Consider the following 111,271-nt stretch of genomic DNA (forward strand, 5'->3'; position numbering starts at 1 on the left):
CCTACGACTTCTCCCGCACCCTCGCCGCCGGATGGTCACCCGGCGACGAGGTGGTCGTCACGCGGCTGGACCACGATTCCAACATCCGCCCCTGGGTCCAGGCGGCGGACCGTGCCGGCGTCACGGTCCGCCACGCCGACTTCGACCCGGACACCGGGGAGCTCACCGCCGACGACATCCGGGACCGGCTCTCCGGACGGACCCGGCTCGTCGCCGTGACGGCCGCCTCGAACCTCATCGGCACGATTCCCCCGATCGCCGAGATCGCACGGGCCGTCCACGAGGCGGGCGCCCTGCTGTACGTCGACGGCGTGCACTACGCCGCGCACGCCCTGGTCGACGTCGGGGCGCTCGGCGCGGACTTCTTCGTCTGCTCCCCCTACAAGTTCCTCGGCCCGCACCACGGAGTCCTGGCCGCCCGCCCGGAACGGCTGGAGACCCTCCACCCGGACAAGCTGCTGCCTTCCACGGACACCGTGCCCGAGCGTTTCGAACTGGGCACCCTGCCCTACGAGTTCCTCGCGGGAACCCGAGCGGCCGTCGACTTCCTGGCCGGCCTCTCCGGGCAGCCGGGCGGCGACCGCCGGGCACGGCTCACCCGGACCTACGAGCTGCTCGAGGAGCACGAGACCGTCCTGAGGGACCGGCTCGAGAAGGGCCTGGCGGCCCTCTCCGGGGTCACCGTGCGCTCCCGTGCCGCCCGGCGCACCCCCACTCTGCTGATCACCTTCGACGGCCACCGCACCGAGGACGCCTACCGCTTCCTCGCGCAGCGCGGCGTCCACGCGCCCTCCGGCAGCTTCTACGCCCTGGAGGCCTCCCGCCACCTCGGCCTCGGGGACACCGGTGGACTCCGCGTCGGCCTGGCCCCGTACACCGACGTCGACGACATCGACCGGCTCCTGGCCGGACTGGAGGCCTTCCTGGAGCGGCCGGCGCATGGGTGACGGCACCGGCCTGAGCTACCCGGCCCGCGGTGCCACCGCCCCGGGCAGCCCGCGCTGGCCCGGGTCCCCGGCCGGGTTCCGCCGGTACGAGAGGACCGTGACGGTCGGGCACGGGGACGACACCTGGGCGGCGGCCAGGGACGCCGTGCTGCGCTGGGAGGTCAAACGCCGCAGCGGCTTCTCCGTCGCCCCGACCGACGGAGGCGGCCTGCGGGTGCGGGAGAGAGGGCGGTACACCATCACGGCCGGACCCGGCCGGTTCGCCGTCCGCGAGCCGGTCGAGGTCGTCGCCGTGGTGGACACCGCGAGCCGGTGCGGCTTCGCCTACGGCACCCGCTGGGGCCACCCGGTCAGCGGGGAGGAGGCCTTCGTCGTGCACCGGGGCGGCGACGGCCGGGTCCTGCTGACGCTGCGCTCGCTGACCCGGGCGGCGCCCGCGGGCCCCTGGCGGTTGCTCTTCCCCGTCCTGCTTCTCGTCCAACTCGGTGTCCGCGCCCGCTACCTCCGCGCGCTGCGGTGAACCCCGCCGGGCACGGCGCCGCCCGGTGAGGCGTGACATCGTGGACGCATGACCATCGAAGTCCGCCCCGTCTCCGTCTTCGAGGACGTCCGCGCCGTGCTCGGTCCCAAGTCGCCCGGGGCGAACGTGTGCTGGTGCCTGAGCTACCGCCTCCCCTCGGGGCTCAACAACGAGCTGCGCGGACCGGCCAGGGGCGAGTACGTCGCCGGTCTGTGCCGGACCGGCACACCCATCGGGGTGCTCGCCTACGACGGCGACGAGCCCGTCGGCTGGGCCGCCGTCGCACCGCGCGCGGACACCTCCTTCGCCCGCAACCGCAAGATCCCGCACGTCGACGACCTGCCCGTCTGGTCCCTGTGGTGCATCCGGGTGCGCCCCGGCCACCGCAGGCAGGGCATCTCGCACGCCCTCATCACCGGCGCGGTCGAGTTCGCCCGCGCCCACGGCGCCCCGGTGATCGAGGCGTACCCCCTCGACAACGGCGACGCCCGCGTCGACCTGACGATGGCGTACGCCGGGATCCGGAAGAACTTCGAGCGGGCCGGTTTCGCCCACGCCGCCGACACGACCTCGGTACTGTCCGGCCACCCCCGCGTCCTGATGCGTCTCGACCTGCGCTGACGGGACGCGGAGGGACCGGCGCGGTCAGGAGTACAGCGCCGCGATCTCCGCCGCGTACGCCTGCTGGGCCGCCTGCCGCTTGACCTTGAGGGAGGGGGTCAGCAGCCCGTTCTCCTCGGTGAACTCGCCCTCCACCAGCGTGAAGGCACGGATGGACTCGGCGCGGGACACGGCCTCGTTGGCGTAGTCCACGGCCTTCTGCACATCGGCGCGCATCCGCGGGTCGCGGATCACCTCGGACATCGGGGTGCCGGCGGGCAGCCTGCGCACCGACAGCCAGTGCGCGACCGTCTCGGGGTCGAGGGTGATCAGCGCGCCCACGAAGGGCCGGTTGTCGCCGACGACGAGGCACTGTCCGACGGGCGGACGGCTGCGCAGCCTGTCCTCCAGCACGGCGGGGGAGACGTTCTTGCCGCCGGAGGTGACGATGATGTCCTTCTTGCGCCCGGTGATGGTCAGATAGCCGTCCTCGTCGAGGGAGCCGAGGTCACCGGTGGTGAACCAGCCGTCGTCGAGCACCTCGTCGGTGGCGGCCGCGTTGTTGCGGTACGAGCCGAAGACGATGCCGCCCTTGACGCACACCTCGCCGTCGTCGGCGATCCGGATCGCGGTGCCGGGCACGGGGAGGCCGACCGTGCCGGGCCGGGGACCGAGCGGTGGGACGATGGTCGCGGCGGCGGTGGTCTCGGTCAGGCCGTAGCCCTCGTAGACCATGATGCCGGCGGCGTAGAAGAACAGGTTGAGGTCTCGCTCCAGCGGGGAGCCGCCGCTGATGGCGTACCGCACGCGCCCGCCGAGTTCCTTGCGCACCCGGCGGTAGACCAGCAGGTCGTACAGGGCCCAGGCGGCGTACAGGCCGGGGCCGGGGCCCTTGCCGCGGCCGAGGAACTTGTTCAGGTGGGCCTCGCCGAATCGGACGGCGACGCGGTGGGCCCGCTCGAAGGAGGCACCGCGGCCCAGCTTCTCGGCGGTGGCCCGGCCGGTGTCGTGGATCTTCTCGAACAGGTAGGGGACACCGACCAGGAACGTCGGGCGGAACGCCCTGAACTTGGGCCGCAGTTCGTCCGGTTTGATGCTCGGGCAGTGGCCGATCTCGATGCGGGCCATCAGACAGGAGATCTGCAGGGTACGGCCGAGGATGTGGGCGAGCGGGAGGAACAGCAGGGTCGAGGCCACCTGGTCGGTGACCTCCTTGAAGACCGGGTGCAGCAGCTCGATGGTGTTGGCCGCCTCCGCGTGCAGGTTGGCGTGGGTGAGGACGCAGCCCTTGGGACGTCCGGTGGTGCCGGAGGTGTAGCAGACGGTGGCGACGGTGTCGGGCGTGAGGGCCGCACGCCGCTCGGTGACCACCTCCTCGGGCACGCCCTCGCCGAGGGCGCTCAGGTCGGCGAGGGCGCCCGCGTCGAGCTCCCACAGCCGCGGGGGCTCGGCATGGGCGGCAGTGCCCGTGCGGACCGTGGCCGTGTTCTCCGCGGTCTCCGTGACGGCGTACCGGGCACCGGAGTCAGCGATGATCCACTCCACCTGGTCGGCGGAGGAGGTCGGGTAGACCGGCACGGTCCGGCCGCCGGCGGACCAGATGGCGAAGTCCAGCACCGCCCACTCGTAACGGGTGCGGGACATCACCGCGACGCGGTCGCCCGGCTCCAGCCCCGCAGCGATCAGGCCCTTGGCCACGGCGGTGACCTCGCGGGCGAAGGCCGCCGCCGTGACCGGACGCCACTCGCCCCGCTCCTCCCGGCGCAGCACCACCGCGTCGGGCGCCTCGGCCGCGTTGGTGAAGGGGATGTCGGCGGGGGTGCCGGTCGTCGGCCGTGCGGCGAGGGCCGCCGTACGGACCTCACGGACGACGCCCCGCTCGTCCCTGGTGATCTCGACTGCGGTCCGCCCCACCAGACCGGTGCGTCGTTTCGCCCTTTTCAGATCCTTGCGTACACCCATGACGGCTCCCGGTCGCGGCTGATGCGGTCGTGCTGGTTGCTGCCGTTCTTACTTACTCGGGAGTCAACTTACCGGTGCGTAAAGCCGAGGCGAAGGGCCGGGGGTCACTCCAGACGGTCCGCCCGGCGGATCGCCCCGGCCAGCTCGCGGACGTCGTCGTCCTCGGTCCGCTCCGCCAGGGAACCGGCGCGCTCCGCGAGTTCACCGAGCCCGGGGGCTCCGGGCAGGGCGCTGTAGCGGTGGTCGGGGGAGCGCAGCGCGTCGGCGAAGTAGGCGGCGGTGGCGGAGACCGCCAGACCGCCCGGCGCGCGCCATACGGAGTCCGCGAGACCGCCGGTCTCCACGTCGCCGGTCTCCTCGTGCGGGGTGCGGCTGTCCGGGTCCAGCCAGCGCACGGTCGCCGTCGCCAGATGACCCTCGGCACCCGGCCGGGTGCGCACGGCGTACAGGGCCGTCACGGTGTGCCCGGGTCCGACCTCGCCGCCGTCGACGCCGTCGTCGCGGAAGTCCTCGTCGGCGACCCGGCGGTTGTCGTAGCCGACCAGGCGGAACTCGGCGACCGTCCCCGGATCGAAGGCGACCTGCGCCTTGGCGTCCCGTGCCGTCAACTCGATGTTGCGCGGGAGCTGTTCGCAGAACACCTCCCGTGCGTCCTGCTCGTCGGACACGTACACCGTGTGGCCGTCGCCCCGGTCCGCCAGCTTCTCCATGAGCGCGTCGCCGTAATCGCTGCCGACGCCCACGCCGAACAGGGTGACGCCGTGCTCGCGGCGGGAGTCGGCGATGCGTTCCAGGATGGTGTCGGCCTCCGTCTCCCCGGTGTTGGCGAGCGCGTCCGAGACCAGGACCACCCGGTTGGTGGCGCCCTCGCGCAGCCCTTCGACGGCCGTCTCGTAGCCGGTCTCGACGCCCGCGCCGAGGTTGGTGGAGTCGGCGGGCTCCAGACCGCCGATCGCGTCATGGACCTCGCCCCGGTTGCCGCCGAGCCGGGTCATCGGCAGCACGGCCTCGGCCTCGTCGCTGAAGGTGACGAGGGCGACCGAGTCGTCGTCGCGCAACTGGTCCGCCATCGTCCCGAGGGACTCCTTCGCCAGATCGAGACGGCCCGGCTCGGCCATCGACCCCGAGACGTCGATGACGAACGTCAGCGCGGCGGGCGGCCGTTCGCCGCTGTGCCCGGCGGGCCGGGTGGCCAGGCCCACCCGGACCAGGGACCAGTCCCGCTCCCCGGTACGGGCCCCGTCCACGGTGACCGTGAAACCGTCGCCGCCGGGGCGGGCGTAGTCCTGCCGGAAGCTGTTGACGAACTCCTCGGGACGGACGGTCGACGGGTCGGGCAGCCTGCCCTCGGCGAGGGTGCGGCGGGCATAGCCGTACGAGGCCGTATCGACGTCGAGCGCGAAGGTGGACAGGTGGTCGGGGGCCGGGGCGACGTCGCGCGCGTCCTGCTCCCCCTCCCGCCGGTCACCGTCGTAGGGCCCGCCCGGACCCCGGGGAGCCTGCGGAGCGGGCAGCGGCCCCGGACCACCGCCCCCGCGCCCGTAGGACGAGTCGCCCGCCTTGGACCCCTCGTCGCTCCCTCCGCCGCATCCGCTCACCAGCAGTCCGCCCGCCGCCGTGAGCGCGACCAGCACTCCGGCCGGCCGACGTGCCCCAAACCGCCTCATCGTCCGTACCCCTTCGGTTGGTTGATGCCGCCTTCCCCGACTGTGACGGCGGGGCGGGCAGGAACGTGCGGTACGGGGCGTTGCGGGTGCGTCTCGAAGTGGCCACGGACGGGGCTCACCGAGACCGGTAGGTGATCCTCCGGTGACCGGTCCGCGCGCCTCTCGTACTGCCGTGTCTCCGGATCACGACGTACGCCGCGCACTCCCGCCCGAGGGACCGGTCAGTGGCTGGGCCGGCCACCGCGGCGCGACGGCTGTCCCGCGGGGCGGGCGAGGCCGCCGGGTGGTGCGCCGCACCGGACTCCCGCACCGTGTACCTCCGAACCGCGGCCCGGGCGCCGTAAGATCGGGTGGTCTCGTGGGGGTGGTCATGGTCAGGCAGCGTCCCGGCACACCGACGCTCGAGGAGGTCGCCGCGCTCGCCGGAGTGGGGCGGGGCACCGTCTCCCGCGTCATCAACGACGCGGCGGGCGTGAAGGAATCGACGCGCCGCACCGTGCAGCGGGCCATCGCGGAACTGGGATACGTCCCCAACCTCGCCGCCCGCTCTCTGGCGGGCCGGCGCGCCGACGCGGTCGCGCTGGTCATGACGGAGCCGGACTGGCGGATGTTCGGGGAACCCTTCTTCTCGGAGATCGTCCGCTCCGTCGGCGACGCGCTGACCGACACCAAGGTGCAACTGCTGCTCACCCTCGTCCGGACGGACGCCGAACGCCGCCGCTTCGTGGAGTACGCGCGAGGCGGACGGGTGGACGGCGTCATGCTGATGTCCGTGCACGCCGAGGACGCGCTGCCCGACATGCTCGCCGAAGTGGGGCTGCCCACCGTGCTGCTGGGCAGGCGCTCGGGCGACGAGGGAGTGACCTACGTCGACGCGGACAACGCCGGAGGCGCCCGCAGCGCGGTGACGCATCTGCTGAAGACCGGCCGCCGCTCGGTCGCGACCGTCACCGGTCCGCTCGACATGTACGTGGCCCAGTGCCGACTGCGTGGATACCGCGAGGCGTTGCAGCGGGCGGGGGCCGAGAGCCGGCCGTCGTGGATCGTCGAGGGTGACTTCTCCGAGGACAGCGGGCGCCGGGCGACCGCCGAACTCCTCGAGCGGGCCCCGGAGATCGACGCGGTGTTCGCCGCCTCGGACACCATGGCCGCCGGAGCGCTGTACGCCCTGCGCGCGACGGGCCGACGGGTGCCCGAGGACGTCGCGGTGATCGGTTTCGACGACTTCCCTCTCGCCCAGCACACCGACCCGAAGCTGACCACGGTGCGGCAGCCGCTGGAGGACATCGGCCGGACCATGGTGCGGCTGCTGCTGGAGGAGATGGAGGACTCCGCGCCGGCCTGGCGGCACGTCATCCTCCGCACGGAGCTGGTGCTCCGGGGCTCCGCCTGACGCACCGTGCCCGCCCGTGGCGAAAGTTTCGGGAGCGCTCCCGGCGCCCACCCCTTCCTGAAGCACGTCGCTGACCTGCGGATTCGAAATGGATTCGACACGCTCGTGCGCACACTCTTGTCAGGGACATGTGAGCCTTCTACAGTCCGGTTCCGAACCATTCTTGGGAGCGCTCCCATCACATGGGGAGACGGGAGCGCTCCCGCCGGTCGCCCACGCACCCTCCCGGAGAGGCCCCCGCATGCGACGGTTACCGCACCGAACCCGCGCCCCGCGCCGCCTGTTCGCGACACTCCTCACCGCCCTCGCCGTGGCCGTGGGGATGATCACCGCGACGGCTCCCGCCCAGGCCGACACCACGATCTGCGAACAGTACGGATCGACCACCATCCAGGGCCGTTACGTCGTCCAGAACAACCGCTGGGGCACCAGCGCCACCCAGTGCGTCACCGCCACGGACAACGGCTTCCGTCTCACCCAGGCCGACGGCTCGGTGCCCACCAACGGCGCCCCGAAGTCGTACCCGTCGGTCTTCAACGGCTGCCACTACACCAACTGTTCGCCCGGCACCGCGCTCCCGGCCCGGATCAGCGGCATCTCCGGCGCCCCCACCAGCATCTCCTACGGCTACGTCGGCGACGCCGTGTACAACGCCTCGTACGACATCTGGCTGGACCCCACGCCCCGCACCGACGGCGTGAACCGGACCGAGATCATGATCTGGTTCAACAAGGTGGGCCCGGTCCAGCCGATCGGTTCCCAGGTCGGCACGGCCACCGTCGGCGGACGCACCTGGCAGGTGTGGTCGGGCGGCAACGGGACCAACGACGTGCTGTCCTTCGTCGCACCGTCGGCGATCAGCAGCTGGAGCTTCGACGTCATGGACTTCGTCCGGGAGACCGTCGCACGCGGAATGGCCCGGAACGACTGGTACCTGACGAGCATTCAGGCGGGCTTCGAGCCGTGGCAGAACGGAGCGGGGCTCGCGGTGAACTCCTTCTCCTCCACCATCGAGACCGGCGGCAACCCCGGTGAACCCGGCGGCCCCGCGGCGTGCTCGGTGTCGTACGCCACCAACGTGTGGCCGGGCGGCTTCACCGCGAACGTCACGGTGCGCAACACCGGTTCGACCCCCGTCGACGGCTGGACGCTCGCCTTCACCCTGCCCTCGGGGCAGAGCGTCACCCATGCGTGGAACGCGTCCGTCACCCCCTCCTCGGGTGCCGTCACGGCCAGGGCGACCGACGCGGGCGCCCGCATCGCGCCCGGCGGGAGCCAGAGCTTCGGGTTCCAGGGAAGCTACAGCGGCTCCTTCGCCCAGCCGAACGGCTTCAGTCTGAACGGCACCGCCTGCACGACCGCCTGACACGTCCCCAGGGCCGCGCGCCCACCGTGTCCCGCGGTTCCGGGGCCCGCTCTTCCTCCCTGCGCCGGCAGGACGGGCCCCGGACCCCGCCCCAGAGCCCCCTGCCCGGTCCGGTCGACGCCCCTCCCGGGACGGGCAGGGGTTCCACTTCATCACCACACCCCGGCCGCCCCTCACGCTTCGCCACCCCCTCGTCCCGGCGCAGCCGGATCACCGATTCACCCACCCGCCACCCGCACAGGAGATCCCATGGCTTTACGGAACAGATTCATGGCCCTCGCAGCGGTGCTGGCCACCCTCCTCGGAGGGCTCGGCCTGAGCTTCCTCTGGCAGAACAACGCGCAGGCGCACGGTGTGGCGATGATGCCCGGTTCGCGCACCTACCTCTGCCAGCTGGACGCCGTCACCGGCACCGGAGGACTGGACCCGTCCAACCCCGCGTGCCGCGACGCGCTGAACCAGAGCGGTGCCTCGGCGCTGTACAACTGGTTCGCCGTGCTCGACTCCAACGCAGGCGGACGGGGCGCCGGTTACGTCCCGGACGGCACGCTCTGCAGCGCCGGGGACCGGTCCCCCTACGACTTCTCCGCCTACAACGCGGCCCGCTCCGACTGGCCCCGGACGCATCTGACGTCCGGTTCCACGATCAAGGTGAAGTACAGCAACTGGGCAGCCCACCCGGGTGACTTCCGGGTGTACCTCACCAAGCCCGGCTGGTCGCCCACCTCCCAGCTGCGCTGGGCGGACCTGGAGCTGATCCAGACCGTCACCGACCCGCCCCAGCAGGGCTCGGCGGGCACCAACGGCGGTCACTACAACTGGAACCTGAACCTGCCTTCCGGCCGCTCCGGGGACGCGCTGATCTTCATGCAGTGGGTGCGTTCGGACAGTCAGGAGAACTTCTTCTCCTGCTCCGACATCGTCTTCGACGGCGGCAACGGCGAGGTCACCGGCATCGGAGACTCGGCGCCCGACCCGGACCCGACTCCCACCGACCCCACGGACCCGCCTCCGCACACCGGCTCCTGCATGGCCGTGTACAACGTGGTGAACTCCTGGAACGGCGGCTTCCAGGCCTCGGTCGAGGTCATGAACCACGGGACCTCACCGCGCAGCGGCTGGGCGGTGCAGTGGAAGCCCGGTGACGGGACCCGGATCGCCAGCGCGTGGAACGGTACGCTGTCCACCGGTTCCGACGGCACGGTGACGGTCAGGAACGTCGACCACAACCGTGTGATACCGGCCGACGGGAGCGTCACGTTCGGCTTCACGGCCACCTCGTCGGGCAACGACTTCCCGGTGGGAACGATCGGCTGCGTGACTCCGTAGCCTCCGCCCGGGGCTCGGTCGCCGACGAGCCCTGAGCACAGGGCCCCGTACCGCCGCGCGGTACGGGGCCCCTCGGGCGTTCGATCAGGTGTCCGGTCAGACGCCCGCCACGGACCGGATCCAGGAGCGGTACGCCGTCACGTTGGTGTACGCGGTGGTCGTCTGGCGGTCACTGGTGGAGGCCACACCGACCTGGACACCGTTCGCCATCATCGGACCGCCCGAGTCCCCGCCGGCGGTGATGCCGTCACCCCTGCGGGCACAGATGGCGGAGCCGCCGTAGGCGTCACCGCACCCACCGGTGACCGTGACGTTCGCGACCTTCAGGTAGCGGGACTGGCAGGTGGCCTCGGATCCGCACCGGGAGGTGGCGCCCCAGCCGTACACCTGCACGCTCTGCCCGACACGCACGGTGCCCGGCTGACCCAGGCTCGCGTAGGTCGCCGGGACGGAACGGTCGAGGCGGACGAGCGCCAGATCCGAGCTGTGGGTGTAGGTCTGGACACCGCCTGCGAGGGTTCCGCCGCTGTGCTGGTCCAGGCTGCCGATGCGGAAGGACAGGCCGCCGCCGCTGACGCAGTGCTTGGCGGTGAGGATCCAGGTCGGGGCGATGATCGTCGCCGAGCAGGTCTCCCTGCCGTTGGAGAACAGCCGGGCGGCCCACGGGCCGCTGCCCGCGTGACCGCCGCCGATGATGGGCTGCGGGCCCTTGCTGACCGGAGGTGCCGGGGACTCGGCCGCGGCGGCGTTGGGGGCGAGAAGCGCGAGGACGGAGACCGCTGCGGCGGCGAGGGCGGGAATGAGCCTTGATATGCGCAAGGTTCCTCGATTCCGGAGGCACGCCCGGTGGGCGCGCGGGTGTGGGGGTCGACGGCCCCGAGGGCCGTGCCCGGGTGAACTCCCCCGTCAGGTGATGGAGTTCGCCCGGGCAGCGCCCAGAATCCCGGAGAATCGTTGAACGGTGGTACTCACACTTGGTGATAGCGCGGCGCTATACCCGGCGGGTGGGGGAGAGCGGTCCGACGAGACGGCCTGACTACAGGCGGACGATGATCAGGGCGATGTCGTCCGGTCCGCCGTCGGCCACGCCCAGGCACGCGAGCAGGGTGTCCGCCAAGTCCTCGGGTCCCAGCCGGGCGTGCTGTGTGACGGCATCGGTGAGGCGGAGCAGCCCCGTGTCGATGTCCTCGCCACGGCGCTCGACGAGTCCGTCGGTGTACAGCACGAGGGTGTCGCCCGGCGCGTACGACACCGTCGCCTGCGGGCGTGGTGCCTGGTCGGTCAGGACGCCCAGGGGCGGGTCGGTCGCCTTGTCGAGCATTTCGGTGGTGCCGTCCGGGTGGGACAGGACCGGCGGGAGGTGCCCGGCGCTGGTGTAGGTGATCCGGTGGTTGCGCCGGTCGACGACCGCCTTGGCCGCGGTCGTCGCGAGCGCGCTGTCGAACGTACGGGCGTATCCGCTGAGGACGTCCATGGCCTTGCCGGGCTCGGGGATGGCCCGGACGGCCGCGGAGAGGGCGCTGCGGAGCATGCCCATCACGGCGGCGGCTTCCAGACCGTGGCCGACCACGTCGCCGACCGCGACGGTGAACTTGTCATCGGGGAGGTCGACCACGTCGTACCAGTCGCCGCAGACGTTGAGGGACCGGGTGGCCGGCATGTACCGCACGGCGATCTCACCGTGCCCCGCCAGGTCCGGGGCGTGCAGCATCGCCTTCTGCAGGGTGAGGGCGGTCAGGCGTTCCCAGTCGTGGGCGTCGCGCAGCTCCTCGTTGACGAGCATGAGGTCCCGCGCGCGGGTGAACAGTTCCAGCTCGACGCCCTCTTGATCCCCGCGGACGTCCCCCGGCCCGCCCCGCAGGGGACGGGACAGCATGTACTCCGTCAGGTCCTCCACCCGGTGGATGATCCACCGGACCTCTCCGTCCGGCCCCAGAACGGGGGTGTTCACCGGGGACCACCACCTCGTCCGGAACACCCCGGGGCGCCCGGCGACGGCGAGGTCGTACCGCTGTACCGCCATGGTGTCCGGCCGCTTGGAACGCAGAACCCGTTCCAGTGAGGCGGTCAGGTTGCGCACTCCGTCGGCGGTCGGATCATCCGGATTGTCGGGGTGGGCCTCGAAGAGCCGACGGCCGACGAGCTCGTCCCTCGTCCGGCCGGTGACACGGAGATACGCTTCGTTGACCTCGACGATCACCAGATCGGGGGAAAGCACCAGGTAAGGGCTGGGCGTCGCGGCGAACAACGCCGGGTAGTCGATTCGCGGTGTGCTCACGTGCGCTCTCCCCGTCCGTCCGAGGGCCCTTGTACGCCCTCTGCCTCCATTCGACCACGCGACCGGCGCGGGGCGGGGGACAGCCGGCTCGCCGCGGACACCGACCGGACGCGTCCGTCGCGGGCGGCCGGCGCGGCATCCCGCTCAGCGGAGGCTGTTGCGCAGGCGTGCGACGGCGGCCTGCAGCGCGTCGAAAGCGCGCTGCTCCTGGCGTGGAGTCGGCCGCGCCGTCGGGAACAGGCTGTCGCGCGCTGTCCTGGCCCGGGCGTAGGCGTCGAAGCGGACGACGACCTCGTCGATCAGGTCCTGTGGTCGGGGAAGCGGCTCACGGGAATCGTCTCGGCGTGGCATGGCGGTCATTTCGGGAGGGGGAGAGGGGCGGTGTGCGCCGCGCGGTGCAGGACGCGGCGTCCCGTCGGGCGACCGGTCCGCGGGTTCTCCGTCTGCTTCCCGGCGGGACCGGACGCCGACCGGGATTCCCGGCGCACAGGGATGAACCATAAACAGTCTCCCGTGCCCGGACCGGTCGGCAGGTCGGCAACCTTCCGGGCCGTCCGATTGCCGGGAGCAGGCAGGCTGGGGGCGAGCCCGGCCGTTCGGCCTCCAGGGGTGTCTCCCCGGGCCGGTGCGGCCCACTCGTCCCGTGCTGGGATCGCGGCCCGTCCCGGGGCCCGTCACTTCCTCCGGGCCCAGGACCTCCGCCCGGGCCCAGGACCTCCGCCCGGGCCCAGGACCTCCGCCCGGGCCCAGGACCTCCGCCCGGGACAGAGGGACCGGGTCCCCGACCGCAGGCCGTCACCGCCTCGTCAGGGGACTCCAGTGACCCTTGTGACCCCAGTGATCGAGCCGTCCCCGGCGCGACGAAGAAGCCGGGCACGCTCCCCACGAGGACGGGACCGGAGAGAAGCCGTGGAGCCGGCGCACGCGATGCCCCGGCACCCTCCTGCCGGGAGTGTCCGGGAGCCCCGACGATGGCGGCATCGGTGCCGCGGTGCGGGGAGCAGCCGGTATCCGCACTCGCCCCCCATGGTTCCGCCGACGGGTTCCGCGCCCGCGACCGGGGTTCGGCGCCCCCGGTGGCGCGGGGCCGGTGACCGGCTCCGCGCCACCGGGGGCGGGCGCGGTACCGGTGCCGGACGCGCGGCGGCACCCGACAACCGGGGACACCGCGGGACTGCCGCCCGCCTCATGACGACTCGCGCACCACCAGTTCCGTCGGCAGTGTCAGCTGCTGCCGGGGCGCGCCGTGCCGGGTGATGTCGGTCAGGATGCGGGCCATGGTGCGGCCCAGTTCCTCCACCGGCTGACGCACCGTCGTCAGGGGCGGGTTGGTGTGCCGCGCGAGGACGGAGTCCTCGAAGCCCACCACGGCGACATCGCCGGGCACCTGCCGCTTCTGACGCCGCAATTCGGCCAGTGCGCCGACCGCCATCAGGTCGGACGCGGCGAAGACGGCGTCCAGATCCGGTGCGCGTTCAAGAAGCAAACGCATGGCGCGGCCGCCGCTCTCCTCGCTGAAGTCGCCGCTCTCGACCAGCAGTTCGCTCGCGGGTACGCCGGCCTGTTCGTGTGCGGCGCGCCACCCGGCCAGCCGGCTGCGGCCGACGTCCATGTCCTGGGGCCCGGCGATCGTGGCGATCCGCTTCCGACCGTTGCCCAGCAGGTGCCGGACGGCCTCGGCGGCCCCGCCGGCGTTGTCGGAGTTGACGTAGCTCAGCTGCTCGCCCGCGTCACGCCGGCCGGCCAGCACGGTGGGCAGGCCCATCTCCTCCAGCATGCCGGGCAGTCGGTCCTCGGCGTGGACGGAGACCAGCAGGACGCCGTCGACACGGCGTGTCGCCACCGACTCGGTGAGCTGGTCCCGTTCGGCCTGGTCGCGCACCAGCATGAGCTGCAACTGGGTGCGGCTCTCGGCGAGGGCGCCGCTGACACCGCGGATCAGTGCGGCGAAGAACGGTTCCGAGCCGAGCCGGCTCTCCGACTCCGGGATCACCAGGGCCACGGCGTCGGTGCGGTTGGTCACCAGACCCCGGGCGACCGAGTTGGGCACGTAGTTGAGCTCCTTGATCGCCGCCAGGACCCTGGCCCGCGCGTCGGCGCTGACCAGGTCGGAGCCGTTCACGACGCGGGAGACCGTGGTGCGGCCCACGCCGGCGCGGGCGGCGACCGTTTTGATCGTGGGACGGCGGTTGCTGCTCATGTGCTCCCCCTCGGCGGCCGCGGCGGCGACGCCTGCCGCGGAGGTGACCTGCGGCAATTCTTGCAGACCCGGTCCCCGGCGGAGCACCCGCAGGGGACCTGGAGGTGAACACCGAGCCGGCCCCCCGCCCACGGAGTTGCTTTCAAGTTATTGACAGATCGGCCCGCTGCCAGGAGTCTTCCAAACGCGATGGGAACGTGCCCACCCCGAGTTGGGCACGTTCCCACTTCGATCAGAGCCGCTGTAGTCATCGCAGAACACGCCACTCCGATGTGTCAGCGCCGTCGCTAGGAGGAGACCCATGGGAACTCTCGGTTCACTGCGCACGAGGGCGGTGGCGACCGTCGCCGCCGTCGGTGCGCTGGCACTCGTCGTCGGCTGCAGCGGCGGTGGTGACTCGGTCACCGGCGGTGGGAAGAAGGACGGCAAGGTCACCATCACGATGGGCCTGTTCGGCGTGATGGGCATCAAGGAAACGGGACTCCTGGAGAAGTACGAGAAGGAGAACCCCGGTGTCGACATCAAGGCCGAGATCGCCGGCGACGAGCAGACGTACTACACCGCGCTGCAGACCAGGCTCGCCGCGGGCAACGGTCTGAAGGACATCCAGGGCATAGAGATCGGCCGGGCCAAGGAGATCACCGAGACCCAGTCCGACAAGTTCGCCGACTTCGCCGAAACCGCGGGCACGGACCACTTCCTGCCCTGGAAGCAGTCCCAGATCAGCACCGCGGACGGCAAGGTGCTGGGCCTGGGTACCGACATCGGCCCGATGGCGGTCTGCTACCGCAAGGACTACTTCGAGAAGGCCGGCCTGCCGACCGACCGGGAAGAGGTCGGCAAGCTGTGGGAGGGCGACTGGAACAAGTACGTCGAGGTCGGCCGCACCTTCAAGAAGGACTTCAAGGGGGGCGACGTGGCGTTCATGGACTCGGCCAGCGGCCTGTTCAACGCCATGGTCTACGGCCACTCCGAGCAGTACTACAACGAGAAGGGCGACCTGATCCACGACACGAACCCGGTCGTCAAGGACGCCTGGGCGCTGTCCTCCGACGCCGGTGAGGAGGGACTGACCGCCAAACTGCGCCAGTTCCAGCCGGGTTGGGACCCCGGCCTGGCCAACGGCACGTTCGCGACCGCGGTGTGCCCGGCCTGGATGCTCAGCCACATCAGTGAGAAGGCCGGTGCGGCGAACAAGGGCAAGTGGGACGTCGCCAGGGCACCCAAGGGCGCCAACTGGGGCGGGGCCTTCCTCAGCGTGGTCGAGAAGAGCCCGGTGAAGGAGGAGGCGCAGAAGCTCGTCGCCTGGCTGACCGCGCCGGAGCAGCAGGCCCACATCTTCACGGAGATCGGCAACATCCCGTCCTCGCAGAAGGCGCTGGAGAGCGACGGGGTGAAGAACGCCAAGTCGGAGTACTTCAGCGACGCCCCGATCGGCCAGATCTTCGGCGCGGCCGCCCAGGAGATCCCCGACAAGCAGGTCCTCGGCCGCAAGGACGGCACCATCAAGGACACCTTCTCGCAGGGCCTGGCCCTGGTCGAGCAGGGGACCGCGCGTGACGAGGCGTGGAACACCACCATGGAGCGCATCGAGAAGGCGGTCGGCTGACCGCTCCTCCCCGCGACGGTCCCGGGCCCGCCGGCATGGCGCCGGCGGGCCCGGGACCCGGTCCACACATCCGCTCTCAGGAAGGAAGTCCGGTGGCCACCTCCACCACCAAGGCCCCGGCGGGCGAGGAGCCGCCGGCCGGGCCGAGCACCCCAGGCGGCCCGGGAACCGCCCGGCGGCGCAGTGCGCTGCTGCACCGACTGGACGTCAAGGGCGCGCCGTTCGCGTTCGTCGCACCGTTCTTCATCGTCTTCGCCGCGTTCAGCTTCTACCCTCTCGTCTACACCTCGTGGATCTCCCTGCACGACGTGGAACTGGCCACCCTCGACGTCATGGAGTGGGTGGCGTTCGACAACTACGTCGAACTCTGGGGCGACGCACGCTTCTGGAACGCGCTGGTCAACACCATCACGATCGGCGTCATCTCCACGGTGCCGCAGCTGCTGATGGCGCTCGGCCTGGCACACCTGCTCAACTACCGCATGCGCGCCTCGCTCTTCTTCCGCGTGGCCTCGCTGGTGCCGTACGCCACCTCGGTCGCCGCCGCGGCCCTCGTCTTCACCATGATCTTCGAGCGCGACTTCGGCATGATCAACTGGGCGCTCGGCGCGTTCGGCATCGACCCGGTGAACTGGGAGGCCGACAAGTGGCCCGCCCAGCTCGCGATCTCGACCATCGTCATCTGGCGCTGGACCGGCTACAACGCGCTGCTCTACCTGGCCGCCATGCAGGCCATCCCCGCCGACCGGTACGAGGCGGCCTCCCTCGACGGTGCCTCCCGGTGGAAGCAGTTCACCCACGTCACGGTCCCGGGCATCCGTTCCACCATCGTCTTCACCATCGTGCTCTCCACGATCGGCGCCACCCAGCTCTTCGGTGAACCGCTGATCTTCGGCCAGGGCCCGAACGGCATCACCGGCGGCGCGGACAACCAGTACCAGACGCTGGGCCTGCTGCTGTACGAGGAGGGCTGGAAGAACTACCAGATGGGCCGCTCGGCGACGGTCGCCTGGGCGATGTTCATGCTGCTCGTCCTCGCCTTCGTGGCACAGCGCCTGATCAAGCGCCTGCGTTCCCGTACGTCCTGACCTGGAGTCGTCATGACCATCCACAGCCTCCCGGCCCCGACGGACGCCCCGGCCCGGACCCCCGACGAGAAACCTGCCCGCCGCGGCGGCCGCCGGTTCCTGCGCGAGCGCGCCGGACGCCAGCACCACGCCGGCCCCCTCGCCTACGTCCTGCTCGTCATCATGGCGGTGCTCTCCATCTTCCCGCTGTACTGGACGATGGTGGCCGCCTCCACCGACAACACACGGGTCAGCCAGACCCCGCCCCCCTTCCTGCCCGGACCGAACCTCTTCAGCAACCTCGCCCGCGCCTGGGACGAGGCGGCCATGGGCAAGGCCATGATCAACAGTCTGATCGTGGCCGGGGTGATCGCCCTGTCCACGGTGATGTTCGCGACGCTGGCCGGATTCGCCTTCGCCAAACTGCGCTTCAAGGGCCGCAACGTCCTGCTGATGCTGGTGATCGGCACGATGATGGTGCCGCCGCAGCTCGGCGTCGTCCCCCTGTTCATGATGATGTCGGAGCTCGGCTGGTCACAGCAGCTGCCCGCCGTCATCTTCCCCACACTGGTGAGCGCGGTCGGTGTGTTCTTCATGCGGCAGTACCTCTCCGAGGCGCTGCCGGACGAACTCGTCGAGGCCGGGCGGGTGGACGGGGCGCACTCGCTGCGCATCTTCTGGAGCATCGTGCTGCCCGTCGCCAGGCCCGCCATGGCGGTCCTGTTCATGATCACGTTCGTGCACGCGTGGAACGACTTCTTCTGGCCGTTCGTGGTGCTCGACATGACCAACCCGACGGTCCCCGTCGCCCTGACCCAGCTCAGCGCCGGCTACGTCCGCGACCAGTCACTGATCATGGCGGGCGCGCTGCTCGGCACGCTGCCGCTGCTGGCGATGTTCATCGTGTTCGGCCGTCAGATCGTCAGCGGCATCATGGCCGGCGCCGTCAAGGGCTGAGCCCTCACACCCCTCGGTCCGCCCCGCCCCTCCGCCTGCCCAACACCCCTCTCCCGAAAGGACTTACGTGGTCACCGCAGCACAGCAGACCGCGTCCGCCCCGGACGCCGCCCGTACCTTCCCCAAGGGCTTCCTCTGGGGCTCGGCCACCGCCTCCTACCAGATCGAGGGGGCGGCGGCCGAGGACGGCCGTACGCCGTCCATCTGGGACACCTACGCCCGTACCCCCGGCCGGGTCCGCAACGGCGACACCGGTGACACGGCCACCGACCACTACCACCGCTGGCGCGAGGACGTCGCCCTGATGGCCGAACTGGGCCTGGGAGCCTACCGGTTCTCCCTCGCCTGGCCCCGGATCCAGCCCACCGGCCGCGGCCCCGCCGTCCAGAAGGGCCTCGACTTCTACCGGCGTCTCGTCGACGACCTGCTGGACAAGGGGATCCAGCCCGTCGCCACCCTCTACCACTGGGACCTGCCCCAGGAGCTGGAGGACGCCGGAGGGTGGCCCGAACGGGTCACGGCCGAGCGGTTCGCCGAGTACGCGGCCCTCGCCGCGGACGCGCTCGGCGACCGGGTGAGGACCTGGACCACCCTCAACGAGCCCTGGTGCAGCGCCTTCCTCGGCTACGGCTCCGGTGTCCACGCGCCCGGCCGCACCGACCCGGTCGCCGCCCTGCGCGCCGCCCACCACCTCAACCTCGCCCACGGTCTCGCCGTGCGGGCACTGCGCGACCGCCTCCCCGCCGCCGCCCAGTGCTCGGTCACCCTCAACATCCACCACGTACGGCCGCTCACCGGCAGCGACGCGGACGCGGACGCGGCCCGCCGCATCGACGCGCTCGCCAACCGGGTCTTCACCGGCCCGATGCTGCGGGGCGCCTACCCGGAGGACCTCCTCAAGGACACCGCGGAACTGACCGACTGGTCCTTCGTGCGCGACGGCGACCTCCAGCTCATCCACCAGCCGCTGGACTTCCTCGGCGTCAACTACTACACCCCCACCGTCGTGTCCGAGGCCGGCGGCAGCGGCACCCACACCTCGGACGGACACGGCAACAGCACCCACAGCCCCTGGCCGGGCGCCGACAAGGTCGCCTTCCACCAGCCGCCCGGCGACACCACCGCCATGGGCTGGGCCATCGACCCCAGCGGCCTGTACGACCTGCTGCGCAGGCTGTCCGCCGACTTCCCCGAGCTGCCGCTGGTCATCACCGAGAACGGCGCGGCGTTCGACGACTACGCCGACCCCTCCGGCAACGTCAACGACCCCGGCCGCATCGCGTACGTACGGGGCCACCTGGCCGCCGTCCACCAGGCCATCGTCGACGGCTCGGACGTGCGGGGCTACTTCCTCTGGTCGCTGCTGGACAACTTCGAGTGGGCCCACGGATACAGCAAGCGCTTCGGCACGGTCTACGTGGACTACCCGACCGGAACCCGCATCCCCAAGGCCAGCGCACGCTGGTACTCCGAGGTCGCCCGCAGCGGGGTTCTGCCCTGCGCCTGACCCCCACCGGGGCGCCGCCCGCACGTCCGCCCCCGTGCCTCGCGACCCGCAGGGCACGGAGGCGGACTCCTCCCGACAGTGACGGGCGGCCCCTGGGAGCCGTTGCGGGGCTACGGCGAAGACGTCACCACCGGCGCCGGAGTGGGGACGACCCCGCTCCCCGGCGAGACGCCGGGACCGTCCGTCGCGGCCGGCAGGCCGGTCCGCGACTGGGCGGGCTCCGGCGACGCGGACGGACTCGGCACGGGGGAGGACGACTCACGCACGGGGGGCGGGGCCAGCGGCACCGTGGGGGAGACGGGCCGGCCGGCGTCCACCGCGTCGTGCAGCGGCAGGGCGATGAGCGCGGCGACGGCGCACGCCAGGCCGACACCGGCCGCGGCCCGCCACCGCCTGCGCCGCGCCGCCCCCCGACGGATCGCCTCGAACCGCCCCGCGGGCGGGCCGAGGTAGTCGGACGTGGGCCGCAGGATGACGGCGAGGGGATCGTCGGATGCGAACTCCGGGCCCTCGTCAGAGCGTGTGATCAAGGCTTCTCCTCAGGTGGGTGCGGAGCAGCTCCCGGGCCGCGTGGAGGTCGGCCTTGACGGTGCCTTCCTTGCGGCCGGTCACGGCGGACACCTCCCGGACCGGCATGTCAGCGTAGTAGTGCAGCAGGATCGGCACGCGCAGTCGTTCCGGCAGGGACTGCACGAGCAGGCGCACGGACGGATCGGACTCCTCGGTGTGGGGCCGGACGGCGGCTTCGGTTCCGGCCCGGCGCACGGCCCTGCGCTCACGCTCGAGTCTGCGCCAGTGGTCCCGGACCAGGTTGGCCGCGGTGACGTAGAGGAAACCCCGGGGCTCCGCCACGGACGTCCACCGCGACCACAGCCGGGTGAACGCCTCCGAGGCGATCTCGTGGGCCGTCTCGTCGTCGTCGACCAGCCGGCGGCACCAGCCGGCCAGGCGCGGATAGAGGGCGGCGAACAGCTCGGACGCTGCCTGCTCGCGGGACCGTTTCAATGCTCTCCATGGTCGTGGCGGTACCGCTGTCGCGGTACCGCTCGCGGACGGGATCCCGGACCGGCGGCGCACCGCGCGGCCCCGGATCCCGAGGGAAGTTCAGTTCGTCGAGGCGCTCAGCGCGGCGAACACGATCACGTTGTCGCGGTACCCGTCCCCCCGGCGCGGGCCGCCGCAGGTGATGAGCCGCAGCTCCGGACGGCCGACGTCGCCGTAGACCGCTTCGGTCGGGAAGTCGTCCCTGGCGACGGTGCGGACCGAACCGACGGCGAACTCCGCCGTGGTGCCGTTCTCCAGGCGTGCCCTGATCCGGTCGCCCCGGCGCAGCCGCGCCAGGTGACGGAAGACGCCGTCCCCGTGGGCGCCGACCGTGACGTGCCCGAGGATCACCGACGGGCCCCGCTGACCGGGCGCCGGCGAGTGCCGGTACCAGCCGGCCCTGTCGTCGGCCGTGACCGGTGGCACCTCGACACCGCCGTCCGGGGCCAGCCCCAGCCGCATCACCGGGGTGTCGACCCCGATGGCCGGGATCTCGAGCCGGACCGGAACCGAACGCCCGAGGACCCGGGCCGGTGCCTCGGGAGGGCGCGCGGCCGAGGCCGTGCCCCGGGGATGTTCGGTGGCCGGCGGCCGGGTCGGATGAGCGTCGCCGCAGCCGGCGAGGAGGGCCGCCGCGGCTCCGGCGGCGAAGGCACGCCTGGAGAGCGACCTCACTCCCCCCTCGCCCGCCGGCGCACCAGGAAGACGGCCGCGCCCCCGGCGGCCAGGACCGCGGCGGCACCGCCGCCGACGAGGACGCCGTCGCTCGCGGACTCCGGCGCCGGGGCGGCACCGGTGTCGGGCGCGCCGCTTGGCACGACGGTGACCCCGCCCGTGTCCTCCGCCGGGGCCGGCTCGCCGCTCTCGGAGGGGACCGGGCTCGGATCCGTCTCGGCGACGGGGGTCGGCGACGCGCTCGGGGACACCGCGGTGTCAGGGACGGGGGAGGGGTCGTCGGCGAAAGCGGGCATCGCACTCACCAGTACGGCTGTGCAGGCAAGTACCGAGGCGTTCAGGACAGTTCGGCGCATGGGGCACTCTCTTCCCGGTCCGCCCGCACGGGTGACCCGGCGGGCTGGGTCATGGATCGTGCGGAGAGACGAGGCAGCGACGGCCCGGGTTGCAAAGAGAAGGTAAAGCCGGGCCGTCGCCGATGCCGGACTCAGTCGAGGATGGCGGTCGCCTCCACCTCGACCAGCACGTCGGGCTCGAAGAGGTGGTCCACTCCGATCAGCGACGACGGAGGGAGCGGCACCGTCAGCCCGATCTCTTCCGCGACCTGTTCGACGCCCGCCATGAACGCGCCGATCTTCTCGGGCGCCCAGTCGGTGACGTAGAACGTCAGCCGCAGCACGTCGTCGAACGACGCTCCCGCTCCCGCCAGACCCGTCGCGGTGTTCCGCAGGGCGTGGGCGACCTGCCCGGCGAGGTCGCCCGGGGCGACGGGAGACCCGTCCGCCGAGCGGGCGACCTGGCCGCTGACGTGCACGTGACGCGTGCCGGTGCCGACGGCGACGTGCTCGTACGGCGTGGGGTGAAGCATGCCATCGGGGGTGAAACGACGGACGGACAACGAGGTCTCCTCGTGTGGGCCAATCAGGTATACCTTTGCTACCTGGTACACGAAGGACACTTCAAGGAGACCAAGTATCGTGCCGGATACCCCGCAGGACCACGAGGGCCGGTTCGAGATCGCTCACCCTCACCGGGAGCTCCTCGACCAGGTGCTGGACAAGTGGTCGCTCAGCGTCCTCAACGAACTCTGCGAACGGCCCTGCCGCTTCAACGACCTGCGCCGCGCCATTCCCGCGGTGACCCAGAAGTCGCTGACCGCGACGCTGCGGCGGCTCGAACGCAACGGCATCGTCGAGCGCGTGCTCCTCAGTTCCCGCCCCGTCGCCGTCGAGTACCGGATCACCCCCCTGGGCAAGACCATGCGGCCGCCGGTCGAAGTGCTCCTGAACTGGGCCGCCGCCCACATGCCCGAGATCGAACGCGCCCGCCGTGCCTTCGACCTCGACTGACCGGGCGCTCCTCGCAGCGCCACGCCTCTCTGTCGGGCGTTCGTCCACGGCGCGGCAAGTACGCCCGCTGCCAACGCTGTTCAGAGGTCCGGCCGGTCATCGACTGGCAGAATCGGTTCGTACCGCAGGACCTCGGACGGGAGTGGGCGTATGAGCGCGACGCAGGACGGGACGGCGCGGCCGGCGAAGGCTGCGGTTCCCCCGGGGCGGACCCGGTGGGGGATCGTCGCGCTGATCCTCGGAGCACCCGCCCTGCTCGTGGCCGGCCTGCTGCTCCTCATGCTGCTCTCGGTGCTGCTCGGCTGACCTCCCCCGGGCCCGCGGCACGGCCCGCGCTTGACCTGAACCGAACTTGAGCTTCTACGTTCGTCGCAGGCCGCGGGACCGACCCGGCGGCGCCTTCCGAGGAGGTTCGTCATGGGCGAGCGCACAGCTCCCACCGAGATCCCCGAGCGTTACCGCTATGCCGTGATCCCGCACATCATGGTCGACGACGCCGCGGCGGCGATCGACTTCTACCAGCGGGCCTTCGGCGCCCGTGAGGACTTCCGGATCGACGCCCCGGGCGGCGGGGTCCTGCACGCCGAGATCACCATCGGCCGGTCGGCGCTGATGCTGGGGGACGCCAGTGTCGAGGAGGCGGAGGCCGGCTCCTTCGCCGCACCGGCCTCCCTCGGCGGGGGCACATCCGTCACGCTGCACGTCTTCGTGCCCGACGTGGATGGTCTGGCGAAGCGGGCGGAGGCCGCCGGGGCGGAGATCCTCCAGCCGCCGACGGACATGTTCCACGGGGACCGCACCGTCATCCTCAAGGACCCGCAGGGCCACATGTGGGTCTTCCTGACCCACCTTGAGGACGTGTCGGAGGAGGAACTCCGACGGCGCCTGTCCGCCGCCGGGTGACCGGACCGCACGGGGCCGCGGCTGCGGCCGCCCCGCGGACGACCGGGCGCTCCCGGAGGCCGGTTCCCCTCAGGCCGCCGCCTCGCCCCCGACGGGGACGTCCAGCCGGTCGGCCACCGCGGAGAGTGCGGCACCCAGGGGGAGCGCGATGCGCGTGCGGGCGTGGCGGTCTCCGCGGGTGGGATCCCGGTTGATGATCAGGACCGGCTTGCCGGCGTCGGCGGCCTGGCGGACGAACCGCAGCCCGGACATCACCGTCAGCGACGATCCGAGGACCAGCAGCGACGTCGCCTCCCGGACCAGCGAGCGGCAGTGCTCGACCCGCTGGGGCGGCACGTTCTCACCGAAGAACACGACGTCCGGTTTGAGGATGCCGCCGCACACCGTGCAGGGCACCACACGGAAGTCGCCGACCTGCTCGTCGGTGAGGTCGGCGTCACCGTCGGGATTGATCCCGGCGGCCACCGGGGCGAAGCCCGCGTTGGCCACCTCGAGCCGTGCCGCCAGCTCCGCCCGAGGGCTGACGGCGCCGCAGGACAGGCACACGACCCGGTCCAGGCCCCCGTGCAGCTCCACCACGTTCTCGCTGCCGGCGTCCCGGTGCAGTCCGTCGACGTTCTGGGTGACCACCCCCGACAGCAGACCGTGCCGCCCGAACGCGGCCACGGTCCGGTGTCCGGCATTCGGCCGGGCCCGGCCGAAGGTGCGCCAGCCGAGGTGGCTGCGCGCCCAGTACCGGCGGCGCGCCTGAGCACTGCCGGTGAAGTCCTGGTAGGTCATCGGCGTGTGCCGGCTCAGGCTCCCACCCTCGCCGCGGTAGTCGGGGATGCCCGACTCCGTGGAGATGCCCGCCCCGCTGAGCACCAGCACACCACCGGCACCCAGCGCGTCGGCGACCGGCGTCAGGTCCGTGGTGCCCGGTGGCAGGTCATCGGCCGGGGTCCAGCTCAGAGTGGGACGCATGCGCATGCCGCAAGGGTACGGAACCGGCGGCGGCGGGACGGCGCGGTCGTGCCGGCCCGGCGGGCGTACAAGGCCGAGCGGGGCCGCCCCTGGTTCCAGCACAAACGCGCTTCACGAACCAGCGTTGGGTGCCGAGTCCGCAGCCGTGTTCGGTGCTCCGGCGGGCGATCAGCGGTTTCACACGGAGGCCCCGGACGAGCCGGCGGTACTTGTCGTGGTCGTAGCCGCGGTCACCGAGCACCGCGTCCGGTCGGCTTCGTGGTCGGCCTCGCTTGCCCCGCACGGGCGGCACGGCCTGGAGGAGGGGGGCAGCTGGGTGACGTCGTTGCGGTTGCCGCCGGTCAGGGGGACGGCGAGCGGGATGCCGGTGGCGTCGCTGATCAGGTGATGCTTGCTGCCCGTCCTGCCCCGGTCGACGGGGCTTTGTCCTGTCTTGGCTGCCCCTTTAGCGCTCGGATGTGGGAGCCGTCGACCGCCGCCAGACAGAAGTCCAGGGCGTTCGCGCTGCGGAGTTCGGCGAGGATGACCTCAAGCAGCCGGGGCCACACGCCGGCCTCGGTCCACTCGGCCAGGCGACGCCGGCAGGTCATGCCCGAGCCGAAGCCGAGTTCCTGTGGAAGGTGTTCCCAGGAGATCCCGGTGCGCAGCGCGAACAGGATGCCCTGGAACGTCAGCCGGTCCGGACACCGTTTACGTCCCGGATGCCGGGTCCGACGCTCAACCTTGGGCAACAGCGGCTCGTGCACCCGCTCACAACTCGTCATCGACTTCCCACGGCTTCGGCCGAGCCACTCCGCACCGGATCAACGCTCCCGGAGTGATCCAACCACCTCGAAGATCATTTCGTTAGGAGTTCTACGTCGTACGCCGGGTGCGGGCGAGACTCGTACACCCGCTCACCGTAGGCCGCGCGCTCTGCACCGCCCCCGCACGCGCCCGTCGGAAGGGTGAACCAGAGGGAGGCTGCGTTTCACCCGACGGTCCCGTCTGCATACCTTCCGTGATCGTCCCCGACGGAGAAGGAGGGCACGCCGTGCCCGCGCTCAAGAACACCCTCGTCTTCGCACTGTCCGTGGCTGTGCTCGCATCCGGGTTGGCGCTCAGTGCAGCCAGCCCGGCCAGCGCTGCCACCTGTCCCTCCGAGGCGTCGCCCGTCGCCCGCGGTGGTGCAGCCCACTGGAAGCTCGCCTGCACCAACGGCGGGGTGAAGGTCTACGGCTGGGTGCAGGACACGGCCACGGACGGCCGCTGTGCGACGGTCACCGCCTGGTCCGACGGCGGCCCCGGATGGATCGACATGGTCGAGGCGTGCGGCTCCGGTGTCCGCAAGAACTTCGACTGGTTCATCCCTGGCACTCGGTCGGCCGAAGTCATTCTGCGCATCCACGACACGGACTGAAATCTGCGGCCCGGTCCGCCTGCTCGGCAGTCGAAGCAGGAGGACCGGGGCCGCTTCGTCTTGCGTCTGCGCCGCCGTGGTGCACCAGGTGCTGCGACTACGGCAGGGGAACCAGAACATGCGGCTGGCGGCGAGCGGTGCAAGGCGGATGGTCGGACGTTCCGCAGGTGCCGGTGAGCGCCTGCGGGACGCTGTCCGGGGCTATCTGCTCGGTCCTGGGCGTTGCTCGGGTCCGGGCGGCTGGCAGCCCTCGGTCGGCGGCCGTTCTGATGGCTTCGTCCCTCCGGAAGTCGACGACCGCCTGCCCGTGGTGGTGCTGCGGGAGCGTGCAGACGCCGACGACGGCCTGGCCGGCCCGAGCCGGGCGCCGGCTGCAGGGGTCAGCAGCGGTCGGGCCTGGGCTTCGATCGTGGTGGGACGGGCGGGCCATTCGCTACCGAGACCGCGGCTTGCCTCGCGCAACCGCAGCTGCGTGGTGACGCAGCCGGTGCTTTCGGCGTCGGTCCAGGGGCGGGCGCGTTCGCTTTCGAGGCTCTGCCGCAGAGTTGGAGGGTTCCTCCAGGCCCTCGTCTCGTCCAGGGTATTGCTGTAGCGGGGTTGGGCCTCGCCGCGTCGGTAGACGCCGGCCAGGTCGACCAGCGTGCCTGTGTCGACGCGGTCGGCCAGTTCCAGGATGCCGCGGTAGGACTCGTCGGCGTTGGCCTTCACGGTGAGCCGTCCCTGGCCGCGGTCGGCGAGCTGCGCGAAGTGCCGGGCGACGGTGCCCTGATGGAAAGTGTCGCTACGGGCGGCCACCTGTTGACTGGCCGGCATCGACACCGCGCAGGGTGAGAACGATCAGTAGCGCGAAGGCTGCGAATGCGGCGCCTGTGCGTGCGTAGTTGAACGCCTCCCAGCGAGCCAGGATTTCGGCGTGATCGGCGGGTGCCGAGGTGGCCGCCCACTGTTTGATGCGTCCGTTGATGGGGACGTTGCCGAGACGGGTGATCAGGAAGGACGCCAGGGCAAGGAGCCCCGCTCCTCCGGCCAGCCGCCGTGAGGCACCATGCGTCATGACGGCCAGCGCGAGGGCGGTGAGCGCCGACATGCCCATGGCGCCCTGCATGGTGATGCCGTTCATCTGCATCAACTGGGTGTGGAAGGCCAGCCTCATGTCGAGCGGTACGGCGTCGAAGGTGGGGACGAGGTTGGCCGCTCCGTAGCCGAATGCGCCGGCAAGGGCACCTGTGGACAGCAGGGCGAGGCCCTGGACGAGCCGGACGCGCATGCGGATCACTCCCGGCCCCTCGGTTCGACGGGGGCGACGGCTCGCGTGAGCTGCTCGGCTCGTCGCAACAGGCCGTCGGGGGTGAACTCCGCGAACATGTGGACTCGTGTGGAAACCGGTCCCCCCTTGCGTATCCGGGCGTGAGTCGTGAAGCGGGTCGCGCTCCAGTCTGCGTCCGCGTACGCCTCGTGCACCTCGAACCGGAACTCGTGCTGGTTCTTGCGCACCGGGCGGAGGTGAGCGGCGAGGCGGTCCCAGTCGAGGGGTACGCCGTCGGCGACTTGAACGACGTCACGGGTGCAGTACCTGGACATCAGGTCGGAGGCGTCTTCCGGGCCATGGACGACGGCGTTGGTGAAGGTCGTGAAGAAGTCGGCGATGAACTGCTCGGGAGGCTTCGTACGCAGAGGGTTCACCATGCTCCTGCCATGCGTGCGGGGCTACGCCCCCGCAGTGATCTCTTACACGCCTGTAAGATATAGCGAGGCGTTCATATCTGACAAGGGTGTAAGAGTTGACTGCTTTCGAGACCCCGGGCGACTCACCGCGGGTTCGGCCCCGCCGTCGCGCTGACGCCGAGCGCAGCAGGGCCGCAGTGCTGGACGCCGCGGTCCGGCTGCTGGCTGAGCGACCCGACGCCGGTATGGCCGCCATCGCCGCCGCGGCCGACGTCACCCGCCAGACCGTGTACGCGCACTTCGGGACCCGTGACGCGCTGCTGGACGCTGTCGCCGACCGGATCACGGACCAGGCCATGGCCGCGATGGACGAGGCGGAGGAGAAGAGTGGTTCCGCCCAGGACGCACTACTGCGGCTGCAGGTCATCGGCTGGCGGCTGTTCGAACGTAACCCGGTGCTCCTTCAGCTCGGAAGTACCCGCACTGGAGTCGACGCCGACCTGGCCCGGCATGAGCCCGTCGCAGCCCGGCTCGCCCGGCTGATCGAGAAGGGCCAGGCGTCAGGGGAGTTCGACCCCGCGCCGCCAGCCACCTGGCTGGCGGCCGCAGTCACCGCTCTCGGCCACGCGGCAGGCGACGAAGTCAGGGCGGCCCGCATGTCAGTGGAAGAAGCGGCGACATGGCTACGGACCGCCACACTCGCCCTCCTGAGGTCAGGCTGAGGAACTCGGCACCCTAAGCAGCTCCTCCGCCCAGGGTGCGAAGGGTTTGTGCAGGCGGGCGTCGAGGGTGCTGGTCGACCACGGACCCATTGCCGTCCTCGCGCTGCCGCGACTTTGGTGGACGGTGACCGTGATGCCGCCCCCGGGTGCCCGTGCGCGGTGGTCAGCGTCCGGTCGTTCCGTCGATGAGTTCCCGGAGGACGTCCGCGTGACCTGCGTGGCGTCCGGTCTCCTCGATCATGTGGGTGAGTGCCCAGCGAACGCTCGGTGCGGGGGTGCTCGGCCGACGGTGCGGCAGCGGAGCCGCGAGGTCGGAGCACCCGTCGAGTACGTCGTTGGCCCGCGCCGCCGCCTCCCGGTAGCGGCCGACCACATCGGCCACGCTGTCGTCGGTCGCGGGCCGGAAGGTGCTCTGCCAGTCGGTGACCCGGTCCCCGAGGAACGTCGCCCGCTCGACGAACGTGAGGTGATGGAGCAGCCCCAGCAGGTTCGTGCCCGACGGCACCGAGGCCGTACGGACGTGCGGTTCGGGAGCTCCCTCGACCTTCGCGGAGATCGACTCGCGGAGATAGTCGAGGAAGCCGCGCAGGACCTCGGCCTCACTGCTGCCGGTGCGCGGCGGAGGGGTGTCCCGGCGGCCTCGGCGGCGCGGATTGGCGGACATGGTGCCTCCTCGTGGGGGGATTCCGATTCAGGCGGTGCGGCGGACGATCAGGACGTGGTCGATGACCTCGGCGGACTGCCCGTCCGGCCCGGTCGCCATCCGGCGCGCCGCGTCGGCCCGCTCGACCGTCCACGTGTCCGGGGCCAGTGCCATCTCCGCGGCGACCTCCCGCGGGGACGGATACCGGACATCGGGATCCTGGTCCCACGACCACGGAGCGGTCGATCCGTGGTCGACGACCAGCAGGCGCCCGCCCGGCCTCAGCCCGTGCGCCGCCGAGCGCAGCACGCGTGCCCTGTCCAGGCCGAGGGGAGTGTGCAGGTAGTGGGCGCATACGAGATCGAACGGTCCGGCAGGGACGGAGTCGTGCAGGTCGTGCCGCCGGGCGGTGATCCGGTCGGCCACGCCGTGCGACGCGGCAAGGCCGGTCAGACGTGCGACCGCCACGGACGAGACGTCGACGGCCGTGACCTGCCAGCCGCGGCGCGCAAGCCACAGGGCGTCTCCGCCGGAGCCGCAGCCGAGATCCAGCGCATCGCCGGGCGCCAGACCGCCGACCACTTCGGTCAGACGCACGTTCGGCCGGGGGTCGGCGGGTGCCGGGCGGTTCGCGTGGACGCCGTCCCAGAACGTGACCGCATCGGTGGTGCTCATCGAGGACTCCTTCGGTAGGGATCGGACCTCCGAGTCTTGCCCGGACCTCCGGAATCCGGCACGCGAACTTGCCGGTACGGCAAGACGCCCAAGACGCGCCGGCCCGGCGACCGAGGCGACCGTCACCCGCTGCGCGCACCGCCCCGCGCAGGCGGATGCGGCCGGTGACGGCAGCTCCGGTGTGTGCGTCCTGTTCCGGAGGGCGGCCGGGCCCGGGGTGTCCTCCACCGGCGGCCGGATGGGACCGTCCGGCCTGCTCATCGGGTGCCGTAGGGACCGTCCGGCCTGCCCGGCCTACCCCGGGTTCGCCTACGCTTCCCCTGTGTCAGTTCCCCGCCTGCGTCGCGTCGCCGTCCTCGTCCCCGAAGGCGCCAAGCCACTCGACGTCGGCATTCCCGCACAGGTGTTCACCACGCGGGCGAGCATGCCGTACGAGGTGCGGGTGTGCGGCGCGGCTCCGGGGCCGGTCACCGGCGGGGACGGACTCTCGTACCACGTCGCCCAGGGCCTCGAGGCCCTGGAGTGGGCGGACATCGTCTTCGTCCCCGGCTATCGGTTCCCGGACCGCGAGGATCCGCCGCGGGCCGTCGTCGAGGCCCTGCTCGCCGCCCACCACCGGGGCGCACGGCTCGCGGCCATCTCCACCGGCGCCTTCGCACTGGCCGCCACCGGCCTCCTGGACGGCAGGCGTGCCACGACCCACTGGCACTACACCAAAGCCCTGGCGGCCAAGCACCCGTCGGTCCGCGTGGACGAGAACGTGCTGTTCGTCGACGAAGGCAGTGTGCTGACCTCGGCCGGTGCCGCCTCGGGCATCGACCTGTGCCTGCACATCCTGCGCGGCGACCTGGGGGTGGCCGCGTCCAACCACGCCGCCCGCCGTCTGGTCGCGGCGCCCTACCGCAGTGGCGGCCAGGCCCAGTACGTGCCGCGCAGCGTGCCCGAGCAGCTCGGGGAGCGGTTCGCCGCCACCCGCGAGTGGGCGCTGCGCCGCCTCGGTGAACCCCTCACCCTCGATACGCTCGCCGGGCACGCGGCGGTCTCACCGCGCACGTTCTCGCGCCGGTTCGTCGAGGACACCGGACACACACCCATGCAGTGGGTGATGCGCGCCCGCATCGACGCGGCCCGCGAACTGCTGGAGCGCTCGCAGCTGGGCGTCGAGCAGATCGCCGCCGACGTCGGCCTGGGCACGGGGGCCAATCTGCGCCTGCACTTCCAGCGGATCCTCGGCACCACACCGAGCGAGTACCGGCGGACCTTCGCCCGGGGCGAATAGGCCCCGGGCCGGCCTGGCGCGATCCTTTCGAACCGTGGCGATCATGCCGCTGCCACGGCTCCCTGCCGGGCGCGATGCTGGCAGGGGACGAAGGGACACCACACATGACGCGTATCGCCATCAACGGATTCGGCCGCATCGGACGCAACGTGCTGCGGGCGCTCCTCGAGCGCGACAGCAGCTTGGAGGTCGTGGCCGTCAACGACCTGACGGATCCGGCCACTTCGGCGCGACTGCTCGCCTACGACACGACCGCGGGCCGACTCGGCCGACCGGTCACCGCCGACGGCGACGCCCTCGTCGTGGACGGCCGCCGCATCACGGTCCTCGCCGAGCGCGAGCCGGCCCGGCTGCCGTGGGCCGAACTCGGCGTGGACATCGTGCTGGAGGCCACCGGCCGCTTCACGTCCGCCAAGGCCGCCCGGGCCCACCTCGACGCCGGCGCCACCCGCGTCCTGGTCGGCGCGCCGTCGGACGGCGCCGACGTCACCCTGGCGTACGGCGTGAACAACGACGCCTACGACCCGGAACTGCACACGATCGTCTCCAACGCCTCGTGCACGACGAACGCGCTGGCGCCCCTGGCAGCGGTTCTCGACGGCCTCGCCGGCATCGAGCACGGCTTCATGACGACGGTGCACGCCTACACCCAGGAGCAGAACCTCCAGGACGGCCCGCACCGCGACGCCCGCCGCGCCCGCGCCGCGGCCGTCAACATCGTGCCGACGACCACGGGCGCCGCCAAGGCCATCGGCCTGGTGCTGCCCGGCCTCGACGGCAAGCTGTCGGGTGACTCGATCCGCGTGCCGGTCCCCGTGGGCTCGATCGTCGAACTCAACACCACCGTCACGCGGGACGTGACGCGTGAGCAGGTGCTGGAGGCGTACCGCACCGCCGCGCAGGGGCCGCTCGCGGGAGTGCTCGAGTACGCGGACTTCCCGCTGGTCTCGTCCGACATCGTCGGCAACCCGGCATCGTCGATCTTCGACGCGGACCTCACCCGCGTGGACGGCAGGCACATCAAGGTGGTCGCCTGGTACGACAACGAGTGGGGCTTCTCGAACCGGGTGATCGACACCCTGGAACTGCTCGCCGCCCGCTGAGCCGGCCCTGGACCCGGCCCGGCGACGCGACCGCCCGCGGACCGTCGGCACCTACGCCACGGACGGCGCAGGCGGCCTCGACGCCTCCCCGTCTACCGGGAGCCCGGCGTCCACTCCTCGGCGAGGAGCCCGAGCAGCACCTCGTCGAGGAACTCACCCAGTACCCAGGCCGACGAGCGAAGCACGCCTTCGCGGACGAAGCCGTTGCGCTCGGCGGAGCGCAGCATCGCGGTGTTGTCCGCCAGCGTCTCGATCTGCAGCCGGTGCAGGCCGCGCACGACGAAACCGTAGTGGCAGAGCACCGCGACCACGTCGGTTCCGTAGCCCTTGCCGCGCGACGCCGGCAGCAGTCCGAGCCCGATGTGCGCGGCCCGGCTGTGCGTGTCGATGCCCCACAGCGTCGCGGTGCCGACCAGCGTGCCGCCCTCCAACTCCACCACGGAGAACGGCACGCGCCCCTGCTCGTCGTCGTCCACCACGAGCCGCGGATCGTCCGAGCCGGGCGTGATCGGCCGCCACGGCCTGGCTTCGGCCCGTGATCCGTTGACCACGTCGTCGTAGAGCTCGGAACGCAGGACCGGTATGTCGTCCTCGTGCCGGGCCCTCAGCCCGACCAGATTCCCTGTGAGCATGCGGGCTTCCTATCCGACGAGTTCACCCCGCGGCAAACGATTTCTCGTGCGCGTCCGGTGGGGTGATGGTCCGCTGCCACGGGGCACCCGTATCACCGACCACAGCCATGTGCCAGTCGGGCAGGGCTCGTTGAGGAGATGGGGATGCGGATGCGTCGCAGGGGGATGAAGGCCGGCACGATCACGATCGCCGCCGTCATGGGCAGCGTCGTCCTGACAGGGTGTGGAGGGGACGGCGAGCCGAAGGCCGACGGCGGCGCGTCGTCGGCCGCGAGCGGCAGCGCTCAGGACCAGGAGCGGAGCACGAAGGCGGTGCGAGCGGCGTACGACAAGACGGCCGAAGCCGAGTCGGCACGGATGACGGTCAGGACGCAGCTCGCCGCGGAAGACAGGACGATCACGTCCGAGGGCAAGGGTGTCCTCGATCTGGCCGGGGGCGACAGCGTGATGACGATCACGGCCGAGGGCCAGAGCCTGGAACAGCGGGTGGTCGACGAGGTGCTCTACCAGAAGGCGCCGGGCCAGAAGGCGCCGGAGGGCAAACCGTGGATCAAGATCGACCTGGAGAAGGTCGCCGCTCAGCAGGGTGTCGGCAACCAGCAGTTCGGCGACCCGGCCCAGACCGCGGCCTTCGCCAAGGCGATCACCGACAAGGACGTCACCGAGGTCGGCACCGAGAAGATCGACGGCGTGCACACCACGCACTACCGGGTTTCGGTGGACGTGGCCGAGCTGCCGGGCGGCGACCGGATGCGCGAGCAGCTCGGCCCCACGCTGCCGATGCAGGTGTGGCTCGACGACGACGGCCGGCTCCGCCGCCAGCAGATCGACATGACCGTCAAGAACACGGCTTCCGCCTCCGCGAAGCCCGGTGACGGTTCGGCGCCGCAGCAGCTCAAGATGAGCACGGTCATGCAGTTCTCGGACTTCGGCACCGAGGTCGACACCGAGGCCCCGCCGGCCGGGCAGGTGACGGACGTGACGGACAGGGCCCTGCGGGGCGGCGGGCAGCAGAGCTGAGGGCTGTCCCGCGCAGGGCCGGTGGGGCGAGGGCCGCCTGAAGGCGCCGAGGCGGGCTGGACGGCCGTGAGGTCCTCCCGGCAGACATCGGTGGAGAAGCCGGACATCGGTCCTGGACTTCGCGGTGGGAGGTGTGTGGTCGCGCCCTGACCGCCGCACTCGCCGATCACACTGCCGACTCCGCGGCCCGACACCCCGGCCCGCCTCCCAGCCGGACGAGTGATACGTCCCCTCTCACGGCGTCCGGCCCTGTTCCCGCCTCCACCGCGTCCCGCGGCGGAGCGACGGGGGCGGGTGGCGCATCCCCCGTGAGAGCTACAGGAGCCGTACATGCGCGGGGGATTCGCGGACGTCCGCGGGTTCCTAGCGTGGTCGTCAGGTCACCACGGGTGTGACCATTGCCTGGAGGCCACCATGGGAACGACGTCCGCCACACAGCACGGCACAGATTCCGGTCCGGACCCGGCCCCGGAGCCGGACCGCGGCGGCCGTCCCGGCCGGATCCTGCGTTCTCCGCTCGGCTGGATGCTGACGGGGTCGGCCGGCGTCGGCCTGGTCTCGGCGTCGACGGCGACCGGACCCGGCCCGGTGCCGGTGCTGGGCGCGGCCGCCGCGGTGGCCGTGTACTGGTTGGTCATGCACCGTGTGGCACGACGCTCCACGCCGGAGATCGCCCGGTCCGGAGCCGGGCGGGAGGCGCTGCTGGGCGGCGGAATCGGTCTGGGCTTCATCCTCGTCTCCGCCCTGGTGATCGCGGCGTTCGGGGGCTGGTCGTTCTCGTGGGCGGGCGACGGCTTCCTGCCGGTCGTCCGGGCCGCGGTCGTCGTGCAGATCGGCGCCGCGGTCACCGAGGAGTTGCTGTTCCGCGGTCTTGCCCTGCAGGCCTTGGAGCGGCTGTGGGGCAGCTGGGCTGCCATCGTGATCACCTCGCTGTTCTTCGGCGCCGTCCACCTGGGTGCCCCGGGAGCGAGTGCGTGGAGCGGACTGGCGATCGCTCTGGAGGCGGGCGTCCTGCTCGGAGCCGCGTTCTTGTGGCGGCGTAGCATCTGGTTCGTCGTGGGTCTGCACTTCGCCTGGAACACCACGGAGCAGCTGCTCGGCATCCCGGTCTCCGGACACACCCCCGAGGGCCTGTTCACCGTCGACGTCCACGGCTCCGCCCTCCTGACCGGCGGCGGCTTCGGCCTGGAGGCGTCGGTCGTGCCCGTCCTCATCGGCGTGGCCCTCGCCGTCCCGATGCTCGTCCTCGCCCGCCGGAACGGCGGGGCCGGGACCCGACGCGCGGGCCGCTGACACGGGCCGACTGGAGGGAACGGAAATGACAAGCCGTCAGGTGCCCCGGAGTCTTCCGCGGCTCCGTGCGCCGCTCGACTGGTGGCAGGAGCGGGATGTCCTCCCCAAGGACGGCGTCCTCGCCCTGACGCTCGCCCTGCTGGCCTTCGTGCCGGCCCTGTCCAACCTCGGTGCGCAGATCGGCGATCTGCCCGAGCGGCCGGCGGACGTGCTGAGCGTCGGGCTGGTCCTGGCGCAGACCCTGCCGCTGGCGGTCCGCCGCAGGTGGCCCGCGGCCTGTCTGGCCGTCGTCGCGGGCGCGTTCGCCGTGCACCAGGCGCTGGGCTTCGCGACGACGTTCGCCAGTGTGGGGCTGTATGCGGCCCTGTACTCCGCCGGGGTCCACCAGATCCGCTTCCGCCGCCCTCTGGCCGTCGCGGCGAGTGCGGGCTACGCCGTGCTGGCCGTCGTCCTGGACCGCCTCGGCTCACCGCTCGCGCCACCGGACTACGTCGCCTTCTGGCTGGCTCCGGCCGCGGTCTGGCTGGTGGGGAGCACGGTGCGCACGCGGCGGACGGAGGAGGTGGAGCGGCGGCGACTGGCTGCCGAGGTGGCCACGGCCGCCGAGCGGGCGCGAATAGCCCGCGAGCTGCACGACGTGGTCACCCACCACGTGACGGCCATGGTGGTGCAAGCCGACGCGGCGCAGTTCCTGCTCACGTCCGCGCCGGAACGCGCCGGCGAGGGGCTGACGGCCGTCAGCGACACCGGCCGTCGGGCGCTGACGGAACTGCGGTCCCTGCTCGGCGTCCTGGAGGCGACCGGCGAGTCGGCGTCCGCGGCCCCAGCGCGCGCGGACCGGACGCCCGCCCTGGGACAGGTGGGGGACCTGGTCGAGCAGGCCCGCAGGTCGGGCCAGCCGGTCGAGTTCCACGAGCAGGGCCAGCGGCGGCCGCGGAGCGTGGATGTGGAGCTGGCCGCGTACCGGGTGGTGCAGGAGGCGCTCACCAATGCCATGAAGTACGCCGCCGGGAAGCCGACACGGGTCCTGCTCCGGCACGGCGGCGAGCACATCGGGATCGAGGTGACCACCCACGGACCGGCCGACGGACCGGCCGACGGACCGGCCGACGGACCGGCCGACGGACCGGCCGACGGACCGGCCACGTGGAAACCGGGCCCCGTGGGTGGACGCGGGCTGGCCGGGCTGCGTGCACGGGTGCGGATGCTCGATGGTGAACTGGTGGCCGGCCCCCGGCCCGAGGGCGGGTTCGAGGTCCGCGCCAGGATCCCGTCCACGTCCGTTCAAGGAGTGACCCCATGAGCGATGCGTCGCCACCCATCCGTGTGCTCGTCTGCGACGACCAGGCGCTGGTGCGGACCGGCTACGTCACCATCTTTTCCGCGCAGCCCGACATAGAGGTCGTCGGGGAGGCCGAAAACGGCCACGAGGCGGTCCAGGCCGCGCGGCGGCTGCGCCCCGACGTGGTCGTCATGGACATCCGCATGCCCCTGCTCGACGGCATCCAGGCGACGCGGCAACTGGCCGGTCCCGACACCGAAGACGCGCCGAAGGTACTGGTCGTCACCACCTTCAACGTCGACGCCTACGTCTACGACGCGTTGCACGCCGGAGCGAGCGGCTTCCTCCTCAAGGACGCGCCTCCGGCGCAACTGGTCAACGGCATCCGCACCGTCGCCCAGGGCGAGGCCCTGCTGGCGCCCGCCGTCACCCGACACCTCATCGGCCACTTCGCCCAGCATCTGCGACCGGCCGACACCTCCCGGCCGGGCAGGCAGCACGTCGTGCGTGCGCTGACTCCCCGCGAGCTGGAAGTGCTCCAGCTGATTGCCGATGGGCTGTCGAACGTGGAGATCGCTGCGGCGATGTTCATCACCCCCGAGACCGTCAAGACCTACGTGTCGCGCATCCTGGCGAAACTCGGCCTGCGCGACCGCGTCCAGGCCGTCGTCCTCGCCTTCCGGGTCGGACTGGTGTCCGGCACGCCGTGAACCTGCACGGCCATATGCCCTCAGCGCCGCCCGACTCCACCCTGCCCGACGTGTTGCCGGGCATACGGATCAGGCCGGTGGAGAGGCTCTCCCCGAGCCGACTGGAGGTTGCTGCCTCGGCACGTTCGACGAACGTGCAGGCCTGGCGGTTCGCGCGGTACATGCCGAACCATGACGGTGCGCGCCTGCGGGCCGCCACGGAGGCGGAACTGGCCGCGCGCTACGACATACCCGACCAGGAGACCGACAAGCCCACGTCACCCGACGGGGCGGACTCCAGGAGCCGCTGGGGCGGCAGCTGGTGAGGGCCCGCCCCCTCCGGGGACAACCCGCCCTCACGGGTCAGCTGAGGGCACCCGAGGTGATCTTGGCCTCGCCCACGGTCTCGCCGACGCTCCTGCCGGAGACCTTGGCCGGTTGCGAGCCCTTGGTGTCGGCGTCACACGCGACCAGTGCGGTTCCCGCCAGGGTGGAAACCAGCAGAGCTGCGGCGATTTGGTGGCCTCTGGGAGAACCGTGCTGCGTGGAACTGCGTGTCGTGATCACGGTGTTGTCCTTCGCTACTGGGCTGGTCGGCCTTGTCCGGCCGTTGTGCTGACGATTCGAGAGTCAACAAGGGACCACCGGTGGCGCGCGTCACCCCGGAGAGGACGGAACAGGTAGCTCGCTCGGGGGATCCTGGGCCGATCCAGAGAACGCAGCGGCCGCCGTGGGGCGTACCGGATGAGCTGTGGGTGGGAGCGAGCCGCTGCTGCCGGCTTGCCGCGCCGCACGGCATCGGCCCGTCAGGCTCGGTTGCCGTCCCCCAGCCAACTCCGCCCGATGGGCCGGACCACCGCCTGGACGCGGTCGCGGAGATCCAGTTCGGTGAGAATGCGGGAGACGTAGGCCCTCACGGCCTCGTGGCTGATGACCAGTTGGGTGCACGATTTTGAGGTTCGACAGGTCCTCGCCTCCGAGGAGGAGGACCTCGTGCTCCCGGGGGTGAGAACCTTGAGGCGCTCGCGCTCGGGGAACGCGGGGGCGGCCGAGGCGCGTACGCGTTCGGCGAAGCGGCCGACGAGGTGCGGACGGACGGCACCCGGACCTCTCGGTCCCGTCGGCTCCTGCGGGAAGCCGTCGGTTACCGTGGTGAGTCACGGTGGGGAGGCGAAGGTGTTCGGACGGGGCACGCGGTTGCTCGCGGGCGCGGTGGTCGTGGCCTGCATGGTGCTCCTCGGACCGAGCGCGCCGATCGGGGCCCTGTCCGCCGGGCCGATGCCCGTCGGCACCGCCCGTGATGTCGTGCCGAACCGTGTGATGACCTGGAACATCTGCAACCCCTGCGGGCAGAGTAACGCCGACCGGGCGGCGGAGATCGCCAGGCTGGCACCTCAGGTCATCGGACTGCAGGAAGCGTGCGAGCGCGATGTCGAGCGCGTCCGGGACCACTTGGAGAACCTCTACGGGCTGGACTACCACGTCGAGTACGGGACGGTGCTGCAGAACTGGGGCCGCTGTGGGGGAGTGCCGTGGAACCCGGGCGGCTACGGCCAGGCGATCCTCTCCGCGGCGCCGATGACCGACCATGTGAACGTCGAATACCCCGACGGTGGTTCCGAGGACCGGGGCTTCATGGCCGTCACCACCGTCGTGGGGGACCGGCCCGTACGGGTCTTCAACACCCACCTCGCGCAACGCCGGCAGGAGTCGGTACGGGCCGAACAGACCGGTGTGCTCGCCGCGGAGATCGCCCGGCACGAACGCGCCATCGTGCTCGGTGACTTCAACGCCGTGCCGGACACCCCGGAACTCACCCCTATCTGGGAGCTGGCCGAGGACACCGACCCCCGGTGCCACCCCGAGCAGGCCGGCACCTGCACGCCCACCACCGACTGGCACAGCAAGTTCGACTACGTCTTCCTGCGCGGCATCGCCCCTCTTGGACACCGGGTGAAGCCCAGCCCGTACTCGGACCACCACGTGCTCCACACCGACGTGTACGTCGCCTGAGGTGGGGCCGGCCCTCTGACGGGGGCCGTCCGCCGGCCCGCACCGGTCGCACGGCGTGACGGATCAGGAAGCGGACGCGCCGGTGCCCGCGGCACCGTCGCGCTGATGGCCGCGTCGGGCGTCGCGGTCGAAGATGCCCAGGATCTCGCAGGGGCCGCCCTCGGCACCGATGGCGTGCGGAAGCATGGTGGGGAACTCGGCGGCCTGGTTCGTCTCCACACGGAAGCGCTTGTGCCCGAGCATGAGCACCGCGGTCCCGGACAGGACGACCAGCCATTCGCGGCCCGGGTGGGCACGCATGCGGGCCGGGTTGTCCGGCGGCGGCGCGGTCATGCGCTGGCGTACGACGGTCATGCCCGGATCGCCCTTCACCGGCCACCGCATCAGCCCGTGGGCGGCGTCGATCATCGGGCTGGTGACGACGTCGTCCGTGGCGGTCTCCACGAGCTGGTCCAACGTCGTGTCCAGGGCTCGGGCGAGAGTGACCAACTGATCCAGCGCGAGACGCCGCTGCCCGTTCTCGATCCGGCTGAGCGTCGACTGGCTGACGTTGGCGCGCGAAGCCAGTTCCTCCAGCGACCAGCCCTGGGCGACCCGCAGGGCACGGATGCGTTTGCGCACGAGGCTGTCCAGCTCCCCATCATTTTGCGTCATGCGCAACATCATATGCCTGCCTGGCAAATCGCGCTTACGTTCCTGCACAGCCCCCGTACCGGTCGGGGCCGCTTCCGAGCCCTCACGCCCGTCCTTCCGCTTCCGCGTTCCCGCAGGAGAACCCATGAGCACGAACCGACCCGCACCCCAGGCCCGCGTCCCTGACACAGGTGCACCGGACGCACGCCGGCTCCGCGCCGTCCTCGTCGCGGTATCGGTGGCCCTGATGGCCGTCATCGCCTCGGTGTCCGGGCTGAACGTCGCCCAGACCCACCTGGCCGTCGAGTTCGACGTGTCGCACGGCACGGTCCTGTGGATCATCAACGTCTACACCCTGACCCTTGCGGCCCTGCTGATGCCGCTCGGCGCGATCGGTGACCGGCTGGGCCGCAAGCCCGTGCTGCTCGCCGGTCTGGCACTCTTCGGTGTCGCCGGCGTCGCGGCCGGACTCGCCCCGACCGCCGAGGTGATGCTGATCGCGCGCGTCGCCAGTGGCATCGGTGCCGCCATGATCATGCCGATCACCCTGGCCGTCATCACCTCCACCTTCCCCGAGGAGCAGCGCGGCAAGGCGATCGGCGTGTGGACCGGTGTGGCCGGGGGCGGCGGCATCCTGGGGATGTTCCTCTCCGCCCTGCTGGTCGATGTCGCGGACTGGCGGTGGCTGTTTCTCCTCCCCGTGGTCCTGGCAGCCGTGGCCCTGGCGATGACCCTGAAGTCGGTCCCCGACTCGCGCGAGGGCTCCGCCCGTCCCTTCGACACCGTCGGTGCGCTGGTCTCCGCCGTCGCTGTGGTCGGTCTCATCTTCGCCCTCCAGGAAAGGCCGGAGAACGGCTGGACCGCCCCGTCGACCCTGGCCGGACTCGCCGGCGGTCTCACCGCCGCCGCCGGCTTCGTCGCCTGGGAACTGCACCGCCGTGACGCATCCCTCCTGGACGTGCGGCTGTTCCGGGAGCGCGGCCTGGCCGACGGTTCGGTCACCCTGCTGGTGGTCTTCGGCGTCCAGGCGGGTATCGCCGTGGTCCTGTTCCCCTTCCTCCAGGCGGTGCTCGGCTGGTCCGGGCTGCTGGCCACGCTGGCCCTGATGCCCATGGCGGTGATGATGATGCTGATGTCCGGCCTGGCGCCCAGGATGGCCGCGGGCATCGGCTCCCGGCCGACGACGCTGGTGGGCGTGGCGCTGGGCGCCGCCGGTCTCGCGCTCATGGCCCTGTTCGTCTCCGCGGACGGCGGTTACCCGACGATCCTGCCCGGCATGCTCCTCATGGGGATCGGCATGGGTCTGTCGATGACCCCTTCCACCGAGGCCATCACCGCGTCCCTGCCGAGCGCGAAGCAGGGCGTGGCGTCCGCGCTCAATGACGTCACCCGCGAGTTCGGCACCGCGCTCGGCGTCGCCCTGCTCGGCGCGCTCCTGTCGGCCGGCTACCGCGACTCCCTCGACGGCAGGCTCGACGGTGTCCCCGCCGACGTGGCGGACGCCGCCCGGGGAGGGATCGCGGGCGCCGTCGAGACGGCACCCGGCAGCGGCTCCCACGCGCCGGAGCTGATCCACGCCGCCCAGCAGTCCTTCGTCGAGGGCTGGCAGCAGGCCATGTGGGTGGGCGTCGCCGTCATGACCGCCCTGTTCGCCTTCATCGCCCTGCGCGGCCCGGGGGCCACCGTGCCGGTGCCGCACGGCGACGGCGGCACGACCGCGGGCCGCTGAGACCCGGTGCCCGCGCACCACGGCACGGCAGCCGGCGCGGGAGCCCGCTCCGTCAGTACTGCTCCAGCACACGGGCCGCCATGAGACGGGCGTGCCGCAGACGACCGCTGTCGCCCTCCAGCCCGGCACGCACCATGGCGCCCTCCAGGAGGAAGGCCAGGTGCTCCGCCGTGTCGCGAGCGGCGTCGGGACGCCCGGGCAGCAACGCGTCGACGTGAGAGGCGAGCAGACGCTCGACCTCCTCCTTGTGCCGGCGCACCCGTGCCCTTCCCTCGTCCCCGACGGGCAGCTCCGCGGCGGCATTGAGCAGTCCGCACCCGCGGAAGGCTCCCTCACGGGACGATTCGGCGCTGTCGATATAGGTGTCGAACACGGCCAGCGCGCCGTCCCGAGGGCCCTCGGCCCCCTCGAGCCGAGCACGGTAGCGCGTCAGCCATTCCTGGTGCCGGACGTCCAGGTAGGACAGGACGAGATCGGCCTTGGAGGAGAAGTTGTTGTACAGGCTCATCTTCGCCACACCGGCCTCGCCGGTGATGGTGTCGATGCCCGTCGCGGTGATCCCGTCGGCGTAGAACCGCAGCGCCGCCGCGGCGAGGACACGCTCCCGGGCCGGCCGCCGCCTTGCGGCGGCCGGTGGCCGCTCTCCTTCACCCATCACACACCCCGAGTCGACTAGGTAGACTGATCTACCTAGTGTAGTGGGGCTACCGCGCCGAACCCGACCGTGTCCTTCCGAGCCGTACCGCACCGCACAGGAGCGCCCATGACCCTCCTCACCGACCACCTCGTCGTCGACGGGGTACGCCTCGCCTACCGGGACCGGGGCGATGGCCCGCCCGTGATCTTCCTTCACGGCACGCCCTCGCACGCCTACGAGTGGCGCGACATCGTGCCCCGCATCGAGGCGGCAGGCTTCCGGACCATCGCCTACGACCTGCTGGGGTACGGCCTCTCCGAGCGGCCGGTGGACCGCGACACGTCGGTCGCCGCCCAGACCGTCCTCCTGGAGCACCTCCTCGACGCGCTGGACATCGACCGGGCCGACATCGTCGCGCACGACATCGGCGGAGCCATCGGCCTGCGCTTCGCCGTGGCCCACCCCGGGCGCGTGCGCGGGCTGTTGCTCATCGACCCGGTGAGCTACGACTCGTGGCCCTCCCCGACCTGGCGGCGGATCATCGACGAGAACCTCGACGACTTCATGAGCGTGTCCCAGGACGCCTTCGACGACATGCTGACCCGCCAGCTCACCATGACCGTCACCGACGCGTCACGCATGACCGGCGACGTCCTCCAGGCGTACCTGGCACCCCACTCCTCTCCCCTCGGGCGGGTCTCCTTCTTCGAGCACCAGGTGCGCCACTACGACGCGAAGTACACCGAGGAGATCAGTGGCCGACTGGAACACCTGACCATGCCCGTGCGCATCCTGTGGGGCGAGAAGGACCAGTGGCAGCCCCTCCACTACGCGAAGCGGCTCAGCGGCGCCATCCCCGACGCGACCCTGGTCACCGTCCCCGACGCCGGTCACTTCCTCATGGAGGACGCCCCCGAACGCGTCGTCGAGGAGATCAGGAACTTCCTCACCGCCCGTGACCCGGACGTGCACCAGCCGGCCTGACGCCGGATCAGGAGACGGCCTCGTCCTCGTCCGACTCGAGGCACAGACCGCTGAGGCACCGCGCGGACGGGGCGCGCCCGCCGACGACATCACCGCCGCCGGCGGGCGCGCCCCGCGTACCGTCCCGGATACCGGGACCGCGCTCAGGACTGCGGCCGCTTCCCGTGGTTCGACGGGTGCTTGCGCCGCGCCTTCTTCTTCCGGCGCCTCTTCGAGGACATGGGCGTCTCCCTTGTGACATCGGCCGCGAGACCACGCATGGCCTGCGGTCGAAGCGGCAATCGGCAGATGCTTCATTGTTCCGTGGGATGCCCGGCACCGCGATTCGTCCGTCTTCCCGCAGGTCAGGCGAATGGAGCAGGCTCCAGGATTGGCCGTTGCCGCCGCGAGTCACAGAACTGGAGTGAGGAACACGGCTCACCCACGCGGTCGGACCCCGATCACCCGGCACGCTGCCGTACCGCTTGCCCCTGTCCGCCCCCGGAGGCCGCAGCGATGCACGACCCCGCCGCCCGTAACCCCCAGCCGGCCACCCCGCGGGCAACGGCCCGAAACCTGCCGGAACCACGACTGCTCAGCGGCGTCTACGGACTCGTCCTGGCCAGTGCGCTGGCAGCCGCCCTCGACTCCCCGGACGAGCAGACCGACCCGGGATCGGACGCGCTATGGGTCCTGTTCACCGCCGTCGCCGCCGCGGCCGCCCACGGCTACGCACACGTCCTCGCCCACCGGATGTCGGCGGACGGAAGCGGTCTCCGGGTGGGACTGCGCGCCATGTTCGCGGAGTGGCCGGTCGTCGCCGCGGCCGTCCCCACCGTCGTGTTCCTGCTGACCGCCGTGCCCTCCTGGTGGACGGAGAGCGACGCCGTGGACGTCGCGCTGCTGTTCAACACCCTGGTTCTCGCGGTCGGCGGAGCATGGACGGCGCGTCGCGCGGGCCGCGGCTGGCCGGCCTCCGTCCGGGCCGGAACCGGAGACATGGTCATCGGTCTGGTCATCATCGGAGCCAATGCTCTGATCAAGTAACCGCGTCGACCGACCCGGCTCAGTGCGCGGCCCGGCGGCACCGTGCTCCGGCGCGGCGCGCGACGCCTTACCGCTCGCGGCCCCCGAACGGCTCACCGCCACCCGTGGCCGCGTTCAGGAACGGGCGGCGTCGCTCCACGTGCCGCCCCGCTCCGGACCAGCCCCGCCATCACGGTCCGCGGCAGCGACGGATCGGCCGCGGCCGCTTCCTCGAAGAGGGAGAGCGGGTTCGCCGCGAGCCCGCACCGTACATGGTCCACGGGACCATACTGACCGGCGCGACCGAACGGCCGGTGGTTCCCGGGCACGACATGCTCCCCTCGGCACGGCGTGCGCACGCATCGCGGAGCGCGGGCAGCGGCATGCGCCGACTGCTGCCCAGCCGACAGCGGCTCGTCTCCCGGGGGCGCGACGGACTCTTCCCCTCACGCGGCCCTCTCGGGGGAGAGCCGCCGACTCCGTTCGAGCCGGCCACGGGGCCCCTGCGTACGCGTGTCACCCGGCGCTAAGGTGGTGGTCACGGACAGCGAGCGGGAAGGGGCTTGTCGTGGAGGGAACCGGCTCCGCGGCTCGGACGACGACCGCGCACGGGCCGCACCCCGCGGAGCAGCGCACCCTCCGTACCGGCGTGACCCGCATCGGTGTCACCGGACACCGGTCGATTCCGGCCGCCGTGGAACCCTCCGTACGCTCCGGCATGCGCCGACTGCTGCGGGACGACGGCATCCTGGAGGCGCTCACCAGTCTCGCTGCCGGTGCCGACCAGTTGTTCGCCGACATCGCGCTGGCCAGCGGCGTCCCGGTGACGGCGGTGATCCCCGGCATGGACTACGAGGCGCACCTCGGCGACGCCACCGCCCGGACCTCCTACCGACGCATCCTGGGGTCCTGCACCGGACGGGTGCAGCTTCCGACCGAGCCGACGCACGAGGAGGCGTACTCCGCGGCGGGCCGCTGGATCGTCGACCACGCCGACCGGCTGGTCGCCGTCTGGGACGGCCGTCCGGCCCGAGGCCCCGGCGGCACCGGGGACGTGGTGGCGTACGCCCGGCGCACCGGCGTGCCCGTGACGGTGCTGTGGGAACCGGGCGTGCCGCGCGACTGACACGGCGTCGACCCGGGCCGGGCGCCGTCAACGGCCGAACGTGCCCAGCCAGTCCGAGTGCTGAGGAGACACCAGCCGCTCCGCCTCGGCCACCGCCTCCGCCCAGCCGTCCTCCGTCACCGTGGTGGTCATCGCGACCCTCAGCGTGTCCAGGTCCTGTTCGACGAGCGAGTGCGCGTACGTGAGCGGCCGGTGCCGCCGCACCTCCTGCCAGGCCACGCCCGTCGCCGCGGCGGTACTGAGCAGACCGGTCAGATCCCAGTCGTCGATCAGACCGGCGGCCCGCAGCACGGCCGCGGCCAGGGCGAGCAGGGTCAGCAGCGCGGTGATGGACGACCAGCGCGCGGCGGCCCGGTGGGCCTGGCCGGCCCGGAGCCTGTACCAGGCCTGCTGCTCCAGGAGCCGGTCGCGGAGGTAGATGTCCCGGCGCACCGTGAAGGGCTTGGCCCGGACCGCCCGCATGGCCGGGGTGATCTGCCGGGCACCCCGGGAGCCGCCCCCGCCCCGGGAGTCCTGCCAGCCGACCTTGCGCAGCTCCCGCAGTCGCGCCTCCAGACGTTCCTCGAACAGCGCTTCGGGGTTGGGTACCCGGGAGTGGAAGGGGCCACCGTGCACCATGTACTGCCAGGCGAGCGATTTCAGCAACTCGGCCACGGCCCGGTGCGCCTGCCAATGACTGCGGGAGCGGCGCCGCGCGATGCGCAGACCCAGGACGATGCTGAGCGCGTACAGCGCCGCGGCTACCGCCGCCGGGATGCGGCTGTCGAGACGTTCGGCCAGCATCGCGGCGGCGGTGGCGGTCAGCAGGACGACCAGTTGTGTGCGCACGGCGCGGAAGGACTCACTCTGACGGGCGATCGCCCATTGATCACTTGACCGGAACAGCGGAGGAAGATCCCGCTCGGTCAATGTGGTGCTGGGACCGGGAACAGCGGCGCTCATCGACCACCCCCGAAGTCGTCGCCCACCTCTGAGGGTTCAGAGTATGACCGCGAACGGCCCGCGAGGCCATCCTGTGGACACATGCCTGGGGTAGGGTCCGCCTTAGCCCGCGCTGTCCCCTTCGCAGCAGTCCGAAACCGCCATGGCACCGGACCTCTGGTCCCCTTTGGACCGGGGACAAGCCGGTGTCCATGGAAGGAGACATCAGCACGATGAACGCACAAATGTTCGCCGAGCGAGGACCGGTCCCCGGACCCGCGCGGCGTCGACGGCTCACCCCGCTCGCGGCGATCGACCCGCGTGACGCCGCCAGAACGGCGGCCCGAGTCGGGGAGGCCGGCGGTCGCCGCCCCGCGAAACCGGTGACGTTCGACTCGGCGCTCTGAGACCCGCGCGGCACTCGGACCGGGCGCTCGGGATCCACACGACGTACGGCGGGTCACGACCGGCAGCCACCGGACGCGACCCGTTCGCCCTCCAACCCGCCGGAAATCCCGTCCCCTCGACATCACGGGGCAGGAGAATCGACGGGAATTGGAGAGAGACTGACGGCTCGCGATAGTCTGTCGTAAATGAGAGACCCCGCGGGCACTCCGCTCCGGCAACTGGTACTCAAAATTCACAGCCGCTGTGATCTGGCGTGCGATCACTGCTACGTATATGAGCACGCGGACCAGAGCTGGAAAGCACGGCCCGTGGTCATCGCCGAGGAAACGGTCGCACAGACCGCCCGAAGGCTCGCGGATTACGCCCGGTTACACGCTCTGGACTCGGTCACCGTGATCCTCCACGGTGGTGAACCCCTGCTCGCGGGCCCTGCCCGGATCCACGCCATCTGCTCCGAACTCAGCGCCACCGTGGGCGCGGTCACCGCGCTGGATCTGCGCATTCACACCAACGGCTTACAACTGGGCAGACGTCACCTGGACGTGTTCAGGGAATTCGACGTCCGGGTGGGCATCTCACTCGACGGCGACCGTGTCGCCAACGACCGGCACCGCCTCGACCGCCGCGGCCGCAGCAGCCACGAGCGGGTCCTGCGCGCCATCGGCCTGCTGCGGACTCCCGCATACCAGCACCTGTTCGGCGGCCTGTTGTGCACCGTGGACGTCGCCAACGACCCCGTAGCCGTCCACGACGCGCTCACCGCGCTGGACCCCCCTCGGATCGACTACCTCCTGCCCCACTCCACCTGGGACAACCCGCCACCCGCCGGCTCGCCCGGCTCCGACTCCCCGGTCCCGTACGCCGACTGGCTGCTGGCGGTCTTCGACCGCTGGCAGGAGCAGGGCCGGAAGGTACCCGTCAGGACCTTCGACTCGGTGCTGAGCACACTGCGCGGCGGCCCCAGCCTGACCGAGGCCATGGGACTGGCGCCCTCCGACCTGGCCGTCGTGGAGACGGACGGCGCCTTCGAGCAGGCCGACTCGCTGAAGGCCGCCTACGACGGCGCCCCCGCCACCGGATACGATGTCTTCCGGCACGGCTTCGACGAGTTCTCCGGCCACCCGGGCGTCCAGGCCCGCAGGCTCGGCCTCCAAGGCGTCGCCGCAGCGTGCAGGCGCTGCCCGGTCGTCACGTCCTGCGGAGGCGGCCTCTACGCGCACCGGTACAGCAGTGAGCGGATGTTCGACAATCCGTCGGTCTTCTGTGCCGATCTGCGTGCCCTGGTCGAGGGCATCGCGGAGCGGATCACCGAACGCGCCCTGTTCCCGGGCGTCAGGGACGCGACCGAGCTGCGCTTCGCCCAGCTCGGACAGGACCGCGAACTGCTCGTCCACACCGGTGAACGGCTGGCCGGACGCACGGACTGGGACGGGGCCTGGCAGGCCCTGCTCCGGCTGGACGCCGACGAGGGGAGCGCCGTCGCCCTCGACCGGGTCATGTCCAACAGCCACCTGCGCGCCTCGCTGAGGCACGCCCCGTCCGACGACGCTCTCATCGCCCGCGTCGCCGCCGCCGCGGTCGCCACCGCCGTTCACGCCCGTGTACCCCTGCGCCTGTCCTGGGACCAGCGGGACACCACACTGCACCTCCCGACGCTCGGCACCCTGTCCCTCACCGCCCCCGGTCACGTCGACGTCACCGTCCACGGACGGCAGTTCACCGTCCGCACGCCCGGCGGCACCGACCTCACGGTGGACGAGGAGCGACACGCACCCCGATGGCGGCCGTCCGCCTTCGTCGACGTGAAGGCCCCCGGGCCGCTGCTCGTCGACGACGCCGACCCCTGGCGCACCCGTTTCGGCGCCGCCGTCACCGATCCGCTGGAGCCGTCCGCCCTGACCGCGTTCGGGGAGCGTCTGCGCACTGCCCACCGGATCCTCGCCGAGCGCGAGCCAGGACGGCCGGGCGACCGCGACGCGCTGCGCGCCGACGCCGTCACCCCCCTCGCCGCCGGCGCCGGAGTGCGGCTCGACACCGATGGATACGGCGCCCTGGGTGTGGCCGTCGATGCTCAACCCGCGCACATCGCCGTCGCGTTGCCGCTGCTCGGCCGACGAGCCCGGCTCGCCGGCCTGCGGCGGGTGACGGACCTCAACGTTCCGGGCACCCCGGCCGGGCACCTGATCACCGAAGCCGTCGAGGCGCTCGACGACACCACCCGGCACGCGAGCGGAACACCCGGGGCGGCAGCGGCCGGGGAGCGGGCGGAGCGGGCCTTCACCGAGCTGTCCGGACCGGCGGCCCGCGACCTGACCGGAACCGGGGCCGCCCTGGTGGCCGAACTGCGCGCCGAGTGGGCCGCACGGAGGGACGGGTGTGGTGCCTGAGGCCGGCGGACTCCACGCGGCCCTCGGCGCACTGGGCATCCGCCGCGGAGGCGTCCTCATGGTGCACGCCTCGCTCCGGGGCACCGGTACGGCCCCCGAGCGGGTGCGTGACGCACTGCTCGGGGCGCTCGGTCCCCACGGCACCCTGATCGTGCCCGCCTTCACCCCGGAGAACTCCAGGACCTCGCGCGCCCACCGAGCCCTCGTGGCGGGCCTGGACGAGGAACAGGCGCGCGCCTTCCGGGAGGACATGCTCCCCTTCAGGCCGGCCACCACCCCCTGCCCGACGATGGGCGCCCTCGCCGAGTGCGTACGGACCACACCCGGTGCCGTCCGCAGCGCCCACCCGCAGACCTCGCTGGCCGGACTGGGGCCCCGGGCGGCGGAACTTCTCGACGGGCACCATCCTCACTGTCACCTCGGCGAGCGCTCCCCACTGGCCCGTCTGTACGAGGCGGACGCACAAGTCCTGCTGCTGCGCGTGGGGTTCGAGGTGTGCAGCGCACTCCACCTCGCCGAGTACCGGATGACACCACCGCCACCCCACCGCACCTACCGGTGCGTCGTCGGGGAACGGGGCAACTGGATCTCGTACGAGGACGCCGCCCTGGACGACAGCGACTTCGCGGAGGTCGGACAGCGGCTTCCGAGTGATCTCCTCGTACGGCGGGAATGGTCGGGACGAACGGTCCTGCTGTTCCGGATGCGGCCCGTCGTCGACGAGGCGACAAGTCAACTGCCCACGATCCGTTCGACGATTGGCGTGAAACACACGGTCCGCACGGGGTGGTCGTCGGGCACATTGTTGACTCCGGTCGGGTGACCGCGCGGGCGCGGGTGCGACAACGGGTGGGGGACGGGTTGGACGTACCCGAAAGGGAACGGGACAGGGCTTCGGACGACCAGCCCTATTTCTTCCTCAGCTACGCCCACACACCGCGCGTGGGCCCGGGCGGCGGCGATCCCGACCACTGGGTGCACGTCCTCTACCGGGACCTGTGCAACCACATCATGGCCCTCACCGACCTGCCCGCCGGGGCGCTCGCCGGATTCATGGACCGGGACATGAGCTCCGGCGACGGCTGGCCGCAGAAGCTCAGCGAGAACCTCGCCCGCTGCCGGGTGTTCGTGCCGCTGCTCTCCCCGCGCTACTTCACCAGCGAGATGTGCGGCAGGGAATGGTATGCCTTCCATGAGCGCCAGGTTCGGGTCAAGGCCGTCGACGGACGGGAGATCTCCGCCATCGTCCCTGCCCTGTGGACGCGCGTCGACTACGCCCAACTGCCCGACTCCGTAAGGCACCTGCACCTCGACCACGCCACCTTCGGCGAGCGGTACGCGACCAACGGAATCTACGGGCTGATCAAACTCAGCCGGTTGCGGGACGAGTACGAGGAGACCGTGCTCAGCCTCGCCCAGCGGATCGTCCAGGTCGCCGAGCAGACCCCGCTGCCGGCCAGCAGACCCCGGGACTACGAGCACACGCCGAGCGCCTTCCGGCCACGCGGCGAAGGACCCCGGCGCATCCACCTCACGGTGGCCGCCCCCACCCGGGACACCATCCCGGAGTACCGGGACACCGGCCCGTACGGTGACGATCCACAGGACTGGAACCCCTACCACTCCGAGTCGACGCGGCCGCTGCCCGCGCTCGCCCGGGAGCTGATCCGCTCGCTGGACTACCGGATCACCGTCTCCTCCTTCGACGACGAGGACACCCACCTTCCGGGAGGGGCCGGGGCGGCCCGGGAGGGCAAGGCGGCGGGCCGTCCCGGCATCCTCCTGGTGGACCGCTGGGCGCTGACCGACGACGGCCGGCGGGACCGTCTCGAGGCGTTCGACCGCGCCTCGCTGCCCTGGATCAGCGCCATCGTGCCGTGGAACCGGGCCGACCTGCAGTGCCACGGCGACGAGGGCAGACGGCTGACCGCCGAACTCGAGCGGACCCTGCCCCAGACCCTCGAACGCGGCAGACGCACCGACACCCGCATCGCGGTCAACGGCGTCCCCACCCTGAAGGCCTTCACCGACGTGCTCCCGGCCGTCGTGGCACACACCACCCGGCAGTACCTCAAACACGCCGAGGCCCACCCGCCACCCGGCCCCCACGTCCCCAGACCCCGGCTGACGGGGCCCCTCCAGCCGCCGGACCCGGCAGGCGGACCCGACGACGAAGGAGAAGAATGACGGCCGCGCGGGATGGACGCATCATCACCTTCTACTCGTACAAGGGCGGCACCGGACGCACCATGGCCCTGGCCAACACGGCCTGGATCCTGGCCGCCGGCGGCAAGCGCGTCCTGGCCGTCGACTGGGATCTCGAAGCCCCCGGCCTGCACCGCTTCTTCCACCCCTTCCTCGACCTCAAGGCCCTGGCGGCCACCCCCGGTGTCATCAACATCATCGAGGACTACGCCTGGGCCGCGACCACCGGCACGCACGAGCGGCCCGACGACTGGCACCTTCCCTACGCCCACGTCGAACAGCACGCCCTGTCCATCCGCCCCGAACGCTTCGACCTGCGCTTCCCGGACGGCGGTTCACTGGACTTCCTCTCCGCGGGCCGCCAGGACCGGGCGTACTCGACGACGGTCACCTCCTTCGAGTGGGACAACTTCTACGAACGTCTGGGCGGCGGCAAGTTCCTCAACGCACTGCGTGCCGACATGAAGGCGACCTACGACTACGTCCTGATCGACAGCCGCACCGGATTATCGGACAACGCGGACATCTGCACCATGCAGATGCCGGACGTACTGGTGGACTGCTTCACACTGAGCGATCAGGCCCTGGAGGGCGCCGCGGCCGTGGCCCGTTCCATCGAGGACGGCTACCGTCCGCGCCGCATCCGGGTGCTGCCGGTGCCCATGCGCATCGACGAGGGCGAGAAGGAGAAGGTCGACGCGGGACGGGCCCTGGCCCGCATGCGGTTCGAGGGACTGCCCAAAGGGCCCGACGGGCAGGAACTGTCCGCCCAGGAGAGCAGCGCCTACTGGGGCAACGTGGAGATTCCCTACCGGCCCTACTACGCCTACGAGGAGACCCTCGCCACGGTCGGTGACGAGAGCGGGATCGCCAACTCCCTGCTGTCCGCCTTCGAACGGCTGACCGCCGTCATCTCCGACCGCGAAGTCACCTCCCTCGCACCGATCCCCGAGGCGGTGCGGCTGCGCTGCCGTGACGCCTACCTCCGGCGTCGGCCGGCGGCCGGCGCCGCCGGCTTCCTGGTGACGTACGCAGCGGAGAACCGCACCTGGGCCGACTGGGTCAGGTACCTGCTCAGGCGGGCCGGCTGCGAGGTCACCCTGCACGACATCTCCACCGGGCCGGCCGAACCCGCGAGCCCCGCCACCCGCACCCTGGTGCTGTTGTCGAAGGTCTTCGAGAAGTCCCGCTACGCCGACTCCGTCTGGCGCACCCTCACCGACCCCTCCGCGCACGCCGCGCACCCCCCGGTGATGGCGCTGCGGGTGGACGAGGTCCAACGCCTCCCGGAGGCGTTCGTCGACCTGCACCGGCTCGACGAGGCGGAATGCGTGACCGTCCTGCTGCGCGCCCTCGAACTGCCCTCGCTCACTGTCGAGTCCACGCCCACCGCGCCCCGCTTCCCCGGCAACACACCGGCGATCTGGAACGCTCCGCAGCGCAACACCACGTTCACCGGACGCAACGTGATCCTGGAACGGATCCGTGACCAGCTCGGCGGCACCCCCGGACCGCCGCAGCCCGAAGCACTGTTCGGACTGGGCGGAGTGGGCAAGTCCCAGCTCGCCATCGAGTACGTGCACCGGTTCATGGCCGACTACGACCTGGTGTGGTGGACGTCCGCCGAGCACATCGACGACGTCGTCGCCTCCCTCGCCGAACTGGGTGCCCGCATCGGCGTGCCCGGCGGCGAGGACATCACGCTGGCCTGCCAGGAGACCGTGCAACGGCTGTCGCGCGGACTGCCCACCAAACGCTGGATCCTGGTCTTCGACAACGCCGACGACCCGGCCGGGCTCGCCCCGTACTTCCCCCGCGGCGGCAGCGGGCACATCCTCGTCACCTCCCGCAACCAGGCCTGGTCGCAGCACGGCGCGTCCGAACAGATCGACGTGTTCCTGCGCGAGGAGAGCGTCGAGCACCTGACCCGGCGCAAGGACGGGGGACTGGCCGCCGAGGACGCCGAGCGGGTGGCGGAGGCCGTCGGCGACCTGCCGCTGGCGGTCGAGCAGGCGGCTGCGTGGCTGGCCGAGACGGCCACCCCGATCGAGGACTACCTGCGGCAGCTGGCCCGGCAGACCACCGAGGTGCTCGCCCTCAACCAGCCCTCCGACTACCCCGAGACGGTCGCCGCCACCTGGAACGTGTCGATCGCCCGGATGGAGGAACGCTCACGCGCCGCGGTCCGGCTGCTCCAGCTGTGCGCCTTCCTCGGCCCGGAGCCGATCTCCGCGAAACTGCTCTACCGCAAAGAGATGATGGAGGCGCTCAAACCCTACGACGCCTCCCTCCAGGAGAGCCTGCTCCTCGGCAAGATCGTGCGCGAGATCGGCCGTTTCGCGCTCGCCAAGGTCGACCAGAAGACCGGCAGCATCCAGGTGCACCGTCTGGTGCAGGCCGTGATCCGTTCCCAGATGTCGGATGAGGAACAACGCGAGGCCCGCAAGGTCGTGCACACCGTCCTGGCGGGTGTACGGCCCGACGGTGACGAACCCATCGACGACCCCGAGACCTGGCCCCGGTTCGCCCTCATCTGGCCGCACCTGGCCGCCTCCGACGCCCGCAGCAGCGAGGCCCCCGAGACCCGCAGGCTGCTCATCGACCGCGTCCGCTACCTGTGGAAGCGCGGCGACTTCCCCGCCGCCAAACGGCTCGCGGAGGACCTGCTCCAGCACTGGCTGCCGACCCTGGGCGAGGACGACATCCAGTACCTCTACCTGCGCTGTCAGCTCGCCAACGTCCTGCGGTCGCAGGGGCGTTACGTGGAGGCGCGGGCCATCGACGAAGAGCTGCTGGAACGGCAGACCAGGGTCCTCGGCCCGTCGCACCCGCACACCTACGTCACCATGTCCTCCCTCGCCAGTGACCTCGCCGCGCTGGGCGAGTACCGCAGGGCGGTGGAGCTCGCCGAGCGGGCGCACGGCGGCTTCGGCCAGATCTTCCACGAGTCGCACCGGCGCACCCTCAGCGCGGCCAACAACCTCGCCCTCGCCCTGCGCATGGTGGGCAAGTACGGCGACGCCCGCAGGATCGACCAGGACACCCTGGACCGGCGCATGGACGTCCTGGGACCCGACCACCCCTACACGCTGGCCTCCGCGGAGCGCCTGGGACGTGACCTGAGGGAGGTGGGCCGGTACGCGGAGTCGGTGACGACGCTGGCGAGGGCCTACGACGCCCACAAGCGCATCCTGGGCAAGGAGTTCCCCGGCACGCTGCGCTGCGCCAAGTCGCTGGCGGTGTCGCTGCGCCGGGACGGCCAGCTGGAGGACGCCCACCGGCTGACCGCGGCCACCCGGACCCAGTACCGGGCGCAGTACGAGGCGCCGACACCGGACTCGCTGGCCTGCGACCTGAACATGGCGGCCGACCTGTTCGCGGCGGACGAGCGGGAGGCCGCGCGCGACGTGGCCCTGGAGGCGCTCGCCGAGTACATGAAGGTGCCGGGCGAGGCCCATCCGTACACCCAGGCCGCGTTGAACAACCTCGGCATCTTCCACTGGGGCTGCGGCGACCTGGAGGAGGCCGAGACCGTGTTCCTCAAGGTGCTGTCGAGGATGACGGACGTGCTCGGGGAGGATCACCCGCACACCCTGTTCGCCGGCGTGAACTACTCCAACGTCCTCTATTCACAAGGCCGTGTGGACGAGGCGCGGGTCCGTGAGGAGCGGGAGCTGGCGGCGCTGCGCGTCGTCCTGGGGCATCATCACCCGGAGAGCCTGGCCGTGGCCGCCAACCACTCCCTCACGCTGCGGTCGCTGGGCCGCGAGGCCGAGGGGCGGCTGCTGCGGGACGAGGCGCTCACCGAGCTGCGGCGGCTGCTCGGCGAGGACAACGGCATCACCCGGCTCGTCGTCCGCGAGCAGCGCATCTACCGGGATCTGGAGCCGCTGGCGGTGTGACGCCGCTCAGTCGGCGAGCAGCCAGGTCAGCACCTCGGGCAGCGCGCGCAGGGCGGCGAAGTGGGCCGCGCCTGTTTCCAGCACGGCTGTGGCGCGCGGGATGCGGTCGGCGAGCCAGGCCGAGTGCGAGGCCGGTGAGAAGACGTCCTGCGCACCGTGCCACAGCAGCACGGGCACCCGGATCGAGGAGGGGTCGAATCCCCACGGCCCGGTGATGGCCAGCGCGTCGTCGATCCAGCCGTAGGGCGACGTGCGCAGCGCCTCACGGTAGTTGCGCATCAGCATGGAGCGGACCGTGTTGTCGGAGACGATCAGACGGTCGTCGGCGGTGAGGTCGTCGCGCAGTTCCTCCAGCAGCCGGGCGGGGTTGTCGCGGATCCGTGCGGAGCGCGGGATGATCCCGGCCGCGAACCGTTCCGGATCGGCCACGGCCGTACGGAACTCGGAGACGTTGGACGGGGCCATGCCTTCGAACCAGTTCAGACCCTGCGCGTTCTGCGGTGCGAGACCGACCAGCGCGGCGGCCCTCGTCACCCGGTCGGGCAGCAGCGCCGCACAGGCCAGGGCGTGCGGGGCGCCACCGGAGCGGCCGGCCACCGCGAACCTCTCCAGCTCCAGGGAGTCGGCGACGACGGCCACGTCCTGGACGACGTCCGCGACCCGGCGGCTTGGCCGCCGGTCCGAACCGCCGTAGCCGGGCCGGTCGTAGCTGATGAGGCGGGCACCGCGCTGGTAGAGGAACATCGACCGGGGTCTGGGCCCCACCCGGCTGCCCGGCATGCCGTGCAGGAGGAAGACCGGGCGCCCGTGTGGATCTCCCGATACATCGACCCGTAATCGCCGTCCGTCCGCCGTCCGCACATGGTCGGGCACCGCAGCGCTCCCCCTCCCCGGAACCCCTGGGCGGGGACCCGGCTGCCGGAAATCTGCCCGGGAGCCACCGCACCGAAACGACGGCGCCCGCCGCGTGGTGTGTGCCGGGGCGGTGATGCGGAGGTGAGCGGGACGCACGGACGGCGTCCCTTCCGTCACCGCCCGTTCCGGGGGCCGTAGGGCTGCAGGAGCTGGTCGACGGGTGCGTAGTCGTCGGTGAGCAGGGGGGCGTCGCCGATCCACGACGTCAGGGCGTCGCCGTCGGCGATGCGCCAGCCGGTGTCCCGGGCGTCCAGCGCTTCCTGGACCGCGCGGAGGTCGATCGCCCGGTCGGAGGCCACCACCACCAGGTTTCCTCCCCTGGCGCCGGAGGCGGGGGCGAGCCCGATGTCGGTGGGCTCGCCGAGGAGCGCGACGTGCTCGAAGACAGTGCTCAGCGTGGCCGCTTCGGCGCGTGCGAAGGCGAGATCGCCGTGGTCGATGAGGTTGGCGACGTAGAGGCCGTCCTCGTCCAGCACCCGCCGTACTTCGGTCATCGCCTCGACCGTGGTGAGGTGCCAGGGGACGCTCACGCCGCCGAAGGCGTCGCCGACGACGAGGTCGCGGCCGCCGGCGTCGAGCCGCCGCAGGCCCAGCCTTCCGTCCTCCGTGCGCACGTCCACGCCCGACTGCGGTTCCAGCCCGAGCCGTTCCCGGTCGATGCGCACCACCCCGCCGTCGATCTCCGACACCAGGCTGCGCGTTCCGGGGCGCGTCGACGCGAGGTAGCGGGGGAGGGTGAGCCCGCCACCGCCGAGGTGGTGGGCGGCCAGTGGCTCACCTGCCGGAAAGGCGGAGTCGGCCACCGACGCGATGGCACGCACGTACGCGAATTCCAGGAAGGCCGGGTCCTCGACGTCGACGTAGGAATGACGCACCCCGTCCAGCACCAGGACGCGGCCGCCGTCCCGGTCCGGGTCGGCGACGACCCGCGCGCAGTGGTACCTGGTTTCCGTGTCGCAGCCCCCGGGCGCGACCGTGGTGGCGAAGCCGCCGGCGACCACCACGAGGGTCAGGGCGGGCGTTCCGCTCCAGCCGCGCGTACGCCACTCCACGAGCGCCGAGCCGAGCAGCAGCAGTGTGCCGAGACCGATCAGGATGCTGCTGACCGGCAGCCTCGACAGGAGGACGAAGCCGGTGAAGACGGTGCCGAAGATCGCCCCGACCGTGCCGACACCGGACAGCCTGCCGACGACCGTGCCGGTTTCGGCGAGGCTGGTGAGCCGTAGCTTGGTCGCGATCGGCGTCACCGCGGACAGCAGCGCGCCCGGCACCAGGATGGTCAGCGCCGCGATCAGCAGGAGCAGCGCCGGCGCCCGTTCCGCGATGGTGCGGAGCACGGCGGGGGTCAGTGCGACGACCGCTCCTGAAATGCCGAGTGAGGGGCCCAGGAGCCGAGTTGGGCTGACCTGGTCCGCCACCCGCCCGCCCAGCCAGGAGCCGAGGGCGATCGCCGTGAGCGCGATGCTGATCACCAGGGTGCTGGTCTCGAGGGTGAGGCCGAGATAGGGCGCCAACAACCGCAGGGCGACGATCTCGACGACCAGGACCGCGGCCGAGGACCCGAACACGAGCACGGCGGCCACACGGGGACCCAAGCCGCGGTCACGAGGCGCGCCCTCGGCAACACGGGGGGAAGACGATCCGGTCACGGGCGTCATCCTCGCACGCGGACCGGTCCGTTCGGCGAGGTACAGGCTCATGGCTCCCGAGGTGGACAACCGGACTACGGACGGGCGGGATCCGGGACCAGCCCGTCCGCGACCAGTCCGGCGAGCACGGCCTCGCCGAGGGCGTGGACGGCGGACCGGGGCCGCACCATGACGGTGAACTCCTTGATCCGGCCGTCGTCGTCGAAGTGCAGCAGGTCGATGCCGTGTATCTCCTTGCCGCCCGCCTCGGCGCGGAAGAGCAGCACCGCGGACGGTGCGGTGGTGGCGTCGGTGCTGGTCTGCGCGGTGCCGGTGTAGTGGCCGATGTAGCGGAAGTGCTCGAAAGTCCGCAGCAGGACCCCGAAGAGTCCCCTCACCGCGTCCTTGCCTTCGAAGGGCGTGAACGTGACGGGGCTGTAGAGGCGGACGTCGTCGGTGAACAGGTCGTCCAGGGCCGCGAGGTCCCCGTCGTCGACGGCTGCGCGGAAACGGTCGGAGGTGTTCACGCGTCACCTTTCCATAGTCATCAACCTGAGTAGTCATTTTAATGACTACCACGTTGGCTTGCCGAGTAACAGAGGCGTGCGGGAAGCGCCGTGCCCCTCGGTGGTGCCCCTCTGCTCCATCCGGCGCAATTCGTCCCTCGGCGGCGTCTCCCGACAGGCCCGTACTCCCCCGGGAGGGTCACGGTGGAGTGCCGGAGCGCCGGCGTCACGAAGGGACATGCGAATGTCGGAATCGAGTCGGCCGTTGAGCCGGCGTGGTCTGCTCATAGCCGGTGGGGCCCTGGCCTCCACAGCCGGCACCACACTGCCTCCCCGGGTGTCCCCTGCCGGGGGAGGGGGCAGGTCCGGCGGGGCCGCAGAGGGGGACGACTCCGGACGAGCGGCGAAGATCGACGTCCACCATCACTTCACCGCCCCGGAATGGGTGGAGTGGGCAGAGCGCGCGGGGGTGGTCCGCAAGGCGGACCTGCTCTGGTGGGCGCGCTGGGACGAGGACGCCACACTCGCTCTCATGGACCGGACGGGAATCGCGACCGCCGTCCTCAACCCCACCATGCAGGACCGGTACCGTTCCGCGGCGCAGGCCAGGGAAGGCCTGTCGGTTCTCTTCGACGCGCTGACCGGCTTGACGCACCGGCACCCGGGCCGTTTCGCCTTCCTCTGCCCGGCCCTCCTGGACCACCCGGACGTCACCACGTGGGCGCTCGAGCGCGCCTACGACGGCCTCGGCGCCGTCGGAGTGAGCGTCAAGGCGAACCACAACGGCGTCTACCTGGGCGACCCCTCGTACGACCGCTTCCTCGCCGAAGTCGACGAACGTTCCGGCGTCCTCTTCACCCACCCGCTCGACCTTCCGGGAAAGCCACCGGGAGTGCCCACCGTCGCCGGGGTCCCGAACTTCATGTGCGACTTCCTGCTGGACACCACGCGCGCGGCGGTGAACCTCATCCGCACGCGGACACTCGACCGGTACCCGCGGCTCTCGGTCGTCCTGCCCCACGCCGGCGGATTCCTCCCGCAGATCGCCACCCGTCTGGAGGCCTTCGGCGACCACTGCGCTCCACCCCTCGACCCGGGCCGGGTGCGGGACGTTCTCCACCGCTTCTACTACGACACCGCCGGCCCGCTCGCCCCGGCGTGCACCCTCGTGGAGACGGCCGGCGCCGACCGGATCCTCTTCGGCACGGACTGGCCCGCCGCCTCCGCGGAGATCATCACCGAGTTCACGGTGCCGGCCGTCGAGGCCGACCACGCGTTCACCGAGCACCAGCGTCGCGGCATCTATCGCGGCAACGCGCGGCGACTCCTGCCTGCCCTCGGCGCCGTCCGCGAGGGGACTTGATAGGCAAGTGAACGCTTGCCTATAGTGGGGTGTGGCCGAAGACCTGTTCAAAGCGTTGGCCGATCCCACTCGCCGCGTCATCCTCGACGAGCTCGTCGAGAAGTCCGGACAGACCCTGTTCGAGATCTGCTCGCGGTTGGCCATGAGGCATCAGCTCGCGATCTCCCGCCAGGGGGTCTCCCAGCACCTCGCCGTGCTGGAGGCCGCGGGGCTGGTCGAGACGCGACGGGAGGGCCGCTACAAGTTCCATGACCCGAACACGGCTCCGCTGCGGCAGATCGCCGAGCGGTGGCCCCTGCCCGACCCGTCCGGTCCCGAGGAGAGCACACCATGAGGATTCATCTGACCAGCGTCTTCGTCGACGACCAGGCGGAGGCCCTCCGCTTCTGCACCGAGGTCCTCGGATTCGCGAAGAAGCACGACGTCCCGGTGGGGGAGAAGGACCGCTGGCTGACCGTCGTGTCGCCCGAACAGCCCGGCGGCACGGAACTCCTCCTGGAGCCCGCGGGCCACCCGGCCGCCAAGGCCTACCGCGACGCGCTCGTCACGGACGGCATCCCGCTCGCCCAGTTCGCCGTCGACGACGTCGCGGCCGAGTACGCGCGCCTGCGCGACCTCGGAGTGCGCTTCACCCAGGAGCCCCTGGAGATGGGGCCCGTGACCACCGCCGTCTTCGACGACACCTGCGGCAATCTGATCCAGATCGTCGCGCAGCCGGGCTAGAAGGCGGATGCGCGTCGGGGGGCCTCCCGGATCCACCGGTCCGGCCGTCTCGCCGGGCCGGTCAGTTCTGCCGGGCATGCACCGGGTTGTTCGCGACCTCCTCCGGGCACTTCTGGTGCGGAGCGCGCGTTCGCCGGTCGCGCCACCAGTCGAGCGAGGCCAGGACCAGCGACGCCAGCATCATGGTGAGGGCGGCGCTCAACGCGATGGCGAGGGCCACCGGGTAGTCGTCGGTCCTGCCGAGCACGAGATAGAAGAGGCCCGGCAGCGCCGCGGTGCCCACCGCGGCGCCGAGGCGCTGACCGGTCTGCAGCGCGCCGCCGGCCGCGCCTGCCATCCGCACCGGTACGTCGCGCAACGTCATGGTGATGTTGGGGGAGACCACGAAGCCGCTGCCGATACCTCCGATGAACAGGGCGGGGGCGGCGATCCAGGGAGCGATGTCCAGCGGCGCGAAGCGCAGCAGCAGAGCGGTCGAGCCCAGGCCGACGATCACGCCCGCGAGACCCCACACGGTGAGCAGGCGGCCGAACCGGTCCACCAGCCGGCCCGAGACCACGGCCGCACCCGCCGATCCCAGGGCGAACGGGGTGACGGCGAGGCCCGACCGGAGGGGCGAGAAGTCCAGACCGTGCTGGTAGAAGAGCGCGAAGACGAGCCAGACGCCGCTGAAACCGAGGAAGTAGAGCGTGCCGACGCCGGCGCCGACCGCGTAGCCGCGCACCGTGGTGAAAAGCCGCGGATCCAGCAGCGGCTGCCGATCCCGGGCGACGAGGCGGCGCTGCCGCCGGACGAAGACGGCGAGGACCGTGACGCCGACCGGGAACATCCACCACAGGCGGCTCAGTCCGCCGGACTCCGCCTGGACCAGGGGGTACATGAACGCGAAGACGCCGAGGCCGAGGAGCAGTACGCCGGGCCCTTCCACATGTCCCCGGCCGGACCGCCGGGTGCGGGGAAGCAGACGGCGTCCGAGCAGCACGGCGAGGATCCCGATGGGGACATTGACGTAGAAGACCCAGCGCCACCCCTGCGGCTCGCCGGCCAGCGCGAGGATCGTGCCGCCGATGACGGGGCCGGAGGCGGAGGAGATGCCGACGGTGGCTCCGAAGTAGCCGAAGGCGCGGCCGCGTTCCGCCCCACGGAACAGCTGCTGGATGAGTGCGGAGTTCTGGGGCGCCATGAAGCCTGCCGCCAGGCCCTGGGCGAGGCGGGCCACGACCAGGAGCGCGATGTCGGGCGCGGCCCCGCAGGCCGCGCTGAAGACCACGAAACCGCAGAGGGCGAGCAGGAAGATGCGGCGCCGGTCCAGGGCGTCGCCCAGCCGGCCGGCGGTGACGAGGGCGAGGGCGAACGTGAGGGAGTAGCCGGACACCACCCACTGCACCTGGGCGGGGGAGGCGTGCAGGTCGTTCTGGATGGTCGGCAGGGCGACCGCCACGATCGTGACGTCCAGCAGGCTCATGAATCCGGCCACCAGGGTGACCCACAGGGCCCGCCACCGGCGCGGGTCGGGCCGGTAGTCGTCCCCGAGGGCGCCGGGCTCCCGGTCGCCCGCCTCTGACGTGGTCACATGGAGTCCTCTCGCAGGCCCGGCCCGGGCGGACAGGTTCCCCGGCCGGGGCGCGAGCACACCCTCCCGCCTGCAAACGGGTCATCCTCGGGACGTGACCGCCGCCCCCGTACCATGGGACAACCGACGGGCCCGTTCGAGGACGGCGCGCAGGACGCTCAGTCGAGACAGAACTCGTTGCCCTCGACGTCCCGCATCACGATGCAGGACTCGTTGTACTCGTCGGCGAGCAGGACTCGCTCCTGTACCGCGCCGAGCGCGACCAGGCGCTCGCTTTCCGCCTCGAGTGCGGCGAGGCGCTCCGCACTCACCAGTCCGGTGCCCACGCGCACGTCGAGGTGCACCCGGTTCTTGACGGCCTTCCCTTCGGGGACGCGCTGGAAGAACAGGCGCGGGCCCACCCCCGAGGGATCGCCGCAGGCGAACGTCGCACCCCGCAGCTCCGGCGGCAGCGAACGATCGAAGTCGCCCCACGAGGCGAACCCCTCCGGCGGGGGCGGTACGACGTACCCCAGCACCTCGCACCAGAAGCGAGCGACACGCTCGGGTTCCGCACAGTCGAAGGTGACCTGAAACTGCTTGATCGCTGACATCGGCGCACCATAGCAGGCAAGCGCCGGGTCCCATGTCCCCCTGCGGTCCCGCGTGTTGGCGTGGTACCTGCCTCCCGCCGCCTGCGCGGCGCGGGGGCGCTCCACGAGGCCGCAGGGGCGCCCGGCACGGCTGACCCGTGTGCGGCCGAGACCTCGGCGTTCCCCACCTGACTGTGCCCCGGGTGGCGCCCCCGGTGTGCGCGACGGGTGCCGTGACGGCATAGTGGTCCCGGAAGGCGCGGGCCGCTGCGGCGGTCTCGTCGCCCGTGCGTTGGTCGTCTAAGGAAAGACGTCCCGCTTCCCGCGGGGAAATGCAGGTGCAAGGCCTGCCCGACGCTCCACCGCGAGCCCCGTTCCCTCCATGGCGGGGACCACGTGATCGGAGCCGGTTCCGGCTCCGGCCGGCCTCCCGCGGGGCCGCACGCCGCCCGCCGGATGCCCCTCGGCCTCAGGGGCCGCTGGGCAGCCGGCGCTTGTGGTCGGTGAGGCGGTAACGGCGGACGATGGTGTCGAAGGCCTGCTGATCCACGGGCTTTCCCTCGAGGAAGTCGTCGATGGCGTCGTAGCTGACGCCGAGCGCGTCCTCGTCGGCCTTGCCCTCGTCGAGGCTCTCCAGATCGGCGGTGGGGATCTTCCACACCAGGCCACCTGGTGCGCCGAGAGCGTCCCCGAGGGCTCGTACCCGGCGTTTGGTCAGGCCGGCCAGCGGAACCAGGTCGGCGGCGCCGTCACCGAATTTGGTGAAGAAGCCGGTGACCGCCTCGGCCGCCTGGTCCGTGCCGACCACCAGCCCGTCGTGCGCGCCGGCCACCGCGTACTGGGCGATCATGCGCTGGCGTGCCTTGATGTTGCCGTGCACGAAATCCTGGTGGCGGGCGTCTCGGAAGTTCACCCCGGCGGCCAGCGTGGCCTCCAGGGCGGCGTCGCAGGCGGGCTTGATGTCCACGGTCAGTACGTGGTCGGGCCGGATGAAGGACAGGGCGAGCTGGGCGTCGTGCTCGTCCGCCTGGACGCCGTAGGGCAGACGCATGGCATAGAAGCGTGCCTCGTGTCCGCCGGCGCGCGCCCGTTCCACGGCGAGCTGGCACAACCGGCCCGCCACAGTGGAGTCCACACCACCGCTGATGCCGAGCACCAGGGCGCGCAGACCGGTGGAAGTGAGCCGCTCGGTGAGGAAGGCCACCCGGCGCTCGATCTCCTGTTCGGCATCGAAGACCTCGTCGACACCCAGGTCCCGGGCGATCTCCTGCTGTAGGGCGATGACCGCCGACTCGTTCACGTCCGCTGCTCCTCGTTCCGCTCCCGACGTGCTGACCAGACTCGCTTACCCGGGAGCCGCCCGGCGAATCCCCAGCACCCGTGTCGCCGCCCGAGGCGACGGGACCTCCGCGCGGCGGCTTGGTCCACGGCTCCGACCAGGTAAGACGGGCAGGTCAGGTGATGCCGCCCGATCTCGGGGAAAAAGATGCGGCACCTGACGGGAGGTTGCGGTGAAGGGTGGAGATGTGGAACTGGGCGAGTTGCTCGCCGCTGCGGAGGCGGCACCGCCCGGCGAGTCCGTCGACGTGGTGGCACACGATCTGCAGAAGCGGTTCGGTGCGGCGCGCGTGTCGTTCCTGTTCGTCGACCTCGTCGGTCAGCGGCTGGTCCGTTTGACCGCGCCCGGCGCTGAAGTCGCGGACTCCGACGAGCCGATCGCTCTGCAGGGCAGTGTCTACGACCGTGTACTGCAGAGCCAGCGCCAGCTCGTCGAGCCGGACGGCCAGGGGGGATGGCGCGTCATCACGCCGGTCACCAACCGGGGCGACTGCATCGGGGTGCTGGAGGTGACCCTCCAGTCCGCCGACGACACCGTCCTGCGGCAGGTCCGCGACGCTGCCCACGCGCTGGCCTACATCATCGTCACGGACCGCCGCTTCACCGACCTCTACCACCTGGGCCGGCGCACCACCGAGACCAGCCTGGCCGCGGAGATCCAGCACCAGCTGCTCCCCTCGGCACCCTGCTGCGAGGCAGCCCAGTTCACCCTCGCCGCCGGGCTGGTCCCGGCGGACGACATCGGCGGTGACACCTACGACTACACCCTCGACCGGGACACCCTGCACCTGTCCGTCACGGACGCCATGGGCCACGACACCAACTCGGCCCTGCTGGCCACCCTGCTGATCGGCGCACTGCGACGGGCACGCCGCAGCGGATGCGACGCCCTGCTGCAGGCCGAGCACGCGCACCAGGCCCTGCTGCGCCACAGCCGTGGCCTGGCCACCGGCCAGTTGTTCTGTATCGACCTGGGGACGGGGCTGTGCGAGCTGGTCAACGCCGGCCATCCCCGTCCCCTGCTGCTGCGTGACGGCACCGTCGAGGAGGTCACGCTCTCCGTCAACCTGCCGTTCGGGGTGGCGGCGCCGACCCCCTACCGTCTGCAGGAGATGCAACTACGGCCGGGAGACCGTCTGGTCCTGCTCACCGACGGAATGCAGGAACGCGGTGCCGCAGCCGTCGACCTGGCCGAACTCGTCCGTGGCAGCCGCTCGCTGCACCCGCGGGAAGCGGTTCGGAGCCTGACCGCCGCGGTGCTCGAGGCCTGTCACGGTCATCTCAGGGATGACGCCACGGTGGTGATACTCGATTGGCACGGTGCAAAGCGAAGACCGGATGAGCGCTGACAGGCATGCGGCTCGTGCGTGCAGCGGCGCGGACGCGCCGGGGGAGGACCGCCGAGTCGCCGGCGCCCCGAGTCGCCGGCGCCCGGGGCGCCGATCAGCTCGACCCCGCGGGTACCGGCTCAGGCATGACGGCGACCGGTCGTCCCGCGTTCGACTCGGCATCGGGGGTCCTCCGCCGGCTTCGCGCCGCCTGCCGCGGCGGTGCGACCTCGCGGTGCGGGAGGCGCTCCTCGTCCTGCGGACGCCTGCCCCCATTCCCGGTGGTCCCCGTGACGGAGGCGTTCCTGGGGGAACACACGAACAGCTCGTGAGCCCCGATCAGAGCGAGCAGGCGTTCGACCGCAGGGCTGTTCGCGCATATGGCGAGGGTCTTGCCCTGACTCAGAGCCCTCTTCCGCGCGTCGAGCAGGAGGTTCAGCCCGGAGCAGTCGCAGAAGGCAACCGCGCTCAGGTCCAGATCGATTCCCTTGGCCGACCCGCGCAGCGCCTCCTGGAGCTCGTACCGGATGTGCTGCGCTCCGAAGTCCAGTTCACCGCGTACCGACATGCGCACCCGGTCCCCGTCCGGCGTGACATCGACCGTGGCCGGGCGCGGCGGCACGGACGGCCGCGCGGAGGGCGCCGGCCCTGGCCGAGTCATCCTCGACTCCACGTGACGGTCCGTCTCCATCGCAGATCGCCTCCCCGCGCCCTACGCCGACTGATACATGAAATGTAATACGTGCTTTTGATTACATGAACAACGGGTCGGTAAAGTCGGAGTATGGATGGAGTGCCCGAGTCACACACCGGATGGACGTTCCTGACCAACCACGCCCGTGTGCTGGCCGTCATCGCCGACAATCAGAGTGCCCGCATCCGGGAGATCGCCGCGCATTGCCGGCTCACCGAACGAGCGGTCCAGAAGATCATCGCCGACCTGGAGCGGGACGGCTACCTGTCCCACACCCGCGAAGGCCGAACCAATACGTACCGGATCGAACCAGGCAGAGTGCTGCGTCATCCCGCGGAAGCCGGACTGACGGTGGCATCGCTGCTGTCCTGGCTCGTGAAGGATGAGACCGACCGTGCCAGGGAGCTCGGCGGCCGGCGCCCACAGGAGCACGGGGCGCGCGAGGACTGAACGCCGGCCGCGGGGCGGCCCATCGCCGTCGTGAGCCCAACTCCCTCGGGATCCCGATCGCTTGGTCTGCCCGACCAGGGGTAGTCGATAGGTCCTCAACGACCGACTGGGCGGAGCCCGAGGGGAGACGGACCATGGAAGTGCGTCAGACGCATCGTGGTGAACAGCTCGGTGATCTCGAACCCGGCACGCGGCAGCGCGCCGCGTTGCGCGCACGCGTCGTCGACATCGCCTCGCTCGCGCTGTGCGTGGTGCTGGCGCTGTGGGCGGTGTGGAGCGTCGTGGGCCTGGCGCGCGGCGTGACCGGCTGGGCGTACAGCGGGGTGGCCTGCACACTGCTGGCTGTCGCTCTGATCGCCCGGACGGTGGGAATTCGACGCCGCAGCCTCCGGTCGGACCGATAGGGGGCCGGCGGAGCGGCGCGTGGCCTTCCCCGGCCACCCCCGGGGCATGACGGCTCGACTACGGGATAGACGGAGCCGTAGGACAGGGCGGTTGTTCACGCGAAGTGGCGCTGCGTCGACGGTGGGCGGGAGTCTGAGCCTCTTCCGGGAACACGCGAGTTGAGGAAGGGGTCAGCGCATGACGGTGGTCGCGCGACAAGGAGGAGGGGGAGGCTCCAGCGGCCTGTACGACGTGCTGGAACTGATCCTCGATCGGGGGCTCGTGATCGACGCCTTCGTGCGGGTGTCTCTGGTCGGTATCGAGATACTCAAGATCGATGTCCGGATCGTGGTGGCCAGCGTCGACACGTATCTGCGTTTCGCGGAGGCGTGCAACCGTCTTGATCTGGAGGCCGGACCGCGCAAGCCGGCCGGACTGACCGAACTCCCCTCGCGGCTCCAGGAGTCCGGGGCGCGCGGCATGACCAAGGGTGTGCTGTCCGGGGCCGCGCAGACGATATCGGACGCCTTTCAGCAGGCCCGGGACGAGACGCGGCACAAGCGCGGGGCACGCAGCGGCTGAGGGCTGTCGACCCGGAGCAGCCCGCACCCGGGGGCGGCGCGACCACCTCGGTCGTGCTGCCCCCGGTGCCTGGCGCTCGAGGGGCGGAGGCCCGCACGGGAGTGATCTCCCGTGCCCGACATCGACGCGGTGCGGAAGTTGGCGTTTTTCCGCTCTGACCGAGTCCGCCACGTACGCCCACAATGGCAGGGGCATGCTCAGAGGAGGCCGCCGTGAGTCCCCTGCGTTCCGAGACGCTCCCGTGGATCGCCGTCCGGGCCGTCGTCGTACTGGCCCTGCTGCTCGGCTGGTCCGCCGCCTTCGCGCCGACTTCTCACGCGGCGGAGCGAGCGGGCCGGCAGGCGGCCGTCGCAGTGCGCGGGGGTGACACCCTCTACAGCAGCGGCATCCGCTGCACCGTGGGCTTCAACGCCCGCTCGGGCTCCGTGCCGTACGCGCTCCTCCCGGGCCGGTGCGCCCAGGGCGTCCACACCTGGTACGCCGACGCCGCCCTGACCGTCCCGGTCGGCGTCACCGTGGGAGTGAGCTTCCCGGGCAACGACTACGCGAGCATCCGGTACACCAACACGGCGGTCGCCTACCCGGGCGAGGTCTCACTGGGTTCGGGTGCCGGGGTCCGCGACATCACCGGCGCGGCGAACCCCGTCGTCGGGCAGTCGATCTGCCACGTCGGCCGGATCTCCGGACACCGCTGCGGGACCGTCCAGGCCGTGAACCTCACGGTCAACTACGGCGGGGGAGCCGTGTACGGACTCTTCCGGTCCACCATCTGTTCCGAGCCCGGAGACGCCGGCGGTCCGGCCTTCGCCGGGAGCACGGCTCTGGGCATCATCGTCGGGAGCGGCGGGAACTGCGGCTCGGGGGGCCACACCTACTACCAGCCGGTGACCAAGTGGCTCGCGGCGTACGGACTGAGCGTCTACTGAGAAGCCCGGGCACCTCGGAAGGAGCCCGACTCGCAGTCGTGTGACGTGCTCGCGCACGGCGGTACGGGCGAGCTTGGTCAGCATCGCCCTCACGCGGCACGAGCGGACGATGACCTGACGGCCCCGCCGGACGGCCCACCGGTGATCCGGCACGTCTCAGGGGGATGGGGGATAGGTCAGGGAGCCGTCGCGGACCTGCGCGTGGGGAGTCAGGACCGCAGGCTTCGCCGACGCGCCCGACATGATGTGCACGACCTCCACGCCGGAGACGAGCAGCGCGTCCGTGATCAGTCGCCGATGGCACCGCCACGGCACCGCCTCGCTGCACATGATCGCGGGCCGTTCGTGCCGAGCCAGTTCACGGAGTTCGGCCAGACCCCCGGCGAACTCGTCGGTGCTCATGTAGTCGGCGTAGTCACGGAACGCTTTGACCTGCCATGCGCCGTTGACACTCGGAGTTCCCTTGGGCGTGTGACGGCGCCCTCCCAGTTCACGGATCCAGCGGTACCCGATGTCGGCCGGCAGGGCGTCGACGACGGCCGGCTGGTTCCACTGCGGGTGTTTCCTGGAGGAGGGGAACGACCGGACGTCGACCAGGCAGGTGACCCTGTTGGCTCGCAGCAGGCCGAGTACCTCGTCGAAAGTGCGTGTCGAGTGTCCGATCGTGAAAACGCGGTCGGTCATTGCGCTGCCTCGGAACGTTACGCCGTCGAAATCCCGTAGTGCACGTCGTGCGTGGGCCGTGTCGACGGGCTTGCCGCCGCCCGTCTCGTCGTGCCGGGTATCCCCGGTCGCTACCTCCAACCGCCGCAGGAGGGCCCGGGCCCGTGACCGCATGCCTCCTGCCTGGTGCGGCTCCGGAAACCGGCACCTGCCCGGTGCGTGGTCATCGATGTGATTAGTCATTTTCATGAGTACGATGGGGTGCCGACAGGGAGAGAGGCATCGAGGAGGCAATCCCATGGCACTACGGCACGCCGTGCTGGCGGCGCTGCTGGACGGTGAGCTCAGCGGCTATCAGCTGGCCAAGGCCTTCGACGTGGGTGTGGCCAACTTCTGGTACGCCCAGCCGCAGCAGCTCTATGCCGAACTGACCCGGCTGGAGAAAGAAGGGCTGGTCGCCGGCCGCGAGGTGGTGCAGGAGAGCCGGCCGAACAAGCGGTTGTTCCACGTGACCGACGCCGGCCTCGCGGAGCTGGAGACCTTCACCGCCGCCGCCGCGAAACCGGCCTTCATCCGGGACGACCTGCTGGTCAAGGTCCAAGCCGCCGAGCGTGTCGACACCGCCGCCCTCGTCGCCCGGCTCACCGAGCGTGCCCAGGTCGCCCAGGCCAAGATCGACCTCTTCGGGTCACTGCTGCGCCGCCTGCGCGGCGACCGTACGGAGGACGAGTTCCTCCGCCACGGCGACCGGATCGGCCCCTACCTGACCTGCCTGCGCGGCGTGGCCTTCGAGCAGGAGAACCACGACTGGTGCGTGCGCACGATCGCCGTCCTCGAAGAGAGGCGGCAGAGCCATGCCCCATACTGACGCCGTGTACGTGCGGTACGTCGCCCTGGGGGACAGCCAGACCGAGGGCCTGGGCGACGGCGACGACATCACCGGCGTGCGTGGCTTCGCCGACCGCCTCGCTGAGCAGCTCGCACGGTACGAGCCATCCCTCCAGTACGCCAACCTGGCCGTCAGGGGCCGCCTCGCCGGACAGATCCACGCCGAACAGCTGGCGCCCGCTCTTGCTCTGCGCCCCGACCTGGCCACTGTGGTCGCCGGCGTCAACGACCTGCTGCGACCCCGGTTCGACGCGGACGAGGTCGCCGGCCATCTGGAGGCCATGTTCGCGGCACTCACCGCACGGGGTGTCCACGTGGCCACGATCACGATCCCGGACCCCGCACGCATCAGCCCGCTCGCACGCCCCCTGGTCCCGCGCGTGACGGCACTGAACGAGCGGATCCGCCAGGCCGCCCGCTGCCACGGGGTCACCGTCGCCGATACCGCCCTCCACCCCGTGGCCGGTGACGTCCGCCTGTGGTCCTCCGACCGCCTCCACGCAGGCCCACTCGGCCACGAGCGCATCGCCGCCGCCCTCGCCCATGCCCTGCGCCTGCCCGGCAGCGACGACACCTGGACCCGACCCCTGCCGCCGGCCCCCTCCCTCACAGGCTGGCACCTCGCCACGACCGAACTCCGCTGGGCCACGGGCTTCCTGGGGCCCTGGCTCGTCCGGCGCCTGACAGGCCGGTCGTCGGGGGACGGGCGCACCGCCAAGCGCCCCGCCCTCCTCCCCGTACGGACGGACGGCAGCCCCCCGTCGAAGGCCGACGCCCACTGACCGCGACGGGAGCGGACGCCTGCGGGGGAGGGTGCCGTGCCCGGGATCATGGAGCCGGCGCCCCGGCACACCGCACGTGTGATGTCGGACGTGTGCGGAGCGAGCCGACCGGCACCCGACCCGACCGGGGGTTCCCCAGGTGGTCCCGTACTCCGAGTCCCGTTCAGATGACCTGTTGCCGCTGCTCGCCCGCCTCGGGGCGGCTCCGCGTGCGGAACGTGCGGCGGTAGGTCTGCGGGGGCAGCCCGACCGCGCGGTTGAAGTGCCGGCGCAGTGTAGTTGCCGTGCCCATCCCGGTGGCCGCCGCGACAGCGTCGACGCTCTCGTCGGTGGTCTCCAGCAACTCCTGGGCGCGTCGTATGCGTTGGACGAGCAGCCACTGCAACGGAGTGGTACCGGTCGCGGCCCTGAAGTGCCGTGCCAGGTGGCGCGAGCTCATCCGCGCCCGGCGGGCCAGGTCCTCCACCGTCAGCGGCTGGTCGAGCCGTTCGAGCACCCAGGGGAGCAGCTCGACGAGGGGATGCCGTTCCGTGACGGGCACCGGGGCGGTGATGAACTGGGCCTGGCCACCGTCCCGGTGCGGCGGCACGACCAGCCGGCGGGCGACCGCGTTGGCGGTGGCCGAGCCCCGGTCGAGGCGGATGAGGTGCAGGCACAGGTCCATGGCGGCGGCCTTGCCGGCGGAGGTGAGCACGCTGCCGTTGTCCACGTAGAGGACGTCCGGGTCCACCTCGACCTTCGGATGGCGGTCGGCCAGGGCCCGTGTGTGCGCCCAGTGCGTGGTCGCACGCAGCCCGTCCAGCAGGCCGGCTGAGGCCAGCACGAAGGCGCCCGTGCACAGGGACACCAGGCGGGCGCCCGCCTCGTGGGCCGCGCGCACCGCGTCGACCAGGTCGGCGGGCGGGGCCTGGTCGATGTCGGCCCAGCCGGGGACGATCACGGTGTCGGCCTGGGGGAGCCAGTCGAGTCCGCGGTCGGGCTCGAGCAGGAACCGCTCGGCCCGCACCGGGCCGGGCGCGCAGACGACCAGGCGGTACCACGGGCCTGCCACGCCGTCCGGAAGCGACCCGAACACCTCGTAGGCCAGAGCCAGTTCGAAATGCAGCATCCCGTCGGTGACGGCCAGCGCGACAGTGTCCATGTCCGGAAGTGTACGGGGCACGTCGTTCCGGACACTGGTACGCGACCCCTGCGCCCGCCACTATGGTCGCGACGGAGCCGAACGGATCATCGAGCGAAGGAAACAACCCATGACGACGGGGACCAGGGTCGCTGTGTACGGCGCGTACGGACACACCGGACGGTTCGTGGTGGCGGAGCTGAAGGAGCGCGGGTTCATCCCCCTGCTCTCCGGTCGCGACGCCGGCAAACTGAAGGAACTCGCCTACGAGACCGGCCTGCAGGAACACCCCGCATCGGTCGACGACCCCGCTTCGCTCGACCGGATGCTGACCGGTGCGGCGGCCGTGATCAACTGTGCCGGGCCCTTCGCCACGACGGCCGCACCGCTGATCGAGGCGGCCCTCCGGGCCGGGATCCCGTACGTGGACGTGGCGGCCGAGATCGAGGCCGTCGCCGACACCTTCACCCGCTTCGCCGGCCGGGCACGCGAGTCCGGCGCCGTCATCGTTCCCGCGATGGCCTTCTACGGCGGCCTCGGTGACCTGCTGATCACCGCTGCGATGGGCGACTGGACGGTCGCCGACGAGGCGCACATCGCCTACGGGCTGAGCAGTTGGCACCCCACCGCCGGGACGCGTGCCGCGGGTGCGGTCTCCCGGCAGCGTCGGGACGGCAGGAGCGTCAGGTACCGCAACGGGCGGCTGGAGTACCACCAGGACGACCTGCCCACCCTGGAATGGCCCTTCCCCGCCCCGATGGGGCCACGGGCCGTCATCGGCGAGTTCACGATGGCGGACGTCGTCACCGTCCCCAGCCACCTGTCCATTCCCGACGTGCGCACCTACATGGCGGTCGAGGCGGCCCGCGACATCGCCGCCCCGGACACGCCCGCACCGGCGGCGGCCGACGAGCACGGGCGCTCCGGGCAGACCTTCCTCGTCGATGCCGTCGTGCGCTCCGGCGCCGGCGAACGGCGCGCGGTGGCGAGGGGCCGGGACATCTACGCCGTCACCGCACCGCTCGCCGTGGAGGCACTCGCCCGCATCCTCACGTCCCGGACCAGCACGACCGGTGTCGCGTCCGCCGGCGACCTCTTCGACGCACCCGACTTCCTCCGAGCGCTGGCCCCGCACATCACCCTGGACCTGCACCACTGACAGGTGGTCCCTCATCCGTGCCCTTCGACGGCCGTCCCGGGAAGCCCTTCCACCGGACCCCCTCGCGCGGCCATGGACGCGAGAGGGGCCCCGCCGGGGGCCGACCGCCACGCGACCGCCGTCGGCAGGGTGGGCGCAGACAGGGGCGCGAACAGTCGGCGCCACTTCGTCTAGACCTATTGTGTCTAGACCTCTTGCCCTGCCCGGGACGCCCGGGCTACGTTTCCCGCTGTCCGGAGCACTGCCCGATTCCTTCAACTCCCTTGGCAGCAAGGCTGGAAGGAGCATGTCCGCATGCAGGAGCGGAGTCTGTCCCGACGTACCGTCCTCGCCTCCGCGACCATGGCCGCTGCGAGTGCAGTGGGCCTCGTGGGCATGGCGGCCACCCCGGCGGTCGCGCACCAGCGCGACAACCGCCTCAAGAAGATCATCTCCAGGATGAGCGTCGAGGCGAAGATCGGCCAGCTGTTCGTGCCGTACTTCTACGGTGCGTCCGCGACTTCTCCCAGCCAGTTCGACCAGGACCGCAACCTCAGGGAACTCGGCGTCCGTACCCTCGCCGAGCTGATCGCCAAGTACCACCTCGGCGGCGTCATCTACTTCCACGGCTGGACGAACAACATCCACAACCCGCGCCAAGTAGCCGACTTGACCAACGGCGTGCAGCGGGCCTCGCTCACCCTGCCCACCCCCATCCCCTCCCTGATCTCCATCGACCAGGAGCACGGGGTCAACGTCCGCATCGGCAGCGGCGCGACCCAACTGCCGGGCGCGATGGCGCTCGGCGCGGGCCGCTCGCTCTCCGACGCGCGCACCGCCGGACGGATATCGGGCGCCGAACTCGCTGCTCTGGGCATCCATCAGAACTTCGCCCCGGTCGCCGACGTCAACGTCAATCCGGCCAACCCCATCATCAACGTCCGGTCCTTCGGCGCCGATGCCCGCGAGGTCGGTCGCATGGTGGCCGCTCAGGTGACGGGTTATCAGCAGGCCGGCGTCGTGGCCTGCGCCAAGCACTTCCCGGGCCACGGGGACACGGCGCAGGACAGCCACACCGGACTGCCCGTGATCACCCACACGCGCGAGGAGTGGGACCGCATCGACGCCCCACCCTTCAAGGCCGCGATCGCCGCCGGCGTCGACTCGATCATGACCGCCCACCTTCAGGTCCCCGCGCTCGATCCCAGCAACGAACCGGCCACCCTGTCGCCCGCGATCCTCCAGGGCGTCCTGCGTGACGAGCTCGGCTTCGACGGCGTCATCGTCACCGACGCCCTCAACATGGCCGGCGTGCGCACCAAGTACGGCGACGACCGCGTGCCCGTCCTCGCCCTCCAGGCCGGCGCCGACCAGCTGCTGTTCCCGCCGGACATCGACGTCGCCTACAACGGCGTCCTGACGGCCGTCCGCAGCGGGGAGATCACCGAGGACCGGCTCGACGAGTCGGTCCTGCGCATCCTGCGGGTCAAGGACAAGGCCGGTCTGTTCCACGGCAGTCCGTACGTCTCCCCGCGGGAAGTCGACCGGGTCGTCGGCGCCCGCGTGCACCGACGCGCCGCCGCCCGGATCGCCGACCGCACCACCACTCTGCTGGTCAACAGGGACGAGGTGCTCCCGCTCCGCCGCGAACAGAGGAAGCTGCTCGTCGTCGGCGCCAGTCCGGCCTTCCCGACCGACGACACCCGCACCTCCGTACCCGAGCTGGCCAAGGCGTTCGACGAACTGGGCTACAGCACCACCCACCTCGTCACCGGCCGGGCACCCGACGCGGTGAAGATCGACGAGGCCGTGGCCGCCGCCCGGGGACGGGACGCGGTGGTGGTCACCACGGACAACGTCGGCGCCACCAGCGCCCAGCGCACGCTGGTATCCCGGCTGCTCGCGACGGGGGTCCCCGTCGTCCACCTCGCGGTGCGCAACCCCTATGACATCGCCCACCTCGGCGACGTCCCCGCCTCGCTGGTCTCCTACTGCTGGACCGAGGTCGAACTGCGCGCCGCCGCACGGGTGATCGCCGGCCGGGTGGCGCCGCGGGGCAAACTTCCGGTGCCCGTCCAGCGGGCCGACGACCCCACCCGAGTCCTCTTCCGCTCCGGTCACGGCCTGTCGTACGACGACTGACATGCACGTCCCCGCACAGGACCTGGTGAGGGGAACGACCGGAGCGGAAAACCGCTCCGCTGAACGGCAGGTGACGGGGTACACGGGGCGGCATGGCATCGAAGACCGAACGCGTCATGTCCCTGCGGGCCGTGCGGCAGCTGCACCGGGTCCGCGCCTTCTACAGGGGAGGCGTCCTGCTGTGGGCGGCACTGACCGCCTGGACGGGCTGGCAACTGCCCGGAAGCCGGCAGATGTGGGTGTCCGCCCTCCTCCTGGCCGTCTTCACCAGCCTCCTGCTCATGTCCTCCGTGTGGCTGCAACGCCTCCGGGCCGCCCGCTCGCACGAACCCGCGCACCACGCCTCGTCACGGAAGACGGTAGGCACCCGCCGCGCCCACGCCTGAACACCCGTCGGCCTCCGCCGGCAACCGCCCGGCCTGTCCCGGACAGGCCGGGCGGTACCGAAGAGGCCGTTGTACGTCTACGGAGACGATGACCGGGCATACGGGCTTCACCCCCTTGAGAGGAGCTCATTCCATGCTCGGCATAGTCGCTGCGGTGCTGTTCTTCGTTTCCTTTCTGATCAACGCGGCCGACCTCAGTACCAACGATGTGTTCTCTTCGACGAACGTGATGCTGCTGGGGCTGATCGCTCTGGCCCTGCACGTGGCCGGAATCGGCAGCGGCCTGTCCCGCAGACGCTGACCCCACGCCGCTTAGCGAGTCCGGTGACGGTCCGTCACCGGACCCGCGAAGGCACGTCCTGCCGCACACGACGCAGCGCACCGGAACGGCGCAGCGCCGCTGCCCCTTCCCGCTCAGCCCGGACCGCAGCGGCCGAGAGCGGCACGAACCCGGTTGAGACCTTCCCCTCTCCAGTGGTCCCGATCAGGCATCTGGTCGTCTCGGCGCCACCGCCAGGCGGAGAACATCGCCCAGGTCAGGGCACGGCACCGGTGCATCAGGTCCTGGTCGGCTCCCGGATAGTGCTTGCCCACGTCTTCGGGCGCATGGGCGAGGTCGAACTCGACGGGCCCGCGGCAGCAGGTGGCGAGGTCCACGAAGAGCGGCCCTCTTCTCGTGTTCAGGACATTGCCCGGATGCGGCTCGCCGTGCAACAACTGTTCGCCGGCATTCTCCCCACTGATCGCGGCGCTCAGGCCACTGAGTGTGCCGCTGAGGAATGCCCGGTCAGGGTCACACAAATCGGGGGAACGTTCGCGGGCGTTCACCTCTCTCAGTGCCGCGGCAACTCGATCGGTGAAGCGCGGTGCCTCCACATCGATCCGGCGCAGGGCGGCGTGGTGCCGCAGGAACACGTCCGCGTAGTCGGCCGGCGTGATCTCCGACCCCACCGGTTCGTAGTAGGTCCACAACGAGATGGCGAAAGCATCCCGCACATGGACTCGGGGCTCGACCCGGGGGTCGAGTTCGGCCACCGGAGCGTCGACACCTGCGAGTCGGCGAGCAACCTCTACCTCGAACTCGGAGTCGGCCAGCTGCCCGAGGGGCGCGACCCGAGCCAGGACATCACAAGGGGCCAGACGCAGCGCGACGCGGTCCGAGTTGTGGATGACGGTCGCATCGTCGACCCGAAGGCCCAGCTCCGAAGCAGTCACCCGGCCTGCCTCCGTCGCGCGGCGGAGTTCTGATGGCTCCATCCCGGCCTTCCTCGCTCTTGAATGCGTGCATCTCCGGAGACAAAAACGGGGCACCTGTATGCCTTCGCGGACATCCTCTGGTGCCTGAGCCGGTGCCGGCGACGAGTATCGCAGAGCAGGACCCTTACAGACCCGGGGATTTGTTCAGCCCATCAAGCCGATCAAGTACACACAGCTTGTCCCGGGGCAGCGTGGTGTGGGGTCAGCATCGGTGCCAGGCCAGGTCCGCTTGGCGGCCGCCCGACTCGTCGCTCAGTGGCCTCTCCCGGAGCGAACGATCACGGCGCACGAGCCTGACGATGCGGCGCCTCGCCCCGCTGTTCGGCGTCTCAGCGTCCGGTGACGCTGCCGCTCGGCCCGGCACCGTCGGCAAGAGCCTTGGCGGCTGGTTCCCGGTTGGTGCGGAAGCGGCGCAGGTACGACCGTGCCATGGGGCCCGGCGGGACGCCCCGGGCGAAGGCCCGCATGTTGCGTTCACCCGTGTTGTATCCGAGCGCGAGGAGTTCGTCGCGCGTGTAACGGCGTACGTGCTGCCTGGGGAGGCTCTGGTCGAGGTCCTTCAAGTGCAGGGCAGCCGTGCGGATCGCGAAGGCGGGGTCGTCGCGCAGGTCCTGCCATGGCCCCGACAGGCCGTGCCTCCTACGGACCCGCTCGAACGTCGCCCGGTGCATGTTGGCCACGCCGAAGGACGCCCCGGGCTTCCACCACTGCCACAACCGCTCGAGCAGGGGATGGTGCGGTTTGTACGCCTCGTTGTGGAGCACGGCCATCACGAGCAGGGGGGAAACTCCGGCCTCCCGGGCACCGCTCAGGACGACTGTGGCGTAGTCGGCCGGCGCGTAGTCTCCGCGACGCAGCGGCGGCGTCGGGGCGTCCCGACGCTCCACGGTTCGGGACTCTTGCTTCGCCGCCGGCATCGATTGTTCGGGCATGGCGCTCGATCACCCCTCCACCGTCCTGAACCGTCCTGAGGTGCACCTGCCCCCGCGGCCCCGCCCCAATCCCGATCTGTGGCGCATCGGCACGAGCCCTGCGGCGGCGAAGTCGGCGAGCTCAGAGCGGCGCTGCCGCTCATCCGAGGCGAGGTCTGGTCCGGGCGGGACGGAGCGTCATGGAGTACGCGCTTGACGCAGCGGACTCGCCCGCTGGGCGATGGCCGCCCGCTCGAGTCACGCCTCGGACCCGAGCGGACCGATCTCCGGGGGTGGACCCTTTCGCTGTCAGCTCAGTCCGAGGACACCCATGGCGTGCTCGGCCATGCGCCGCTCTCCGAGAGCGTTGGGATGGACGGGGACCAGGCTGCCGCCGAAGAGCAGCGGCTCGATCCAGCGCGTGCCGGCGGCCTTGCACGCGTCGTGGCCCTCGGAGATTCGGGCGAAGTCCACATAGGTGGCGCCGGACTCTTCGGCGGCGCGCTCGACCGCCGCGTTCAGGTGTGCCTGTATGTCGCGCAGGTAGGGCACGTCACCGGCGGCTATCGGCAGCTTCGCGAAGCAGGACGGGTCGGCCTCGGCCGGTGTGATCCACGGGTAACCCAGGACCGCCACGCGGGCGTTGGGCGCCTTTACGCGCACGGCGTTCAGGGCGCCCTTCAGCGCGGGGTAGGTGTTTTTCTCGATCTGGTCGTTGAAGGAGGTGCCGTGCATGTTCTTGCAGGGGCTGCCCTTGCCTCCGGTGAGGACACCCGCGGTGCCGCAGGCGGTGATGGCGTTGATGAAAGTGCCGTTGTCGTTGCCGCCGATCGTCAGCGTCACCAGGTCGGTGTCCGCGCTGAGCGCGTCCACCTGGGGTGCGGTGCCGGGGTACTGCGAGGCGGTGAAGTCCTTCGTCCGGGCGGCGCCGCAGGTCACGTCCTTCAGGCGGGCGCCGGTCCGGGCTGCGATCACATGGGGGTAGTTCGCGGTGGAGCGCAGGCACAGAAGGTTGGTGGGATCCACGGGCAGTACGCCCGAGCCGGCGCTGTAACTGTCGCCGAGGGCGACGTACTCCAGCGACGCGGAGGCGTGGGCGGAGCCGCTCGTGAGGCCGAGGGCGAGCGCACCGACCAGTGCGACTGATGCGGTCATGACATTTCTGGGGGCGGGCTTCGGCATGTCATCCATCTCCTGGGGGCGGAACTGTGGGCGCGGCAGCCGGTGGTGCACGCCGACGGTGGAACGGAGCGGTTCGAACGGGGGAGGGCCGGACTACGCAGTTACCGGACGGTTCTACCGTCAAGTAATGTGCAGTCCCCCTGACCGGGAGTCAACGTCGCGGACCGAACTTCTTGAAATGCGCACGAACGGCCCCGGCCGACCTCCGTGACTGCGTGAACGCTCAGTTGCGGCGAGCAAGGGAGGGCACCGGGTGGGTGCCCTCGCGTCGCCGGCGGCGGTAAGTCCCCGGGCACCTCGGCTTGCCGAGGCGTCCCACCCGCCACGCTTGGGAACAGTGCGGCCTACCCGCCAGGACAACCCTCACTCGCAGATCACCTGTAGGCTGCGGCGGTGCGCACGGTCGAGCTTCTGTTGGATGAGGCGGCAGAGCTGGCGGTTCGGGAGGCCTGGCGGCGGCTCGCGGACGCGGGGCTGCCCAGTCAGGCGCGCCACCGCTCTCCGACCAACAGCCCGCACCTGACCCTGGCCGCCTGCCCCGAGCTGACCGCCCCGATCCGCTGGGAGCTCGCGGAGGTGGCGGCTGCTCTGCCCCTGCCGGTGCGGTTCACCGGAGTGGTCCGTTTCGAGCGGCCCACCTCGGTGCTGGCCTGGTCGCTGCATCTCGACTCCGCGCTGGCCGGTTTGCACCGCCGAGTGTGGGAGGCAGTGGCCTCGGACAGCCCGCCCGGGACCCTCAGCCCCTTCCACGACCCCGGGCGCTGGACCCCCCACATCACACTCGGCCGCACCCGGCGGGCAGGTGCCTTCGCCGGTCGGCGCGTCACCGAACTGCTGCCGGCACCGCCGCTCTCGGTCCGGCTCATCACCCTGCGCAGCTTCGACACCGAGACCGGCACCCTGGAAGTGCTGGAGCCCCGCTCCTGAGGACTCCGACGGTTTCTGGGGTGGTGGGAGCAGGGGCCGCGCCGGCCGCGGCAGCCGGCGGTCTTCTTCCTCCCCCGGGCCTGCAAGCCTATGCGGATGCCGCTGCCGCCACCCGCCGCGTCGGCCGCCCCCCAGCGCGTCCAGCACCGATGAACCATTCGGAACAGCGAGCAGACCTACTGGTTGCGGAAGGTGCGCGGATTGACACAGGACACGCTCTAACATGCACCCGTGGCCATCACACTCGAGAACGTCGGCATCGCTGTGCGCGACCTTGAAGCAACGATCTCCTTCTTCACCGATCTCGGCCTCACGGTCGTCGGCCGTGACACGGTCAGCGGTGAGTGGACCGACACCGCCGTCGGCCTCGACGGCAATCACGCCAACATCGCGATGCTCCAGACGCCGGACGGCCAGGGGCGCCTCGAACTCTTCGAGTACATCCATCCCGAGGCGATCGAGTCCGAGCCCACTCGTCCCAACGAGATCGGCATGCATCGCGTCGCCTTCTCGGTCGACAACATCGACGAAGCCCTTGAGGCAGCAGCAAAGCACGGATGCCATCCGCTCCGTGGGGTGGCGACCTATGAGGACGTCTACAAGCTCACGTACCTCCGCGGACCCAGCGGCATCCTGGTGATGCTCGCGGAGAAGCTGGGAGAGCACTGACGGCTGAGCGGTCCACTGGGCTCGCGCAGGCACGATGCGCTTCCTGGCCGAGGTGGCGAACTGGGCCAGAGCCCGACGATCATTTACAGAGCCACGAGCCATGAGTCGGTGCGTCACGGCTCATCGAGGGATGCCCGCCGGGCCAGGAACTTTACACGGAACCCCGTCAACCGCCGGGCGAAGACAGCCCGAGAGGAAGACCGGGGCGCGGGGCCGCCAGGCCGGTTTCGTAGGCGCGCACCACGAGTTGGGCCCGGTCGCGGGTGTGCAGCTTGGCCATGGCCCGGTTGATGTGCGTCTTGGCTGTCGACGGGCTGATGACCATGCGGTCGGCGATCTCGTCGTTGGACAGGCCCTCGGCGGCGAGGGCGACCGCCTCGCGTTCGCGGCTGGTCAGTTCCCCCAGCCCGCTCCGGACACGGGTGAGGGGCGGCTGGGTGACGTACCGGTCGATGAGTCTGCGGGTGATCGCGGGAGCGAGCAGGGCGTCGCCTCGGGCGGCGACGCGTACGGCGTGCAGGAAGTCCTCCGGCAGGATGTCCTTGACGAGGAACCCGGCGGCACCGGCGCGCAGCGCGTCGAAGACGTACTCGTCCATGCCGTAGTTGGTCAGCATGACGACATGCACCGCGGCCAGCGACGGGTCCGAGGCGATGCGCCGGGTCGCTTCGATGCCGTCCATGACGGGCATCTGGATGTCGACGAGCGCGACATCCGGCAGGTGCTGCGCGACGAGGGCCAGACACTCCTCCCCGTCGGCGGCCTCGGCCACCACCTCGATGTCGTCCTCGAGATCGAGCAGCGCGCGGAAGCCGCCGCGGATGAGGGGCTGGTCGTCGACCAGCAGGACCCGGATCACGTGGCTCCGTTCGTGGGGAGTTCGGCCTCGACGGTGAAGCCGCCGGTGTCGCGCGGCTCGGTTCGCAGGCGCCCGCCCAGGGCCGTGACGCGTTCGTACATGCCGAGCAGTCCGAGGCCCGGCGTCGGCGAGGGGAACGGGGTGGCCGTGCCGTCGTCGTCGACGCGGATGGCGAGGGCGTCAGGCCGGTAGTCGATCAGCACCGTGGCGGTGGTGGCGGCGGCGTGCCGGGCAACGTTGGTGAGTGACTCCTGAACGATGCGGTAGGCGGTCCGGCTCACCGCGGCCGGCACGGCGTGCCGCCGGCCCTCGACCGTCAGCGTCGTTTCCAGACCGGTTGTCCGGAACCGCTTCACCAGGTGAGGGACGTGGTCGAGGCCGTGGGGTGGCGAGGTCTCGTCGTCGCGCAGGGCCTGGAGGGTCACGCGCAGTTCCCGGCTCGCTTCCCGCCCGGCTTCCTGGATGGCCAGCAGCGCCTGCGGCACCGGCTCGCCTCGCTTACGCGCCACGTGCACGGCTACCTCCGCCTGTACTTTGATGACCGAGATCTGGTGGGTGAGCGAGTCGTGCAACTCCCGTGCGATGCGCAGCCGCTCCTCGTCCGCCCGGCGACGCGCGGTCTCCTCGCGGGTGCGTTCGGCTTCCTCCGCCCGCCGTTCGGCCTGCCGCACCGCCTCTCCGGCGGCGAACGCGGCGATCAGCCAGGCGATCTCGAGCGTGCCCCGGGCCTGCGCCAGGACCTCCCGTGCGGGCCCGCCCTGTGTCAGCAGGGCGGTGAGGGGGAGCGCGGCCAACAGGCCCACGGACGCCGCCAGTACGGTCGTGCGGTGCCCGGCGCGCACCGCGCCGTAGACCGCCACCAGATAGGAGACGGCGAGCACGTCGAACCCGGCCGCCTGGTGGCCCACCGCGGCCAGTCCGGTGACGGCCAGGACCACGAGCGGCACCCGTCGGCGCGCGGCCAGTGCCAGCCCGCCGGCCGCCAGCAAGGCGGCGCCGAGGAGCTCACGGCTCCCCGCGGGGTGCGGCCCGGACAGCCCGGTGCCCAACAGCACGGTCGTCACGCTCGCGGCGATCGCCCAGTCGGTGACCCCGGCCGGGACGGTGAACCGCCTTTTGTCCATACGGGCACCGTAGCCGGGTGCCGTCGCCGGCGGATCCGGCTCACGGACGAACTGCCGACTACCACGTGTGCGGTACTCGTGCGCCGCCTGCCCCGTCCGCGGTACGCGGATCCCACAGCGGCGGCAGCGGGAAGTGCCCGCGCCTGCTGGACGACCGGCAGGGGTACCGGCGCGCATGCTCGACGGCACATCGAACCTCACGATCAGCGAAGGAAAGGGAAGGGAGCATCATGAGTGCAACGACAGTGCTGATGGCGGCCGCCGAGGGCGGGATCATCGGTGACGGGCGGACGGGAGCCAACCTGGCGCTCGGGGTGGGCCTGGTCGGCCTGGTCCTGGGACGGCTGGCCCGGGCCCGCGCGGCCGGCCGCATCAGCACCGGCAACGCGCGTGTCGCCGGACTGTCGGCCATCATGGTCGGGCTGGCCGGCACGGTCCTCGCCACGTTGCACCTGGCCACCTCCAGTGGGGGCCCGGGCACCGGCAACGGACTCGTCGGTGCCATCGTCGCCGTCCCCCTGGGGCTGGGTGCCGTGCTGCTCGGCCGCCGGGCGCTGACCCGCCACCACCACGCCGACCGGACCACCCGTCGCACCACCGCTTGACCGACGTGTCTGCGACACCCCGGTACGGGCGGCCTGATCCTGGATCCTCCCGGCGCGCTCACGCACCTCCGGAGGAAGAGCGGCCCGCAGCTTGAATGGTGCGCCTCGTGGGAAATCCCTCACATGGCGCGTCGGCGGCGCCCGCTGCGTCCGGGCCGGGCCGCCGTTCGGATTACCCAGGATGGCCCTTCAGGTGATTGCCGTGCGCCTCACGAGCCGGACAGCGGTCACAGGGGTACGACGTCTCGGCGAGGACGAACCCGCAACGCCGTGAGGAGCATGAGGATGTACGCAGCAGTCCGGCGGTACCAAGGGGTGACCGATACGGCCGAGGCGGCACGGCTGGTGAACGAGGGGTTCGTGCCGCTCATGCGTCAAGTCGCCGGCTTCGTCGCCTACTACTGGATCGATGCCGGAGACGGCGTGATGGTGTCGATCAGCGTGTTCCAGGATCGGGCCGGGGCCGAAGAATCCATCCTGAGGGCTGCGGGCTTCGTACGGGACAACCTCGCGTCGCTGCTTCCCGACCCTCCCGAGATCATGGCCGGCGAGGTGGTGGCTTCCGCGTGACGGTGTGGGGACCAGCCACGTGAGATGGTCCTTCCGGCGCCGTAGCAAGGCGTCGCATGGACTCCACTCGTAAGCGACACCGGCCGAAGTGGCGGTCCCCGCTCGCCGGGGCACGGTGCTGCGGGTCCCACAGGTCGAAGGAGCTCCAGGCATGGCCGCCTGACCATCGTCCGAGGTGGCTGTAGAGGTAGCCGGGATGCAGTCCTCGTACACGGCGATGATGCGGCCGACGACCCCGCCCTTGCCCATAGAACTCCTCGAGATCCTGCTTCGTGCCAGACGTGGAACCGAGGACCCGAAGCTGCTTCAGAATGATCGCACCGGTGCTGATCGGACTCCAGGCGGGCCATGCCGACCTGCACCAGCGTGCCGCATTCACCGGGAGTCTCCAGCGCCTCGGCGGTGGTGGTGCCGAAACCCGCGTCGTCCACTGTCAGTCGGTCGGGACGGCCAGCCTCTCGTCGGAGCGGCCGGCCGTCGTGTCACGCTGTCCCGCAGCGGCTGCGGAGGAGTTCCACACCGTCGCCTTCGAGATCGTCGCAGTACGACGCGCGCCCAGTCATAGACATGATGAGGGACAGGGTGCGGCCGGACACGAGCGGCCCGGAACCGGTCCTGAACGGGCCGTCGTCCGCGACGAGTCTCAGGCCGCCGATGCGTCCCTTGGCCACGACCACGAGGTCTGTGCCCTGGTAGTAGTCGGCCGTCCTGGTGACGACATCGATCGGGTACTCGCGGCGGATGCCCAGCGGGCGCCGGATGTCTTCTGCGTGCACGATCGCCTCCCCCAGCATGGCGATGGCAGGCAGAGGAGGCTTGGTCGTGCTCGGGATGATGCGCCGGAAACGTTCAAGGGTGTCACCCGGGGTCGCGCCGAGCTGCTCGGCCAGCCGCATGGCCACCTGCTTGTCGAAGTCGAACCGGCAACGGATCACGCCCGCCATCCAGCTCACGGTGTTGAGGCTCGCGCCCGCCGTCAGATGCGCCAGCACCTCACGGACCGTCAAACCGGTGCAGAGCGAGGGCGTGGCCCATTGCTGGTCGGTCAGACCTGCGAGATCGGCAGCGAGCGCCGCTCGCTCGGTGCGGATCAGAGGCCAGACCCCGGTCTGACGATTGCGGTCTGCCGTACGTGCGGGATCAGTCATGCGCGCTGGACTCCAGTCAGGGATCGTGATCTGCGGGGCCCGTCCCGAACAGGAAGCGTCCGGCAGGGGCGTTCCTGAAGGAGACTCTTGTTCCGATGCGAAGTCATCGCCGGTGGACAGTCCTTTCCGGCGCCGCGGTAAGTGCCGCTGCGCGTGCCGCCGGGCGAGGTCGTGCACTCGGGCTGAGGTGCCTCGGGGGCGAAGCTGCTCGGTAGGCGAACCGGGTGCGCGTCACATCGATGCGGCTGTCGGACTCGGTGACGACCCGTCAGACAAGCGGGTCACATAGCGCTGCCGTTGCGTCGTGCGTAGGCGCGGGCGGCGCGGGCGCGGTCGCCGCAGCGAGTGGAGCACCAGTGGCGTCGGCCGTGGGTGCGAAGGAGGAAGCGGTCGCAAGGTGCGGATCCGCAGGCGGCGAGAAGGCCGGCGTCGGGGCCGGTGAGCAGGTCGGCCGCGTCGGCGGCGAGGGTCGCGAGTGCGTGGTTGACGGCCTGGTCCGTGGGGTGCGCCTGGACACGGTGTAGTCCCTGGGCCCCGTCCCAAGCGAGCAGGGGTGCGGTGGGCACCGCGGTCAGTGCCTCGTTGACGGCGCGCAGGGATGCCTGGGGCGGGGTGGTGCCGTTGACGCGGGCGGAGAGGAGAGCCCGTACGTGGCCGCGCATCGTGCGCATCCGCTGCGCGCACACCTCGTACAGCCGCACGTCCGGGGTGGTCAGGCCGTGGGCCCTGAGCCAGCGCATGGCGGAGCCGGGGGTGGAGAGCAGGTCGTAGCCCTGGCCGGCGGGCAGGGTCACGGCGGTGTCGGCGAAGTCCAAGGAGGTGTGCCGGTCGGCCCCCGGGGCCGGGGGGAGGGCGGCCTCTACGGCGTCGGCAGCCACGGTCTCTTCCACGGGTTCATGGTATCGCTTGCGTTTTTCCGTGACGCTCACCTACGCTTCCTCACGGAAAACATGGAATCTATCCGTGAGAGAAGAGGGGCATGTCCCAGCACAGCGGCGAGCAGATCAAGGTCCGCACCTTCGGTGGTCCGACCGCTCTCATCGAGTACGGCGGCTTGCGCTTCCTGACCGATCCGACCTTCGACGGGCCCGGCGACTATCCCTCGGCCGGTCCGACCCTGACCAAGACCGCACCCTCCGCCGCCACCCCCGCCGACCTCGGCTCCCTCGACGTGGTCCTGCTCTCGCACGACGAGCACGCCGACAACCTCGACACCTCCGGCCGCGCCCTGCTCGCCGAAGTCCCGCTCACCCTCACCACCCCCGGCGGCGCGCAGCGCCTGAGGGGCAAGGCCAAGGGGCTGGCCGACTGGGAGCCGGTCGTGCTGGAACGCCCCGGCGGTGGCACGGTCACCGTCACCGGCGTTCCCGCCGTCCACGGTCCCGGCCCGCGTGAGAAAGTGGAGCCGTTCACCGGCCAGGTCGTCGGCTTCGTCCTCACCGGCCAGGATCTGCCCACCGTGTACGTCAGCGGCGACAACGCTTCGCTCGACGCCGTCAGGGAGATAGCCGAGCGTTTCGCCCCGCTGGACACCGCTGTCCTCTTCGCCGGAGCCCCCCGCTTCCCGGTCCTCTTCGACGGCGCGCCGCTGGTCCTGGACAGTGCCCAGGCCGCCGAGGCCGCCGGAATCCTGGGTGCCCGCCGCGTCGTCCCCGTCCACCACGACAGCTGGGCACACTTCACCGAGGGCCGCGACGAGCTGGAGGGCGCCTTCACCGCCGCCGGCCTGGCCGACCGCCTGGACCGTGAGTGGATGCAGCACGCCTGAGCGACCTGACACACGGCACAGACCCCCATCCGGAGTCCTGTGCGGAGCCGTCCTTGGCGAGGTGCCCGCGATCACGGAACAAGCTCCAGGCCGGACACATCACAGACCGCGGGCGCCCCCGAGCGGCAACATTTGCGCACGTCACGGGCTCGAACCACCAGCGCAACCAGAGGTGTTGCGTCTAGGATGTCGCCGCGCGCAGACGTCACATCGGGGTCGTGTGCCACGCGCGGTCGTGTCCATGAGCAGCTCACCGGGAATGCCCGAGTAGCTGTGTCTGCGGGGGAGAAGTTCGGTGTTCGGAATCATCAGGCCATGCCGTCATCGCCTGGGCGAGGGCATGCGTACCGAGTGGATGGCGCATCTGTGTGGGCTGTGCCTGGCGCTGCGCGGCGAGTACGGGCAGTTCGCACGGGTGGCCACCAACTACGACGGCCTGATCATCTCTGTGCTGACCGAAGCACAGTCGGAGCGTACCCGCGACCGGCGGCGGGGTGCCGGCCCGTGCCCGCTCCGTGGGATGCGGTCGGCGGACGTGGCGCAGGGTGAAGGAGCGCGGTTGGCGGCGACGGTGTCGCTGGTACTGGCCGCGGCGAAGATACGTGACCATGTGGCCGACGGAGACGGTTTGTTGGGGCGTCGCCCGGTGACGCTGGCGGCACGTCGGATCGCCCGGGGTTGGGACCGGGCCGGCACCGCGGGCGGTGAACGGCTGGGCTTCGACACCGCGGTGCTGCTCGGCGCGGTCGAACGCCAACTGGAGATCGAACGGTTGGCCGGCCCCGGCGGATCGCTGCTGACGATCACGGAGCCCACGGAGACGGCGACCGCAGCCGCCTTCGCGCACACCGCTGTACTCGCCGACCGCCCGGGCAATGCCGAACCGCTTGCGGAGGCCGGTCGCCTCTTCGGCCGGCTGGCGCACCTGCTGGACGCGATGGAGGACCTGGGCGCGGACGAGGCGTCAGACGCGTGGAACCCGATCGCCGTGACCGGCACGGATCGCGCCGAAGTGCGTCGGCTGTGTGACGACGCCGTTCGTGGGATCCGACTCGCTCTGGCCGAAGTCGAGTTCGTCGACGGGCGACTGGTACGTGCGCTTCTGGACGACGAGTTGCAGCGTGCCGTCGACCGCGTCCTCAACCCCCGGCACCGTCACCACCAGCACCACCGGGTACAGGGCTCACGCATGCTGCCCTGGCTGGGACGCCGTACGGCGACGACAACACCTCCGGACACTGGCACGGCCTGCGGCACAACGGCGCTGGCGAGCGCGGCCCCGGAGGGTGCCTCGATGGCGTCGGGCCGGCCGTCGGAGGGGCAGTGCCGGCGGTGTGGCCAGTGGCGCCCCTTGTGCAACGGCTGCGGGGTGTGCCGCAACTGCTGCATCTGCGTCGAGGACGGAGAGCCCTGGCAGTTCGACGACGGCAACCGCGACGGCGGCTCGGTCCGGGATGGTTCCGGAGGCGACGGATGGTTCGGTGGCCGAGGCGGTGGCAACTCGGGCGGCTCCTCGGGAGGTTCGGGCGGAGGCGATCGAGGGTCCGCTGACTTTGGTGGCTCCGGCGGTGGCTCGGGTGACGGTGGCGGTGGCTGCTGCAACCCATGCAAGTGTTGCTGCGACTGCTGCGACTGAACTCTGGATGAGCCAGAGCCCGAGAGGAACCGGGGGCGGCGTTCGAACCGGCTCAGCATGCTCCCCATCCCGCCGTACTCCTCACGCCGAGACCAAGAGAACAGGGGATACCCGATGGACGAGGGGCGCCGGGAAGCACTGGAGCGGATTCGCTCCAAGCTCCAGCTGATCGGGCAGGTGGAGGCCGAGCACGGCTTCGGGGTGATCATCGAGGGGACGACGAACCCGGATCCCGTCGCGGAGCTGCCGCAGGGGGTGACCGAAGTGTTCGGCCTCTTCTCGCGGCTGGGCGCCAACCACTTCCGCTTCTTCCAGCCCGACGAGATCCGGAGCGCAGCCGCGTGGGCCGCCCGGGCGATCGTTCCGCACTGCCCGATGGGCAATCCCCTGACCATCGGCTGCGAGCGTCACCGCGCCCCGGAGGACATCGAGTGCGGCTCCGGCATTTGGCTGGACCTTGACGACGGGGACGTCTATCACTGCGACATCGACGACTACATCCACCTGTACAAGCACCCGGACGCAACGATCGATGTCCTGGTGTTCGCGAACGACATCGTCACGTTCTTCGACCGCTTCGTTCTCGGTCCGGCCTACCCCCAGCTTGTCGGGGCCATGATCGGGCCGGGTATTGTCACAGAGCGTGACCGACGCGGCCGCTATCGGGACAGATGGCTCCGTCTGCTCGTGGAAAGCGGCCTGGCCACGGCCGACGACGGGGAGGCGATCCGGGAGATGCCGGATGTGACCCGGTTGACCCTGAGCGACTGAGGGCCTGCCGGTTATCGAGGTGAGGCTTCCGTGGGACTTCGAATGGCGCTGCTCGACCACAGGGACACCTGAACGTCGTCTCCCGCAGGCATGAGCCGTGGCGAGCACGGCGAGGGGCGGCACCGTGGCGCAACCCGCGGCAGTCAGCAGACCGCCGGCACGCCGCACGGTCCGGGCACCAGGGGTCGGGTGTCCGGACCGTGCGCGTGATGTCAGAGACCGGACGTGTCGGTCATCTCCGCCAGCACGGAGTGCCAGTCCTCGCCCGGTCGCTCCCGCAGGGACGGCGCCAGCCGATCGGCCCGGTACTGCCAGTGGTGGTCGAGGTCGGCATGCACGTCGTCCGTGTCATGGACCGCCCCGACGACGCCCGCCCCGGCCCCTGCGCCGCCGGGATGCAGCAGCTCGGCCAGCCGTGTCGTGAGGTCGCGCCACGACACGTGGCCGCCGACGGCGTTCGCCACGCCGTGTACAGGCACGTCGAGGCACGATGTCACGGCCCGCGCCAGGGCAGCCGCGTGCACCCAGGGCGCGCCGTACCAGGCGTGGCCGTGGGCCCCCGGCCGCGGCAGCCCGACCGGCCGTCGCTGACTCACGGCTTGGTAGAGCATCCCGGTGGCACCCCAACGGAGCTGGTCGCGCAGCCGCTCGTGCGGGCCCCACACCAGGGGGGAACGTACGGCGCTCGCGCCGCCCCGGCCCTCGGTGCCGGCCGCGTCCAGCAGCATCCGCTCACAGTCCAGCTTGGCCCGGCCGTACGGGCTGAGCGGCTGTCGTGACGGTGCCCCCTCCGCCACGACGTCCTCAGCGGGATGTCCGTAGGCGTCGACGCTGCTGACGAAGACGAACGGGCCGTGCCGCCAGGCCTCCAGCATCGCCCTCATGGCCGTCACGTCCACCTCGGGACGGACGAAGGTGCACGCGGCGTGGATCACCGCGTCGGCGCTCGCCACCGCCCCGCGCAGACTGTCGAGGTCGGCGAGGTCGCCCTCGACGACGTCCACCCCCTCCCCGTCGACGAGGTGCGCGGACTCGGGTCGGGCCAGGGCGAGTACCGGACGTCCCTGTGCGGCCAGTTCCCGCAGGACGAAGGCGCCGACGCCACCGCTCGCTCCGGTGACTAGGACCGTGCCCTGACGCACGCCTCGGGAACGCGCCGGGCGGATGGGCGCGGCCGCGGCGGTGGCCCGCTGCGCGGCACGCTCCTCCAGCAGGGCGGTCAGAGCCCGGGGCGTACGGGCCCGGAGGATGTCCAGGCCGGTCAGGGGAAGCCTCAGCGCTCCTCGCAGCCGCTCGGCGAGCCGGACCGCGATCAGCGAGTGGCCGCCGAGGTCGAAGAAGTCGTCGTCGGGCCCCGGCACCGGGCCGTCCAGCAATGCCGCGAACGCTTCCGTCACGGCCTTCCCGAGGGGACCCTCCGGGACAGGGGCGGGCGGTAGCCCGGGCAGCCGCGACGTGTCTGCCGCGCCCTGGGGCGTCCGGGGCATGCTGTCCAGCAGGGTCACGGCCGCGGGTACCGACTCCGCGGGGAGTGCCGCCCGCAGGGCCGACCGCAGGTCTGCGCGCGAGGGGCCCGAGACGCCGCGCAGTACGGCGTACGCCAGGGGCGGCCCGCCGTCCGGTTCGACGACGACGGCCTCCGCGACCTGTGGGTGCGCGCGCAGCAGCGTCGCCGCCGGATGCCCGCCCCCGGTGGGCGCGTCGTCGCCCGCGTCCGGCCGGACCTCGTCCCGCGCCGAGACGGCGGGTCCCCACGCCGAGACAGCCGAGGCGCGCGCCCGGGCAGCCGGGGCGGAGGGCTGGGCGTGGGCCCGGACGGGAAGCTCGGACAGACGCACCCCGGGGTCGGCGGCGACCCGGGTGAGCAGCGCGGCGAAGCCGTCGGCCAGCGAGGCGGCCGTCGCCTCGTCCAGTACGGCGCGGCCGTACTGGACGAGTGCGGCGGGACTGTCCGTGTCGAGCAGGCCGAACGACAGGTCGAACTTGGCCTCGCCGACACCGACGTCCACGTGCTCGCTGCGGGTGCCGGGCAGCCGCATCACCGTGGGCTCCGCCAGGACGTCGCTGGTCACCCGGACCAGTGCCGTTCCGTCGGCGGCGCGGGCGGCGGCGCCCAGGCGCTCCACGACGAGGTCGAACGGCACGTCGCGGTGGCGCTGGGCATCGAGCAACGCGTCCCGCACCCGCTCCACCAGGACGGCGAAGGCCGGGTCGCCGGAGGTGTCGACGCGCACCGGGAGGGTGTTGACGCACAGGCCCACCAGCCCGCGCATGTCCGCTCCCCGGCGGTGGGTGCTCGCCACGCCGATGAGCAGGTCGTCCTCGCCGGTGAAGCGGCGCAGCGCGGCGAAGGCCGCGGCGAGGACCGTGGTGAACACGGTGGCCCGGTGCGCCGCGCCGAGCGCCCGCAGGTCTTCCGGCAGCCGGGGCTCGAGCGGCACCACGCGGACGCCGGCGGGCCGGATACCGGAGTCGGCGGGCGGGTGAACGGGGCGGGGCAGTGGGGGTGGCGTGGCCCCTTCGAGGCGGCCGGCCCAGTGGCGCAGCCCTTCCTCGAGCCGGTCGGCCGCCGCGTGCTCACGGCGCGCGAAGTCCGCGTAGCGCAGCGGCCGTGCGTCCGGTTGCGGAGGTGCGGTGCCGGGGGCGCCCGTGGGACGGCCGGTGGCGGTCGCGTAGAGCTCGGTCACTTCCCGGGCGATGATCTCCAGTGAGGCACCGTCGACCGCGATGTGGTGGAACGTCAGCAGGACCGTGTGGTCCTCCGCGCCGTGCCGCAGCACCAGGACCCGCGGCAGGGGCCCGGCGGACAGGTCGAACGGGCGGCGGGCCTCCCCGACCAGCAGGTCGTGGGCATGCTCCGCAGCCGTCTCCACGACGCGCACGTCGAACGCGCGCGGAGCGGGGAGGACCTCCTGGAAGGGTTCGCCGTCCCGCTGCCCGTACCGCGTGCGCAGGATCTCGTGACGGTGCACGAGGGCGGTCAGTGCGGTGCGCAGCGCCTCGAGGTCCAGCGGACCGCGCAGCCGGGTGGCGAAGGGCACGCCGTAGGAGGCCCCGCCGTGGCCGAGCCGGTCCATGAGCCACATCCGGCGCTGGGCGTGGGACAGCGGTGCGGGTCCCCGGTGGGCGTCCGCGGGGGCGGCGGCGGCTCCCGAGGACGCACCCGGTCGGCTCGCGGCACGTTCACGTGCCCGGCGCAGCAGTTCCTCCTGAAGGGGCACGGCCGTGGCCCCCGGGCTCTCAGTGGCCATCCTGGTACTCCTCGGCGCCGGGGCGCAGGTCGTCGTGGGCGGCGAGCAGGGCCTGCTCGACCAGGGCGGCCTGGGCGGCCACGGTGGGCGCGGCGAAGAAGTCGGCGAGCGCCATGTCGACACCGAGTTCCTCACGCAGGTCGTCGGTGACGACCAGGGCGAGCAGCGAGTGCCCGCCCTGGTCGAGGAAGTCGGCGTCGGGCCGGGTGATCTCGCGGCCCAGGGCACGGCTCCACATCCCGGCGACCGCTTGCTCCAGCGGCGTCAGAGGAACGGCCGGGACGACGGTCCCACCCTGCCCGCCGAGGTCGGCGAGGGCACGGCGGTCGACCTTTCCGGACGGGGTCAGCGGAAGACCGTCGACGACCGTCACCTCGTCGGGGACGAGGTGGGCGGGCAGGACCGCGGCGAGGCGGTCGCGCAGCGCGCCGGGCCGGGGCACGGGCCCGGGCGCCGCCACCACGAACGCGACGAGGCGGGTGTCGTCAGGGCCGGGCCGGTGCACGGTGACGGCCGCGTCGTCCACGTCGGGCTGCCGGCGCAGGGCGTGCTCGACCTCTCCCGGTTCGATGCGGAAGCCGCGCACCTTCACCTGGTCGTCGGTCCGCCCGTGGAAGTCCAGGGCGCCGTCCGGGCGGACGGAGACGAGGTCTCCGGTGCGGTACAGGCGTCCCAGCTCCGGATGGTCGACGAAGCGTTCGGCGGTCAGGTCGGGGCGCCCGGTGTACCCGTGCGCCAATCGGCTGCCGCCGACCCACAGCTCACCCCGTGAACCGTCCGCGACGGGCCTGCCGTCGTCGTCCAGGACGTGTGCGGTCGCACCCGCGACGGGCCGGCCGATCGGCACCGGGCCCTCGCGGTCCGCGCCGGTGACCCGGTGCGCCGTGGCGAACGTGGTGGTCTCCGTGGGCCCGTACCCGTTGACCAGCTCCAGCCACGGGAACGCCTCCAGCACCTGCCCGGCGTGCTGGGCGGACAGCGCCTCCCCGCCCACCACGACCGCACGGAGTACCGAGAACATCCGGGACCGCCGGGCGGCGAGCCGATGGAAGAGCGCCGTCGTGAGGAACGCGACGGTGACGCCGTGCCGCTCCACGTGCCGGGCCAGGTCCTCGAGCGAGGGCCGGTCGACGGTGCAGACCACGACGGCGGCCCCGTTGGCGAGAGCCCCCCACACCTCGAACGTCGACGCGTCGAAGGTCATGGGGGAGTGGAAGAGCACCCGGTCCCGGGGGGTGAGGGTGACGTAGCCGGGCTCGGACAGCAGCTCGACCGCGGCCCGGTGGGGTACCGACACGCCCTTGGGACGTCCGGTCGAGCCGGAGGTGAACATGATGAACGCCGCGGCGTCGGCACCGAGCTCGGGCGCGGGTGCGAAGGAGTCCGGCAGCGGCGTCTCCTCCGGCAGCGCGAGGACCGGACCGGTGAGGGGCGCCGCGTCGAGGAGCTTGCCCTCGCCGACGGTCAGCGTGACGCCCGCGTCGGCGGCCATCGCCTCGGAACGGGGGCGCGGATGCGCCGGGTCGAGCGGCACGCAGGTGGCGCCGGCCCACCACAGGGCGAGCTGCGCGACGACGGTGCGCGCCGAGCGGTGCATCAGCAGCGCCACGCGGTCGCCCGGCCGGACACCGTGTGCGCGCAGGTGGGCGGCGAGGGCCCGGGCGGAGGAGACGAGCCGGGCGTAGGTGAGGGTGGTGTCACCCTCGACGACGGCGAGGGCGTCCGGGGTTCGCGCGGCGTGCCACGCCACGAGGGCGGGCAGCCCGGAGGCGGGTGCGGGCCTGGATCCGTCGGGGGCGGTCGGCACGGGTCGGGAGAGCATGGGTCCTTCGTCGGGGGCGATGTGGGTGAGGGTGGTCATCTCAGGCTCCCGTCCCTCGCGCGGCTTCGCGGCGGCGGTCGACGAGAGCGGCGACGGCGCGCAGGTCCGGCTGGCGCAGGAACTCCGGAGCACGCAGGCGGACGCCGCTCTGCTGCTCGATGACGGCCAGCAGACGGGCGGCGACGATCGACGTGCCGCCGATCATCGCGAAGTTGTCGGTCAGCGCCGTCGCCGGCCGGGCGAGGAGATCACGTACGGCGTCCAGGACGATCCGCTCGCCCTCCGTGGCGCCCTCCGGCACCTCGGCGCGGCCGCCGGCGTCCGGGGCGGCCGCCTCGCGCGTCAGCCCTGCGCGGTCGACCTTGCCGTTGGCGTCCAGCGGGAAGGCGTCGACGATCCGCACCACCGAGGGCACGGCCTGTTCGGGAAGCCACGCCCGCGCCGCCGCCAGCAGCGCCTGCCCGGAGACGGAGGCACCGGGCGCGAGGCGGACGTACGCGACCAGGCGGACGGCACCGCCTGGGCCGCGGGGAGCGGTGACCACGGCGCCGAGTACGGCAGGGTCCCTCTCCAGCGCGGCCTCGACCTCGGCGGGCTCGATCCGTACTCCGCTGATCTTCACCTGGTTGTCGAGACGCCCGAGGAACTCCAGCATCCCGTCCCGCCGCATCCGCACCCGGTCACCGGTGCGGTAGAGCCGGTCCACTCCCGGAAGCTCCACCCCGGGCGCGGGGGCGGTGAAGCGGCGCGCGGTCAGCTCGGGGTCCACGTACCCCAGCGCCAGACCGGTGCCGCCGATGCGGAGTTCGCCCTCCTTGCCCCGCGCCACGGGGCGGCCGTCGGGTCCGGTGACGACGACCGTGACGCCCGGTACGGGGGCACCGATCGGCGGCGCCCCGGGACCTTCCGCCCCGGCGTCCGCCCCGCGCATGGCGTACGTGGTGGTGACGACGGTGGCTTCCGCGGGACCGTAGGCGTTGTGGACGGTCGCGGTCACGTCGGCGCCCGGACGGCGGCGCATCCGGTCGCCGCCGACGACGAGATGGCGCAGCACCAGGCCCTGCGGCCAGGGCTGCTCCAGCAGCGGTTCGACCATGGGGGTGGCGGCCACCGCCACCGACACGCCGGCCTCGCGCCACCAGGAGGTGAGCGCCCCGGTGTCCCAGCGGACGTCGTCGGGCGCGGGCACGAGTGCCGCGCCCGACGTCACTCCCGCCCACAGCTCCATCACGTGCGGGTCGAACGCGACGCCGATGAGCAGGGACTGCCGGTCGCCGGGCGCGAGAGCGGTCTCGGCGCGGTACCAGTCGAGCAGCGTGCCGAGGGCCTGTTCGGCGACCACGACGGCCTTGGGACGGCCGGTGGAACCCGACGTCAGCACCGCGTAGAACGCCCCGTGGGGCGCGCGGCGCGCACCGGGGCGGGGTGGGGCGAACGCCGCCACCAGTGCCCCGGCCGCGTTCACCCCGCCCTCCGGCAGGGCGAGCGGGACGTGCTCGGCCGTCCGGTGCCGGGCGGGAAGCACGGCGGGGGCGCCGATCAGGCAGGCGACGTCCAGGTCCTCGGTGACGGCGTCGACACGCCGCTCACCGGGGCGCGGCCCCAGCGGCAGGTACACCGCGCCCAGCCTGGCGATCGCCACGGCCGTCACGACGAGTGCGGCGGAGCGGTCCAGGCAGACGGCGACGAGGTCACCCGCCCCGACCCGGCCGCGCAACGCGGCCACGGCCTCGTCGGCGGCGTCGTCGATCTGCCGGTACGTCCAGGTGCGGCCGCCGTCGATCACGGCGGGGGCGTGCGGGGTGCGGCGTGCCCAGTCCTCGAACAGGGCGAGCACTCCGGTCGTGGCGCTCCCACGGGGCTCCGGGCCGCGCGCGACGCTGAGCGCGACGTCGCCCGGGGAGGCGGGGGCGGAGAGGGTGAGGACCGTCGACGGGGGCGTCGGCCGGGTGCCGGGGGAGGGGGTCGGGTGGGTCATCAGGACTCCGTGGAGGGGGCGCTGGCGGCGGAAGGGGTGGCGGCGAGCACGCCGGCCTGGTCGGCGAGCACCGGGTGGCGGAAGAACAGCCGCATCGGCGGACGGTGGCCGAGCCGGGGCTCCAGCCAGGCGGCCAGTTGCGCGGCACGCAGCGAGTGGCCACCGGCCCGGAAGAAGTCGGTGCGCTCGTCGAAGTCGTCGTGCCCCAGCACCGCGCGCCAGCCGTCGGTGAGCAGCACGGTCACCGGGTCGGCCGGAACCGTCCCGGTGCGGCCCGCACCGTCCCGCGGGGCCTCGTCCAGCGAACGCGCCGCACCACCGGCACCCGGGTCGTCCGCAGTCCCCGCCCCAGCGCCGGAACCGGAGCCCTCCGCGGCCTGTGCCGCACCACCAGGACCGGATGCGCCGGCCGTGCCGAGCGTCGCGGCCCTGCGGGCGAGTTCCGAACGGTCCGGCTTTCCGCCGGCCAGCGTGGGCATCGTGTCCAGGCGTACCCACCGCTCCGGCACCAGGGCGGTCGGCAGCCGCAGTCCGAGCCACGCGTGCAGCGCCCGCTCGTCCCACGCGCCACCCTCACCGGGGCACTCCACGAAGCCGACCAGCCGGGGTCCGCCGGCGGTCTCGCGGTCCAGCACGACGGCACAGGACCGGCCGCCCAGCGAGGCCGAGGCGGCCGCCTCGATCTCCTCCAGTTCGATCCGGTATCCGCGCAGCTTGATCTGGTTGTCCCGGCGGCCGAGGAAGTAGAGCGCCCCGTCCAGGCCCCGGTAGCCCATGTCACCGGTCAGGTAGACCCGTTCACCGCCGAGCGTGTCGAGACGCGTGAACCGTGCGCTCGTGCTCTCCGGGTCACCCACGTACCCCTCGGCGAGCCCGGCCCCGGCGATCGCCAGCTCGCCCACCGCACCGTCCGGCAGCGGACGGTGGTGCTCGTCCAGGACGTGGACGCGTTCGCCCGGCAGCTCGGTCCCCAGCGGGACCTCCGCCCCGTCGGCCGGCGATCCCGGCACGATGCGGTGGACGGTGGTGGTGACGGCCGCTTCGGTGACGCCGTAGGCGTTGAACACCGTCGCGTCGGTCTCCGCCAGGAAGGAGCGCAGCGCGTCGGCCGGCAGGCGTTCACCGCCGAGCACGAGCAGGCGCGGCGTCCAGCGGCCCTCGCGCAGGGCGGGCCGCAACTCCTCCCGCACGGCGAGGAAATAGCTGGTGGGCAGGTTGGCCACGGTGACACGCGCCTCGGCCAGCAGCTCGGCCAGCTCGGTGCCGGTCGGCACCTCGTGCCCGGGGACGACGAGGCACGCCCCCGCGTACAGGGAGGGCAGTACCTCCTCCAGGGCCACGTCGAACACCGGCTGGGCGAACAGCAGGGCCCGGTCGTCGTGCCGCAGCCCGTACCGCCCGGTCACTCCGGTCAGATGGTTCTCCAGTGCCGCGCGCCCGACGGCGACGGCCTTGGGGACGCCGGTCGACCCGGAGGTGTGGATGACGTACGCGGCGCCCGGCACCACGGGCGCCGCCTGCGCCTTCGGCATCCGCGGCGCGTCCACGGCGGCGGTCGGCAGGCCGCCCGGCACCGTGACGGGGTGGTCGGCCGAGGTGAGAACGAGAGCCGGGGCCAGACGGTTCAGCAGCAGTTCCAGACGGGCGGGCGGGTCCGAAGGCGACAGCGGGCAGTGGACCGCCCGGGTGCGCAGGCAGGCGAGGAGCGCCACGACCGCGTCGGCCCCGCGCGGCAGGACGGACGCCACCGGCTGGCCGGCCCTCACCCCCGCGGCCAGCAGGCGTTCCGCGAGAGCGGTGACCCGGGCGTCGAGGTCGCCGTAGGTCAGACGGCGGGCGCCGACGAGCAGGGCGGGCGCGGACGCGTCGTGGGCGGCGACGGGATCGAGCGGGTCCACCACCCGGCCGGAGGCGGCACCGCTCCCCGGCTCCGTCTGCCCGTGCGGGGCCGCGGCGGGGGTCTGCCCGGCGCCGGCGGCGGACCCGGGCGGCGCCAGGTCCGCCAGAGCGGTGCCCGGGGCGTCGAGGTAGGACCGCAGCAGGTCCAGGAACCGCCCGGCGAGCAGTTCGGCCACGTCCTCGCCGAACATGTCGGCGTCGTAGTCCCACACCAGGGTCATTCCGGCGCCGCCGTGCCGGGGACCGACACCGCGCCGGTCGTCCGGCAGCAGCACCACGTCCAGGTCGAACCTGGTGGTACCCGTGTTGAACCCCTCGAACAGCGTGATGTCCAGACCGGGCACGTCGACCTCGGGCAGCTCGGCGTCATGGGCGCTGAACATCACGTCGAACAGCGGGTTGTCCGCGCCCGAGGTGCGCAGGCCGAGCGCGCGGGTCAGCTCCTGGACCGGCACGTCCTGGTGCGGCAGCGCGCGGATGAGGACGTCGGTCACCTCGTCCATCGTCTCCTCGGCCGGGGCGGCGGGGTCCAGCCGCAGCGGCAGGGGGATGGTGTTGACGAACATGCCGACGGTCCCCTCGTGCCCGCGGGGCCGGTTGCCCACCGCGGTGCCGACGACCAGGTGCGCACGGCCGCTGTGGCGCCGCAGCAGTTCGGCGAACAGGCCGAGCAGGGTGGAGAACGGGGTCAGCCCGCGCAGCCGCGCGTGCTCGCGCAGGCGCTCCGCCAGGTCCGCGCCGATCGACTGCCGCAGCTGGCCACCGTGGTGGCGGCGCCGGGCACCGGGACGGGAGAGGCCCGGCAGCGGCATGTCGTAGGAGAATCCGCGCAGTTCGGTGGCCCAGAAGTCCAGGCCGGCGCGGCACGTTCCGGTCTCCCGGCCGTGGGCCTGCACCTCGACGTGATCGGCGTAGGAGGGCGCGGGCGGCAGCTCGACCGGCTCCCCCAGGACGTGGCCCCGGTAGACGGTGAACACGTCGTCGAGCAGGATCGCGAACGAGTGTCCGTCGTGGATCAGGTGGTGCTCGACGTGGATGAGCCGGTGGTGCTCGTCCCCGAGCCGCACCAGGGTCCAGCGCAGCAGCGGCGCCTCGTAGGTGTCGAGCGGGGTCTCCGCCTCGGTGCGCAGCAGGTCCCCGAACGTGGCCTCCGGGTCGGTGTGCGCGCTCAGGTCGACCGTCCGCAGCCGGGGCGCGCACGTCCGGGCGACCCGCTGGCCGGGTACGGCGCCGGCGACGGCGACCAGCTCCAGGCGAAGGCCCCCGTGCCGGTCGAGTGCGGCGGCGAGGCCGCGGCGCAGGGCGTCCGCGTGCAGCGGTCCCCACAGGTCGAGTGCCGCGGTGAAGTTGTAGGCGCGGCTGCCGGGTTGCACCTGTTCGTGCAGCCAGACGATCTCCTGCGAGGAGGAGAGCGGAAGCATGGGCGATCCCTGGGGTCGTCGGGTCGGGTGAGGGCCCACCGGGCACGGTCGTGTCCGGTGGCGGTGGGGAGCCGGCCGCGGATCGCGCGGACGGGTCCCGCCGGGGTGAGGGAGCAGAAGGCGGTGTCAGGTGGTCCGTGTGGTGGTCAGCCGGCAGCCGGTGGCGCCGGAGCCTTCGCGCGGAGTGCTCCGGTGAGCGCGTCGAAGGCGTCGAGGGCGGTGCGATCGGCCGTCACGGCGCGGTCCCACACCATGTGCAGGTGCAGTTCGCGCCCGTGGGTGACGGAGACGGCGAACGGTGCGCGTACGGGTCTGCCGTCGACGTGGACCTCCCGGCCCTCGACGCCGGCCAGGTGGAGCGAGGGGCGTTGTGTGCTGTCGTCGACGGTCAGCAGCCCGTCGAGGCGGCCGGACCAGCCGGAGCCGGCCTCCCGGGCCGCGCGCACCACCGCGTCGAAGGGCACGTCCGCCCGGTCCAGGTCCTCCCACCAGGCATCGGCGGTGGCTTCGGTACCGGTCGGGGCCGGCGCCGTCACGGCCGGGAAGACCACCGTGTTGAGGAAGCAGCCGAGCACGCCCTCCGCGCCGGGCGGACGACCGCCCCACGGATAGCCGAGCGGCACCGTGTGGCCCGGACCGTGGAGGGCGCGTACCGCGGATCGGCAGGCGTCCAGCAGGTCGGGGAAGGGCGTCCCGGCGGCGGACGCGGGCAGCAGCACGGAGGCGGAGCCGGTCGGCAGCACGGAGGCCGAGCCGGTCGGCGGTGCTCCGGCCGGGGGAAGGCCGTCTCGTGCGGCGGGAGCACGGTCGCGGACGGCCCGCAGCCGTTCGCCCCAGTAGGCCAGTGCCCCGGGGGACTCCGCACGCTCCTCGGCGTCCAACTGGAGCAGTACGGCTTCGCGGTAGGCAGCCAGCCCGGCGGCGACCTCCCCGGGTGCCGGCGGCCGCGCTCGCGGACCTCCGGCGTAGGCGGCGCCGAGCTCCTCGACGATCCGTGCCAGTGTCCGCCCGTCGCACGCCGTGTGGTCGAGGACGACCGCGAGCACCTCCGACGGCCCGCCGCCGTGGGGGAGGAAACCGTGCTCCTGGCCGCCGTCCGTCGCGTCCCCGGCGAGGAACAGCCGCAGCGGTGGTCCGTCGGGTGCCCAGGCGCCCAGCGCCCGACGCAGAGCCGCGCCGACGTCCTCGCCGGGCGCCGGGGCCACGCGGACGACCGGGACCTCGGGCTCCGCCATGCGCAGCACGGGGGTGCCGCGCACCACTGTGGGACGGCCACGGAGCACGGGGTGCAGCGAGGCCAGACGCTGCGCCGCGGCGGCGAGGCGCGACGGGTCCACCGTGCCGCGCGGGAAGGCGAAGAACATCGGGACGAGGTCCGGTCGCCCGGTGGGGTCCAGCGCACGCACCAGTAAGAAGCGGCGCTGGGCCCCGGTCACGGGCAACAGGGCAGGCGCCCCGGCACCAGTGGTGAGTCCCCGATAGCGAGCCAGGTACTGGCCCGTGATGCTGGACACGTGATCCTCTCCGTCGTGGCCACGGTGTTGCGCACGGCGTCCCGAAGGCCGGGTCAGCCGAGTGATGTCGTCTTGTCACGCCTGCCGGTTACGGCCTCGGGCTCGGCCCCCGTGACGGCGGCACCGGCGCTGCCGGTGTCCGGGGCGGCGGGGTGCACGGCATCGGATCCGGTGGGCAGGTCGCGCATCCCGCGCAGCGCGGAGAACAGCAACGGCAGCGGCACGGTGAGGAAACCGGCCGCGCAGCACAGCAGGGCGGTACGGGCGCCGAAGCCGTCGGCGAGGGCCCCGCCGGCGAGCGCCCCGAGCGGCAGCGTGCCCCACATCAGGAAGCGCAGGGTGGCGTTCATCCGGCCCAGCAGGTGCGGTGGGCACAGGACTTGCCGGAAGCTCACCTGGGCGACGTTGTAGACCACGGCCCCGAAGAAGACGACGCCCGAACCGAGCGCGAACACCGGTGCGCCTCCCACTCGGTCCGACAGGGGCCACAGCACCGCGAACGGTCCTGTGACCAGGGGGGAGAGCCAGATGATCCGCGCTTGCCCCCATCGGGCGGCGAGCGTGCCCGCGGCCAGCGCGCCCACCAGCCCGCCGACAGCCGAGGCGGACAGTGCGAGACCCACCGCTCCGGGTCCGAGGCCCAGAACGCGGACCAGGAACACCGTCTGCGTGGCCATCAGCACAGCGGTGAGGAAGTTGCCGAGCCCGGTGGCGGCCGCGATCACCCTCAGCAGTGGCTGACCCAGAACGAAGCGCAGCCCTTCACCGATGTCCGCGCGCAGCGACGCGCCGGGAACGGGTTCGGGACGGGGCTCGGTTCGCTCGATCCGCCACAGGCACAACGCGGACAGGGCGTAGCCGGCGGTGTTGGCGGCGACGGCCAGATGGGCGCCGAGGAGCTGGACCAGGCCACCGCCGAGCCCCGGACCCGTCACCTGTGCGGACGACCGCACGGTCTCCAGTGCCCCGTTGCCCTTGACCAGCTGGTCCCGCGGCAGGAGATGGGGCAGGTAACTCTGGTGGGCCACGTCGAAGAAGACGGTGGCGATGCCGGTGACGAAAGCGACGGCGTACAGCTGGGCCATCGTCAGGACGCCGGCCACGCCCGCCACGGGGACGCTCGCCATGGCCGCGGCCCGGACGACATCCGCCCGGATCATCAGCGGCACCTTGCGCATGCGGTCGACCCAGGCACCGGCGGGCAGCCCGATCACCAGGAACGCGGCGGTCTCGGCGGCGGTGAGCAGTCCGACCTGGAACGCGGACGCGTCGAGCACGAGCACGGCCACCAGCGGCAGAGCCACCAGGGTGACGTGAGCGCCGAACTGCGCGGCTGCCGCTCCGGCGAGCAGCAGTCTGAAGTCGCGTAAGCGCAGGGGGTCGTTGACCGTGGCGCGGAATGTGACGGACATGTGAACGACCTTCACCGAACGGACGATCACGAGTCAAAAGAGGATGCGCACTTTTGGTCATTTCTTCTGGTGTTCCCGCGCTCTATCGGAAGAATTTTCAGCAGATCGCGGTGTCTGCCGGATGAATCACTGATGGCGTGCCGAGATCGCGAGGGTGGGCGGCCCCGATCCGGCGGGGGCCGGTGCCGGCCCATGCGCGCCTTGACGCCTCGAGTGACCGTCATGTCTGAAAAGGATCACCTGCTTGACGTATGGGGCCGGAATTGATCATTCCGACTGATATGACGCCGACGACCCTGGGGGTATCCGAAACTGGGCCTGGGCTCCCGGCGGAACTGGCCGGTTGAAGCCGACGTGCACGCACCACCGAGCGGAAGCGAGGAGCGAGCGACCACAGAACTAGGTCCTTCGTACCGGTTCACCCGGGTCCGGCGCCCGATTCGCCGATCCCTGACGACAGTTAGCGTCACGCCATGCGCATAGGACTGCTCGGTACCGGCAACGTCGCCCGAACACTGGCCCAGGGCTGGAGGGCCGCAGGACATGAGGTACTCCTCGGCTCACGAAAACCCAGCGACCGAACGGACCTCGGCCTGCCCGTGGCGGGCCTCGGCGAGACAGCCGCCCACGCGGAGGTGCTCGTCAACGCCACTCCCGGGAGTGTCTCCGTGGACCTGCTTCGCTCCATCGGGGCCCCGGTGCTGGCCGGCACCCTGCTGATCGATGTAGGGGTCGGCCTCTCCGACGACTTCACCGAACTCTCCCACCCCAACAGCAGCCTCGGAGAACAGATCCAGGAGGCCTTCCCCTCGACCCCCGTCGTCAAGACGCTGTGCACCATGGACTGCACCGTGATGGTCGCCCCGGGCAGCCTCGACGGCCCGAGCACCGTCTTCCTCTCCGGCGACGACGCCGACGCCAAACGGACCACCGGCCGGCTGCTCACCGACCTCGGCTGGCCCCTGTCGTCCCAACTGGACATCGGCGGCATCGGCACCGCGCGCGGCCAGGAACACTTCGCACTGCTCTTCATGGCGATCGCGGGCGGCCTGGGGCATCACGCCTTCAACATCGATGTGGTCACCCGACCGTCCACCCGGACAGCGTCACCAAGCGCCACAGGCGGCTGAGGCGCCACGCGAGCGAGCGCCCCGGTTCCCCGGGGCGCTCGCGCATGGACAACTACAGTGCTGTAGAAGTCTCTTCTGAAGCATGATCGTTCAGCGGTCCCGTGCCCGGCCGACCCGGCCAGGACGAACCGCCGCAGGCACGGAAGAGACATGGCAGCAGGATGCCGCACCACCAAGACCACGTAGCCGGATCCACCGCCCCCTCGGGGCGCCGACGACTCGCGCGCCGCTGCCGTGACATCACGGAGGCCCGCTGGTTCGCCCTCACCGTCTTCGCGTTGATCCTCACCAACGCCGTACTCCTGGGCCTGGAGACGTACTCCGGAATCCTCGAACAGTGGCACAGCTGGTTACGGCTCGCCGAGCACACCTGTCTGGCCGCGTTCACCGTCGAGATCCTGCTGCGCATGGCCTCCCACGCCGACCGTCCCCGGGACTTCGGCAAGGACCCCTGGAACCTCTTCGACCTGGCCGTGGTCCTGTGCGCCTTCCTGCCCGTCGTCCGTGAGAACACCACGATGCTGCGACTGCTCAGGCTGGCCAGGGTCCTGCGCACCGCCCGCTTCCTGCCCCAGCTGCGCATCGTCCTCGTCGCGGTCGCCCGCAGCCTGCCCGGCACGCTGAGTTTCCTGCTCGTCGGCGCGCTGCTGCTCTACGTGTACGCCATGGTCGGCTGGGTCTTCTTCGGCCACCACGACCCCGAGCACTACGGCTCCATCGGCCGCGCCGTCCTCACCCTCTTCCTCCTGATGATGCTCGACGGCATCGGCGACGCGGTCCACGCCGGCCTGGAGATATCCCGCTGGAGCCTCCTCTACTACGCCTCCTACGTCCTGCTCGCCTCCTTCGTCCTGGTCAACGTGCTCATCGGCGTCGTCCTCACCTCCCTCGACGAGGCCCGGGACCTGGGCGAAGAGGAAGAGGAGACGCCGACAGCACACCCCCCGGCTGCGCGCCGACCGGACCAGCAGGATCTGCGCCGGCGCATCGAGGCGGCTCGCAGGGCCCTGGACGACCTGGAGCGCGACCTTGCCGCCCGGGCCGTGCTGCCGCCCGGTGACGAGGAGGGGGAACGGGGCCGGACGGCGCAGAGCACGGAGTGTCGGAACTGAGTCCTCGAGCGCGCATCAGTGGACGCCGCCACCGCCTCCCTCAGCGCCTCTCACGTGCCCCGGTGTGTGTCACGGCGGGCGCATCGCAGCGCCTCCGGAGAGAATCAGGGACACGCTTGCTATCGCCTGTCAGTAGGAGGAGCCCGTGTCCGTCCGCCGGGTCGTGCCCGACATCCGCACGGAGGCCATGCAAGAGAGCCGGGACTTCTATGGCCTCCTGGGGTTCGAGGAAGTGATGAACCACGGCTGGGTCGTGACGCTCGCCTCTGCCTCCCAGCCCACGGCGCAAGTCACCTTCATGAGCCACGACAGGACCGCACCGGTCGTGCCCGACATGAGCGTTGAGGTGGACGACGTGGATGCGGCATATGCGTTGATGCGTGAGAACGGTGCGGAGATCGTGCACCCCCTGCAGGACGAGGAATGGGGGGTGCGCCGCTTCTTCGTCCGTGACCCCAATGGCCGGGTGGTCAACGTGCTGAGCCACTGATGAGCCCACCGTGACCGACTCGTCGCGGCCCACCAGCGAGTCGGCAAGCGCCTCGTCGCCTCTGCCCCCTGCTGCGCGCCTTCGGCCAGGGCTCACCGCGCAGGGACGGCACCGGCGACTGACGTGGGCGCGGCGCAGACGGCGACGTGGTGCACGGGCCCGTGTCGGCCGAGGTATCCCTCGCCGATGGTGGTGACGTCACCAGGTCGCACCGTGTGGCACGACCCCTCGGCGCCGTCCTGGTGGACGACCTTCACGGTCGTCGTTTCGGCGCAGGTGTTCTCGACCTGCGTGTACCGCCAGCTCTGGTACACGGCGACGCAGGAGGGGGCCGGCTCCATGGCCGGCACCCCGGCGTAAGCCGGACCGGCAGCCATGAGCGACAGGAGGAGCGCCCCTCCCGCACCCGCGACGGCCCATCGAGGAAAGTCTCGCTCGCGCATGACTGGTTGCTTCTTTCTCCGAGGAAGTGTCATTTCCTGAACACACGGGCTCATTTGTGCGCGGAGTGCGTTCAGCAGTCGAAAGTTCCCAGGGTGAGTGGTAGGGCGCAACCCGATGCCCTGCTTCCAGTCAGGAAGGCGATGTCACGCCCGCACTCCCATGACCTGTGTGAACGCGGCGTGGGCAGCGGAACGGTCGAGGTGACCGTTCAACCATTTCGTGTACACAAGGAAGACTCGCGTGATGTCCCGCAGGTCGCGGCCTTGCGTGCGGGCGAGGCACTACCGGGGCCTGCAAGAAATCCAGTGACGCATCGGTCCGGTTCTCTCCGTGCGTTCGCCCCGCCACCCGCCGTCAGGTCAGGCACCGGCCCAGAGGCCGGTGCTGTGGGCCCCGTTCCTCGTCGACGTGCCCGGGGTGCGCAGAGCGGGCAGGCCGCCGGGGAACACGGCGGGCGGATATCGTCCCGCGGGAGAAGCCGACAGAGGCCGACCGCACCCTGCCGCGGTTGCAGAGGTCGTAGCGTCATACCATGACCACTGCCGGCGACACCGCCTACCGGTACCGCATCGCGACCCCCGAGGACACCGAGCCCATCAGGGCGCTGGACAGCTCCTTCACCACCGACACCGTCTATCGGGTAACTGCCACCGCGGACGGGTTCGCGCTGCGGGAGACTCCGGTGGAGCCGCCCTTGACCAAGGTGTTTCCGGAGGACGGGCCGGACGGTGACGACGAGGACGACGCGGAGTCGTGCACCTTCGTCGCCCACTGCGCCGCCGGAGACCTGGCCGGGTACGCCGCCGTCTCGTACTCCGGCTGGAACCGTCGGCTGACCATCGAGGACATCGCAGTCGGGCCGGAACACCGGAGCCGGGGGGTGGGTCGCGTGCTCGTGGGACTGGCGAGGGAAATCGCCCGCGAGCAGGGCGCCGATCACCTCTGGCTGGAGGTGACGAACATCAACGCACCGGCGATCCACGCCTACCAGCGCATGGGCTTCACGTTCTGCGGACTCGACACCACCCTCTACAGCGGCACCCACTCAAGAGGCGAACAGGCGCTCTACATGAGCATGCCCTGCTTCTGAGCCGGCCGGACGACAGCATGCGAGGTCCCCCGTGCGCGGTCACCACATGACATCCACGGCCGGCGTGAGTTCTTGTGCGCACCGTGCCCGCGTCGGGCTACAGCCGACGGCCGCATCCACCCCAGCGCGCGGGGTGGTGTGACGACATCACGTGGGTGGCGGAGCGTGCCCGCTGCCACATGCCGGGAATCTGCTCGCCCGGGCGCTGCTGTTCGCCGTGCAGGGCGTTGAGGATCACCAGGCATCCGGTCAGGGCCGGTACCGCCCACTGCGCGTACGCCAGCTGCTGCCGGGTCTTGTCGAGGTCGATCGGGTGCTTGTCCGCCTTCTCGGCGTCGGCTGGGTCGGAGGACGAGGCCAGCTCGACCTTCTTGCCGAGAATGCGGGCGTAGGCGGTGGCGGCCAGGGCGGCGGCAGTGACGACGGTCTTGGCCGTGGTGGAGGCGGCCACGCCCTGCTGCGTGGCGACACGGTGGGCGTTCACGGCGAGCAACCCGCCGCCGCCGAACAGATGCGCACCGATCGCGGCAGCGTTCACCGGCGTCCACTTCGCCCAGCCGGCTGAAGAGATCCGGTCTCGGGCCGTCTCCGTGCCGCCTTCGGCCCGGGCCGCGCCGTTGAGGCCGATCGCCCCCATCAGCGAGCCTCCGAACCAGGCGGCCAGACCAAGATCGTGCAGGCTGCGGATGGCTGTATTGCGTTGAGACATGGTGAGCCCCTTCGGTGGAGGTTGGTTGACCTGGACGAGGCAGACGCTGATCCCGCCCCCACCCTCACCGGACTCCCCCTGCCTCGCCATCACAGCAGGCCAGATGGGTGAACATGGTGAGGCGAACTTCAGGCACTCAGGCTTCGGGGCGCAGGCTGATCAACCGGCCGGCGAACTGATGGGACAGGTGTGCAGGTCAGCGATCTCTCCGGTGAATCGTCGTGCGGGCTACTCCCGCGGCTGCGGCGATCCGCTGCATGGAGACGCCCGGTTCCTCGGCCGCGCGCCCGCATCCGCGCCGGCAGACGCAGGGGCCGTTCGCGGTGGTAGCGGCGCAGGATGTACGGCCAGGCGCCGGCAGAGAGAGGGCATGCGCGGTGGGCCAGACCGGACAGCACGACAGGTGATCACCGCGGCGCTGGGCGTGCGGCCGGTGGGGGCGGGAGAGTGGCAGCGTTAGGGTGAGCGGACGGCCCCATGGACACGCTGAGGCGGGTGGTGGCGGGATGCAGTGGCAGGGCTTCGCTGAGCAGATGGCCGTGCTGGCCCGGGATCTGCTGGCCAAGGAGTCGGTACAGGAGACACTGGACGCGATCTCGGCAGCGGCGGTGCGGCTGGTGGACGGCTGTGACGCGGCCGGCGTCTTGGCGGTGCGCAAGGGCCGGGCGATCACGTTGTCCTCGTGCGGGGAGATGGTCGAGGAATCCGACCGTATCCAGGGCGAGCTCGGCGAGGGACCGTGCTACGACCTCGCCCGCCGCGAGAACGGCGAGCGCACCTACCGGATCACCGACATGACCCAGCCCCAGCCGGCCTGGCCCACCTACGCGGAAGCGGCCCGCGGGCTCGGCATCGGCAGTATGACCGGCATCCTCCTCTACACCGACAAGGAAGACTTCGGCGCCCTCGACCTCTACGCCCGCCGCCCCGGCACCTTCACCCAGGACATCGAGACCGCAGGCTGGATGCTCGCCTCCCACGCCGCGGTCGCCCTGGCCAGCGCCCGCACCATCGACCAGCTCGAACACGCCATGGAAACCCGCCACGCCATCGGCGAAGCCATGGGCATCCTCATGGAACGCCACCGTATGAGCGAAGACGACGCCTTCAGCGTGCTGCGCCGCATCTCCCAGCACCACAACATCAAACTCCGCGATGTCGCGCACCAGATCCGCTCCGAGCGCGACCGCCCCTGACCAGCGTTGACGCTGGTCAGGGGCGGTCGCGCCCTACGGGTGTCTTCGCGCAGCTCCGCGAGGTGCGAAGCGCGGCCGTGGTCGCACGGCTCCTATCTCAGGGTGTCGCCTGGTGCCCCGTCGATGTAGTACCGGCCGAAACCGATGGGAGCACGGGCCTGGTGGAGGGGAACGTCGGCTGTGATCTCTTTTCCGTCACTGGTGTGCTGGACGACGAGGCGGCTGCTGAGGGCTTTGACGATCTCCAGGCCGTGTCCGCCGACGCGGCGGGGGTCGGCCGGCCGAGGGGTCGGCGTGGCGGGGGAAGCGTCTCCGACGGTGATCCGCACGATGCGGGCCTGTTCGGCCGTCTGGAGCACCAGGTGGCCAGGGCCGGGAGCGTGTCGTACGGCGTTGGTGAGCAGTTCGCTGACCACGAGTCGGATATCGCCGGCGACGCCGGGCGGAACCGTGATCCGGTGGGTGCGGTACAGGGCGGACAGCAGTGCGTCGGCTTCGGCCCGTCCCCGGGCGGCCGTGGGCGGGGATCCGCTCCAGGCCAGGTGCCGACGCAGCGTGTGGTCCGGTCCCTGCCCGTCCGCCTGCTTCATAAGCGGTTGAGGCATGGAGATCGTCACTACTCTCAGTCGTATGAATCTGTACTTCCTGTCCCGCCTGGCGGGCTGAGCACCGTCTACCCGCCCCGGTCGACGTTATGGAAGCCGCCCACAGGGCACAAGGCGGGCCGACGGGAGCCGGTGCAGCCCAGGCGAACGGTATGTGCCAGGTGTCCCAACCGTGCGTCGACCGCGTCGAACAACTCGCGGGCCTGCAGCGTCCCTTGAGCGGTCCGGAACGTGCGCTGCCGTCTGACCTCGACCGGCAACGGGAGCCTGCCACAAACCCCGTTGACGCAGCCGAATCGTCGGACTTCGCTCTTCGCCCCCGCGTACGAGCGTCTGAAGCGGGCTGTCTCCCGTACCGGGACCGGTCGGTGGCACCGGGCACGCCGGCATCGGACGCGTCCGGACCTGTCTCTCGCCGGGACACTGCTCACCACGCCCGAGGCGGCAGTTGTGGGACCTGTACTGCCTCTCTGTGTCCGGCACGTCGTTCACCGCGTGTACATGTGAGGCCGGAGATACCGGTCAGTCGGCGGCTGCCGTGGCGACATGAAGAGGGCCCATCCTCTGACAGGCGATCCACCCCCGTCGCAGAGGAGATACGCGTGACTCGCTCCACGAGCACCCGGTCGGCCGTGCTGGCCGCGATCACGGCCCTCGCAGCGGCGGCCCTCGCCGTGCCGGCCCAGGCCGAGGGCCGCGACCGTGTCTCCGGTGATCCACTGACGTCCCTTACCCCCCGTGCGGAAACGCCGGTGCTGCACGACGACGACGAAGGCGGCAACGCCGACGCGGACGATCCTGCCATCTGGCGCAACGCCGCGGCCCCTGGCCGTAGCCTCGTCGTGGCGACCGCCAAGGAAGGCGGTCTGCGCGTCTACGACCTGGACGCGCGACTGGTGCAGTCGATAGCCGCGCCTCCCTCCGTGGGGGAGGGGAACGCCCCGGGCCGGTTCAACAACGTGGACCTTCTCCTTGGGCTTCGGCTGTCCTCGGGGAAGGCCGACCTGGCCGTCACCAGCGACCGTGGCCACGACCGACTGCGCTTCTACCGCATCGACCGCGACCGCGCCGGGGATCCGCTGACCGACGTCACCGACCCCGCCGTGCCGCCCGTCTTCTCCGAAGACCAGGCTGAGATCAACGACCAGCGGACCGCCTACGGCCTGGCGACCTGGACGGACCCGGCGACCGGGAAGTCCTACGCCCTGGTCAGCCGTCGCGAGCGCACCAGCATTGCCCTCCTGGAGCTGTTGCCGGACGCAGACGGCAAGGTCACGTACCGCACAATCCGCACCCTGGACCTGCCCTCCGCCTTCCGGCTGCCCGACGGCACTTCGTGGTCCCCGTGCGGCGAGCCCGGCGAGCTGCCGCAGGTCGAGGGCATGGTCGTCGACCCGGCCAACGGCATGCTCTACGCCGGCCAGGAGGACGTCGGCATCTGGCGCCTGCGCGCCGACCTCACCGGCAGGCCGAAACTGATCGACAAGGTCCGCGAGTACGGCGTCCCCGGTGTTTACCACGAGGAGACCGAGGAGTGCACTCCGGGCGCCGACCCCGGTCACGGCGGCACGAAGATCGCCGCGGACGTCGAGGGTCTGACGCTGCTCACCGAGTCCGACGGCGACGGCTACCTCCTCGCCTCCAGCCAGGGCGACAACACCTTCGCCGCCTACGATCGCGAGGTGGCGGACGGCAACGAGTACGAAGGCGGCTTCCGGGTCACGGCCGCGAGCGACACCCTCGACGGCTCCGAGGAGTGCGACGGCGCCGCGGTTCTGAACGCCCCGCTCGGTTCCAAGTACCCGAACGGCCTCCTCGTCGTCCAGGACGGACACGACGCCCCCGGCGATGGCGACCGTGACGCGACCAACTTCAAGTTCGTCGACCTCGGCAAGGTCATGGACGCCCTCGACGACTGACCCTCAGCCCGAGGCACGGCCTTCTGGGAAAGGGCTGGATCGGCAAGTGATCAACCGATTCGGTGATCCACTCCAGAGGACCGGAGCTGAGCAGGTTCCGTAACTGACCAAAGCGGCCCAGCGCGCTCGCCGTTACCGCCCCACCGGTCCTTGGCGCGCCGGCGGCACCGTGCTGGGGGCGATGCCACGGGCTGGGTCCCCAACTCGACTCGGCAAACGGGCTCACGCCCTCCACGGCATGGTGACCGTCACCGATCCGGCTGTGGCGCCGCTCCTGACGCCTTCCCGCCTGCTTCCGATTCACCGTGGCCTACCGCAGGACAGGGCGGTTGGCGGATGCGTACTCGTCCGCGATGTCGAACACGCTGGCGCAGTGTGGGCATTCGGCTTTGCCGAAGAGGTGGGCGATTCCGTCGGCGAGGGCCTCGTGCCCGTCACGGACGGCAGCTTCGTGCAATAACCGGCCGGTGCCGGAGAGTTCCTCGGAAGCCGCCGGCCGCAGGCCACGACGGTCCACGTCACCCAGATGCCAGTCCCGGATCGCTGAATAGCGCCCGTGGTCTCCGATGGCGATCGTCACTTCCACGGCGCAGTGGGGGCAGGCCAGGTGGTAGAAGTCGTCCGCGAAGTCCCCCAGGACGGCACTCCCGTGGTACTCCTCCTCGGCCGCGAGCGCATCGAGGAAGGTCGCAAGGTAGTCGACCGGCCGCGATCGCAGATGCCGGTCCACCCGCTTGCGGAACTCCGCGATCACGTCGGCGCAGTCCGCCAGCAGATTGTCGCAGCCGTGGTGTCCTGCCGCGCGTCGCAGTATCGCTCCGGCCAGTTCGCGCGCCCGTGCGCCCCCTGGCAGCCGGGGTGGATGCTTCCGTTGCTGCCCCACCGGACAGGCCCCAGGTTGCCTTCCTTGCCGTCGCCCGGCACATGCATCAGGAGCGCCAAGTCGTAGATCGGTCCGTGGCGTTACGGGACTGCTGCCGGCGAAACTCAGATGATCCGAACGTGCCAGCCGGTTAGGGTCGGGCGGTGCCCAAGCTCAAGCGGCTGGATGCCGGTCATGCCC

109 protein-coding genes and 1 pseudogene (2 of these 110 cut by a window edge) are annotated in these 111,271 nt (G+C 71.6%); 60 read left to right on the top strand and 50 right to left on the bottom strand.

Going from position 1 to position 111,271, the window contains the following annotated elements:
- The 3 genes in view from ACZ6A9_RS16645 to ACZ6A9_RS16655 are tightly spaced (at most 48 nt apart) and all read left to right on the top strand, a layout consistent with a single transcriptional unit that may run on beyond the window.
- Positions 1-947 carry the 3' portion of a cysteine desulfurase-like protein gene (locus ACZ6A9_RS16645; protein WP_468985412.1) on the top strand. The gene continues 271 nt to the left of window position 1, outside the view, so the window shows 947 of its 1,218 coding nt (coding positions 272-1,218); its start codon lies off the left edge, out of view; it ends in the stop codon at positions 945-947.
- A complete protein-coding gene (locus ACZ6A9_RS16650) occupies positions 940-1,467 on the top strand; it encodes a DUF1990 family protein (protein ID WP_468985414.1) in 528 nt (175 codons plus the stop codon). Before ACZ6A9_RS16645 ends, ACZ6A9_RS16650 begins: the two co-directional genes overlap by 8 nt.
- Before the next feature lie 48 nt (positions 1,468-1,515).
- On the top strand, positions 1,516-2,088 hold the full coding sequence (locus ACZ6A9_RS16655; protein ID WP_468985417.1) for a GNAT family N-acetyltransferase: 573 nt from the start codon (positions 1,516-1,518) through the stop codon (positions 2,086-2,088).
- Between the two features lie 24 nt (positions 2,089-2,112).
- Here ACZ6A9_RS16655 and ACZ6A9_RS16660 read toward each other — a convergent pair whose 3' ends face one another.
- Both ACZ6A9_RS16660 and ACZ6A9_RS16665 read right to left on the bottom strand, forming a co-directional pair.
- Positions 2,113-4,029: an AMP-dependent synthetase/ligase gene (locus tag ACZ6A9_RS16660; RefSeq protein ID WP_468985419.1), complete on the bottom strand. Its 1,917-nt coding sequence runs from the start codon at positions 4,027-4,029 to the stop codon at positions 2,113-2,115.
- A 104-nt stretch (positions 4,030-4,133) separates the two neighbouring features.
- Complete coding sequence (locus tag ACZ6A9_RS16665) at positions 4,134-5,696, bottom strand: vWA domain-containing protein (RefSeq protein WP_468985421.1); 1,563 nt, start codon at positions 5,694-5,696, stop codon at positions 4,134-4,136.
- A gap of 370 nt (positions 5,697-6,066) precedes the next feature.
- Here ACZ6A9_RS16665 and ACZ6A9_RS16670 point away from each other — a divergent pair, with 370 nt between their 5' ends.
- From ACZ6A9_RS16670 to ACZ6A9_RS16680, 3 genes are all read left to right on the top strand, one after another.
- Positions 6,067-7,089: a LacI family DNA-binding transcriptional regulator gene (locus ACZ6A9_RS16670; protein ID WP_468985423.1), complete on the top strand. Its 1,023-nt coding sequence runs from the start codon at positions 6,067-6,069 to the stop codon at positions 7,087-7,089.
- A 241-nt stretch (positions 7,090-7,330) separates the two neighbouring features.
- Positions 7,331-8,455 carry a glycoside hydrolase family 12 protein gene (locus ACZ6A9_RS16675; protein ID WP_468985425.1) on the top strand — a complete coding sequence of 375 codons (1,125 nt, stop codon included), beginning with the start codon at positions 7,331-7,333 and terminating at the stop codon, positions 8,453-8,455.
- A 249-nt stretch (positions 8,456-8,704) separates the two neighbouring features.
- Positions 8,705-9,784: a lytic polysaccharide monooxygenase auxiliary activity family 9 protein gene (locus ACZ6A9_RS16680; RefSeq protein ID WP_468985427.1), complete on the top strand. Its 1,080-nt coding sequence runs from the start codon at positions 8,705-8,707 to the stop codon at positions 9,782-9,784.
- A gap of 96 nt (positions 9,785-9,880) precedes the next feature.
- Here ACZ6A9_RS16680 and ACZ6A9_RS16685 read toward each other — a convergent pair whose 3' ends face one another.
- The 4 genes from ACZ6A9_RS16685 to ACZ6A9_RS16700 form a co-directional block, all read right to left on the bottom strand.
- Positions 9,881-10,603: a S1 family peptidase gene (locus ACZ6A9_RS16685; RefSeq protein WP_468985430.1), complete on the bottom strand. Its 723-nt coding sequence runs from the start codon at positions 10,601-10,603 to the stop codon at positions 9,881-9,883.
- A gap of 217 nt (positions 10,604-10,820) precedes the next feature.
- Positions 10,821-12,062: a PP2C family protein-serine/threonine phosphatase gene (locus tag ACZ6A9_RS16690; protein WP_468985432.1), complete on the bottom strand. Its 1,242-nt coding sequence runs from the start codon at positions 12,060-12,062 to the stop codon at positions 10,821-10,823.
- Positions 12,063-12,206: 144 nt separating this feature from the next.
- Positions 12,207-12,413, bottom strand: coding sequence for a hypothetical protein (locus tag ACZ6A9_RS16695; RefSeq protein ID WP_468985435.1), 207 nt, complete (start codon positions 12,411-12,413; stop codon positions 12,207-12,209).
- Positions 12,414-13,248: 835 nt separating this feature from the next.
- Positions 13,249-14,262, bottom strand: a complete 1,014-nt coding sequence (locus ACZ6A9_RS16700; protein ID WP_468985438.1) for a LacI family DNA-binding transcriptional regulator — start codon at positions 14,260-14,262, stop codon at positions 13,249-13,251.
- 301 nt (positions 14,263-14,563) lie between these two features.
- On the opposite strand from ACZ6A9_RS16700, the gene ACZ6A9_RS16705 reads away from it, so the two are divergent.
- The 4 genes from ACZ6A9_RS16705 to ACZ6A9_RS16720 all read left to right on the top strand — a co-directional run bounded on the left by ACZ6A9_RS16705 (position 14,564) and on the right by ACZ6A9_RS16720 (position 19,402).
- Positions 14,564-15,871 (top strand): ABC transporter substrate-binding protein, encoded by a 1,308-nt coding sequence (locus ACZ6A9_RS16705; protein WP_468985440.1) that lies wholly within the window; start codon positions 14,564-14,566, stop codon positions 15,869-15,871.
- 92 nt (positions 15,872-15,963) lie between these two features.
- A complete protein-coding gene (locus ACZ6A9_RS16710; RefSeq protein ID WP_468985443.1) occupies positions 15,964-16,959 on the top strand; it encodes a carbohydrate ABC transporter permease in 996 nt (331 codons plus the stop codon).
- A gap of 12 nt (positions 16,960-16,971) precedes the next feature.
- Positions 16,972-17,895 (top strand): carbohydrate ABC transporter permease, encoded by a 924-nt coding sequence (locus tag ACZ6A9_RS16715; protein WP_468985445.1) that lies wholly within the window; start codon positions 16,972-16,974, stop codon positions 17,893-17,895.
- Between the two features lie 67 nt (positions 17,896-17,962).
- Positions 17,963-19,402: a GH1 family beta-glucosidase gene (locus tag ACZ6A9_RS16720; RefSeq protein WP_468985448.1), complete on the top strand. Its 1,440-nt coding sequence runs from the start codon at positions 17,963-17,965 to the stop codon at positions 19,400-19,402.
- A 110-nt stretch (positions 19,403-19,512) separates the two neighbouring features.
- On the opposite strand, the gene ACZ6A9_RS16725 is transcribed toward ACZ6A9_RS16720, so the two are convergent.
- From ACZ6A9_RS16725 to ACZ6A9_RS16745, 5 genes are all read right to left on the bottom strand, one after another.
- Positions 19,513-19,932, bottom strand: a complete 420-nt coding sequence (locus ACZ6A9_RS16725; RefSeq protein ID WP_468985450.1) for a hypothetical protein — start codon at positions 19,930-19,932, stop codon at positions 19,513-19,515.
- Complete coding sequence (locus ACZ6A9_RS16730; protein WP_468985453.1) at positions 19,916-20,407, bottom strand: RNA polymerase sigma factor; 492 nt, start codon at positions 20,405-20,407, stop codon at positions 19,916-19,918. Before ACZ6A9_RS16730 ends, ACZ6A9_RS16725 begins: the two co-directional genes overlap by 17 nt.
- A gap of 99 nt (positions 20,408-20,506) precedes the next feature.
- Positions 20,507-21,121, bottom strand: coding sequence for a class F sortase (locus ACZ6A9_RS16735; RefSeq protein WP_468985456.1), 615 nt, complete (start codon positions 21,119-21,121; stop codon positions 20,507-20,509).
- On the bottom strand, positions 21,118-21,477 hold the full coding sequence (locus tag ACZ6A9_RS16740) for a sortase-dependent protein (protein ID WP_468985458.1): 360 nt from the start codon (positions 21,475-21,477) through the stop codon (positions 21,118-21,120). Before ACZ6A9_RS16740 ends, ACZ6A9_RS16735 begins: the two co-directional genes overlap by 4 nt.
- Before the next feature lie 131 nt (positions 21,478-21,608).
- Complete coding sequence (locus ACZ6A9_RS16745; RefSeq protein ID WP_468985460.1) at positions 21,609-22,019, bottom strand: RidA family protein; 411 nt, start codon at positions 22,017-22,019, stop codon at positions 21,609-21,611.
- Positions 22,020-22,098: 79 nt separating this feature from the next.
- Between ACZ6A9_RS16745 and ACZ6A9_RS16750 the strand changes: the two genes are divergently transcribed.
- The 3 genes from ACZ6A9_RS16750 (at position 22,099) to ACZ6A9_RS16760 (ending at position 23,373) form a co-directional block, all read left to right on the top strand.
- On the top strand, positions 22,099-22,470 hold the full coding sequence (locus tag ACZ6A9_RS16750) for a winged helix-turn-helix transcriptional regulator (protein ID WP_468985463.1): 372 nt from the start codon (positions 22,099-22,101) through the stop codon (positions 22,468-22,470).
- Positions 22,471-22,620: 150 nt separating this feature from the next.
- Positions 22,621-22,776, top strand: coding sequence for a hypothetical protein (locus tag ACZ6A9_RS16755; RefSeq protein ID WP_468985465.1), 156 nt, complete (start codon positions 22,621-22,623; stop codon positions 22,774-22,776).
- Between the two features lie 111 nt (positions 22,777-22,887).
- Complete coding sequence (locus ACZ6A9_RS16760) at positions 22,888-23,373, top strand: VOC family protein (RefSeq protein WP_468985468.1); 486 nt, start codon at positions 22,888-22,890, stop codon at positions 23,371-23,373.
- A 69-nt stretch (positions 23,374-23,442) separates the two neighbouring features.
- Here ACZ6A9_RS16760 and ACZ6A9_RS16765 read toward each other — a convergent pair whose 3' ends face one another.
- A complete protein-coding gene (locus ACZ6A9_RS16765) occupies positions 23,443-24,342 on the bottom strand; it encodes an NAD-dependent protein deacetylase (RefSeq protein WP_468985471.1) in 900 nt (299 codons plus the stop codon).
- Between the two features lie 100 nt (positions 24,343-24,442).
- A pseudogene (locus tag ACZ6A9_RS16770) lies at positions 24,443-25,128 on the bottom strand (IS5 family transposase); the annotation flags it as partial.
- 241 nt (positions 25,129-25,369) lie between these two features.
- On the opposite strand from ACZ6A9_RS16770, the gene ACZ6A9_RS16775 reads away from it, so the two are divergent.
- Positions 25,370-25,735 carry a hypothetical protein gene (locus ACZ6A9_RS16775; protein ID WP_468985472.1) on the top strand — a complete coding sequence of 122 codons (366 nt, stop codon included), beginning with the start codon at positions 25,370-25,372 and terminating at the stop codon, positions 25,733-25,735.
- A gap of 201 nt (positions 25,736-25,936) precedes the next feature.
- Here ACZ6A9_RS16775 and ACZ6A9_RS16780 read toward each other — a convergent pair whose 3' ends face one another.
- Genes ACZ6A9_RS16780 through ACZ6A9_RS16790 form a run of 3 tightly spaced genes read right to left on the bottom strand, consistent with a single transcriptional unit; the run spans position 25,937 to position 27,421 of the window.
- On the bottom strand, positions 25,937-26,530 hold the full coding sequence (locus ACZ6A9_RS16780) for a DEAD/DEAH box helicase family protein (protein WP_468985474.1): 594 nt from the start codon (positions 26,528-26,530) through the stop codon (positions 25,937-25,939).
- Positions 26,517-27,002 carry an anthrone oxygenase family protein gene (locus ACZ6A9_RS16785; RefSeq protein WP_468985762.1) on the bottom strand — a complete coding sequence of 162 codons (486 nt, stop codon included), beginning with the start codon at positions 27,000-27,002 and terminating at the stop codon, positions 26,517-26,519. The genes ACZ6A9_RS16780 and ACZ6A9_RS16785 overlap by 14 nt, the downstream gene beginning before the upstream one ends.
- Positions 27,003-27,007: 5 nt before the next feature.
- Positions 27,008-27,421, bottom strand: a complete 414-nt coding sequence (locus tag ACZ6A9_RS16790; RefSeq protein ID WP_468985476.1) for a nuclear transport factor 2 family protein — start codon at positions 27,419-27,421, stop codon at positions 27,008-27,010.
- Positions 27,422-27,597: 176 nt separating this feature from the next.
- On the opposite strand from ACZ6A9_RS16790, the gene ACZ6A9_RS16795 reads away from it, so the two are divergent.
- A complete protein-coding gene (locus ACZ6A9_RS16795) occupies positions 27,598-28,122 on the top strand; it encodes a TetR/AcrR family transcriptional regulator (RefSeq protein ID WP_468985478.1) in 525 nt (174 codons plus the stop codon).
- 163 nt (positions 28,123-28,285) lie between these two features.
- Here ACZ6A9_RS16795 and ACZ6A9_RS16800 read toward each other — a convergent pair whose 3' ends face one another.
- Positions 28,286-28,786 carry a DinB family protein gene (locus tag ACZ6A9_RS16800; RefSeq protein WP_468985481.1) on the bottom strand — a complete coding sequence of 167 codons (501 nt, stop codon included), beginning with the start codon at positions 28,784-28,786 and terminating at the stop codon, positions 28,286-28,288.
- A 27-nt stretch (positions 28,787-28,813) separates the two neighbouring features.
- Positions 28,814-29,440 carry a class I SAM-dependent methyltransferase gene (locus ACZ6A9_RS16805; protein ID WP_468985483.1) on the bottom strand — a complete coding sequence of 209 codons (627 nt, stop codon included), beginning with the start codon at positions 29,438-29,440 and terminating at the stop codon, positions 28,814-28,816.
- Between the two features lie 322 nt (positions 29,441-29,762).
- Between ACZ6A9_RS16805 and ACZ6A9_RS16810 the strand changes: the two genes are divergently transcribed.
- Positions 29,763-30,719 carry a GlxA family transcriptional regulator gene (locus ACZ6A9_RS16810; protein WP_468985485.1) on the top strand — a complete coding sequence of 319 codons (957 nt, stop codon included), beginning with the start codon at positions 29,763-29,765 and terminating at the stop codon, positions 30,717-30,719.
- 104 nt (positions 30,720-30,823) lie between these two features.
- On the top strand, positions 30,824-31,822 hold the full coding sequence (gap, locus tag ACZ6A9_RS16815) for a type I glyceraldehyde-3-phosphate dehydrogenase (RefSeq protein ID WP_468985488.1): 999 nt from the start codon (positions 30,824-30,826) through the stop codon (positions 31,820-31,822).
- A 92-nt stretch (positions 31,823-31,914) separates the two neighbouring features.
- On the opposite strand, the gene ACZ6A9_RS16820 is transcribed toward gap, so the two are convergent.
- A complete protein-coding gene (locus ACZ6A9_RS16820; protein ID WP_468985490.1) occupies positions 31,915-32,454 on the bottom strand; it encodes a GNAT family N-acetyltransferase in 540 nt (179 codons plus the stop codon).
- Between the two features lie 144 nt (positions 32,455-32,598).
- Here ACZ6A9_RS16820 and ACZ6A9_RS16825 point away from each other — a divergent pair, with 144 nt between their 5' ends.
- The 5 genes from ACZ6A9_RS16825 to ACZ6A9_RS16845 all read left to right on the top strand — a co-directional run bounded on the left by ACZ6A9_RS16825 (position 32,599) and on the right by ACZ6A9_RS16845 (position 37,064).
- Entirely contained in the window at positions 32,599-33,474 is an 876-nt protein-coding gene (locus ACZ6A9_RS16825; RefSeq protein ID WP_468985493.1) for an SCO4651 family lipoprotein, read from the top strand.
- A 414-nt stretch (positions 33,475-33,888) separates the two neighbouring features.
- Positions 33,889-34,767 (top strand): lysostaphin resistance A-like protein, encoded by an 879-nt coding sequence (locus tag ACZ6A9_RS16830; protein WP_468985496.1) that lies wholly within the window; start codon positions 33,889-33,891, stop codon positions 34,765-34,767.
- A gap of 25 nt (positions 34,768-34,792) precedes the next feature.
- Positions 34,793-36,070 (top strand): sensor histidine kinase, encoded by a 1,278-nt coding sequence (locus ACZ6A9_RS16835; RefSeq protein WP_468985498.1) that lies wholly within the window; start codon positions 34,793-34,795, stop codon positions 36,068-36,070.
- Positions 36,067-36,759, top strand: a complete 693-nt coding sequence (locus ACZ6A9_RS16840) for a response regulator (RefSeq protein WP_468985501.1) — start codon at positions 36,067-36,069, stop codon at positions 36,757-36,759. The genes ACZ6A9_RS16835 and ACZ6A9_RS16840 overlap by 4 nt, the downstream gene beginning before the upstream one ends.
- A gap of 161 nt (positions 36,760-36,920) precedes the next feature.
- Positions 36,921-37,064, top strand: a complete 144-nt coding sequence (locus tag ACZ6A9_RS16845) for a hypothetical protein (protein ID WP_468985503.1) — start codon at positions 36,921-36,923, stop codon at positions 37,062-37,064.
- A gap of 37 nt (positions 37,065-37,101) precedes the next feature.
- On the opposite strand, the gene ACZ6A9_RS16850 is transcribed toward ACZ6A9_RS16845, so the two are convergent.
- Positions 37,102-37,305: a hypothetical protein gene (locus ACZ6A9_RS16850; RefSeq protein WP_468985506.1), complete on the bottom strand. Its 204-nt coding sequence runs from the start codon at positions 37,303-37,305 to the stop codon at positions 37,102-37,104.
- Positions 37,306-37,965: 660 nt separating this feature from the next.
- Here ACZ6A9_RS16850 and ACZ6A9_RS16855 point away from each other — a divergent pair.
- A complete protein-coding gene (locus tag ACZ6A9_RS16855; protein WP_468985766.1) occupies positions 37,966-38,751 on the top strand; it encodes an endonuclease/exonuclease/phosphatase family protein in 786 nt (261 codons plus the stop codon).
- Positions 38,752-38,814: 63 nt separating this feature from the next.
- Here the strand turns inward: ACZ6A9_RS16855 and ACZ6A9_RS16860 are convergent, their stop codons facing one another.
- Positions 38,815-39,414, bottom strand: coding sequence for a helix-turn-helix domain-containing protein (locus ACZ6A9_RS16860; RefSeq protein ID WP_468985509.1), 600 nt, complete (start codon positions 39,412-39,414; stop codon positions 38,815-38,817).
- Between the two features lie 115 nt (positions 39,415-39,529).
- Here ACZ6A9_RS16860 and ACZ6A9_RS16865 point away from each other — a divergent pair, with 115 nt between their 5' ends.
- Positions 39,530-41,113, top strand: a complete 1,584-nt coding sequence (locus ACZ6A9_RS16865; RefSeq protein ID WP_468985512.1) for an MFS transporter — start codon at positions 39,530-39,532, stop codon at positions 41,111-41,113.
- Positions 41,114-41,165: 52 nt separating this feature from the next.
- On the opposite strand, the gene ACZ6A9_RS16870 is transcribed toward ACZ6A9_RS16865, so the two are convergent.
- Positions 41,166-41,768 (bottom strand): TetR/AcrR family transcriptional regulator, encoded by a 603-nt coding sequence (locus ACZ6A9_RS16870; protein WP_468985514.1) that lies wholly within the window; start codon positions 41,766-41,768, stop codon positions 41,166-41,168.
- A 108-nt stretch (positions 41,769-41,876) separates the two neighbouring features.
- Between ACZ6A9_RS16870 and ACZ6A9_RS16875 the strand changes: the two genes are divergently transcribed.
- Entirely contained in the window at positions 41,877-42,734 is an 858-nt protein-coding gene (locus ACZ6A9_RS16875; protein WP_468985517.1) for an alpha/beta fold hydrolase, read from the top strand.
- Positions 42,735-42,877: 143 nt separating this feature from the next.
- Here ACZ6A9_RS16875 and ACZ6A9_RS16880 read toward each other — a convergent pair whose 3' ends face one another.
- A complete protein-coding gene (locus tag ACZ6A9_RS16880; RefSeq protein ID WP_468985770.1) occupies positions 42,878-42,994 on the bottom strand; it encodes a hypothetical protein in 117 nt (38 codons plus the stop codon).
- 235 nt (positions 42,995-43,229) lie between these two features.
- Between ACZ6A9_RS16880 and ACZ6A9_RS16885 the strand changes: the two genes are divergently transcribed.
- Both ACZ6A9_RS16885 and ACZ6A9_RS16890 read left to right on the top strand, forming a co-directional pair.
- Positions 43,230-43,760, top strand: a complete 531-nt coding sequence (locus ACZ6A9_RS16885; protein WP_468985519.1) for a hypothetical protein — start codon at positions 43,230-43,232, stop codon at positions 43,758-43,760.
- Positions 43,761-44,388: 628 nt separating this feature from the next.
- Positions 44,389-44,865: a hypothetical protein gene (locus ACZ6A9_RS16890; RefSeq protein ID WP_468985521.1), complete on the top strand. Its 477-nt coding sequence runs from the start codon at positions 44,389-44,391 to the stop codon at positions 44,863-44,865.
- Between the two features lie 27 nt (positions 44,866-44,892).
- On the opposite strand, the gene ACZ6A9_RS16895 is transcribed toward ACZ6A9_RS16890, so the two are convergent.
- Positions 44,893-45,807: a DUF4231 domain-containing protein gene (locus tag ACZ6A9_RS16895; RefSeq protein WP_468985524.1), complete on the bottom strand. Its 915-nt coding sequence runs from the start codon at positions 45,805-45,807 to the stop codon at positions 44,893-44,895.
- Between the two features lie 212 nt (positions 45,808-46,019).
- Here ACZ6A9_RS16895 and ACZ6A9_RS16900 point away from each other — a divergent pair, with 212 nt between their 5' ends.
- From ACZ6A9_RS16900 to fxsT, 5 genes are all read left to right on the top strand, one after another.
- Positions 46,020-46,193, top strand: coding sequence for a hypothetical protein (locus tag ACZ6A9_RS16900; RefSeq protein WP_468985526.1), 174 nt, complete (start codon positions 46,020-46,022; stop codon positions 46,191-46,193).
- Positions 46,194-46,379: 186 nt separating this feature from the next.
- On the top strand, positions 46,380-48,581 hold the full coding sequence (fxsBH, locus tag ACZ6A9_RS16905) for a radical SAM/SPASM protein FxsBH, inactivated beta-hydroxylase extension form (RefSeq protein WP_468985529.1): 2,202 nt from the start codon (positions 46,380-46,382) through the stop codon (positions 48,579-48,581).
- Positions 48,582-48,639: 58 nt separating this feature from the next.
- Complete coding sequence (locus ACZ6A9_RS16910) at positions 48,640-49,404, top strand: AAC(3) family N-acetyltransferase (protein WP_468985773.1); 765 nt, start codon at positions 48,640-48,642, stop codon at positions 49,402-49,404.
- A 38-nt stretch (positions 49,405-49,442) separates the two neighbouring features.
- Positions 49,443-50,768: a TIR-like protein FxsC gene (locus ACZ6A9_RS16915; RefSeq protein WP_468985532.1), complete on the top strand. Its 1,326-nt coding sequence runs from the start codon at positions 49,443-49,445 to the stop codon at positions 50,766-50,768.
- A complete protein-coding gene (fxsT, locus tag ACZ6A9_RS16920) occupies positions 50,765-54,688 on the top strand; it encodes an FxSxx-COOH system tetratricopeptide repeat protein (protein ID WP_468985534.1) in 3,924 nt (1,307 codons plus the stop codon). The genes ACZ6A9_RS16915 and fxsT overlap by 4 nt, the downstream gene beginning before the upstream one ends.
- Positions 54,689-54,694: 6 nt before the next feature.
- Here the strand turns inward: fxsT and ACZ6A9_RS16925 are convergent, their stop codons facing one another.
- The 3 genes from ACZ6A9_RS16925 to ACZ6A9_RS16935 form a co-directional block, all read right to left on the bottom strand.
- The gene (locus ACZ6A9_RS16925) at positions 54,695-55,561 is read right to left on the bottom strand and encodes an alpha/beta fold hydrolase (protein ID WP_468985537.1); all 867 of its coding nucleotides are present in this window, start codon (positions 55,559-55,561) and stop codon (positions 54,695-54,697) included.
- Between the two features lie 155 nt (positions 55,562-55,716).
- Positions 55,717-57,261, bottom strand: coding sequence for a fused MFS/spermidine synthase (locus ACZ6A9_RS16930; RefSeq protein ID WP_468985776.1), 1,545 nt, complete (start codon positions 57,259-57,261; stop codon positions 55,717-55,719).
- A 65-nt stretch (positions 57,262-57,326) separates the two neighbouring features.
- Positions 57,327-57,758: a nuclear transport factor 2 family protein gene (locus ACZ6A9_RS16935; RefSeq protein ID WP_468985539.1), complete on the bottom strand. Its 432-nt coding sequence runs from the start codon at positions 57,756-57,758 to the stop codon at positions 57,327-57,329.
- A gap of 316 nt (positions 57,759-58,074) precedes the next feature.
- On the opposite strand from ACZ6A9_RS16935, the gene ACZ6A9_RS16940 reads away from it, so the two are divergent.
- Genes ACZ6A9_RS16940 through ACZ6A9_RS16950 form a run of 3 tightly spaced genes read left to right on the top strand, consistent with a single transcriptional unit; the run spans position 58,075 to position 59,823 of the window.
- Positions 58,075-59,100 (top strand): amidohydrolase family protein, encoded by a 1,026-nt coding sequence (locus ACZ6A9_RS16940; protein WP_468985542.1) that lies wholly within the window; start codon positions 58,075-58,077, stop codon positions 59,098-59,100.
- Positions 59,101-59,131: 31 nt separating this feature from the next.
- Entirely contained in the window at positions 59,132-59,434 is a 303-nt protein-coding gene (locus ACZ6A9_RS16945; protein WP_468985545.1) for an ArsR/SmtB family transcription factor, read from the top strand.
- Positions 59,431-59,823 carry a VOC family protein gene (locus ACZ6A9_RS16950; protein WP_468985547.1) on the top strand — a complete coding sequence of 131 codons (393 nt, stop codon included), beginning with the start codon at positions 59,431-59,433 and terminating at the stop codon, positions 59,821-59,823. The genes ACZ6A9_RS16945 and ACZ6A9_RS16950 overlap by 4 nt, the downstream gene beginning before the upstream one ends.
- A 61-nt stretch (positions 59,824-59,884) precedes the next feature.
- On the opposite strand, the gene ACZ6A9_RS16955 is transcribed toward ACZ6A9_RS16950, so the two are convergent.
- The 3 genes from ACZ6A9_RS16955 to nadE all read right to left on the bottom strand — a co-directional run bounded on the left by ACZ6A9_RS16955 (position 59,885) and on the right by nadE (position 63,268).
- Complete coding sequence (locus ACZ6A9_RS16955; protein WP_468985549.1) at positions 59,885-61,396, bottom strand: MFS transporter; 1,512 nt, start codon at positions 61,394-61,396, stop codon at positions 59,885-59,887.
- Between the two features lie 158 nt (positions 61,397-61,554).
- Positions 61,555-61,989, bottom strand: a complete 435-nt coding sequence (locus ACZ6A9_RS16960; RefSeq protein ID WP_468985551.1) for a VOC family protein — start codon at positions 61,987-61,989, stop codon at positions 61,555-61,557.
- 448 nt (positions 61,990-62,437) lie between these two features.
- Positions 62,438-63,268: an ammonia-dependent NAD(+) synthetase gene (gene nadE, locus ACZ6A9_RS16965; RefSeq protein WP_468985553.1), complete on the bottom strand. Its 831-nt coding sequence runs from the start codon at positions 63,266-63,268 to the stop codon at positions 62,438-62,440.
- A 211-nt stretch (positions 63,269-63,479) separates the two neighbouring features.
- Between nadE and ACZ6A9_RS16970 the strand changes: the two genes are divergently transcribed.
- Positions 63,480-64,655 (top strand): PP2C family protein-serine/threonine phosphatase, encoded by a 1,176-nt coding sequence (locus ACZ6A9_RS16970; RefSeq protein ID WP_468985556.1) that lies wholly within the window; start codon positions 63,480-63,482, stop codon positions 64,653-64,655.
- A 94-nt stretch (positions 64,656-64,749) separates the two neighbouring features.
- On the opposite strand, the gene ACZ6A9_RS16975 is transcribed toward ACZ6A9_RS16970, so the two are convergent.
- Positions 64,750-65,202, bottom strand: coding sequence for an STAS domain-containing protein (locus ACZ6A9_RS16975; protein ID WP_468985559.1), 453 nt, complete (start codon positions 65,200-65,202; stop codon positions 64,750-64,752).
- A 216-nt stretch (positions 65,203-65,418) separates the two neighbouring features.
- On the opposite strand from ACZ6A9_RS16975, the gene ACZ6A9_RS16980 reads away from it, so the two are divergent.
- From ACZ6A9_RS16980 to ACZ6A9_RS16995, 4 genes are all read left to right on the top strand, one after another.
- Positions 65,419-65,778, top strand: coding sequence for a helix-turn-helix transcriptional regulator (locus ACZ6A9_RS16980; protein WP_468985563.1), 360 nt, complete (start codon positions 65,419-65,421; stop codon positions 65,776-65,778).
- A 134-nt stretch (positions 65,779-65,912) separates the two neighbouring features.
- Positions 65,913-66,182 carry a hypothetical protein gene (locus ACZ6A9_RS16985; protein ID WP_468985565.1) on the top strand — a complete coding sequence of 90 codons (270 nt, stop codon included), beginning with the start codon at positions 65,913-65,915 and terminating at the stop codon, positions 66,180-66,182.
- Positions 66,183-66,360: 178 nt separating this feature from the next.
- Complete coding sequence (gvpJ, locus tag ACZ6A9_RS16990; protein ID WP_468985567.1) at positions 66,361-66,744, top strand: gas vesicle protein GvpJ; 384 nt, start codon at positions 66,361-66,363, stop codon at positions 66,742-66,744.
- 212 nt (positions 66,745-66,956) lie between these two features.
- Positions 66,957-67,670, top strand: coding sequence for a S1 family peptidase (locus tag ACZ6A9_RS16995; RefSeq protein WP_468985570.1), 714 nt, complete (start codon positions 66,957-66,959; stop codon positions 67,668-67,670).
- Between the two features lie 156 nt (positions 67,671-67,826).
- On the opposite strand, the gene ACZ6A9_RS17000 is transcribed toward ACZ6A9_RS16995, so the two are convergent.
- On the bottom strand, positions 67,827-68,354 hold the full coding sequence (locus tag ACZ6A9_RS17000; RefSeq protein ID WP_468985573.1) for a DUF488 domain-containing protein: 528 nt from the start codon (positions 68,352-68,354) through the stop codon (positions 67,827-67,829).
- Positions 68,355-68,631: 277 nt separating this feature from the next.
- Between ACZ6A9_RS17000 and ACZ6A9_RS17005 the strand changes: the two genes are divergently transcribed.
- Together ACZ6A9_RS17005 and ACZ6A9_RS17010 are read left to right on the top strand one after the other, a co-directional pair.
- Positions 68,632-69,201 (top strand): PadR family transcriptional regulator, encoded by a 570-nt coding sequence (locus tag ACZ6A9_RS17005; RefSeq protein WP_468985575.1) that lies wholly within the window; start codon positions 68,632-68,634, stop codon positions 69,199-69,201.
- On the top strand, positions 69,188-70,003 hold the full coding sequence (locus ACZ6A9_RS17010; protein WP_468985578.1) for an SGNH/GDSL hydrolase family protein: 816 nt from the start codon (positions 69,188-69,190) through the stop codon (positions 70,001-70,003). The genes ACZ6A9_RS17005 and ACZ6A9_RS17010 overlap by 14 nt, the downstream gene beginning before the upstream one ends.
- Positions 70,004-70,166: 163 nt before the next feature.
- On the opposite strand, the gene ACZ6A9_RS17015 is transcribed toward ACZ6A9_RS17010, so the two are convergent.
- Entirely contained in the window at positions 70,167-71,144 is a 978-nt protein-coding gene (locus ACZ6A9_RS17015) for a helix-turn-helix domain-containing protein (RefSeq protein ID WP_468985580.1), read from the bottom strand.
- Between the two features lie 109 nt (positions 71,145-71,253).
- Here ACZ6A9_RS17015 and ACZ6A9_RS17020 point away from each other — a divergent pair, with 109 nt between their 5' ends.
- From ACZ6A9_RS17020 to ACZ6A9_RS17035, 4 genes are all read left to right on the top strand, one after another.
- Positions 71,254-72,282, top strand: a complete 1,029-nt coding sequence (locus ACZ6A9_RS17020; RefSeq protein ID WP_468985583.1) for a saccharopine dehydrogenase family protein — start codon at positions 71,254-71,256, stop codon at positions 72,280-72,282.
- A gap of 294 nt (positions 72,283-72,576) precedes the next feature.
- Positions 72,577-74,403, top strand: coding sequence for a glycoside hydrolase family 3 protein (locus ACZ6A9_RS17025; RefSeq protein WP_468985588.1), 1,827 nt, complete (start codon positions 72,577-72,579; stop codon positions 74,401-74,403).
- A gap of 92 nt (positions 74,404-74,495) precedes the next feature.
- Entirely contained in the window at positions 74,496-74,789 is a 294-nt protein-coding gene (locus ACZ6A9_RS17030) for a hypothetical protein (protein WP_468985591.1), read from the top strand.
- Between the two features lie 133 nt (positions 74,790-74,922).
- Positions 74,923-75,090, top strand: coding sequence for a hypothetical protein (locus ACZ6A9_RS17035; RefSeq protein WP_228969347.1), 168 nt, complete (start codon positions 74,923-74,925; stop codon positions 75,088-75,090).
- A gap of 113 nt (positions 75,091-75,203) precedes the next feature.
- On the opposite strand, the gene ACZ6A9_RS17040 is transcribed toward ACZ6A9_RS17035, so the two are convergent.
- The 3 genes from ACZ6A9_RS17040 to ACZ6A9_RS17050 form a co-directional block, all read right to left on the bottom strand.
- Complete coding sequence (locus ACZ6A9_RS17040; protein WP_468985595.1) at positions 75,204-76,046, bottom strand: phosphotransferase; 843 nt, start codon at positions 76,044-76,046, stop codon at positions 75,204-75,206.
- A gap of 329 nt (positions 76,047-76,375) precedes the next feature.
- Positions 76,376-76,933, bottom strand: a complete 558-nt coding sequence (locus ACZ6A9_RS17045) for a lytic transglycosylase domain-containing protein (RefSeq protein ID WP_468985598.1) — start codon at positions 76,931-76,933, stop codon at positions 76,376-76,378.
- 333 nt (positions 76,934-77,266) lie between these two features.
- Complete coding sequence (locus tag ACZ6A9_RS17050) at positions 77,267-78,139, bottom strand: SGNH/GDSL hydrolase family protein (RefSeq protein ID WP_468985600.1); 873 nt, start codon at positions 78,137-78,139, stop codon at positions 77,267-77,269.
- A 393-nt stretch (positions 78,140-78,532) separates the two neighbouring features.
- Between ACZ6A9_RS17050 and ACZ6A9_RS17055 the strand changes: the two genes are divergently transcribed.
- Both ACZ6A9_RS17055 and ACZ6A9_RS17060 read left to right on the top strand, forming a co-directional pair.
- Positions 78,533-79,066, top strand: a complete 534-nt coding sequence (locus ACZ6A9_RS17055; RefSeq protein ID WP_468985604.1) for a 2'-5' RNA ligase family protein — start codon at positions 78,533-78,535, stop codon at positions 79,064-79,066.
- A gap of 231 nt (positions 79,067-79,297) precedes the next feature.
- Positions 79,298-79,735 carry a VOC family protein gene (locus ACZ6A9_RS17060; RefSeq protein ID WP_468985607.1) on the top strand — a complete coding sequence of 146 codons (438 nt, stop codon included), beginning with the start codon at positions 79,298-79,300 and terminating at the stop codon, positions 79,733-79,735.
- Between the two features lie 166 nt (positions 79,736-79,901).
- On the opposite strand, the gene ACZ6A9_RS17065 is transcribed toward ACZ6A9_RS17060, so the two are convergent.
- Both ACZ6A9_RS17065 and ACZ6A9_RS17070 read right to left on the bottom strand, forming a co-directional pair.
- Positions 79,902-80,594 (bottom strand): response regulator, encoded by a 693-nt coding sequence (locus ACZ6A9_RS17065; RefSeq protein WP_468985609.1) that lies wholly within the window; start codon positions 80,592-80,594, stop codon positions 79,902-79,904.
- Positions 80,591-81,718: a sensor histidine kinase gene (locus tag ACZ6A9_RS17070; protein WP_468985612.1), complete on the bottom strand. Its 1,128-nt coding sequence runs from the start codon at positions 81,716-81,718 to the stop codon at positions 80,591-80,593. The genes ACZ6A9_RS17065 and ACZ6A9_RS17070 overlap by 4 nt, the downstream gene beginning before the upstream one ends.
- Before the next feature lie 230 nt (positions 81,719-81,948).
- Here ACZ6A9_RS17070 and ACZ6A9_RS17075 point away from each other — a divergent pair, with 230 nt between their 5' ends.
- Positions 81,949-82,323, top strand: coding sequence for a DUF6223 family protein (locus ACZ6A9_RS17075; RefSeq protein ID WP_468985614.1), 375 nt, complete (start codon positions 81,949-81,951; stop codon positions 82,321-82,323).
- 285 nt (positions 82,324-82,608) lie between these two features.
- Entirely contained in the window at positions 82,609-82,893 is a 285-nt protein-coding gene (locus ACZ6A9_RS17080) for a hypothetical protein (protein WP_468985616.1), read from the top strand.
- 482 nt (positions 82,894-83,375) lie between these two features.
- On the opposite strand, the gene ACZ6A9_RS17085 is transcribed toward ACZ6A9_RS17080, so the two are convergent.
- Together ACZ6A9_RS17085 and ACZ6A9_RS17090 are read right to left on the bottom strand one after the other, a co-directional pair.
- A complete protein-coding gene (locus ACZ6A9_RS17085; RefSeq protein WP_468985619.1) occupies positions 83,376-84,041 on the bottom strand; it encodes a maleylpyruvate isomerase family mycothiol-dependent enzyme in 666 nt (221 codons plus the stop codon).
- Between the two features lie 281 nt (positions 84,042-84,322).
- Positions 84,323-84,931 carry a CGNR zinc finger domain-containing protein gene (locus ACZ6A9_RS17090; RefSeq protein ID WP_468985622.1) on the bottom strand — a complete coding sequence of 203 codons (609 nt, stop codon included), beginning with the start codon at positions 84,929-84,931 and terminating at the stop codon, positions 84,323-84,325.
- 89 nt (positions 84,932-85,020) lie between these two features.
- Between ACZ6A9_RS17090 and ACZ6A9_RS17095 the strand changes: the two genes are divergently transcribed.
- From ACZ6A9_RS17095 to ACZ6A9_RS17105, 3 genes are all read left to right on the top strand, one after another.
- A complete protein-coding gene (locus ACZ6A9_RS17095) occupies positions 85,021-85,809 on the top strand; it encodes an MBL fold metallo-hydrolase (RefSeq protein WP_468985626.1) in 789 nt (262 codons plus the stop codon).
- Positions 85,810-86,104: 295 nt separating this feature from the next.
- On the top strand, positions 86,105-87,445 hold the full coding sequence (locus tag ACZ6A9_RS17100; RefSeq protein ID WP_468985629.1) for a DUF5685 family protein: 1,341 nt from the start codon (positions 86,105-86,107) through the stop codon (positions 87,443-87,445).
- Between the two features lie 114 nt (positions 87,446-87,559).
- Positions 87,560-88,216 (top strand): hypothetical protein, encoded by a 657-nt coding sequence (locus tag ACZ6A9_RS17105; RefSeq protein ID WP_468985632.1) that lies wholly within the window; start codon positions 87,560-87,562, stop codon positions 88,214-88,216.
- Between the two features lie 212 nt (positions 88,217-88,428).
- On the opposite strand, the gene ACZ6A9_RS17110 is transcribed toward ACZ6A9_RS17105, so the two are convergent.
- From ACZ6A9_RS17110 to ACZ6A9_RS17135, 6 genes are all read right to left on the bottom strand, one after another.
- Positions 88,429-91,467 carry a condensation domain-containing protein gene (locus ACZ6A9_RS17110; protein ID WP_468985635.1) on the bottom strand — a complete coding sequence of 1,013 codons (3,039 nt, stop codon included), beginning with the start codon at positions 91,465-91,467 and terminating at the stop codon, positions 88,429-88,431.
- On the bottom strand, positions 91,457-93,328 hold the full coding sequence (locus tag ACZ6A9_RS17115) for a non-ribosomal peptide synthetase (protein ID WP_468985638.1): 1,872 nt from the start codon (positions 93,326-93,328) through the stop codon (positions 91,457-91,459). Before ACZ6A9_RS17115 ends, ACZ6A9_RS17110 begins: the two co-directional genes overlap by 11 nt.
- A 1-nt stretch (position 93,329) precedes the next feature.
- Positions 93,330-95,267 (bottom strand): non-ribosomal peptide synthetase, encoded by a 1,938-nt coding sequence (locus tag ACZ6A9_RS17120; RefSeq protein ID WP_468985641.1) that lies wholly within the window; start codon positions 95,265-95,267, stop codon positions 93,330-93,332.
- Positions 95,267-98,587 (bottom strand): non-ribosomal peptide synthetase, encoded by a 3,321-nt coding sequence (locus ACZ6A9_RS17125; RefSeq protein ID WP_468985644.1) that lies wholly within the window; start codon positions 98,585-98,587, stop codon positions 95,267-95,269. Before ACZ6A9_RS17125 ends, ACZ6A9_RS17120 begins: the two co-directional genes overlap by 1 nt.
- A gap of 146 nt (positions 98,588-98,733) precedes the next feature.
- Positions 98,734-100,101, bottom strand: a complete 1,368-nt coding sequence (locus ACZ6A9_RS17130) for a non-ribosomal peptide synthetase (RefSeq protein WP_468985647.1) — start codon at positions 100,099-100,101, stop codon at positions 98,734-98,736.
- Between the two features lie 53 nt (positions 100,102-100,154).
- Positions 100,155-101,513, bottom strand: coding sequence for an MFS transporter (locus tag ACZ6A9_RS17135; RefSeq protein WP_468985649.1), 1,359 nt, complete (start codon positions 101,511-101,513; stop codon positions 100,155-100,157).
- A gap of 473 nt (positions 101,514-101,986) precedes the next feature.
- Between ACZ6A9_RS17135 and ACZ6A9_RS17140 the strand changes: the two genes are divergently transcribed.
- The 3 genes from ACZ6A9_RS17140 (at position 101,987) to ACZ6A9_RS17150 (ending at position 104,245) form a co-directional block, all read left to right on the top strand.
- Positions 101,987-102,643 carry an NADPH-dependent F420 reductase gene (locus ACZ6A9_RS17140; RefSeq protein WP_468985654.1) on the top strand — a complete coding sequence of 219 codons (657 nt, stop codon included), beginning with the start codon at positions 101,987-101,989 and terminating at the stop codon, positions 102,641-102,643.
- Between the two features lie 161 nt (positions 102,644-102,804).
- Positions 102,805-103,755 carry an ion transporter gene (locus tag ACZ6A9_RS17145; RefSeq protein WP_468985656.1) on the top strand — a complete coding sequence of 317 codons (951 nt, stop codon included), beginning with the start codon at positions 102,805-102,807 and terminating at the stop codon, positions 103,753-103,755.
- A gap of 145 nt (positions 103,756-103,900) precedes the next feature.
- Positions 103,901-104,245 (top strand): VOC family protein, encoded by a 345-nt coding sequence (locus tag ACZ6A9_RS17150; protein WP_468985659.1) that lies wholly within the window; start codon positions 103,901-103,903, stop codon positions 104,243-104,245.
- 92 nt (positions 104,246-104,337) lie between these two features.
- Here ACZ6A9_RS17150 and ACZ6A9_RS17155 read toward each other — a convergent pair whose 3' ends face one another.
- Positions 104,338-104,688: an alpha-amylase gene (locus ACZ6A9_RS17155; protein ID WP_468985662.1), complete on the bottom strand. Its 351-nt coding sequence runs from the start codon at positions 104,686-104,688 to the stop codon at positions 104,338-104,340.
- 533 nt (positions 104,689-105,221) lie between these two features.
- Here ACZ6A9_RS17155 and ACZ6A9_RS17160 point away from each other — a divergent pair.
- Positions 105,222-105,779, top strand: coding sequence for a GNAT family N-acetyltransferase (locus ACZ6A9_RS17160; protein WP_468985664.1), 558 nt, complete (start codon positions 105,222-105,224; stop codon positions 105,777-105,779).
- A 97-nt stretch (positions 105,780-105,876) separates the two neighbouring features.
- Here ACZ6A9_RS17160 and ACZ6A9_RS17165 read toward each other — a convergent pair whose 3' ends face one another.
- On the bottom strand, positions 105,877-106,488 hold the full coding sequence (locus ACZ6A9_RS17165; protein ID WP_468985668.1) for a hypothetical protein: 612 nt from the start codon (positions 106,486-106,488) through the stop codon (positions 105,877-105,879).
- Positions 106,489-106,994: 506 nt separating this feature from the next.
- Between ACZ6A9_RS17165 and ACZ6A9_RS17170 the strand changes: the two genes are divergently transcribed.
- Complete coding sequence (locus ACZ6A9_RS17170; RefSeq protein ID WP_468985671.1) at positions 106,995-107,684, top strand: GAF and ANTAR domain-containing protein; 690 nt, start codon at positions 106,995-106,997, stop codon at positions 107,682-107,684.
- 92 nt (positions 107,685-107,776) lie between these two features.
- Here ACZ6A9_RS17170 and ACZ6A9_RS17175 read toward each other — a convergent pair whose 3' ends face one another.
- The gene (locus tag ACZ6A9_RS17175) at positions 107,777-108,289 is read right to left on the bottom strand and encodes an ATP-binding protein (protein ID WP_468985673.1); all 513 of its coding nucleotides are present in this window, start codon (positions 108,287-108,289) and stop codon (positions 107,777-107,779) included.
- A gap of 602 nt (positions 108,290-108,891) precedes the next feature.
- Here ACZ6A9_RS17175 and ACZ6A9_RS17180 point away from each other — a divergent pair.
- Positions 108,892-110,208, top strand: a complete 1,317-nt coding sequence (locus ACZ6A9_RS17180; protein ID WP_468985675.1) for a phytase — start codon at positions 108,892-108,894, stop codon at positions 110,206-110,208.
- Between the two features lie 310 nt (positions 110,209-110,518).
- Here ACZ6A9_RS17180 and ACZ6A9_RS17185 read toward each other — a convergent pair whose 3' ends face one another.
- On the bottom strand, positions 110,519-110,962 hold the full coding sequence (locus ACZ6A9_RS17185; protein WP_468985678.1) for a hypothetical protein: 444 nt from the start codon (positions 110,960-110,962) through the stop codon (positions 110,519-110,521).
- Between the two features lie 272 nt (positions 110,963-111,234).
- On the opposite strand from ACZ6A9_RS17185, the gene ACZ6A9_RS17190 reads away from it, so the two are divergent.
- A protein-coding gene (locus tag ACZ6A9_RS17190) for a GNAT family N-acetyltransferase (protein ID WP_468985680.1) crosses the window boundary here: on the top strand, positions 111,235-111,271 show its beginning. The gene runs 455 nt beyond the window's last position; the window shows 37 of its 492 coding nt (coding positions 1-37); it begins with the start codon at positions 111,235-111,237; its stop codon lies off the right edge, out of view.

This window comes from Streptomyces sp. NPDC041124, assembly GCF_055592385.1.

Excerpts from the sequence above, each read along its gene's own strand:
- ACZ6A9_RS16650 (WP_468985414.1), top strand. The coding sequence starts at position 940 with ATGGGTGACGGCACCGGCCTGAGCTACCCGGCCCGCGGTGCCACCGCC.
- ACZ6A9_RS16655 (WP_468985417.1), top strand. The coding sequence starts at position 1,516 with ATGACCATCGAAGTCCGCCCCGTCTCCGTCTTCGAGGACGTCCGCGCC.
- ACZ6A9_RS16660 (WP_468985419.1), bottom strand. The coding sequence starts at position 4,029 with ATGGGTGTACGCAAGGATCTGAAAAGGGCGAAACGACGCACCGGTCTG.
- ACZ6A9_RS16665 (WP_468985421.1), bottom strand. The coding sequence starts at position 5,696 with ATGAGGCGGTTTGGGGCACGTCGGCCGGCCGGAGTGCTGGTCGCGCTC.
- ACZ6A9_RS16670 (WP_468985423.1), top strand. The coding sequence starts at position 6,067 with ATGGTCAGGCAGCGTCCCGGCACACCGACGCTCGAGGAGGTCGCCGCG.
- ACZ6A9_RS16675 (WP_468985425.1), top strand. The coding sequence starts at position 7,331 with ATGCGACGGTTACCGCACCGAACCCGCGCCCCGCGCCGCCTGTTCGCG.
- ACZ6A9_RS16680 (WP_468985427.1), top strand. The coding sequence starts at position 8,705 with ATGGCTTTACGGAACAGATTCATGGCCCTCGCAGCGGTGCTGGCCACC.
- ACZ6A9_RS16695 (WP_468985435.1), bottom strand. The coding sequence starts at position 12,413 with ATGCCACGCCGAGACGATTCCCGTGAGCCGCTTCCCCGACCACAGGAC.
- ACZ6A9_RS16700 (WP_468985438.1), bottom strand. The coding sequence starts at position 14,262 with ATGAGCAGCAACCGCCGTCCCACGATCAAAACGGTCGCCGCCCGCGCC.
- ACZ6A9_RS16705 (WP_468985440.1), top strand. The coding sequence starts at position 14,564 with ATGGGAACTCTCGGTTCACTGCGCACGAGGGCGGTGGCGACCGTCGCC.
- ACZ6A9_RS16715 (WP_468985445.1), top strand. The coding sequence starts at position 16,972 with ATGACCATCCACAGCCTCCCGGCCCCGACGGACGCCCCGGCCCGGACC.
- ACZ6A9_RS16740 (WP_468985458.1), bottom strand. The coding sequence starts at position 21,477 with ATGCGCCGAACTGTCCTGAACGCCTCGGTACTTGCCTGCACAGCCGTA.
- ACZ6A9_RS16755 (WP_468985465.1), top strand. The coding sequence starts at position 22,621 with ATGAGCGCGACGCAGGACGGGACGGCGCGGCCGGCGAAGGCTGCGGTT.
- ACZ6A9_RS16760 (WP_468985468.1), top strand. The coding sequence starts at position 22,888 with ATGGGCGAGCGCACAGCTCCCACCGAGATCCCCGAGCGTTACCGCTAT.
- ACZ6A9_RS16765 (WP_468985471.1), bottom strand. The coding sequence starts at position 24,342 with ATGCGCATGCGTCCCACTCTGAGCTGGACCCCGGCCGATGACCTGCCA.
- ACZ6A9_RS16785 (WP_468985762.1), bottom strand. The coding sequence starts at position 27,002 with ATGCGCGTCCGGCTCGTCCAGGGCCTCGCCCTGCTGTCCACAGGTGCC.
- ACZ6A9_RS16790 (WP_468985476.1), bottom strand. The coding sequence starts at position 27,421 with ATGGTGAACCCTCTGCGTACGAAGCCTCCCGAGCAGTTCATCGCCGAC.
- ACZ6A9_RS16800 (WP_468985481.1), bottom strand. The coding sequence starts at position 28,786 with ATGTCCGCCAATCCGCGCCGCCGAGGCCGCCGGGACACCCCTCCGCCG.
- ACZ6A9_RS16805 (WP_468985483.1), bottom strand. The coding sequence starts at position 29,440 with ATGAGCACCACCGATGCGGTCACGTTCTGGGACGGCGTCCACGCGAAC.
- gap (WP_468985488.1), top strand. The coding sequence starts at position 30,824 with ATGACGCGTATCGCCATCAACGGATTCGGCCGCATCGGACGCAACGTG.
- ACZ6A9_RS16820 (WP_468985490.1), bottom strand. The coding sequence starts at position 32,454 with ATGCTCACAGGGAATCTGGTCGGGCTGAGGGCCCGGCACGAGGACGAC.
- ACZ6A9_RS16825 (WP_468985493.1), top strand. The coding sequence starts at position 32,599 with ATGCGGATGCGTCGCAGGGGGATGAAGGCCGGCACGATCACGATCGCC.
- ACZ6A9_RS16830 (WP_468985496.1), top strand. The coding sequence starts at position 33,889 with ATGGGAACGACGTCCGCCACACAGCACGGCACAGATTCCGGTCCGGAC.
- ACZ6A9_RS16835 (WP_468985498.1), top strand. The coding sequence starts at position 34,793 with ATGACAAGCCGTCAGGTGCCCCGGAGTCTTCCGCGGCTCCGTGCGCCG.
- ACZ6A9_RS16840 (WP_468985501.1), top strand. The coding sequence starts at position 36,067 with ATGAGCGATGCGTCGCCACCCATCCGTGTGCTCGTCTGCGACGACCAG.
- ACZ6A9_RS16845 (WP_468985503.1), top strand. The coding sequence starts at position 36,921 with ATGCCGAACCATGACGGTGCGCGCCTGCGGGCCGCCACGGAGGCGGAA.
- ACZ6A9_RS16855 (WP_468985766.1), top strand. The coding sequence starts at position 37,966 with ATGGTGCTCCTCGGACCGAGCGCGCCGATCGGGGCCCTGTCCGCCGGG.
- ACZ6A9_RS16860 (WP_468985509.1), bottom strand. The coding sequence starts at position 39,414 with ATGTTGCGCATGACGCAAAATGATGGGGAGCTGGACAGCCTCGTGCGC.
- ACZ6A9_RS16865 (WP_468985512.1), top strand. The coding sequence starts at position 39,530 with ATGAGCACGAACCGACCCGCACCCCAGGCCCGCGTCCCTGACACAGGT.
- ACZ6A9_RS16870 (WP_468985514.1), bottom strand. The coding sequence starts at position 41,768 with ATGGGTGAAGGAGAGCGGCCACCGGCCGCCGCAAGGCGGCGGCCGGCC.
- ACZ6A9_RS16875 (WP_468985517.1), top strand. The coding sequence starts at position 41,877 with ATGACCCTCCTCACCGACCACCTCGTCGTCGACGGGGTACGCCTCGCC.
- ACZ6A9_RS16880 (WP_468985770.1), bottom strand. The coding sequence starts at position 42,994 with ATGCGTGGTCTCGCGGCCGATGTCACAAGGGAGACGCCCATGTCCTCG.
- ACZ6A9_RS16885 (WP_468985519.1), top strand. The coding sequence starts at position 43,230 with ATGCACGACCCCGCCGCCCGTAACCCCCAGCCGGCCACCCCGCGGGCA.
- ACZ6A9_RS16895 (WP_468985524.1), bottom strand. The coding sequence starts at position 45,807 with ATGAGCGCCGCTGTTCCCGGTCCCAGCACCACATTGACCGAGCGGGAT.
- ACZ6A9_RS16900 (WP_468985526.1), top strand. The coding sequence starts at position 46,020 with ATGAACGCACAAATGTTCGCCGAGCGAGGACCGGTCCCCGGACCCGCG.
- fxsBH (WP_468985529.1), top strand. The coding sequence starts at position 46,380 with ATGAGAGACCCCGCGGGCACTCCGCTCCGGCAACTGGTACTCAAAATT.
- ACZ6A9_RS16910 (WP_468985773.1), top strand. The coding sequence starts at position 48,640 with ATGGTGCACGCCTCGCTCCGGGGCACCGGTACGGCCCCCGAGCGGGTG.
- fxsT (WP_468985534.1), top strand. The coding sequence starts at position 50,765 with ATGACGGCCGCGCGGGATGGACGCATCATCACCTTCTACTCGTACAAG.
- ACZ6A9_RS16930 (WP_468985776.1), bottom strand. The coding sequence starts at position 57,261 with ATGACGCCCGTGACCGGATCGTCTTCCCCCCGTGTTGCCGAGGGCGCG.
- ACZ6A9_RS16950 (WP_468985547.1), top strand. The coding sequence starts at position 59,431 with ATGAGGATTCATCTGACCAGCGTCTTCGTCGACGACCAGGCGGAGGCC.
- ACZ6A9_RS16960 (WP_468985551.1), bottom strand. The coding sequence starts at position 61,989 with ATGTCAGCGATCAAGCAGTTTCAGGTCACCTTCGACTGTGCGGAACCC.
- ACZ6A9_RS16975 (WP_468985559.1), bottom strand. The coding sequence starts at position 65,202 with ATGTCGGTACGCGGTGAACTGGACTTCGGAGCGCAGCACATCCGGTAC.
- ACZ6A9_RS16980 (WP_468985563.1), top strand. The coding sequence starts at position 65,419 with ATGGATGGAGTGCCCGAGTCACACACCGGATGGACGTTCCTGACCAAC.
- ACZ6A9_RS16985 (WP_468985565.1), top strand. The coding sequence starts at position 65,913 with ATGGAAGTGCGTCAGACGCATCGTGGTGAACAGCTCGGTGATCTCGAA.
- gvpJ (WP_468985567.1), top strand. The coding sequence starts at position 66,361 with ATGACGGTGGTCGCGCGACAAGGAGGAGGGGGAGGCTCCAGCGGCCTG.
- ACZ6A9_RS17000 (WP_468985573.1), bottom strand. The coding sequence starts at position 68,354 with ATGACCGACCGCGTTTTCACGATCGGACACTCGACACGCACTTTCGAC.
- ACZ6A9_RS17005 (WP_468985575.1), top strand. The coding sequence starts at position 68,632 with ATGGCACTACGGCACGCCGTGCTGGCGGCGCTGCTGGACGGTGAGCTC.
- ACZ6A9_RS17010 (WP_468985578.1), top strand. The coding sequence starts at position 69,188 with ATGCCCCATACTGACGCCGTGTACGTGCGGTACGTCGCCCTGGGGGAC.
- ACZ6A9_RS17015 (WP_468985580.1), bottom strand. The coding sequence starts at position 71,144 with ATGGACACTGTCGCGCTGGCCGTCACCGACGGGATGCTGCATTTCGAA.
- ACZ6A9_RS17020 (WP_468985583.1), top strand. The coding sequence starts at position 71,254 with ATGACGACGGGGACCAGGGTCGCTGTGTACGGCGCGTACGGACACACC.
- ACZ6A9_RS17025 (WP_468985588.1), top strand. The coding sequence starts at position 72,577 with ATGCAGGAGCGGAGTCTGTCCCGACGTACCGTCCTCGCCTCCGCGACC.
- ACZ6A9_RS17030 (WP_468985591.1), top strand. The coding sequence starts at position 74,496 with ATGGCATCGAAGACCGAACGCGTCATGTCCCTGCGGGCCGTGCGGCAG.
- ACZ6A9_RS17035 (WP_228969347.1), top strand. The coding sequence starts at position 74,923 with ATGCTCGGCATAGTCGCTGCGGTGCTGTTCTTCGTTTCCTTTCTGATC.
- ACZ6A9_RS17040 (WP_468985595.1), bottom strand. The coding sequence starts at position 76,046 with ATGGAGCCATCAGAACTCCGCCGCGCGACGGAGGCAGGCCGGGTGACT.
- ACZ6A9_RS17050 (WP_468985600.1), bottom strand. The coding sequence starts at position 78,139 with ATGCCGAAGCCCGCCCCCAGAAATGTCATGACCGCATCAGTCGCACTG.
- ACZ6A9_RS17070 (WP_468985612.1), bottom strand. The coding sequence starts at position 81,718 with ATGGACAAAAGGCGGTTCACCGTCCCGGCCGGGGTCACCGACTGGGCG.
- ACZ6A9_RS17075 (WP_468985614.1), top strand. The coding sequence starts at position 81,949 with ATGAGTGCAACGACAGTGCTGATGGCGGCCGCCGAGGGCGGGATCATC.
- ACZ6A9_RS17080 (WP_468985616.1), top strand. The coding sequence starts at position 82,609 with ATGTACGCAGCAGTCCGGCGGTACCAAGGGGTGACCGATACGGCCGAG.
- ACZ6A9_RS17085 (WP_468985619.1), bottom strand. The coding sequence starts at position 84,041 with ATGACTGATCCCGCACGTACGGCAGACCGCAATCGTCAGACCGGGGTC.
- ACZ6A9_RS17095 (WP_468985626.1), top strand. The coding sequence starts at position 85,021 with ATGTCCCAGCACAGCGGCGAGCAGATCAAGGTCCGCACCTTCGGTGGT.
- ACZ6A9_RS17105 (WP_468985632.1), top strand. The coding sequence starts at position 87,560 with ATGGACGAGGGGCGCCGGGAAGCACTGGAGCGGATTCGCTCCAAGCTC.
- ACZ6A9_RS17110 (WP_468985635.1), bottom strand. The coding sequence starts at position 91,467 with ATGGCCACTGAGAGCCCGGGGGCCACGGCCGTGCCCCTTCAGGAGGAA.
- ACZ6A9_RS17115 (WP_468985638.1), bottom strand. The coding sequence starts at position 93,328 with ATGACCACCCTCACCCACATCGCCCCCGACGAAGGACCCATGCTCTCC.
- ACZ6A9_RS17120 (WP_468985641.1), bottom strand. The coding sequence starts at position 95,267 with ATGACCCACCCGACCCCCTCCCCCGGCACCCGGCCGACGCCCCCGTCG.
- ACZ6A9_RS17125 (WP_468985644.1), bottom strand. The coding sequence starts at position 98,587 with ATGCTTCCGCTCTCCTCCTCGCAGGAGATCGTCTGGCTGCACGAACAG.
- ACZ6A9_RS17135 (WP_468985649.1), bottom strand. The coding sequence starts at position 101,513 with ATGTCCGTCACATTCCGCGCCACGGTCAACGACCCCCTGCGCTTACGC.
- ACZ6A9_RS17140 (WP_468985654.1), top strand. The coding sequence starts at position 101,987 with ATGCGCATAGGACTGCTCGGTACCGGCAACGTCGCCCGAACACTGGCC.
- ACZ6A9_RS17145 (WP_468985656.1), top strand. The coding sequence starts at position 102,805 with ATGCCGCACCACCAAGACCACGTAGCCGGATCCACCGCCCCCTCGGGG.
- ACZ6A9_RS17155 (WP_468985662.1), bottom strand. The coding sequence starts at position 104,688 with ATGCGCGAGCGAGACTTTCCTCGATGGGCCGTCGCGGGTGCGGGAGGG.
- ACZ6A9_RS17160 (WP_468985664.1), top strand. The coding sequence starts at position 105,222 with ATGACCACTGCCGGCGACACCGCCTACCGGTACCGCATCGCGACCCCC.
- ACZ6A9_RS17165 (WP_468985668.1), bottom strand. The coding sequence starts at position 106,488 with ATGTCTCAACGCAATACAGCCATCCGCAGCCTGCACGATCTTGGTCTG.
- ACZ6A9_RS17170 (WP_468985671.1), top strand. The coding sequence starts at position 106,995 with ATGCAGTGGCAGGGCTTCGCTGAGCAGATGGCCGTGCTGGCCCGGGAT.
- ACZ6A9_RS17175 (WP_468985673.1), bottom strand. The coding sequence starts at position 108,289 with ATGCCTCAACCGCTTATGAAGCAGGCGGACGGGCAGGGACCGGACCAC.